Annotated in this window: 72 protein-coding genes and 3 tRNA genes (2 of these 75 running past the window's edge); 39 read left to right on the forward strand and 36 right to left on the reverse strand. The window is 56.5% G+C overall.

Going from position 1 to position 115,343, the window contains the following annotated elements; genetic code table 11:
- Both parA and Pla52o_RS14785 read left to right on the forward strand, forming a co-directional pair.
- Positions 1-222: the 3' portion of a ParA family partition ATPase gene (gene parA, locus Pla52o_RS14780; protein WP_231612355.1), read on the forward strand. 198 nt of this gene lie to the left of the window's left edge; 222 of the gene's 420 nt are visible here — the last part of the coding sequence; its start codon lies off the left edge, out of view; its stop codon occupies positions 220-222.
- Between the two features lie 197 nt (positions 223-419).
- A complete protein-coding gene (locus tag Pla52o_RS14785) occupies positions 420-674 on the forward strand; it encodes a hypothetical protein (RefSeq protein ID WP_146595385.1) in 255 nt (84 codons plus the stop codon).
- 124 nt (positions 675-798) lie between these two features.
- Here Pla52o_RS14785 and Pla52o_RS14790 read toward each other — a convergent pair whose 3' ends face one another.
- From Pla52o_RS14790 to Pla52o_RS14800, 3 genes are all read right to left on the reverse strand, one after another.
- Positions 799-3,780, reverse strand: coding sequence for a TrlF family AAA-like ATPase (locus tag Pla52o_RS14790; RefSeq protein ID WP_146595386.1), 2,982 nt, complete (start codon positions 3,778-3,780; stop codon positions 799-801).
- A gap of 782 nt (positions 3,781-4,562) precedes the next feature.
- On the reverse strand, positions 4,563-4,751 hold the full coding sequence (locus Pla52o_RS27445) for a hypothetical protein (protein ID WP_231612356.1): 189 nt from the start codon (positions 4,749-4,751) through the stop codon (positions 4,563-4,565).
- Between the two features lie 819 nt (positions 4,752-5,570).
- Positions 5,571-5,644: transfer RNA gene (locus tag Pla52o_RS14800), tRNA-Val, on the reverse strand.
- A 629-nt stretch (positions 5,645-6,273) separates the two neighbouring features.
- Here Pla52o_RS14800 and infC point away from each other — a divergent pair.
- The 4 genes from infC (at position 6,274) to Pla52o_RS14820 (ending at position 10,900) form a co-directional block, all read left to right on the forward strand.
- Positions 6,274-6,804, forward strand: coding sequence for a translation initiation factor IF-3 (gene infC, locus Pla52o_RS14805; RefSeq protein ID WP_146595387.1), 531 nt, complete (start codon positions 6,274-6,276; stop codon positions 6,802-6,804).
- Between the two features lie 439 nt (positions 6,805-7,243).
- Positions 7,244-8,062 (forward strand): Nif3-like dinuclear metal center hexameric protein, encoded by an 819-nt coding sequence (locus tag Pla52o_RS14810; RefSeq protein WP_231612357.1) that lies wholly within the window; start codon positions 7,244-7,246, stop codon positions 8,060-8,062.
- A 496-nt stretch (positions 8,063-8,558) separates the two neighbouring features.
- Entirely contained in the window at positions 8,559-9,317 is a 759-nt protein-coding gene (locus Pla52o_RS14815; RefSeq protein ID WP_146595389.1) for a glycosyltransferase family 2 protein, read from the forward strand.
- A gap of 101 nt (positions 9,318-9,418) precedes the next feature.
- Positions 9,419-10,900 (forward strand): hypothetical protein, encoded by a 1,482-nt coding sequence (locus Pla52o_RS14820; protein WP_146595390.1) that lies wholly within the window; start codon positions 9,419-9,421, stop codon positions 10,898-10,900.
- A gap of 247 nt (positions 10,901-11,147) precedes the next feature.
- On the opposite strand, the gene Pla52o_RS27715 is transcribed toward Pla52o_RS14820, so the two are convergent.
- Positions 11,148-11,279 (reverse strand): hypothetical protein, encoded by a 132-nt coding sequence (locus Pla52o_RS27715; RefSeq protein ID WP_261343351.1) that lies wholly within the window; start codon positions 11,277-11,279, stop codon positions 11,148-11,150.
- Between the two features lie 286 nt (positions 11,280-11,565).
- Between Pla52o_RS27715 and Pla52o_RS14825 the strand changes: the two genes are divergently transcribed.
- From Pla52o_RS14825 to Pla52o_RS14845, 4 genes are all read left to right on the forward strand, one after another.
- Positions 11,566-12,069, forward strand: coding sequence for an EVE domain-containing protein (locus Pla52o_RS14825; protein WP_231612358.1), 504 nt, complete (start codon positions 11,566-11,568; stop codon positions 12,067-12,069).
- A 235-nt stretch (positions 12,070-12,304) separates the two neighbouring features.
- Positions 12,305-12,388: transfer RNA gene (locus Pla52o_RS14830), tRNA-Leu, on the forward strand.
- 407 nt (positions 12,389-12,795) lie between these two features.
- Positions 12,796-14,958 carry an ATP-dependent DNA helicase RecG gene (recG, locus tag Pla52o_RS14835; RefSeq protein ID WP_146595391.1) on the forward strand — a complete coding sequence of 721 codons (2,163 nt, stop codon included), beginning with the start codon at positions 12,796-12,798 and terminating at the stop codon, positions 14,956-14,958.
- A gap of 366 nt (positions 14,959-15,324) precedes the next feature.
- Entirely contained in the window at positions 15,325-16,368 is a 1,044-nt protein-coding gene (locus Pla52o_RS14845; protein ID WP_231612359.1) for a lysylphosphatidylglycerol synthase transmembrane domain-containing protein, read from the forward strand.
- A 161-nt stretch (positions 16,369-16,529) separates the two neighbouring features.
- Here Pla52o_RS14845 and Pla52o_RS14850 read toward each other — a convergent pair whose 3' ends face one another.
- Entirely contained in the window at positions 16,530-18,590 is a 2,061-nt protein-coding gene (locus Pla52o_RS14850; RefSeq protein WP_390620882.1) for a S46 family peptidase, read from the reverse strand.
- 642 nt (positions 18,591-19,232) lie between these two features.
- On the opposite strand from Pla52o_RS14850, the gene Pla52o_RS14855 reads away from it, so the two are divergent.
- Together Pla52o_RS14855 and Pla52o_RS14860 are read left to right on the forward strand one after the other, a co-directional pair.
- Positions 19,233-20,000, forward strand: coding sequence for a hypothetical protein (locus Pla52o_RS14855; RefSeq protein WP_146595393.1), 768 nt, complete (start codon positions 19,233-19,235; stop codon positions 19,998-20,000).
- Between the two features lie 726 nt (positions 20,001-20,726).
- Positions 20,727-22,097 carry a Gfo/Idh/MocA family protein gene (locus tag Pla52o_RS14860; RefSeq protein WP_146595394.1) on the forward strand — a complete coding sequence of 457 codons (1,371 nt, stop codon included), beginning with the start codon at positions 20,727-20,729 and terminating at the stop codon, positions 22,095-22,097.
- Positions 22,098-22,182: 85 nt separating this feature from the next.
- Here Pla52o_RS14860 and Pla52o_RS14865 read toward each other — a convergent pair whose 3' ends face one another.
- On the reverse strand, positions 22,183-22,764 hold the full coding sequence (locus Pla52o_RS14865) for a hypothetical protein (RefSeq protein WP_146595395.1): 582 nt from the start codon (positions 22,762-22,764) through the stop codon (positions 22,183-22,185).
- Between the two features lie 217 nt (positions 22,765-22,981).
- Here Pla52o_RS14865 and Pla52o_RS14870 point away from each other — a divergent pair, with 217 nt between their 5' ends.
- Together Pla52o_RS14870 and Pla52o_RS14875 are read left to right on the forward strand one after the other, a co-directional pair.
- Positions 22,982-24,157, forward strand: a complete 1,176-nt coding sequence (locus Pla52o_RS14870; RefSeq protein WP_231612360.1) for a lactonase family protein — start codon at positions 22,982-22,984, stop codon at positions 24,155-24,157.
- Positions 24,158-24,221: 64 nt separating this feature from the next.
- Positions 24,222-24,983: a sulfite exporter TauE/SafE family protein gene (locus tag Pla52o_RS14875; protein ID WP_146595396.1), complete on the forward strand. Its 762-nt coding sequence runs from the start codon at positions 24,222-24,224 to the stop codon at positions 24,981-24,983.
- 39 nt (positions 24,984-25,022) lie between these two features.
- Here Pla52o_RS14875 and Pla52o_RS14880 read toward each other — a convergent pair whose 3' ends face one another.
- Positions 25,023-26,573 carry a tetratricopeptide repeat protein gene (locus Pla52o_RS14880; protein ID WP_146595397.1) on the reverse strand — a complete coding sequence of 517 codons (1,551 nt, stop codon included), beginning with the start codon at positions 26,571-26,573 and terminating at the stop codon, positions 25,023-25,025.
- A gap of 229 nt (positions 26,574-26,802) precedes the next feature.
- Between Pla52o_RS14880 and Pla52o_RS14885 the strand changes: the two genes are divergently transcribed.
- Positions 26,803-27,990 carry a hypothetical protein gene (locus tag Pla52o_RS14885; protein WP_146595398.1) on the forward strand — a complete coding sequence of 396 codons (1,188 nt, stop codon included), beginning with the start codon at positions 26,803-26,805 and terminating at the stop codon, positions 27,988-27,990.
- Between the two features lie 81 nt (positions 27,991-28,071).
- On the opposite strand, the gene Pla52o_RS14890 is transcribed toward Pla52o_RS14885, so the two are convergent.
- Both Pla52o_RS14890 and Pla52o_RS14895 read right to left on the reverse strand, forming a co-directional pair.
- On the reverse strand, positions 28,072-29,262 hold the full coding sequence (locus tag Pla52o_RS14890; protein ID WP_146595399.1) for a GIY-YIG nuclease family protein: 1,191 nt from the start codon (positions 29,260-29,262) through the stop codon (positions 28,072-28,074).
- Positions 29,263-29,418: 156 nt separating this feature from the next.
- Positions 29,419-30,420 carry a Gfo/Idh/MocA family protein gene (locus Pla52o_RS14895; protein ID WP_146595400.1) on the reverse strand — a complete coding sequence of 334 codons (1,002 nt, stop codon included), beginning with the start codon at positions 30,418-30,420 and terminating at the stop codon, positions 29,419-29,421.
- Positions 30,421-30,809: 389 nt separating this feature from the next.
- Here Pla52o_RS14895 and Pla52o_RS14900 point away from each other — a divergent pair, with 389 nt between their 5' ends.
- The 6 genes from Pla52o_RS14900 to rnc all read left to right on the forward strand — a co-directional run bounded on the left by Pla52o_RS14900 (position 30,810) and on the right by rnc (position 37,964).
- On the forward strand, positions 30,810-32,045 hold the full coding sequence (locus Pla52o_RS14900) for an outer membrane protein assembly factor BamB family protein (protein WP_231612361.1): 1,236 nt from the start codon (positions 30,810-30,812) through the stop codon (positions 32,043-32,045).
- Between the two features lie 13 nt (positions 32,046-32,058).
- Positions 32,059-32,607, forward strand: coding sequence for a hypothetical protein (locus tag Pla52o_RS14905; RefSeq protein WP_146595402.1), 549 nt, complete (start codon positions 32,059-32,061; stop codon positions 32,605-32,607).
- Positions 32,604-34,100: a radical SAM protein gene (locus Pla52o_RS14910; RefSeq protein ID WP_231612362.1), complete on the forward strand. Its 1,497-nt coding sequence runs from the start codon at positions 32,604-32,606 to the stop codon at positions 34,098-34,100. The genes Pla52o_RS14905 and Pla52o_RS14910 overlap by 4 nt, the downstream gene beginning before the upstream one ends.
- Before the next feature lie 6 nt (positions 34,101-34,106).
- The gene (locus Pla52o_RS14915; protein ID WP_146595403.1) at positions 34,107-34,862 is read left to right on the forward strand and encodes a prolipoprotein diacylglyceryl transferase; all 756 of its coding nucleotides are present in this window, start codon (positions 34,107-34,109) and stop codon (positions 34,860-34,862) included.
- 132 nt (positions 34,863-34,994) lie between these two features.
- Positions 34,995-36,731 carry an alkaline phosphatase gene (locus tag Pla52o_RS14920; protein ID WP_146595404.1) on the forward strand — a complete coding sequence of 579 codons (1,737 nt, stop codon included), beginning with the start codon at positions 34,995-34,997 and terminating at the stop codon, positions 36,729-36,731.
- A 435-nt stretch (positions 36,732-37,166) separates the two neighbouring features.
- Entirely contained in the window at positions 37,167-37,964 is a 798-nt protein-coding gene (rnc, locus tag Pla52o_RS14925; RefSeq protein WP_146595405.1) for a ribonuclease III, read from the forward strand.
- A 276-nt stretch (positions 37,965-38,240) separates the two neighbouring features.
- On the opposite strand, the gene Pla52o_RS14930 is transcribed toward rnc, so the two are convergent.
- Complete coding sequence (locus Pla52o_RS14930) at positions 38,241-39,611, reverse strand: tetratricopeptide repeat protein (RefSeq protein ID WP_231612363.1); 1,371 nt, start codon at positions 39,609-39,611, stop codon at positions 38,241-38,243.
- Positions 39,612-39,918: 307 nt separating this feature from the next.
- The gene (locus tag Pla52o_RS14935; protein WP_231612364.1) at positions 39,919-40,482 is read right to left on the reverse strand and encodes a hypothetical protein; all 564 of its coding nucleotides are present in this window, start codon (positions 40,480-40,482) and stop codon (positions 39,919-39,921) included.
- Positions 40,483-40,851: 369 nt separating this feature from the next.
- Between Pla52o_RS14935 and Pla52o_RS14940 the strand changes: the two genes are divergently transcribed.
- From Pla52o_RS14940 to Pla52o_RS14950, 3 genes are all read left to right on the forward strand, one after another.
- Positions 40,852-42,174 (forward strand): DUF4013 domain-containing protein, encoded by a 1,323-nt coding sequence (locus Pla52o_RS14940; protein ID WP_146595407.1) that lies wholly within the window; start codon positions 40,852-40,854, stop codon positions 42,172-42,174.
- 307 nt (positions 42,175-42,481) lie between these two features.
- Positions 42,482-43,945, forward strand: coding sequence for a S41 family peptidase (locus tag Pla52o_RS14945; RefSeq protein WP_146595408.1), 1,464 nt, complete (start codon positions 42,482-42,484; stop codon positions 43,943-43,945).
- Between the two features lie 380 nt (positions 43,946-44,325).
- Positions 44,326-45,090 (forward strand): tetratricopeptide repeat protein, encoded by a 765-nt coding sequence (locus tag Pla52o_RS14950; RefSeq protein WP_146595409.1) that lies wholly within the window; start codon positions 44,326-44,328, stop codon positions 45,088-45,090.
- 156 nt (positions 45,091-45,246) lie between these two features.
- Here the strand turns inward: Pla52o_RS14950 and Pla52o_RS14955 are convergent, their stop codons facing one another.
- The gene (locus Pla52o_RS14955) at positions 45,247-47,244 is read right to left on the reverse strand and encodes an ABC transporter ATP-binding protein (protein ID WP_146595410.1); all 1,998 of its coding nucleotides are present in this window, start codon (positions 47,242-47,244) and stop codon (positions 45,247-45,249) included.
- Positions 47,245-47,602: 358 nt separating this feature from the next.
- On the opposite strand from Pla52o_RS14955, the gene Pla52o_RS14960 reads away from it, so the two are divergent.
- The gene (locus Pla52o_RS14960) at positions 47,603-48,349 is read left to right on the forward strand and encodes a hypothetical protein (protein WP_146595411.1); all 747 of its coding nucleotides are present in this window, start codon (positions 47,603-47,605) and stop codon (positions 48,347-48,349) included.
- A 15-nt stretch (positions 48,350-48,364) separates the two neighbouring features.
- On the opposite strand, the gene Pla52o_RS14965 is transcribed toward Pla52o_RS14960, so the two are convergent.
- A complete protein-coding gene (locus Pla52o_RS14965; RefSeq protein ID WP_146595737.1) occupies positions 48,365-51,463 on the reverse strand; it encodes an error-prone DNA polymerase in 3,099 nt (1,032 codons plus the stop codon).
- 174 nt (positions 51,464-51,637) lie between these two features.
- On the opposite strand from Pla52o_RS14965, the gene Pla52o_RS14970 reads away from it, so the two are divergent.
- Positions 51,638-52,069, forward strand: coding sequence for an NINE protein (locus tag Pla52o_RS14970; RefSeq protein ID WP_231612365.1), 432 nt, complete (start codon positions 51,638-51,640; stop codon positions 52,067-52,069).
- Between the two features lie 52 nt (positions 52,070-52,121).
- Here the strand turns inward: Pla52o_RS14970 and Pla52o_RS14975 are convergent, their stop codons facing one another.
- Both Pla52o_RS14975 and Pla52o_RS14980 read right to left on the reverse strand, forming a co-directional pair.
- A complete protein-coding gene (locus tag Pla52o_RS14975; RefSeq protein ID WP_231612415.1) occupies positions 52,122-53,600 on the reverse strand; it encodes an NfeD family protein in 1,479 nt (492 codons plus the stop codon).
- Positions 53,601-53,737: 137 nt separating this feature from the next.
- Entirely contained in the window at positions 53,738-55,330 is a 1,593-nt protein-coding gene (locus tag Pla52o_RS14980) for a TrkH family potassium uptake protein (protein WP_315852957.1), read from the reverse strand.
- 608 nt (positions 55,331-55,938) lie between these two features.
- Here Pla52o_RS14980 and Pla52o_RS14985 point away from each other — a divergent pair.
- Positions 55,939-56,700 carry an SOS response-associated peptidase gene (locus Pla52o_RS14985; protein ID WP_146595415.1) on the forward strand — a complete coding sequence of 254 codons (762 nt, stop codon included), beginning with the start codon at positions 55,939-55,941 and terminating at the stop codon, positions 56,698-56,700.
- 154 nt (positions 56,701-56,854) lie between these two features.
- On the opposite strand, the gene Pla52o_RS14990 is transcribed toward Pla52o_RS14985, so the two are convergent.
- Positions 56,855-59,374, reverse strand: a complete 2,520-nt coding sequence (locus Pla52o_RS14990) for a U32 family peptidase (protein ID WP_146595416.1) — start codon at positions 59,372-59,374, stop codon at positions 56,855-56,857.
- Positions 59,375-59,699: 325 nt separating this feature from the next.
- On the opposite strand from Pla52o_RS14990, the gene Pla52o_RS14995 reads away from it, so the two are divergent.
- Positions 59,700-60,914 (forward strand): sensor domain-containing diguanylate cyclase, encoded by a 1,215-nt coding sequence (locus tag Pla52o_RS14995; RefSeq protein WP_146595417.1) that lies wholly within the window; start codon positions 59,700-59,702, stop codon positions 60,912-60,914.
- 42 nt (positions 60,915-60,956) lie between these two features.
- Here Pla52o_RS14995 and Pla52o_RS15000 read toward each other — a convergent pair whose 3' ends face one another.
- Together Pla52o_RS15000 and Pla52o_RS15005 are read right to left on the reverse strand one after the other, a co-directional pair.
- On the reverse strand, positions 60,957-62,999 hold the full coding sequence (locus Pla52o_RS15000; RefSeq protein WP_146595418.1) for a sigma-70 family RNA polymerase sigma factor: 2,043 nt from the start codon (positions 62,997-62,999) through the stop codon (positions 60,957-60,959).
- Between the two features lie 101 nt (positions 63,000-63,100).
- Positions 63,101-65,425: an efflux RND transporter permease subunit gene (locus tag Pla52o_RS15005; RefSeq protein ID WP_146595419.1), complete on the reverse strand. Its 2,325-nt coding sequence runs from the start codon at positions 65,423-65,425 to the stop codon at positions 63,101-63,103.
- A 120-nt stretch (positions 65,426-65,545) separates the two neighbouring features.
- Between Pla52o_RS15005 and Pla52o_RS15010 the strand changes: the two genes are divergently transcribed.
- Positions 65,546-66,880 carry a hypothetical protein gene (locus Pla52o_RS15010; protein ID WP_146595420.1) on the forward strand — a complete coding sequence of 445 codons (1,335 nt, stop codon included), beginning with the start codon at positions 65,546-65,548 and terminating at the stop codon, positions 66,878-66,880.
- A 289-nt stretch (positions 66,881-67,169) separates the two neighbouring features.
- The gene (locus Pla52o_RS15015; protein WP_146595421.1) at positions 67,170-68,588 is read left to right on the forward strand and encodes an autotransporter domain-containing protein; all 1,419 of its coding nucleotides are present in this window, start codon (positions 67,170-67,172) and stop codon (positions 68,586-68,588) included.
- Positions 68,589-68,774: 186 nt separating this feature from the next.
- Here the strand turns inward: Pla52o_RS15015 and ccoS are convergent, their stop codons facing one another.
- From ccoS to Pla52o_RS15075, 12 genes are all read right to left on the reverse strand, one after another.
- Positions 68,775-68,963, reverse strand: a complete 189-nt coding sequence (ccoS, locus tag Pla52o_RS15020) for a cbb3-type cytochrome oxidase assembly protein CcoS (RefSeq protein ID WP_146595422.1) — start codon at positions 68,961-68,963, stop codon at positions 68,775-68,777.
- Positions 68,960-71,509 carry a heavy metal translocating P-type ATPase gene (locus tag Pla52o_RS15025; RefSeq protein ID WP_146595423.1) on the reverse strand — a complete coding sequence of 850 codons (2,550 nt, stop codon included), beginning with the start codon at positions 71,507-71,509 and terminating at the stop codon, positions 68,960-68,962. The genes ccoS and Pla52o_RS15025 overlap by 4 nt, the downstream gene beginning before the upstream one ends.
- Positions 71,506-72,429, reverse strand: coding sequence for a sulfite exporter TauE/SafE family protein (locus Pla52o_RS15030; protein WP_146595424.1), 924 nt, complete (start codon positions 72,427-72,429; stop codon positions 71,506-71,508). The genes Pla52o_RS15025 and Pla52o_RS15030 overlap by 4 nt, the downstream gene beginning before the upstream one ends.
- A 2-nt stretch (positions 72,430-72,431) precedes the next feature.
- Entirely contained in the window at positions 72,432-73,004 is a 573-nt protein-coding gene (locus Pla52o_RS15035; RefSeq protein ID WP_146595425.1) for a FixH family protein, read from the reverse strand.
- On the reverse strand, positions 73,001-74,437 hold the full coding sequence (gene ccoG / locus Pla52o_RS15040; protein WP_146595426.1) for a cytochrome c oxidase accessory protein CcoG: 1,437 nt from the start codon (positions 74,435-74,437) through the stop codon (positions 73,001-73,003). Before ccoG ends, Pla52o_RS15035 begins: the two co-directional genes overlap by 4 nt.
- Before the next feature lie 305 nt (positions 74,438-74,742).
- The gene (locus tag Pla52o_RS15045) at positions 74,743-75,465 is read right to left on the reverse strand and encodes a cbb3-type cytochrome c oxidase N-terminal domain-containing protein (RefSeq protein ID WP_146595427.1); all 723 of its coding nucleotides are present in this window, start codon (positions 75,463-75,465) and stop codon (positions 74,743-74,745) included.
- Positions 75,455-75,637 carry a hypothetical protein gene (locus Pla52o_RS15050; protein WP_146595428.1) on the reverse strand — a complete coding sequence of 61 codons (183 nt, stop codon included), beginning with the start codon at positions 75,635-75,637 and terminating at the stop codon, positions 75,455-75,457. The genes Pla52o_RS15045 and Pla52o_RS15050 overlap by 11 nt, the downstream gene beginning before the upstream one ends.
- Positions 75,638-75,752: 115 nt before the next feature.
- Positions 75,753-78,107: a cytochrome-c oxidase, cbb3-type subunit I gene (ccoN, locus tag Pla52o_RS15055; protein WP_231612416.1), complete on the reverse strand. Its 2,355-nt coding sequence runs from the start codon at positions 78,105-78,107 to the stop codon at positions 75,753-75,755.
- A gap of 562 nt (positions 78,108-78,669) precedes the next feature.
- A complete protein-coding gene (locus Pla52o_RS15060; protein ID WP_146595430.1) occupies positions 78,670-80,340 on the reverse strand; it encodes an FAD-dependent oxidoreductase in 1,671 nt (556 codons plus the stop codon).
- A gap of 45 nt (positions 80,341-80,385) precedes the next feature.
- A complete protein-coding gene (locus tag Pla52o_RS27450; RefSeq protein ID WP_231612367.1) occupies positions 80,386-80,778 on the reverse strand; it encodes a hypothetical protein in 393 nt (130 codons plus the stop codon).
- Positions 80,779-80,965: 187 nt separating this feature from the next.
- The gene (locus Pla52o_RS15070; protein WP_197169259.1) at positions 80,966-82,336 is read right to left on the reverse strand and encodes an APC family permease; all 1,371 of its coding nucleotides are present in this window, start codon (positions 82,334-82,336) and stop codon (positions 80,966-80,968) included.
- A complete protein-coding gene (locus tag Pla52o_RS15075; protein WP_146595433.1) occupies positions 82,329-83,105 on the reverse strand; it encodes a class I SAM-dependent methyltransferase in 777 nt (258 codons plus the stop codon). Before Pla52o_RS15075 ends, Pla52o_RS15070 begins: the two co-directional genes overlap by 8 nt.
- Positions 83,106-83,229: 124 nt before the next feature.
- Here Pla52o_RS15075 and Pla52o_RS15080 point away from each other — a divergent pair.
- The 5 genes from Pla52o_RS15080 to Pla52o_RS15100 all read left to right on the forward strand — a co-directional run bounded on the left by Pla52o_RS15080 (position 83,230) and on the right by Pla52o_RS15100 (position 88,493).
- Positions 83,230-83,303, forward strand: a tRNA-Ile gene (locus Pla52o_RS15080).
- 840 nt (positions 83,304-84,143) lie between these two features.
- On the forward strand, positions 84,144-84,545 hold the full coding sequence (locus Pla52o_RS15085; protein ID WP_146595434.1) for a hypothetical protein: 402 nt from the start codon (positions 84,144-84,146) through the stop codon (positions 84,543-84,545).
- 480 nt (positions 84,546-85,025) lie between these two features.
- On the forward strand, positions 85,026-86,165 hold the full coding sequence (locus tag Pla52o_RS15090; protein ID WP_231612368.1) for an Lpg1974 family pore-forming outer membrane protein: 1,140 nt from the start codon (positions 85,026-85,028) through the stop codon (positions 86,163-86,165).
- Positions 86,166-86,469: 304 nt separating this feature from the next.
- Entirely contained in the window at positions 86,470-87,696 is a 1,227-nt protein-coding gene (locus tag Pla52o_RS15095; RefSeq protein WP_146595436.1) for a transporter, read from the forward strand.
- A gap of 86 nt (positions 87,697-87,782) precedes the next feature.
- Complete coding sequence (locus Pla52o_RS15100; protein WP_197169260.1) at positions 87,783-88,493, forward strand: C39 family peptidase; 711 nt, start codon at positions 87,783-87,785, stop codon at positions 88,491-88,493.
- A 237-nt stretch (positions 88,494-88,730) separates the two neighbouring features.
- Here the strand turns inward: Pla52o_RS15100 and Pla52o_RS15105 are convergent, their stop codons facing one another.
- Both Pla52o_RS15105 and Pla52o_RS15110 read right to left on the reverse strand, forming a co-directional pair.
- Positions 88,731-90,140, reverse strand: a complete 1,410-nt coding sequence (locus Pla52o_RS15105; RefSeq protein WP_146595438.1) for a DUF1501 domain-containing protein — start codon at positions 90,138-90,140, stop codon at positions 88,731-88,733.
- Positions 90,141-90,261: 121 nt separating this feature from the next.
- Entirely contained in the window at positions 90,262-93,594 is a 3,333-nt protein-coding gene (locus tag Pla52o_RS15110; protein ID WP_146595439.1) for a PSD1 and planctomycete cytochrome C domain-containing protein, read from the reverse strand.
- Positions 93,595-94,107: 513 nt separating this feature from the next.
- Here Pla52o_RS15110 and Pla52o_RS15115 point away from each other — a divergent pair.
- The gene (locus tag Pla52o_RS15115) at positions 94,108-97,890 is read left to right on the forward strand and encodes a family 16 glycoside hydrolase (RefSeq protein ID WP_146595440.1); all 3,783 of its coding nucleotides are present in this window, start codon (positions 94,108-94,110) and stop codon (positions 97,888-97,890) included.
- 145 nt (positions 97,891-98,035) lie between these two features.
- On the opposite strand, the gene Pla52o_RS15120 is transcribed toward Pla52o_RS15115, so the two are convergent.
- Positions 98,036-99,055: a PP2C family protein-serine/threonine phosphatase gene (locus tag Pla52o_RS15120; RefSeq protein ID WP_146595441.1), complete on the reverse strand. Its 1,020-nt coding sequence runs from the start codon at positions 99,053-99,055 to the stop codon at positions 98,036-98,038.
- Between the two features lie 262 nt (positions 99,056-99,317).
- Between Pla52o_RS15120 and Pla52o_RS15125 the strand changes: the two genes are divergently transcribed.
- Positions 99,318-100,859: a YifB family Mg chelatase-like AAA ATPase gene (locus tag Pla52o_RS15125; RefSeq protein ID WP_146595442.1), complete on the forward strand. Its 1,542-nt coding sequence runs from the start codon at positions 99,318-99,320 to the stop codon at positions 100,857-100,859.
- A gap of 744 nt (positions 100,860-101,603) precedes the next feature.
- Here the strand turns inward: Pla52o_RS15125 and Pla52o_RS15130 are convergent.
- On the reverse strand, positions 101,604-102,548 hold the full coding sequence (locus tag Pla52o_RS15130) for a putative phage abortive infection protein (RefSeq protein ID WP_146595443.1): 945 nt from the start codon (positions 102,546-102,548) through the stop codon (positions 101,604-101,606).
- Between the two features lie 256 nt (positions 102,549-102,804).
- Between Pla52o_RS15130 and Pla52o_RS15135 the strand changes: the two genes are divergently transcribed.
- A complete protein-coding gene (locus Pla52o_RS15135; protein WP_231612369.1) occupies positions 102,805-103,059 on the forward strand; it encodes an ATP-binding protein in 255 nt (84 codons plus the stop codon).
- 65 nt (positions 103,060-103,124) lie between these two features.
- Here the strand turns inward: Pla52o_RS15135 and Pla52o_RS15140 are convergent, their stop codons facing one another.
- Positions 103,125-103,496, reverse strand: a complete 372-nt coding sequence (locus tag Pla52o_RS15140; RefSeq protein ID WP_146595444.1) for a hypothetical protein — start codon at positions 103,494-103,496, stop codon at positions 103,125-103,127.
- Between the two features lie 409 nt (positions 103,497-103,905).
- Positions 103,906-105,594: a ShlB/FhaC/HecB family hemolysin secretion/activation protein gene (locus Pla52o_RS15145; protein ID WP_231612370.1), complete on the reverse strand. Its 1,689-nt coding sequence runs from the start codon at positions 105,592-105,594 to the stop codon at positions 103,906-103,908.
- Between the two features lie 566 nt (positions 105,595-106,160).
- On the opposite strand from Pla52o_RS15145, the gene Pla52o_RS15150 reads away from it, so the two are divergent.
- A protein-coding gene (locus Pla52o_RS15150; RefSeq protein ID WP_197169261.1) for an MBG domain-containing protein crosses the window boundary here: on the forward strand, positions 106,161-115,343 show its 5' portion. It continues 3,450 nt past the right edge of the window; only the first 9,183 of its 12,633 coding nucleotides appear in the window; its start codon is at positions 106,161-106,163; its stop codon lies off the right edge, out of view.

Below are 115,343 nucleotides of genomic sequence, written 5' to 3' on the forward strand. Positions count from 1 at the left end.
AAAGAGATCGAGTGTCTGGCTCAAGACTACGACGACGTTGTGATCGACGGTCCACCGCGAGTCACCGAACTGGCCCGATCCATCATCCTCGCAGCAGACATGGTGATCATTCCACTACAGCCATCGCCAATGGATGTTTGGGCGGCAGCCGAAACGGTCGACCTGGTTCGTGAGGCCCAAGTGTTCAATCCCGATATCAAATGCTGCCTTGCACTCAATTGAAAAATCGCCAACACGGCAATTGGAAGAGATGTCAGAGACGCCCTGGTCGAACTCGAAGTCCCCATCTTAGAAAGTGACATCGGACAACGGGTGGCATTCGCGGAAAGTGCCGCAAGCGGATCAACGGTGATGGATCAAAAGCGATCTAAGGCGGCAAAGGAAATCAAGAAATTCGTCAACGAGCTCAGGAGGATCAAATGAGCAAGAAAATAGCCATGACAGCCCGCGTCAAACAGAAACCGGAAATCGATAAGTGGGTCGAGACACGAGAACCGCTCGTACCACTAAAACTGAACGTCAAGCCGAAGCGACTGACGATCGACATTGATCCAGCTCTCCATAAAAAGCTAAAGATGAACTGCGTAAAACGCGAGATTCAAATCGCAGACCTACTACGAACGCTCATCGAACGTGAGATCGACAGTCATAACCAACCGATCCTAGACCGCTGAAACGCAAGCAATCCCAAGTAACCGCCTATTCCCTACGACTTTGCGTTCTTTACCTTCGGCATCAGCCAGCGGAACTTTGACGGAAGGCGACGACGATCGCATCCTCAGCGCGAACCGATGCGAATTAGGCGGATGGTTGCTGTGTGTCTCTATCACGCTGAATTCGATATCGCCGTTCACGGTCACGAAACGCTTCCTCGCCGCCTTCAAGAATGTCGCACACTGTCCTTCGAATCACTGAGTTCTCGATTGAACCGCAGCGGTAGGTCACGTTTGGCAATCCACCGCTTGGATTCGGCTCTGAAGAAGCAATGATCACCTGATCCGCATCGGTGTTGACCACTAGGTTTGCGTTGTGCGTGACAATTATGACTTGTCGCCGCGTTCGCGCTTCTCGAAAATGCGGGACTAACTCGTCAAAAACGGACTTCGGGTCGAGGTTCTCTTCTGGTTGATCAATAATCAGTGGACGAGTGTCTTTCTCGTCAATCACCAAATATAGCAATAGCAACACGATTCCTCGCGTGCCGGGTGACAATTGCTCAATGGCAACTCCGTCGTAAGTGACGTTGTAGACCATCTTGATGTGGTCAGTGCTGTAGAGCCACGTCGCAACTTTCTGAATCCAAACGGCCTTATTTTCAGGAGTCACTGTTGCTGGCGCTGACTTCATTATCTCGCCGTGCATATTCGCGATGAACTTCTGCATTGCTTCCGCGACTGCCTCAGCGGTACCGACACGCCAAGCTGGAACCAAATCAGAACGAACCTGACGTTCCATGGCACCGTGCCCTCGTAGTTTCGATTCCTTGCGAAGATCCAGAAGGTCTTCACCCCTCTTGATCCAAGCATCCAAATCAATTTCACGACTTACCGCCAGACGCAACCGTTCAAGCGAACCAGTCGAATTTTCTAACGTCTTTTGCAGCGGAGCATATAATTGCTCCAAAACCTTTTGTTCGTCAAGAAACGACTGGAAAACCTCCGAATACAGTTTTCTGCGACGCTCTAGCAATCCTCCTCTTCGATCTGCTGCTCCCTTCGCGTTGGCCAGCTCTTCAACCGACTTTTGCTGGGCCTTCTCGCTCGCCTCCAACTGCTTCTGAAGTTGCGTGTATCGGAGCTGCTTTTGACCATCAAGCCCCACCTCTTTCTGTACCCTGTCTCGCTCAGCCTTCAGGATCTCATGCGGCCATGTTTCAATCGGTGCAGAAGTGACGTCCACAACGATTCCTGTGCCTTCAGTCAAAAGCTTGATCTTCGCCGAAATCGCTGCTGACTGATCGGCGATCACTTGGTCGACGTTCCCCTTAAAGACGAGTGAGAATGCGTCCCACTGTTCTTCCTTTAATGCCGCTTCGGCGAAGGACGTTTTCAGTTGGTCAAGCTGCTGAGGTGACGTCGTATTCCGAATAGAATCGACTTCTCGTCGCAAGTCTGCGACTCGACGTTGTGCCCGGTTGAGAAGTTCAATCTGAGTATTCAGTTTGGTAAACGCCGCCTCGAGAACAGCAAGTCGCGCTGCCCGTACTTCCCGATCCTTGGGAATGAGCCCCTTCATATCTTCTCTCGCTTTTTCAATCTGCTTTAAGCGATTTATTTGTCCTTTCTCGGTCGCAGGTATACTTGCCGTCAGCGTCTCCTCTGCGTTTACTTGATCGGAAATACTCGCGATGGCTGTCTGCGCGACATCACGCTCACGTCTGATCGGCTTGAGATGAACTTCTGAAAGTTCTTCAAAAGAGTGGGTTGCAAACCGGTCTTCCGATCTGGTCGTGTCGAATACCACCCGCTCGATTTCTTTCCGTAGCTCGACTGCTAAACCAGCTGCTGAGCAAAGCTGCTCAACAAACTGCTGCGAAAGGTAGCGTACGGATTCGCCAGGCTGATCCGAAATCTGCTTGTTGATCCATCGAGGCTGATGGTTTCCGTCACCCCAATAAAGATGAACCTCAGATTCTTCGAGGTAATTCACAGGAGTCGAGGCGCGATGAATGAACGAGGTCGCCAGGTTCAGCGGAGAATCAACATCAGCCCCAGATGCAATGATATCTGCTAAAGCCGTCTTTCCAGATCCACGCGAGCCAATGATCGCTACTAGACCAGCATTCATTGGAATTTCACCGTTACTAAGCCACGGCGTTTTCTTCGTGGAAATTCTCGCGATGCATTGGCTGGCGTCATGCCGATTTGGTGCCGATTCGCCAATCCAGACGCGTTCTTCAGGTTCTAGCAGGGTTTGTCGCAATGACTCAAATGAAGGATCGCCCTTGATCCAGCAATACCGCTTCTCGATCGGCTCGCACACTTTTTGAACTGAGTGAGCGTCACATCCATGTAGACAGGGCTTCCGCCCCCCGTAGTTCGCTGTGAGATTCTCGACATCGTGGGCTGGGTGTTTGCCCAGCCAAAAGTCTCTGGTGTTGGGATTTGAAGCAAAGATGACATGAGCGAATGCCTCTATCTCTTTTCGCGTCGCGGCAAATGACGCATCTTTCTGCAGACCAGCCGTCCCATCGTTATTACTTGCAGCCACGGCGACAATGCAGTTCTCCGCGATCCACGTATCGTTGCGGAACATTTTCCGCAATTGGTCAAGGCTGACTTTGAACTGGTTAGCGCCCTCTGATCTAGCCGCCAACTCATCGACAAGAAGGTTGTTGTGAGCCCTTCCAAGTCTTTCGAATTCCCCCGGACTGCATCTATACGGGCTACCCTTATACTCAAATGTAAGCTCTAGCAACGCACGCTCGATGTGGGCCACGTGATCGAGATCGGCGGGATTAAAAAGGAGATGGAGGTTAACACCTTTGCGTTTCTCCGTCTCGATGCTCAGACGCAACTCGACGTTTGGGAACAGGAAACGAATCTTGGGGAGTTTTCCCGCACGATGTTTTTCGACAACTGCCTTGTAACCCTCTAGGCAAAGGTAGTCTGTGATTCCGATCGCTTCGACAGCGGGTGCGGCGTCGTTGATGGCTTCCAGATAGCCGTCCCAGTCCGATTTAAACTGATCGTTAAGCAGTGTGCCAGGCGTGTGGATGTGCGGATTCCACCTGCGCCATTGCGAACCGCTTTCAAACGGGTTGATGATTTTGGTATCCATGCTTTGCCCTTACTCTCTCGCGGGAGATGAACCTTGGGTCACGACATAGCACTCGACTAGCCCCCCCTGTACGCTGAATCGTCTGCCGATTTTCATAACATATACTATCACTCCATGAAATCGTTCAGGCCAACGGGCCACAACTTGAAACGTAAAATCCATTTTGGTTTGCGTATCATATTTTGGCATCGCACTGAATTCGCCGGATCCAAGGCTTCAATCTGTTCCGTCGTTCATCTGTCGACTTTCGACTTTTTCCTGACTGTAGCTTTCAACCAAACGTCCAAAACTGAATGCGGACGTGACCAACGCCGCTAAAAGTATTCCAGCTGTCCACAGCGTGCTCGTCCGAAGTGAACCAATAATACGAAATGACTGACTGACGCTGAGTTCATTCGACCTCGCCTCAAAAGCTTGGACTACCGCTTCCGTAGTGCCAAGTTTCCGTTCGATGGACCTGGGAGGCTATCGCCAGGGTCAGGCCTTGTGTTCGGTGTTCAATCGTACCTGCGCGTCAATTTGTGCTGCTTGGCATCTTCACTTTGGCGACTCGCTATGCCTGCCGTTGGTCGGCCCAACGTGTCAAATTCGACTCATTTGTGTTCCAGTAAGCACGATCCTGGGCAAGTGAATTGCCCCCTTCCCCTGGTATGTCCCTAGATCCAACAAATCAAGCAAAAGGGCCATCCACTTCTTACTACCATCGTTCACTGCTTGCTTACGAAGGTGCTCAATGTTTTGTAACAGATAGGCATAGCTGAGACCATTCGTGCCGACTCCCCTCAGGTGCAACAGTGAGAGTCGGTGTCTACCGATCGAATCAGAGCGTTAGTGGCGTCGCTGTGTCGAGCGACGTAGGCGATGCACCGGAAGCCGGCCTTCTTCGAGATACGGATCATGGCTTGGACGAGGGCGTCCTTGGTGTTGGGGATATCTCGCGTGTTCTTAAACAGGACACCTTTATCCTTCATCCGCGGTTCGACAATGGCTTTGGCTTCTTTGGTTAGGAAGATTACTCGTGAGTCCGTTTCACCTTTGCTTTTGTCCGGTGAGAAAATGACAAGATCGTCGTGGATGGGACGGGCCTCAACAGTGCGTCCTTCTTTGGGGCGACATCCCGTTGGCCAAAGGAAGTGGATCAAAGCCGCAAGCGGAGGACTGGCGTGGGATTGAATGACTTTCCATGGGTCGGGCGTGTAGTCGATTTCTCGCCGCCTGCGCTTTGGTTTGACGATTTTGGGAATAGAGAGGCGTGGAGGTATTCGTGCTCAACCGTCCAATTGAACCTCCTCTGAACCACCGAGATTGCGTCGTTCTGACTGGTTGTGACGCCAACGCCCTTTGACCAATTCAGGAGGTGAGTTTTATCAAGGCTGAAATTTTGAGCGTCTTGCCGATCGCTCCGATAAAACTCTTCAGGTAGAGCCGGTGGTTGCTGAACGTGCCTGCACTCCGATTTTCTTGGCACCAGTCCAAATAGGATTGCGACAGCTCGTACACGGTCGACAATCCTGCCGACACCGCGCGGCCGTTGAGCATCAGCTGGCGGCATTTGTCGAACGCCGCTTCCTTTTCGGCCCCGAGCGTGATGCGTTGGCCGTCGATGGTGCAGACCTATCTTTGCTGCTGACTGTTCCAGTACGGCCTTGGTTCTGTTGGCATGGCTTCGCCCTTGATGGTTCCTGAAACGGGAACGGAAAGGGGAATACGACGCAGTTGCCGCGGCAAGGAAAATGTCGGCGCATAAAAAAAGACCGCAAAACACTGGGTTTTGCGGCCTTTTAAGAGAGTGGGCAATACAGAACTCGAATCTGTGACCTCCACGATGTCAACGTGGCGCTCTAACCAACTGAGCTAATTGCCCGATTTTGCGGAACACGATCGCGGTCGCGTCCCCACCTCTCCTGTTTCGGTTTAGCGGGGGGCGTTTCTTTAACAAATCGTCTCGCTCAATGCGTTGCGGTAGTCTGAATCGATCACGTCGATTCGTCAAGACTCTCTCCGCACTTCTTTTTTGGGCCTGAGCGTTCTTTTTTTTCAGCCTGACCGTTTACACCGATCGCGGCCCCCACCGCGGCCAAAGGATGCGTGATCCGCCTCCGCTTCCGCTTGAAATTCCGAGGCTGGCGGGGCGGCAAACCTGGGGGAGTGGATTGTTTCCTTCGTAAAATAGGGATTTCACGAGTTTCACTGTTGACGCTCCCCACCCATGATATGGATACTTTTGAGGTGAGATTTGGGCTTGACGAAGGTTTTCACCGCCATCCAGCTGATGGTGTTAAGCGTGGAATGAAACTCCACTGCGGAACTTTATCACGTCAGTTCATTGGAATCATGAGCTAAGTTTAGAAGCGAAGGCAGCCGTTAGAAGCAATCAGGTTTTGTTTCTCGGATCCCCTTCCTACAGCGATTTGTTTCAATTCTTATTGTTACAATCGTGTTTTTCCTTACAAGTTGAGCCGGAATGCCCTCCGGCCGGAGCAGAAAACATTAGTGGCGTTGGCACGAAAAAGCACTCAGCAAGATCCTCGCGATACCATTCGCATCAATAATCAAATTCGGATCAGTCCGATTCGAGTTGTCAGTGAAGAGGGCGAACAGTTAGGCATCATCCCAACTGAACAAGCCCTGGAACGCGCTCGCGATGCAGGGCTCGATCTTGTCGAAGTCGCTCCGAATGAGCGACCTCCGGTTTGCCGAATCATGGATTACGGCAAATACAAGTACGACAAGAACAAGAAGCTCCACAACAGCCACGCTCGTACGAAAACCAAGGAAATTCGCCTCCGTCCCAAAACGGGCGACGAAGACATTCGTACGAAAATTCGGCAAGCCGAGAAGTTCCTGCAGCACAAGGACAAAGTGCAAATCAGCGTCCTGTTCCGCGGTCGCGAAATGGCTCACATCGAAGAAGGCCGCAAGGTCATGGCGATGGTCATTGAATTGCTAAGCGAAGTCGGCAAAGTCGAAACCTCGCCTCAGCAACACGGCCGCCGCATGATCTGTATGGTCGCGCCTAAGTAACCCACGCCGCGTCAGCAACCACACGCGGCGGAGTCCAATCAGGACGAAGCGGTGCCGAAAGACGGGTAAGTCGAGCGCGCGACCGAAGCGGAGCACGCGAAGTCAAGCTTGCGGCTAAGCTGAGCTTGCCATCGACGGGCTTGCCATCGACAAGCTTGCAAGCGACGGGCTTGCGATCGGCGATCTCCCCCCGAACAACAGCGCTGAACCAGGTCCCAAACAAGAGTCCGTTCCCCTCCAGGACCGGCTGAGGCAAAACCGTTCGCGCGAGAGCCCCTGTTTCGCGAAAGCCCCTGTTTCGCGAGAGCCCCTGTTTCGCGAAAGCCCCTGTTTCGCGAAAGCCCCTGTTCGCGTGGAAAGCCCCTGTTCGCGTGAAAGCCCTCCTTGCGCGAGAACCCCTGTTCGCGCGAGAGCCCAAGTATCCAGTTGAGTGCCGCCAGTGTCGAAGTCCTCGGTCGATCAGATTTGCCAAACGCTTGCGGAGCTTGCCCCGCTCCGACTCGCCGAATCATGGGACAACGTGGGGTTGCTCGTCGGCGATCGCCAGTCGACCGTTTCGCGACTGATGACTTGTTTGACAATCACCCCGGCGGTGGTCCAAGAAGCGATCGATGAGGACGTCGATTTGATCGTCGCTCACCATCCGTTGCCCTTCAAGCCGCTCGCTCGCTTGACCGCCGACACCATCCCAGGATCGATGTTGCTGCGGATGATCGAAGCACGGGTTGCGGTTTACAGTGCCCACACCGCTTTCGACTCCGCTGCCAATGGCATCAATCAATTGTGGTCAGACCGGTTTGGCATTTGCGACTCTCAGCCGTTGATCCCGGCCGAGTCCTGCGAGCCTCAGGTCCCCGCTAGCGGGCTCGGCAGCGGACGCTTTGGAAACTTAGCTGCCCGGATGACTTTAGATGACCTCGCTCGAACGGCGGCAGACAAAGTGGGGGCCGTGCACATTCGCCGCGTTGGAGCCGCGAACCAGCGAGTCGGCCGAGTGGCGTTTGCCTGTGGGAGCGGCGGCAGCTTTCTGGCGGCGGCCAAGCGGAAAGGCTGCGACGCACTGATTACCGGCGAGGCCACCTTCCATACCTGCTTGGAAGCCGAGTCGCTCCAAGTCGGGCTGGTCCTGCTGGGGCATTACTGGAGCGAACGCTTTGCGATGGAGCAGCTCGCCGAACGACTGTCAGCGAGTCTTCCGGAACTGACAATTTGGCCGAGTCGCTGCGAATCGGACCCCATCGAAATGGTCACGCGCTGAGGCAAACGGTGCGACGCGGCAAAAACCGTCCGCCGCAAAAGCATCGGAACGGTTGCTTGACGCACAAGCAGGTCGGCTGCCATGCGGGCAGCCCCTCTCTTTACACGGCAGCGGTGCTTGAATTCAAACCAGCCGTGCCATGACGTCTGGTATGACGAGCGGAGCAACGGCGACGGGCGAACCGCAAAGGTAATATTCGTACGTGGATCGCCTCAAATGCCAAGTATTCTCCGGGGCCACTGGATCGAGAAACATTGACCATCCTCTAAATACGCTTAAAATGCCTCTGTTCGGAATAGAAATTGCTGATTCTGCTGCTGCCGAGTCGTTTTGCAGGGCCGAGATTGGGGCTGCCCCCCAGCCTGGTTTCCCAGCGGCGACCTAGTTTTCCCAGCGGCGACTTGCTTTCCGAGCGGCGCCAGCCGGTTTGGCGGTCCAACGTCCCCGTCATGCATTTTAGGGCAGTCACTCATTTCAATGAGAAAAGTAGAGATTCATGCCAAAACGCGAACGATGGTTAGTTGCGATCCCGGTCTACAACGAAGTCGACACGGTCAACGAAATCTTAGATCAAGTCACCCAGTACGCATCGGATGTGTTGGTGGTGGACGATGGCTCCCACGACGGAACCTCCGAGGTGCTGCGGACCCGCAGCGACGTGAGGGTGATCCAGCACGCCGAGAACCAAGGTTACGGCGCGGCCCTGCGCAGTGCGTTTGCCTACACGATGCAAGAGAATTTTGACGGCGTGGTGACGCTCGATTGCGATGGCCAGCATCAGCCCAAGCGGATTCCCCGGTTCATCGAAGCGGCGGGGGCGGCCGACATCGTCTCGGGCAGCCGCTATTTAAAGCAGTACGAAGGGGACGACGCACCGCCGGCGGAGCGGATGTTCATCAATCGTCGGATCACGGGCGAATTGAACCAGCGGCTAGGACTGAATTTGACGGACGCCTTTTGTGGCTTCAAGGCTTATCGCAGTTCAGCGCTACGGGAGCTACGGATCACCGACAATGGTTACGCGATGCCGTTGCAATTATGGGTCGAAGCGGCCGCGGCCGGCTTGAGAGTGATCGAAATCCCGGTACCGCTGATCTATCTGGACCTGAGTCGTTCGTTTGGTGGCTCGCTCGACCATGCCGAAACACGCCTGAACTATTACAACCAAGTTCTCGAGGATGCGATTGCTGACGCTGAAGCAAACGGCGCGACGTTTAGCAAAGAGAAATCGAGATGCGGCAATAACGCCAGCTAGGTGATTGGTTGAAAACGCTCCCAGAATTCAGACACTACCGTGCTCCTAAATCGCACGGTGAATCGTTCACAGATCCGAGCTTCGGAGATGTCCAGCCTCAGTTGCGCCGCAATATTGAATTGCTTTCCCAGCACGATGCGTGGTGGCAAAAGCTACGCAGCGATGCGCGTCAGCAGATGATCAGCGATGCGATACGTTACACATCGACGTATCGCAACGTGGACGCCATCGTAAGCCGGCGCGACGCTCCGATCATGATGGCGGGACACCAACCGTCGCTGTTTCATCCCGGCGTGTGGTTCAAAAACTTTGCCCTCAGCCAATTGGCAGATCAACACCAAGCGTTGGCGATCAATTTAGTCATCGACAATGATGCCGCTTCGGGCAGTGCGATCCGAGTTCCCACGATCGACCGAGACACGGGGTACTACGTCTACAGCACGGTGCGCTATGATCGCTTTGGCGGCGGCGTTCCCTATGAGCAAACGGTGATCCAGGACCGCGAGCGGTTCGATCATTTCGATGATGACGTTCGCAAGTCGGTGATGCCGATCGTTCCCGATCCGCTAGTCACACGGTTATGGGAGCATGCGCGTCACGCGGTCGAGCGATGTGGGATCGCCGGCTGTGCATTGGCCCAAGCGCGTCATGCACTCGAAGGGGAAATTGGTCTAAACACGCTTGAGCTGCCGTTGGGCGTGCTGTGTCGAGGCCGGATGTTTGCTGAATTCCTGCTATTGATCCTCCGCGAGCTTCCGCGTTTCCGGGAAGCTTACAATGCCGAAGCCGATTTTTATCGCCACGCGCATGGCATTCGCAGCAACTCGCACCCCGTTCCCAACTTGCACGCCGAACAGGGTTGGTTGGAGGCGCCGATTTGGATCTACAGTGACGCGATACCGGAGCGCCGACCGGGCTGGGTTAAAGTCACCGACCAGACGATGATGATCAGCGACCGCAGCGGCCAAGAGCGACGAATTCCGCTGGGGAGATCCGATACCGCAGAAACGCTGGCCAGTTTGATTGGTCCCGATTTTAAGATTCGCCCGCGTGCGTTGATCACGACAATGTACGCGCGACTCGTGCTCAGCGACCTCTTTCTGCATGGAATTGGGGGCGGAAAGTACGATCAATTGGGCGACCGGATCGCCGAGCGTTTCTTTGGCATCACGCCACCCGAGTTCATGGTCGTTTCGGCTACCATCCAATTGCCAGGGCCGTCGCCCAACGAAATGGATCCTGAGATCACGCGACTGCGACGCGCGATTCGCGACACGCGTTTTCAGCCTGAAAAATTCGCGGGCGTCCATGGCGTGGATCCCTTGCTGGTTCAGCGCAAAGAGCAACTCTTAGCCCAGACTCCCAATGCGGAGGCAAAACCAGCATGGCACCGAGAGCTCGACTCCATCAATCAACAGATGTCCGCGTCGCTAGGCGAGACGCGTTCGCAATTGGAGTCGGAATTGGCGGGCGTGGTTCGCGAGCGAGCTTCACGGACGGTGTTGAAAAGCCGCGAGCATCCCTTCTGTATCTTTCCGATGAAGGATTTGACCGAGACTTTCCAGCAGCTGTTAAGCAGGTAGGCAGGAGTCTTTCGGTAGATTAGCCGTTTTGGCGTTAGCCACGGTTCAAGCGGTTCGACCGGGGCTAACTCCCAAGCGGCCAATGGGATTTCACCCACTCATTCCTGCCTCGCTGCTTAAGCCTCAGTGAATGAAGCAGGCCAGAATGAAGCAGGCCAGAATGAAGCAGGCCAGAATGAAGCAGGCCAGAATGAAGTGGGCCAGCGTGAAGTAGGACAGCGCCCGAGAGCGAGCAGAGCTAACCGACTCAACGGCTGCCGACCAGAATCTGTCCGACGACGAGCCAAACTGCGGTAAAGGTGATGCCGAGAGCGGCATGAAGTGTATCGACATTCATCGTTGACGAGCCTTTGTATCGAAGGTGAACGGACATAGACATGGCCCGTTCCCTGGCCCGCACGAGATGGCGACGATCTTTGTCGCCAATCGAATGCTTGTGTAACAGCGCTTTTCCCGGCGCTATGGTTGTTATCGGCTTTGCCGTGGACCAGAATTGCCAAAAAAGATCACGGGCAAAACAGAGTGCCCAGCTGTTACAAATTCACAATCGGCATCTAGAGCCATTTGAGAAATGACGTAGGATTCCTACCGTAGCTGCGTTCGCCAGCACGCGGTCGACCGCGAATGCGACGGTCGCTACCTCAAAATTAAAAATGCGCTAGCCGATGCCTCCCGAGAGATTGCTTGAAGCGATGACGATTAACTACTGGTTGATGAAATCCGAGCCGACTACGTTTTCGATTGACGACTTGGCGAATCAGCCCGATCAAACGACGTGCTGGGAAGGGGTTCGCAACTACCAGGCGAGGAATTTGTTGCGGGATGAGATCCAGGTTGGCGATCGAGTGTTGTTTTATCACTCCGCTTGCAAGGTTCCCGCCGTGATGGGGACGGCCGTGGTCAGTCGGAGCGGGTACGCGGACCATTTTCAGTTTGACCCCAAGAGCAACTATTACGACGCAAAATCGGATCCTGAGAATCCGCGTTGGTACATGGTCGACATCACCTTGGAATCCGAATTTGAGCGTCCGGTGACCCTTGCTGAGCTACGCGAGCGAGCCGGGCTCAAAGGGATGGTGTTGCTGCAAAAGGGCAGCCGGCTGAGCGTCCAACCGGTGAAGAAGAAGGAGTTTGACACGATCGTGAAACTCGCCAGCAAGCCGGCGTAAGGCTGGTGCGCGTTTCCAATGTGGCGAAGGATCACGTTTACCGCGGGGCGGGGAAGCCGGGCCGATTTGGGTGATCATATTGCCTCGGTTTAGGGGACTTGCCAACCAGCCCACTGGATCCGATACTTTTGCGAATCACCAGTTCACCCGAACCGAGATGTTTTGCATATAAAAACATAGTTTTGTTAAGGGGACTTGGCGAAAGGTGCGATATTTAGCACATTAGAAGAGAGCAGCCGAAGTGGCGGAATTGGCAGACGCGCTGGATTCAAAATCCAGTTGGAGCAATCCAGTGAGGGTTCGAGTCCCTCCTTCGGTACTTTTCAGGGCATGGCCCAAGCGATTCAAAGCCCGTAAGACTTAACGTCTTGCGGGCTTTTTTCGTATCCTGACCCGCTCTCCCTCAACTTTCGACACTCACGCCTCACCACTATCAAAAACGCCGGTATCGGGTTCGCTAGCGCATTTTTTGATTTTGATGTAGCTACCGTCGCGTTCGCGGTCGACCACGTTCTTGCGAACGCAGCTACTTTTTGAACCTACGTCATTTCTCAAAATGCTCGAGTGGGGCGAAGGGGCAAGCAATGGGAAGAATCCTTGCGGTTCCGAAAGGGACCGGTTGCCGACGCCGATGACTCGCTCGGTTATGATAAAAAACGAATACGCACCGCGGATGGTGCTCGAAACACTCCGACTCTCTTTTGCCACCTCACGCTCTTTGCCACGATGGATGAAGAACCCACCCCGCCTGTCACGATGACAACGCCGGTCCAATTTTTGCCAGGCGTGGGGACGTTTCGTGCGAAGAAATTTTCTCGGCTGGGGCTGCGTACCGCGCAAGATGTGCTGTTCTTCTTCCCGCGAGATTACGAACGACCCGCCCCTCCCAAATCGGTCGACCAATTGCGTGACGGAGAGCAAGCGTCGTTGATCGGCGTCGTCACCGAGGTCGATTTGATGTCGCGTTCGCCGGGTAAGTCGGTGTTTGGAGCGGTCGTCCAAAACCAGACGGGCGCGGTGCGAATCCTATTCTTCAACCAGCCCTATCGCGCCGACCAAATCAAAGTCGACGAGCGTGTGGTGATCTCGGGAACGCCCAAATTGAGCGGGCTGCGGATGGAGTTTGTGCACCCCCAGGTGACGGTGCTCGAAGCGGATGACGATTTTCCCGAACCGAAGATCTTGGCGATCTATGCGTTGACCGAAGGGGTCAAGCAACATGATCTGCGCCATTTAGCAGGCAACGTCTTGGAGGCGTTAGGAGATCAGTTGCATGAGGTGATGCCGGAGCAGTTGCGAGCCGATTCGGCGGATGCACTGCGCGCTGCGGGCATACAAATCGAAGGCCCGTTGGATGAAATCCAAACAGCCGTTCGTCAACTGCACCAACCCGATAACGAAGAGTCACTACAAGCGGCGCGGATTCGCTTGGTGTTTCAAGAGTTGTTGGTAATGCAACTCGCGTTGGCAATGCGGCGACGCAAATTGACGAGTGATTTGCAATCGCCACCGCTATCCCCCACCGCCGTCATCGATGCCCGCATCTTGAATCGGTTTCCGTTCGAATTGACGAACGATCAACGCCAAGCGATCAGGGAAGTCAGCCAAGATATGGCGTGTCAGTTCCCAATGAATCGAATGCTTCAAGGGGACGTGGGCAGTGGCAAAACCGTCGTCGCGGTGTATGCGATGATGTTAGCGGTCGCCAACGGGCACCAAGCCGTGATGATGGCTCCGACCGAGGTGCTCGCCCGCCAGCACTTCGAGACGCTAGGCAAGATATTGAAGGACAGTCGCGTCCGCATCGGGCTGTTGTGCGGCTCGATCAGCCGAGCCGAACGCGCGGCAACGATCGCGGCAACGGCGGCGGGCGAAATCGATCTCTTAGTGGGCACACAAGCCCTACTTTATGGTGACATTCAATTCAAGAAGCTTGGTTTATGCGTGATCGACGAGCAACATAAATTTGGCGTCGGACAGCGAGTTACGCTGCGTAGCGGTGGAGTCGATCCGCATTACTTGGTGATGTCGGCGACGCCGATTCCACGCTCGATGGCGATGACGTTGTTCGGCGATGTCGAGCTGAGTACGTTGCGAGAAAAACCTCCAGGACGCGCGACCGTCAACACTTACCTTGCCCATGATGGGTGGAAGGAGCGTTGGTGGTCGTTTGTGCGTGACCGGTTAAAGGAGGGTCGGCAAGCGTTCGTCGTCGCTCCCCGCGTGGTGCCGGTGACCAAAACGGAACTCAGCGACTCCGAGGAAGAGGAAGGCGAAGATATCTCTTCGGTGCAAACGGTATTCGAGCAACTGAAGACGGGCGTGTTGTCGGATTTCCGCATCGGATTATTGCATGGCCGCATGACTGCCGAGGAAAAACTTGCAACCATGCAGGCATTTGCGTCGGGAGCGATTGACGTTTTGGTCAGCACGACGGTGATCGAAGTGGGAATCGATGTCCCCAACGCGACCGTGATGACGATTCTCGGCGCCGAGCGTTTTGGGCTTGCCCAATTGCATCAATTGCGTGGCCGCATTTCGCGAGGTTCCCACGTGGGGTACGTTTGCGTGTTTTCCGACGGCGATTCTCCCCCGAGCGAGAACGAGCGATTGAGTCTGTTTGAGAAGACGAACGATGGATTCGAACTCGCTGAAGCCGATTTTGAAATGCGCGGCCCCGGCGATCTGTTGGGGCGAAAACAGAGCGGGATGGCGCCGCTACGAATCGCAGACCCTCGTCGCGATATCGAGATTCTGAGGGTTGCGCGACAGATCGCTCAGGCGATGATCGAAGTGGATCCGGAGCTGGAGGACGCCGAACTGCAGGATCTGAAGACTCAAGTGATGCGACGCTACGGGAAGCGACTCGATCTGGGCGATGTCGCTTAGGGCACCATCAACTCTTAATCTTGGATCCCGTCTGCGCAAGCCTCGTTGGACCGGAGCCAAGCAAAGAAGATTAGGATTAAGAGTAAGATTACGATTAAGAATCAAAGGCAGGCCAAGCCGAGAAGCGGCTGCGATCATGACGAACTAGTGCTGCGTCAAACTTTACTTTTGGCGTTAGCCGTTTGGCGTTAGCCACGGTTTTTAGCGACAGAACCGTGGCTAACGCCAAAGCGGCTAATAGCTTCAACCCCAAGTCCGAGGCTAGACGAAGCCCTAGTCGTCGATTCCGTTGAGCATCGCCTAAGGCAATGGCAAATTTACCGAATCGGATCGTTGCCAATTTGAAGTCCGCTTGGAGAGTTGGGCATGGGCAATTATCCTGCTTCGATGCATCTCACATGGAAAAAGTCCGCGACCATCGCGCTTAAGTTTGTTATCCCGGTAGCCATTATCACGTGGTTGGCCAATCACATCGACTGGGCTCAGCTCTCAGCCCAACCCAAGGACTACCGCTTGCTAGTCGGTGCGTTGGCCGTTGCGATGGTGGGTTTGAGCCTCTCGTTTGCCCGCTGGTGCTTGTTGGTTCGTTGCCAAGGCATCTCGTTATCGATGCTGGAGGCTTTTCGTCTCGGCTCGATCGGTTTTCTACTGAACTTTGTCTCGGCGGGTAGCGTGGGCGGGGATCTGTTCAAGGCCATCTTTTTGGCAAAACAGCGCCCGGGAAAACGGATCGAAGCGGTGGCTTCGGTCGTGGTCGATCGCGGCGTGGGGCTGTATGGCCTACTGGTGCTCGTCGCGTTGGGATTGATGTTGATCGAACCGAGTCAATCCACTGAGATCGACCGCCAACAGATGCAGCAGATCAAGGGGGCGACGCTAACGTTGATGACGGTCGGAAGCATCGTGCTTTGCGTGCTGGTATTGGGCGGCAAGGGCGTCGATCGCCTGGTCCGCTGGGGCAGCGGTTTGTCGTTTGTCGGTCCCGTGGTTGCCAAGGTGGGTCCGCCACTGCGAATGTTCCATGCACACCCGATCGCATTTTTAGTTTCGATCCTGATGAGTCTTGGAGTTCACTCCTCGATGATCCTCAGCATGTATTTGATCGCACGTGGACTCTACACCGATCCGCCGACCTTGGTCGAGCATTTCGTGATTGTTCCGATTGGCATGTTGGCCGCCGCGATGCCGATTACTCCCGCAGGCCTGGGAGTCTACGAAGCGACGATCGCTTGGTTGTACAAGATTGTGCCAGCGACGAAGACCACCGCATCAGGGGCGCTTGTCGCGTTGGTCTTTGAAATTGTCAAAGTGGCGATGGCTGCGATTGGCACCGTGTTCTACTGGACATCGAGCAAAGAGCTTCGCGAGAGTGTCGAAGAAGCCGAAGAGGGATCCGACGACGAGGGCTAGGAACCAGTGGAGTGGAACGAAGAGGGTGTCGGCTCTCTGCAGGGACGCATTCAACGCGCCGATGAAACGCGCCGATGAAACGAGTCGAGCCCGCGAGGATGCCAACGTCTTAGCTTCCCCGGCGGGCTCGTACTGGATTTCAAATCATCGATTTCGGACGTTTATTTTCCGATCGAATCCGCCAAGTCGCCTGCGTCATAGATCGAACGCAACGCTTCGATGATCCCGACGCCCGAAACGCTGACCGCTCGCGCCTGTGCGTCGCTGTAGAGATAATCGCTGGTTAAACTTTGGATGTTTCCATCAAAGATCAAGCCAACCAATTCTCCCTTGCGATTGACGACCGGCGATCCGCTGTTTCCACCAATGATGTCGGCGGTGCAAACAAAGTTGAGCTGGGTATCCATGTTCACTTTGCTTTTCGCTTTCATCCATGATTCGGGCAGATCGAAATCGGTTTGGCCCTGGTGTGCGGCGGCGTGCTGGTAGGCGCCGGCGAAGTTGGTGGTCGGTTCGATTTGTTCTCCGTCTTCGCTGTAACCTTTCACCGTTCCGTAGGCCAAACGCAACGTGAAGGTGGCATCGGGATAGCCGCCGGTTCCTTCGATCGCGGTGACCGCTTGGGAAACCTTGGCATAGGCTTGTCGTTCGCGTTCTTCGATCTCTTCGTTGCGTTCACGGATCCGTCGATACTCGGACTCCAACGCGCGTGCCAATTGAATCATGGGGTCGCTCGACTCGAGCACTGCCGCATGTCCCCCTTCGACCAACTGTTTACGAAAAGTGACATCGTCGAGCTTGGTCGCTTCAATCAGGGCGGCGGCGCGTTCTCGCGGTCCTTTGCCAGCGAGGATTTCTTGGATTAGCTTGTCCTCCGCGCCGCGCAGGATCGTCAGCCGTGAAATTTCGTCGCTCAGTTTCGCGAGCTCAAGGTCACGATAAATCGGGGCTTCGCTCAACAACGACTGCAGTTTCGATTCTCGTGATGCATCGGTGAACTCGTGAAGTCGTTGGTCATTGGGTTTAAGGTCTTCGCTGGTGAGCAGCACGATTTGCATTGCCGTGTCGAACAATTCGCTGCGCAAACTAACGGTTTGCTTGAGCATTTCGCGTTTGTCATCTTGAATCTCGGCAATCGTTTGCCAAGCCGCGGCCAATTTCTGGTGCTCGGGATTGTTCTGCAACTTGGCGAGCAGTTGTTCTTCACGCGCCGTTTTGGTCACGAACGTTTGCGGATCTTGGAGCCCCGCCAGCATGCCGGTATAGGCTTTACGTGCGTTCTGGATCCCGAACAACTCGTCGCGTGCTCGACGCGTTTGCTCGGTGCCTTCGAGTCCAAATTGCTGCATCAAAATTTCTTTGCGGCGAAGGAAATCAAGTATGTAGGGCAGTCGATCGTCGCGTAGATATTCAAGCGCAGCAACGGTGAAGATACGCTGGGTTCGGCCGGGGTTGCCGCTGACGAAAACCAACTCTCCTTCGCGGAGTGGCTCGGAATCCCAACGCAAAAAGTTCTCGAGTTTGGCTGGCTTGCCATCCTCGTAAACTCGCATGATCGTGGCGTCCATATTGAAGCGTGGATATTCGAAGTTATCCGCGTCGCCCCCAAAAAAGGCAGCGGCCGTCTCGGGTGCCCAGACGAGTCGCACGTCGGTGTATTTTTTGTAGCGATAGAGGTGGTACTTTGCTCCGCCAAACAAGGTCACGACATCGCTCCGCAGTCCCGTCTTCTCGAAGGACTCTTCTTCGATCGTGGCGATCACGCTGCGCCGCTGCTTGACGGCATCGTCGCTCGACGCATCTGCTTTGACCGCCTGATTGACTCGGTCGGTGACGTCTTCGATCGAAACGAGTTGGTTGAGTTCAAGATCGGGTGTTTTCAGCTCTTCGGAGTGAGTCTTGGCGAGGTAGCCGTCCTTGATCAAGTTCCTTTCGGACGTGCTCAATTTATGAAGCGTGTCACTGGCGACATGGTGGTTGGTCAGCACTAAGCCATCACTGGAAATGAACGACCCCGAGCCACCGCTATTGAAGCGAACCGAGGAAAGCCGAAGGTCGTCGGCCCATTGCGCATCGGGCACGAAATCGTGTTGCTGTTTCAGCGTTTGCAAGGGCAGGTCATTGAACAGGTACATACCCTCATCGCCGCGCGATTCCATGGGCAGTGACACCGTGGTGGTAAAGAGGAACATGAGCAAAGCAAATCGGAGTTGGATTTTCATGATTCGGATTCAGAGAATGGGTTCAGACGCATCCGTGTTGATACTCTAACGACTCCCAATATTAGCACGATTCTAAGGAATTGATCCTCTTTTGCAGACTGTTTGACCGAGCTCCGAGCGGATATTGCAGGGTTGCTGGCAAAGGTACCGGCACGATGGTGACGACGACGCTAGCAAGAACCGATCCGTATACCTTCGGACGACAGCGTTAGCTGCGGAATTTTCCCAACTCGAAGCGTAAGCGAGGGAGCGAGCCGAGAGGGCCGTCCGGTGGTGTTCGCTGCGATCAAACCACCGGCTACCGTCTGTCATCCCGTCGGGATGAAAATTGCGCAAACCCAACATCCCATAACCCCAACGTTTCCACATCCCAGTGTTAACCCCGGTGGAACGTGGGAACCGCCGCTGGCGGCAAAACGGCTAATCTGCCGCAAGACTCCTGCCCACCTGCTTAGTCCCTCGCTAACGCGTCGGGTTGTGATTTACTAAGAACGATTGCAATAGCGCGACTTCGAAACGGAGGCTTGGGGTGATGATTTTGCTTGCGTACCTCATTCGCTCGGATTCGTCTTCCCGTGAAGGGGCAAATTTCGTAGGTAAGAGTCGTCGAAATACAACAACTCTGAGACGGAGGAATCGGTTATGCAAGCGAATATTGTCTGCATCAAGTGGGGAACGAAATATGGTAGCAATTACGTGAACCGCTTGCTGCGTGGGATCGAGGAGCATCTTTCCATGCCCGCCCGGTTTGTTTGTTTGACCGACAATGCCACGGGGATCGATTCGAAGGTCGAGATCCATCCTCTGCCGACGACTCCGTTTGACGAGCAGGCGTTTGATGCTCGCAAAGGGGGCGAAACGTGGCGAAAGGTCGGGCTCTTCAAGCCCGGCTTAGCGGATCTTCAAGGCGACACGCTCTTCCTTGACCTGGATGTTGTGTTGACGGGCCCGCTGGACGACTTTTTCAGCTTCCAACCAGGCCGGTTTTGCGTCATTCATGATTGGCTCGAAAAACGCCGCGCCTGGATGCCCGGCCGCGATGGAAAAGTCGGCAATACGTCGGTATTTCGTTTCAATCCGGCGAGCCACTCGCGCGTCTATGACCACTTCTGTGACCACCAAACCGAGGTGCTCGAAGCGTTTCGTATCGAGCAGCAATACGTTAGCCGCACCTTGATGGACGACTTGGCATTCTGGCCCGAAGAATGGGTCTGCAGTTTCAAACGGAGTTGTCGTCCGCTCTTCCCACTGAACTTGATCCGAGAACCCTATCAACCTTCCGAAATGCGCGTGCTAGCATTTCACGGCTACCCGCTGCCCGACCAAGCGATTGCGGGCTACCAGGGCGGAATGTTCAAGTCCACTCTGCCAGCGACCTGGTTAAAAAACCACTGGAACGACGCGGCGTAATTAGCCTGGTTTTTGAGCGCATGCGGCGTGCCCGTTGATGCGGGTGCGTGACCATCGATGGCGCATGCGGCGCGAGTCGTCCGCTACGCCGATGCGAAAGATTCATTTAGGGAACCGCGCAGCCGCAGGGCTGCGCCACTCGTTCGCGGTGCGAATCGCACCGCGCTATCTTGGGAATCCCCGTTTTGGGAATCCCTGTCTGGGAATCCCTGTTTGGGAATCAATGCACTGGGAATCAATGCCTTGGGAATCGCTGTCCCGGGCTTTCATCACCGTCGTTGATGATGAATCGGTTCCATGCACGTGAAGATGGCTCGTCCACGCAAAGCGAGCCCCCGCCGTTGCGGAAGATGTCGCGAGAATCCTGGCCCCGACATCAAGACCGTTTGCAGGCCCCGTTTGCAGGCCCCGTTTGCAGGCCCCGTTTGCAGGCCCCGTTGGCAGATTTCAAGGCTCCCGGGTTACGGACAACTCCCTTGATTTCCAGGGCTTTTCCTGAGTGATTTACGGTCTTTTTTTGCGTTCCCCTCGCGTCAGCCCCCCTTCAAGGCTCGCTTCCAATTAGACTATCCGGTTAGCGTCTCCCCCTTTTCCCACCCCCTACGACGCCCGTGTTGGGCCAAGGCCGGGACGCGTTCTGTCTTCCCTCCATGCGATGGAGCAGCCTCACCCCTCCCCATCCCTTGAAGACCTTTGGGTCTGATTTTTTGAAAAGGATTTTGCTCGATGTCCCTATCTCGCCACCCCAGCCGCCGTCATTTTCTGCAGGGCGTAGCCGCTGCAGGGACTGCAACGATCCTCAGCTCCTCGGCCAATCGAGTCCTCGGCAACGAGTCGGCTAACGACCGTCCCGTGTTTGCAACCATTGGGCTGCGAAACCAGGGTTGGACTATCACTCAGAAGTCGTTTCGTTTTGCGGATTTCGCGGCCCTCGCCGACGTGGACTCCAACGTGCTCGGGACCAACGTGGAACGAACGCACCAGAAGCAGAGCAAAAAACCGGACGCCTACAAAGACTATCGCAAGGTGTTGGATCGAAAGGACATCGACGCGGTCATGATCGCCACGCCCGACCACTGGCACACCAAGATTGCGGTCGAAGCGATGTACGCGGGAAAAGACGTCTACTGTGAGAAGCCGCTGACGTTAACCATTGCCGAAGGCAAGTTGATCGAGCAGGTCGTTAAAGAAACCGGGCGCGTCTTCCAAGTCGGCACAATGCAGCGGACCGAATCGGACCAGCGGTTCCTACAAGCGATTGCGTTGATCAAGCATGGACGTATCGGTAAGGTCCAAAAAGTGACCTGTGGCATCAATTCGATGGAGGCCTCGCCGGTCATTCCGGTCGCCCCGGTTCCACAAGAACTCGACTGGGATTTCTGGCTCGGCCCCGCTCCGAAAGTGGACTATCGAGCGCTTCCGGAACTGCGTGTCGGCTACGGTGGCGGCGTGCCATTGTATAGCAATGGGCACTACTCCTTCCGAAATTGGCACGAGTACTCGGGTGGAAAACTGACCGATTGGGGTGCCCACCACGTGGACATCGCCTGCTGGGCGCTCGGTGCCAGCGACACCGGGCCCAGCCGAGTGTCGCCGCTGGAGTACACGTTGCCGGTCGAGTACAAGGATGGAAATCCCGTAGTGCACGACCAGTACAACGTCGCGACGCATTTCAACATCAGCGTCGCGATGCCCAACGAGGTGGAAATGATCATCACCAGCCACGGTGACAACGGCATTCTGTTCGAGGGCAGCGAAGGTCGGTTCTTCGTCAACCGCGGCAAGATTGTTGGCAAACCTGTGGAGGACCTGAAGGACAATCCGCTTCCCGAAGGAGCGATCGAAGAGGTCTATGGTGGAAAGGTAAGCGAAAACCACACCGCCAACTTCATCGAGGCGATGCGGACACGAGAGCAACCGATCTCCGACGTTTGGTCGCACAACCGAATGCTCGAAATCTGTCATCTGTCCAACATCGCGATGCGATTGGACCGTGAACTGAAGTGGGATCCCGCCAAGCGAGAAATCATCGGAGACGCCCAGGCGAACTCGTTCCTCGCTCGCGAATACCGCAAGGGTTACGAGATCAACTCGTAGTCCACCGGTCAGCGAAATCGCAGCGGAGGGCCATGCCCTCGCTGCGGGCGATCGATGATGTCCATTTGGGCTACGCCCCAGTGGCTTAGCCGCCGCCGAAGACCGGGCGGGTTGGCATCGGATGAAAACGAGGCCAAGGAATCTCGGGGGCTTTGAGCGAACCGTCCTGCTCGACGGAAGTGTCAAACGGATCGACCCCGAGGGCGCCACCATCGATGTATTGCTCGCTCGGCACGTCGCATTGATCCATGGCTTGCGAGTGAATCGCTTGCGAGTGGATGCCTCCCTCTCCCTCGACTCCGGAGAAGGCGTGATGCAGCGTGGTCGCCGCCCGTTTCGAGCGATTTTTCTTCCAATCGCCGAGCACCCCACCTCCATCCTCGGGATCCGCGATTCGCTCGCTGGGGATATTCAATGCAACACATCCCCCCGAGATTGAAATCAATCCCAGACCGAGCACGAATAGCAATGTTTTGGTAGGTGCGAATTGCGACATGTCAAACCGGCGATCGGCGGCGATTCCAATCCCACAGACTGTCGCTCGGGTCCGCAGAGCACCGGGGCTGTGGAGCCAGCCAATGCCAACGGATTCAAGACGCAGCCAGCGGAAATCGCTCGCAACAAACCGCCCTATTTCGAGGAATCCCCCCTCGATTGTTCTGTACACTCCCTATCTCTATCGGCTTCGCCACCCGGTGAACTTAAATAAAACCGGTGAACTTGAATCGAAATCGGCAAACAGCACGAGTCCTCCTAGATCCCCTAAACCCACACGCCAACGTCGGCTTGGGGGCACCCGGTTGCAAGCGAAATCGTTAGATTAGTGGTTGTTGAGCAGACTTCCCGCCTCAATCCCCTCCCTCCTTCACCAGGAAACTGACATCGTGACGCGTCGTGCATTGCCCCTCACTCTGTTGCTTGGATCGATGATCGCAGGACACTCCCTGAGTTCCCCTTCGCCCGCGCGTGCGGCCCAACCCTCGGACAACCCAATCCTTAGCGTCTGGCTTGGCACCAGCAGTGCTAAACCGAGCAAAGGCATCTATCACTGCACGCTCAATACCGAAAACGGCCAACTCTCGGATCCCGAGTTGGCTGCGGAAATCCGCGGCCCTGGATTCCTTGCGATGCACCCCAATGGTTCGGTGTTGTATGCTGTGGGAAGCGTAGCCGGGGAAGCATCCGTCGCGGCCTACAAGATCGATGGCGAGGGCAAGGACGCGAAACTAACGCTGCTCAATGCCGTGCCAATCGGTGATGGCGGAGCCGCTCATGTGGCGATCGATTCGCAAGGCAAGATGCTGTTGACGGCGCAATACGGCAGCGGATCGACGGCTGCGTTTTCGCTGAACGCCGACGGCTCGATCAAGCAGCGCACGTCGCTTCAGAAACACGAAGGCGCATCACGCGTGGTGAAGGGACGTCAAGAAGCCCCCCATGCACACTGGGCTGGCTTTTCACCAGACGAGCGTTTTGCATTTGTCCCCGACCTCGGACTCGACAAAGTGATGATCTTTAAAGTCGACACGAACACGGCGACGATTGAGCCACACGGCTTTGGTCAAGCTCCAATGGGCGGCGGACCGCGTCACATGAAATTTCATCCCAACGGCCAATGGATCTACTTGTTAAACGAGCTCGACCTGAGTGTGACGATGTTCGATTACGACGCGAAACAAGGGACGATGACACCGAAGCAAACCATTCCCACCGTGGCCAAATCTGAGCTTGCCAAGGAACGATTCACCAGCGCTTCCGAAATCCGTGTTCATCCCAATGGCAAATTCGTTTATTCGGCCAACCGCGGCCACGACACGATCACGGCGTTCAAGGTCGATCCCCAAAACGGAGAACTGGCGGTAATCGAGCGAGAATTCATTCGCGGAGCGACGCCGCGAAACTTTAATCTCGACCCGAGTGGCCAATGGTTATTGGCGGCGGGGCAATTGTCCCACACCCTTGCGTCGTTTGCGGTCAATCAAGAGACTGGCGAATTAATGTTCAACCAGCATGTCGTGTTTGCACCGTCACCCATTTGTGTGTTGATGCAGCACGAGTAATCCCGCGCGAACAGCAAACGCCTCCGAACGCGGTCGGATTCGATGAAGCCATGATTAGGATCCAATGAACGACCTCGTTTCGATGCTCCCGTTCGCACTGATTCTGTGTGTCGGGATCTTTGTCCAATCGGCGGCGGGTTTTGCGGCGGGGCTTTTGATCGTGCCAGCTTTGATGTGGTGTGGCTACTCGATCCCCGAAGCGCAAACCGCGCTGCTAGTTGCCACGATTCCTCAAAACATTTGGGGAGTGTGGTCGCTGCGTGACGTGATTTCGTTTTCCAAATTACGGTTTCCCGGCATCGCGCGCATTGTTTTTTTGCCGCTGGGAATTGGCGTGCTGCGAACGCTCGAGTCGTATTCGGTGATCACGCTTCGCCAAGTCGTCGGGGCGGTGGTGATTGCCGTCACTCTTGCCACGGCGGTCTTCAACCCCAAGCCTCGAACCCGACTTCATCCGGGTTGGGCATGGCTCTCGTTTCCGCTCTCGGGATTCTTGCAAGGTTTGGTCGGCATGGGAGGCCCCGCGATGGTGTTTTGGGTCCAGGCTCATGATTGGGACACACGGCGGATTCGTGGCTTTTTGTTCGCGATGTATTTGATCAGCATCCTGCCGGCGCTGGGGTTCCTGTACACGACGTTTGGAACACGGATCGTTCAGCCCGGCATGATCGCTGCGGCGATAACCCCGGTATTGTTGCTGGTCACGTTCGCGGGGCTGCGTTTTGGGAATTGGCTGGGGCGAGAACGACTGCGCCGCGTTACGCTAGCGCTGCTATTGGTGATGGGCGTCGCGGGGCTAGCGGCCCCGTGGTTGAGCGTTCGTTAGAGGCGGAACACGCGGGTGCGGATCGCGTGAACGTGTCGCTTATCGCGTGAACGTGAGGACCAATCCGCCTTCGCTGCGCTCGGTATCATAATCTGGATTGTCGGAGGCAAAACGGTCATGTCCGGCAACCACCGCGATGGCAATCGAATCGGTGAACGCGTACTGCAATCGGCCATGCAAACGCCAGAAAAACTCATCGCGAGCCACCGGGCCAGTGAAATCGCCGTAATCGCGAAGTCCTATTCCCCAGGTAGGAATAAACTTCCAACGATCCGTGATCTCCCATCCCGCGGATCCATGCAAGTTGATCGACTTGTATCGATAGTCGGCCCCCTCGGTGTCGGCGGACTCTAAATCGATCCCCAGGGAATGTGTCGGCAAGCGATCCCACCCGGTTTGAAAGAAACGGCTGATGCCCGCGGTCACCGTGGTGCCGTCGAGCGACGTTTGATTAGGATCGAGTCCGTCGTCACGGAAATCCGATTGGGCGACCGTCAGGTAGCCGTAGATCGCGTCCAAATCGGGCCGAATCAGCGTGATGGAGGCGGTGGCCGAATGGCGCTCGCCCACTTGCTCGCCGTCAAAAAAGTCGTTGGCAAAAATGTATTCTAGCCGACCGATCGCTTCGTTTTGTCCGAGCTGGAAATCACGCTCCAAGAACGCTCCGGGTTGAAAGCTCGCCAAATTGAACTCCTCGAACGTTGCTTCATTCGCGGTGAAGTAGCCGCGGAACATTGGCCCCATCCGCATCGTCTCGGTACGAATCCATTTCCAATCGAGGTCGGGATTGGCGAACGCCTGAAAACTAGCACTGTCACTTTGTGCCAATTCACGACTGATCGGCGTTAGCGTGACGTTGGAGTTGTAGAGCACGCCGGTTTCAAAAAAGACGCGCAAGCGATGGAGCGGCTCGAGTACTTCGCTTTCGAGTTGATCAAAACGCTGCTCCAAATCGTCCGCGCCGTCAAACGACTGAATCGCGTAACTGGCGGGTTGGACGGGGGCTTGATTGGACGGATCAGGTGGGTCCTGGGGAAACAGGATGGCGGCGGAGAAGGGTTGCGTGGATGGGCCGTTGGGCGAGATTTCAGGCGTCCCCAACACGGCGGTACCGGACCGCCGATCGGCCACCCCTTGCTGCTTCAATTGCTCCGCATAAGCACTCTCAGGAGCGATTTGGTAGACGCGATCAAAGTGGGACTGAGCCTGGTCGGGATGCCCCGCTGCGACCAACAATTGCCCTAGATCAAAATGGGCGGCGGCGTTGAACGGATCCAATTCAATCGCGCGGCGCGTCGAAGCGAGCGCCGTCTCGGGATCGCCGAGCGTGTTTTGCAAGCGGCCCAGCGAACGCCACGAGTCGGAATGCTCGGGGGTCTTCGCAACCCGCTGCTGCATCATCTCTAACATCGCCAGCTGAGCAGGCGTGGGAGAGGTATCGTCGCTGGACAGGGCCTCGCCGCTAGATAGGGCCGCGCCGCTAGAAAAGGGGACATCCTCAGCAAAGACGGAGGTGAAGACGACACCTGAAAAGAAGGCGATGACGCAAATGCGAAGAGGCAATGAACGCTTCGGAAAAGATGAAAGCATTGGCGTCGATGCAACGGTCGAAAAATCGAATTGGCAAACAGATCTGTCTGGCGGATCGCATCCGAGATTCAGTATTGTTCGCGTGTAGGTGAACGATGGTTGGCGTTCAAGCTATGTAGTAACACGCGATCGGCGCGAGTGACTACCCCGATTCACGATGGTCGTGATTCCTGAGTGCTGACATGAGCCAATTCACCTCCCTTTTCCCTCGCATGGAGCTTGTTTCAGGATGAACGAACAAAAACGAATTGGACGGATGATCGCGGTCGTGGTCGCGGGTGCTGCCCTCTCCAGCACCGCAACCGCCCAAGGTCTCGGCGGTGCCCTTTCGGGAGCCCAAGCCCAAACGCAGCAACGCGTTCAACAACAGGTCCAGAACCAAGTCCAGCAGCGAGTTCAAGGACAGATCCAAAGCCAAGTCCAATCGCAAGTGCAGGCTCAAGTCCAAGCCCAGGTCCAACAGCGGATCCAGGCTCAAGTTGCCGGCAACGTCACCGCCCGGATCAACCAGCAAGTCGACGTCACAGCGCGTCAAGCGGCTCGCTTGGCAGCCCGTGTGCAAGCGCAAAGCAGCGCGGCCTCCGCGGCTGCCCTGAACACCGCCTCCAACCCCCGCATCAATGCGAGTGCCAACGCAAACGTCAACGCGAACGTGCATGCGGGCCAGAACCAAGCCGGCCCCATCGGCATCGCGGCTTCGGGCAACCCCTCGGCACGGCTTGGCGTCTCGGCCAACGCCATCCAAATCACTCACAGCGACGTGGCGGTTTACGATTCGATTTTTGGTCAATTCAATCCGCTTCGTACCTCCGCCTTGATCAAGGCTAACGCCGAGACTCACGCCAACGCCGCGGCGGGAGCCGCGAGCGGCTTGATCGCGACGGGGCAAGCCAATGCCAACGCGGCTTCGGACAGTGCCATCGCCGCAGCGGCGAGCGGGCAAGCAACGGGCGGTGCTCGCAGCGACGACCAAGCTTCACCATCGACCCGCGGTTCAAGTCAGTCGAGTGCGCAATTTGGCGTCGCAGGCGTGCTGGCTTCAAACGTCGATTTGTCGGCGATGATCGACGTCGCGGCGCGTCAACGGCTCGCGGAAATTTCGCTCGTTCGCGATCAAGCGATCGCGACGGCCAACGCGGAATTGATGGCTCGAGCCGACACGATGGAAACCCAACTCGCCGCATTCGCCTCGGCACAACAGGAAGCGATGGCTCAAGTGCAAGGCCAAGCCCGAACTCAAGTCCAAGCTGCTGCCAATAACGGTGCTGCGGCGGCGTCACAAGCGTCAGCCAGTGGCAACGTTAATGCGGGATTGAGCGGGCAAGCTGCTGGGCAAGCTGCTGGGCAGGCCACCGCCGCCGGACAAGCCGAAGCTGCCGCGGCCAGCAACACGAGCGGTACGGCAACCCTTCGTTAGAGCATTTTTGATTTTGCTGTAGCTACGTCGCCAGACCGTGGACCACGTTCTGGCGAACGCAGCTACGGCTTGAATCCTACGTCAACCGGCGTGACGCATCGGCATCGACCGATACTTGCGACCGGCTTGGACGGGCAAGAAGGTGCGTTTCTTTTCAGCTCGGTTCTGACGGAACCAAGTTGCGACAAGCCCCAATGTGTGAGGGTAGGCGCCGTGACCCCGATCGATGGGGTTTGCGGTAATCGCTTTCCAATGCTTTAGCGTTGGCTTCAATTGCGCATACTGCTCTGCATTTTTGGGCGCGGCGGCAACGGCCGCTAACTCGCCACCATGAATCAAGTACCACGTGTGACAGCCATCATAGCCGGCGACAGGGTAAATGAACGTGTACTCGCGACGCGCCTTGGCCAACATCCGCAATTTGCGATGAACGTACTCGAGCGAATGCAGCGTCTCGTACGCGCGGCCGGCAAGTTCATATTGCTGGTTCGCCGCAGCAAGCTCCATCTGGTCCCGCAGCGCGACGATCGGTTCGTCATTAAAACCATCCAGAAAACTCTCCGCGGCGTTAACTTGTTCCTGATAAGCGTCGGCGGTACAAGCAGCAGCACAGGGGCCCAGGCAAGTATCGAGCTCAAGCCGTAAACACCCCGGTCGGTGATCCAGGTCGAACAAACTCAATTGTTCGGCGAAATGAAACACTTGCTGTTGGCTGCAATCTCGCAGCTTAAAGACTTTGTTCAACGCCTCGATCGCGCGTTGCATCCGCCGTGCACCATAGAACGGTCCCTCCACGCCAACACAATCTTGGGGCGGCTTGGCGGCCAGAAAGAAATAGGGTGCCGGGGCGCGGCCCAGACAGAGATACACCGGGCGTTGGCGCTTCGGAACCCCTTGCACGTTCCAGCGTGGCGAAAAGCGACGAATCAGTTGCTGCTCGCGAACCAATGCCGCAAATTCACTGGGCTGCGTCTCCCATTGAATCGCACGCGTATTCTCAATGATCCGGCCCCCTTTTTCATCCTTGTTCGAGGCCGCAAAGTAACTCAGCAGACGCGAGCGGAGCGATTTACTTTTGCCCACATAGATCAAGTCTCCCGTGCGGCTAAGCATCCCGTAAACGCCGGGAACGCGAGGACAAGTCTGCATCACGTGGTCGCGAATCGCTTCGACCGTCGCTCCACCCACCGCTTCGATACCGCGCGGCGGATGCGGATTGAGCGAATCGGTGCCAAAGCCAAGTGCTGGCTGATCGCGATCCAGTGCATCCATGCGGCTTGCTGCCCTGAGAGAAGGGAAAGAAACAGAATGGCCTATTATGTGGCAATCCAGGCGAGATCCCAAGCAGCAAAATTCGCGGAACCACGGTTTTCCGATTGCTAGCAGCGGTGCTAGCAATCGGAGCGAGTCGTTCGGCGGGGGGCTCGATTACAGCTGCATTTCGCAAATCGAAAGGGCATCTGCCGCCGTTTTGGCGTCTAAGATTGGCGAAACCTGACCGGTTGCCACCGCGTCGGCAACGGCATCAAGCTCGAGCAGGAATCCAGCGATCGGGTCGCCGTCGCCCACGCTGGGACGTTCGACCGATCCATCGGAATTCATAATCGTCAACGGAATCGAAGCGGTGGAGCCATCGGCGTAAGCAGCGAACTCGAACTGGACCGTCGCTTTTTCGAAACTGACTTCGAAGCCATGCGTGAAACCACGAGCGGGTGAATCGATCACGCCTCCACCGGCGGAAACCACGAGTGACGGATCTTCAAACTCGAACACGGTCTCATAAAACTTAGGCGTCCCGTCTTTGCATTGCTTGGCACAGGCGGCGGCGGTTGGCATTCCGAACAGCACGCGAATCAGATGCGCGTCGTGAACTTGCAGATCGACCAAGGGGCCGCCGACCCGATCCATGTCATAGAAATCGGGGATCCAATCGGGCGGGCTAATCGTGCGTTTAAAGCGTCCGGCAATCGGTTTGCCCCAACGTCCATCCTTGGCTGCATCGACGAGGATTTTGAATTCGGGCATGAACGGCAAAATGTGAGCGACCATCAATTGTCCGGGCGTCGCTTCGGCGGCGAGCGCCTGGGCCGTCGCGGCATCCAAGGCAAGTGGTTTTTCACAGAGCACTCGCTTGCCACTCGCCAAACAACTGCGGATCGCATCGGCATGCAAATGGGGAGGCAGACAGATGTCGATCAAATCGATCGAATCGTCGGCCAACATTTCCTCGAGCGACTCGCACACGCTCATCTTGCTGACGTCGATTTGTTCCCCGGGAGGGCCAAAGTTTCCTTTGATTTCGCGCCAATCTCCACTGCGTTTCTTGGGGTCACGGCTTGCAAATGCAACGAGTTCCGCCTTGCTTGATTGTTGATAGGCCAAATAGTGAATCCAGCCCATGAAACCGACTCCAACAATTCCAGCTCGCATTGAATTTTCCAACAGAGGATTGAATGACAATAAAAAACGGGGGTGACTTTGCTCAACGGCGGCGGTGATTGTAACCCAAAACGGGGAAGAGAATCAGCGAACCCTCGCTTTGAGGTGTGCGATTCGCTCGACGCATCACGCGCCGCACCCATTCCCCGTCGCGGCGGGGCGCGTCTCGGCCACGCCCAGCCCCAAGGCTCGGGCTGGGCAGGAATCGGAGCCCCGAACCGGGCACCGCTCTCGTTCACGGCCCCGTCAATGGGCTAGACTGATACTGCTCTTCGAATCGATCCGCTTTGTTTTTTCCGTCGAGGCGATTCGAATCATCACTTGTTGACTATCGGTGCCTCCGCGAGGAAATAATGAAACATTCTCTGCTACTCCTCTCTATGCTTGCGTTTTTTTCGTTTTTCACGGCTGAAGTGGCGGCCCAGGATTGGCCGCAGTGGCGAGGCCCGGCGTCAAACAATCATGCGGCAACGAACGCCCAAGCCCCACTTCGCTGGGACATCACCTCCAGCAGCGATCTGGCCTGGAAAACCCAAATTCCCGGGCGTGGCCATTCGACCCCCTGCGTCGTACAAGACTCGATCTATTTGACGACGGCGGACACCGATGCGGGGACCCAAAGTGTACTGAAACTCGATCGCATCAGTGGCCGCTTGGTCGACCAATGGGTCATTCACCGCGGGACGTTGCCAGCACAGATTCACCCCCACAATTCCCACGCCTCACCGAGTCCTGCGTTTGCCGACAACCGTTTGTTTGTCGCGTTTCACACCGATGATGCGATTTGGGTCACCGCGTTGACTCGCGAAGGACGCGAGTTGTGGAAACGGAAGGTCAGCGACTTCGCTCCCGTGGCGTTTCAGTTTGGCTACGGCGCCAGCCCGATTGTCGAGGACGATCTTGTCATCGTGGCGGCCGAATACGACGGTGCCGCAAGTGGCTTGTACGCGTTGGACGCGGCGACGGGCAACCAGGTTTGGAAAGTACCGCGTCCGGCCAACCTCAACTTCGCGTCGCCGATCGTGACCACCATCTCCGGAAAACGCCAAATCCTGCTGGCGGGCGCCGACATGATTTGCGCCTACGAACCCCGCACCGGCAAAGAGCTGTGGAGGTCGGATACGTCGACCGAGGCGATTTGCGGCACCGTCGTCTGGGATGAGCACCACATCATGGTCAGCGGGGGTAACCCCAAAGCGGGCGTTTGGTGCATCGGCAACGACGGTTCGGGAGCACCACTTTGGGAGCATCCCGTGCGATGTTACGAACAATCCTTGTTGGCGATCAAAGATTACGTGTTCGCCGCTGCGGACAATGGCGTCGTCTATTGCTGGCGAAGCCAAGACGGCAAAGAAATGTGGAAGAAACGACTCTTTGGCGGCGGCATCAGCGCTTCGCCGATGTTGGTCGGCAACCGTATGTACATCGCCTCCGAAGATGGCGATGTTTACGTCGTCACCGCCTCGCCCGAAGGTTTTAACTTATTGGCCGAAAATCCATCGGGTGATTCGATCTTCGCCACTCCGGTCGCAATCGATGATCGCATGCTCATCCGCACGGGCGTCGGGCCAGCCGAAAACCGACAAGAGTACTTGATTGCGATTGGCAAAAAGTGAAACGACGATTCTGATGAATAATCCCTATCAATCTCCTACCGACACCGGCGACGAAGCTGCCCCACCCGAGCCTTCGCAGCCACAAACCGTTCGCTTTGCCGGAGGGATCACCTCGGTGTTGGCAGTGGGCGGTGGCGGAGGGATCGCGTTCATGATACTCCTCGTCAGCGGGGTCCTTATGATTGGCAACTACCCCACCATGTTGATCATTGCACTCGCTTTGATCGGGTTTGCCTCGCTGTTGGTGATGGTCTCTCTGCTGCGCGGGGTGACGCTGACGATGCAGTGGAAAATTGGGTTAGCGTTATTGTTAACGCCGATCGTGTTCGTGTTGTTTGTGCCGGTTTGTACCGCCGGTGGACTCGCCACCATGGTGACGCTTGGCGCGGAAGGTTATGGACCGACGATGCTAGGGTTAAGCCTCGCCGTGATGCTTGGTTTTGTCGTCGCCATTGGCTGCATTGCGGCCACCGTGCGTGCTCAATACGCCCTGCAGGCGAGGCGACGAGCGGGCAAGGAATCCGTGGCAATCACAGAACCCGAAAGCGCAAGCGAATCATGAATCATCCCCAACGGCCGCACTCCAAATCGACGCTCGCCGCGATCGATCCTCGGCCGCGTGCGGATCACGTCATGATCGGCACGACCGATTCGTTGTGCCCGGAATGCATGACGGTGGTGCCGGCAAAAATCATCACTCGCGGACAACGTGTTTACTTTCGCAAGCGATGTCCACAACACGGCGTGCGTGAGGACTTTGTGTGTAGCGACGTTCGTTGGTGGGACCGCGGGGAAGGGCACACCGCGTCGGTGTTGCCACTCGTGCGATCGACACAATCCGGCAAGGGATGTCCACATGATTGCGGGTTGTGCGAGGAACATGAACAACATACCTGTATCGGTCTGGTTGAATTAACGGACCGTTGCAACTTGAGTTGTCCGATGTGCTTTGCCTCGAGTGGTCCTGGGGGTAAAGACCATTCCCTGCAGGACATTATCGCCTCGCTTGACCGTTTGGTTGAGTGCGAAGGCCGCGCCGAGGTATGTCAATTGTCCGGTGGCGAGCCGACGATTCACCCCGAGTTTGAACGCGTGGTGGACGAAGCCCTCACGCGACCGATTGACTACGTGATGATCAATACGAACGGGCTACGGTTGGCGAAAGATCTGGCGTTGGTCGAGCGGTTAGCAAACAACCGCGATCGCATCGAGATCTATTTCCAGTGGGATGGGAGCGATCGTGAGCTGGTGCGCCGCGTGCGAGGCGAAGACGTCATCGACGTCAAACGCCGCGCACTTGATCGATTGCAACAAGCCGATTTGCACGTCACGCTAGTGTCGACCTTAACGGCCCCTTTGGACGAGCATTTCTATCGAGATTTGTGGGCCGAAGCGCTCGGACGTCCCAACGTCACCGGATTGAGTCTGCAACCGGCTACCTTCAGTGGCCGGCATCTCTTGCCCACCGATCTCGAAGACCGAGTGACGTTTCCGGATGTCATCCGAGGCCTGGCAAACGCCAGCGGTTCGATGATCCGTGAAGACGATTTCACACCGCTTCCCTGTGCCCATCCGAATTGTCATCAAATCATGTTGGCCGCCCGGGATGGCGACCGCTTGGCGGGACTCAACCAAGTCGGGCCTGTCGCCGAAAACTTGGATTTGATCGCCGGTGGCATCAGTTTCACCCCCGAGCGGTCCAAACAATTGCTCAGCTTGTTTCTCGACCGCATGTCGCATTGCGGCAGCGATTGTGGTTGTTCGGATCTTGTCTCCCTCGGGTCGTCAAGCGAATCGAATTCCCGCCATCGATCACAGGAGATTGACCCGGTGCTTGAACGTTTTTTCGCACGCGTGCTTGCGCAACAGGCGACGGCGAAAGACATGATGCGTGTCACGATCACCAGCTTCCTAGACGCCTACAATTTTGATGTCCGCCAATTGATGAAGTGTTGCACTCATCATGTGTTGCCCAGCGGGCATGTGGTGCCGTTTTGTGCGTACAACACCTTGTACCGTCCCGGTCATTTGTCACTTCCGCCGTTGAAGTCGTAATCTCCGATGCTTGAGTCACGCATTGCCTATGCCATCTGTATGGTCTTGGCGACCTGGATTGCCGCATCCTTGATTCGGCGTCGACAACGTTCGCTGCCGCTTGATACCACGCAGCGAATCGGGATCTTGGTCGGTGGTTTGGTTGGCGCCACGTTGGCGGCAAAATTGCCGTTTGTGTTGGCTGGAACCTTTGCCGGAGGCAACCTGTTGGAACTTTGGTTCAGCGATGGCAAGACCGTCTTGTGGGGCTTGGCCGGTGGATATCTCGGGGTCGAGTTTGCCAAGTGGACGTTTTACGTTCGTGTTTCGACCGGGGACTCCTTTGTCGTCCCCGTCGCGATCGCGATCGCATTGGGGCGGATCGGCTGTTTTCTGTATGGTTGCTGTTACGGAATCGCAACGAACCAAAGTTGGGGAGTCTATTTTACAGCGGCTGACGATGGCGGCGTGCTGATGCGTCATCCCACTCAATTGTACGAGTTCGTCTTTCACACCGCGTTTGCCTGCGCTGCCGCAGTGGGAATCGCCCGTGGCAAGTGGACCGGCCAATGGATGCCACTCTACTTGGTGGGCTACGCAGTGTTTCGTTTGATCAGCGAAGTGTGGCGACCCGAACCGCGTTTTGTGGGTGGTTTGACCTTCTACCAATGGAGCAGTTTGGGGATCGGCATCGGCTTTACGTCCCTCCTTTTGTGTCGCTTGCATGTTGAAAAAATGAGACTTAGGTTAATCCAGCATTCCGATTCCCAAACAGGGATCTGACAAACCTGTGCCCAGCAGGTATTGTGGTCTCTATGGCATTTCCCACTGCGGAGGTCGAGCTCGCCCCGAAACGAACCCGACTCCGCATTTTGTCCTCCCCCGCGATTTCCAACCATTCAGCGATACAAAACAATGCGTCCTTACACTTTGCCCTTTTGTCTAGCGTTCATCGCAATTTCTCCGTTGCTGCCCTCGTCGACGTGTCTAGCTCAGGACGCTGCGGTTGCAGCGAGCACGGTTGCCGAAGCGTCCAAGGACTCAGCTTCGCAAAACAACAAAGCGGCATCGGATTCGGCCACCGTCGATGTGATGCATGAACTTCAATCCAACGCCATCAAAAATCAAACCGCAACCTGGGGTCACTGGGGGCACATCCCCGATCGCTTCAGCACATGGCTTAGTCACAGCAATCGGTTAATTCCGATGTACACGTTCGGCATCACCTTGGATTCATTGCGTGAAGAGGGGAGTGTTTACACCGATCCGGAGCGTTTAAAGAAGCTTTACGGAAGCGTGCCCAAGGATACGGTGAACCCCACGGCGACGTACTTTGACCAGACCGATGTTTATCGACTGCAAAAGAAAGCGTTCGAGCAAGGACGTAAGAATATCATCTTGGTTGTGTTCGACGGTATGGATTGGCAAACCACACGGGCGGCGGCGATTTACAAAGCCGGCAAGGTGAACTACGAAACAGGTCGCGGCAACGATTTGTCGTTTCAGAATTACCGAGGCGCCCCAACCGACTTCGGTTTCTTCTGTACCAGTCCTCAATTGAGCGGAGCAAAGTTTGATGTCAATTCCCAGGTCGTCCTAGGTGGTGACCGAGAGACGACGGGCGGTTACGACGTAGCGCGCGGAGGCGACTACCCTTGGCGAGAACAAAGCAATCGAGATTACTTGATCGGGCTTGATCGTAGTCAACCTCACACCGTAACCGACTCGGCCGCCTCGGCGGTCAGCATGACCACGGGCGTCAAGACTTACAACGGTTCGGTCAACTACACCGCCGATGGCGAGCACATCGTGCCCATCGCACGCGAACTACAACCCTTGGGTTTCAAGATCGGCGTCGTGACGAGTGTCCCGGTTAGCCACGCCACGCCGGCAGCAGCCTATGCGAACAACGTCACCCGTGCAGATTACCAAGACATCACGCGAGATTTGGTGGGTCTACGATCGGCATCGCATCGCGAGGAAGCGTTACCAGGAGTGGATGTTTTGATTGGCGGCGGCTGGGGCGAGGGCAGTGGCAAAGCCGCCGCGCAAGGTGAAAACTTTGCCAAGGGCAACCCGTTCTTCCACCAAGAAGACTTGCACGCGGTCGACCGTGAAAACGGCGGCAAGTACCTTGTCGCACAACGTCACGAAGGAGTCCCAGGACGCGAAGGATTGATGAAGGGCGCCGAGCAAGCGGCTCGCGAAGGAAGCCGTTTCATCGGCTTCTACGGAACCAAAGGGGGGCACTTGCCATTCCAAACCGCCGATGGAAACTTCAATCCCACGTTCGATGCCAAGGGCACCGAAAAGTATTCGCCAGCGGATATTGAGGAAAATCCCACGCTTGCCGATATGACCGAAGCGGCCCTGATGATCCTCGAGAAATCCGAAAAAGGGTTCTGGTTGATGGTGGAGGCGGGTGACGTCGACTGGGCAAACCACGCCAACAACTTGGACAACAGCATTGGCGCGGTGCTCAGTGGTGATGCTGCGTTTGAGGTGATCGTCAATTGGGTGGATCGCCAAAACGCCTGGGACGATACCGCCATCATTGTGACCTCCGACCATGGTCACTTCTTGGTGATTGATGATGCTGAAGTGATCGCGGCAGCGGGGGCAGCCCAGGCTCAAAACGCCTCGGCACGCTAGTCTTTTTCAGGGTTCGTCAATGAGGATCTGAAACGTGGCGTGGCTGTGGCTTCGAGCTGCAGCCACAACGATGCACCGCGGAAATGTGAGTCGTGGCTGGTTTGGGCGAGTGGTTTAGTCCGCCCCGGAGTGTCATGGACGCCAGCGGCACAGAAGCTGGGTCAGAGGGGGGGAAAGGGCCGTATGACGGAGTTTCCCCCGACGCGGGATGTCGCGATTTCTTGACTGGTCAACGCACATGCCGCTCGCTAGACTGGGGAGGTTCGTCACACACCGGCGCTTGAGTCCGCAATCATTGACTGCGCCGCAACCCGATCCCCGGCGTGTGACAGAAATTGCCATCCCCCAAATCGACACCGTCTTGCGCGAGACACGCTCTTGCCAACGACATGCTTTGCGTTTGGGAGAAACATCACACGCAAACAGGGTGCAGAAGTGAATTCGTCGGAATTTGGTTCGGTTTCCGATGCTGCCGAGATAAATCTCGTCGACGACTTGGAAGGCGTCGACGGGGGAGATCAGGCATCGAAACTTAAGCGATGTCAAGAAATCATTGATTATCAATTCGCTGATGAATCGTTGTTATTGTCAGCCCTAACGCATGCATCGGGCGCTTCGCACCGCTTGGAAAGCAACGAGCGGCTCGAATTTCTAGGCGATTCGGTGCTCGGCTTGACCGTCTGTCATTGGTTGTACGAGGACTATCCCGAGTACAACGAAGGTGATTTGACCAAGATAAAATCGTATGTCGTCAGCCGACGATCGTGTGGCAAGATTGCCTGTGCCCTTGGTCTGGACCGCTGCTTGATCGTCGGACGCGGAGTGACACGCAACCGCAGCTTTCCCAAGTCGTTGGTCAGCGACGTGTTTGAATCCATTGTCGCGGCCATCTACCTTGACGGGGGCCCCGAAATCATTCGCGAACGGTTGAAACAATGGCTCGCCGACGAGGTCAAGATCGCGGTGGAAAGCCAAGGATCAAGCAATTTCAAAAGCACGCTGCAGCAGTACGCCCAACGTGAACTTTCGAGCACCCCGATCTATCGCATGATCCGCGAAACGGGACCGGATCATCGCAAAGCATTCTTGATTTCAGCGGTGATCGAAGAACGCAGCTTTCCCGCCGCGTGGGGCAACAACAAAAAGGACGCCGAACAACGGGCCGCGTCCAACGCGCTGGCCGAGTTGCACGATTTATCGTTGCCGTTTCCGCCCGAAGAAATGCACGAATAGCAAAATGCTGGAATAGCCGTGAATGGTTCCCCGGAACGAGCCCGCGACTAGCATGGATATTCGATAACCCCAAGCGTCAGCGAGGGAATCTCACGCTTGAATCAGTCCCTCGCTTACGCGTCGGGTTAGGATTTGCTAGGTGAAATTGCAATAGCGCTACTTCAAAAGTCACGCGTCGGGTCATGATTTTGATGGTGCACCTCACGCAAAAGTCTTAACCCCTTTCTAAGAAAATGGTTAAGACATTCTTGCTCGTTCGGATGCTAGCTCCGGAAACTAGTTTGATTCCGGAAACACAAAACCATGGGGCAATTCGAACGCTGGGGCCTTCGCTGCGTCTTGCGGAACTCCCGCAGCAGGGGTGGACGCAGGTTGAATCGGTTTGCTTGCCGTGGGAGACGCAGCTCCCGGCGTGGTGGACCAAGCCGCGGCGGAGGTTGGTGCGGTTGGCGTTGCAGTCGCCGCTTCGGGCGCCAATGATGCTGGCGGCGTCGCTGTCGGAGCCGCGGCTGGCGGAAGCGTGATGGCCCCGGTTGCCGGTGCCCAACTTGTCGCTGGCGGACGATAGCTTACCGAGGCCGCTGGCGTGGAGCCTCCGCTTGCAGAAACGTTAGCGGTCGTTGCCGGTGGTTTAGCAGCCACGGAGGCCACGGGTTGGGTCGCCGCTGGATTCGTTGCTGCTGGCAATTGTGCCGCGATGTTTTGAGTCCCCGCTTTGACTCCGGACGCATCGATTTGAGCGAGCATTTCGCGGGAACGATCTACCGCCTTCCGCACCGCAGCATCCTCAGCGCCTTTCGCATCGAGCTTGATGGTTTCGGTCAAGTAGGTGCGAGCTTCGTTCATCTGACCCTTGCTGTAGTGCAAGTACGCCATGTTGAATTGGGCCACCGCTGGCTTGTTGTTTTCTTGCAATACCTTTAACGCCGCCGGATTGTTTCCCGACTCAAACAACACGCTGGCAAGGTTGTTTGCGTAACGCGACGTTCCAGGCGCCAACTCAAGCGATTTTGCAATCATTTGTGCCGCTTGCTGATGGTCGCCGCCCTTACTAAGGGTTAGGCCAAGATCGTTATAGAGCGCCGCGTCTCCGGGGTTTTGCTTGATCGCAAGTTGAAAATATTCCGTCGCCTTGGCGTGGTTGCCTTGACGAAAATGCAATCGCGCGACGCTGGTGAGGGCGGCGGCATCGTTAGGCGTTTTGTCTAACGCTTTGGTATAGCTTTCCATCGCTTTTTGAAAGTTGCCGGTCGATTCCCAAAGCTGACCGTTCGCGACAAGCACCTCGGGTCCCACTGCGGCGGGTTCATCGGTGAGCCGCAACGGATCGGTCTTGGAGATCTCCGATTCATCCTCCGCCGAGTCACGTCGGAAGACTCCGGCAATGGCATTGGTGCTCTTGCCAAATGCGTTCTTGGCCGACACGCCTACGGCGCTGACTTGCTTTTTCGCCCCCGTGGTCGCCGAAGCAATGGATTCGGTCATCGAGGGCTTCTCGGTCTCCGCCGTTTCAATCGAGGATCGCGAGAAGGGGTTCATCGACGCAAAGGACGGACGCTGATTCGAGCAACCCGTGGAGAAGCTGAGCGCAGAACCGGCGATAAACGACAGCAGTAATGCGCGGCGAATTTTGGTTGATCGTTTCACGAGAAGTTCTCCCGAAGGCAAACCGATGAAGTCCTTCTCTCGAGCAGGCGAGAGGACTCCCATAAGTTCAGGGCGTGCGAATGTGCGGTTAAATCGTATGGTTCCGTTTGTAAGGATCGACCGAATTACCACAGCAACTTCACTGCGATTAACCAATTTCCAACAATCCAATAAAAAAAGCGGGCTCCCGTTTCCAGGAGTCCGCTTTTTCATTAAATGCTAGCGAGTAAGCTTCGATTCGTGCGCGAGGCCCATTTTTCCGTTGCCCGTTGACAACGCCCGCAGGCGACGACGACGCTTGGCTGGGCTATTGTGTTACCGACGGGCCGCCTTGAGCGGTCGCCGAAGGCAACTTCGGTTTCGGCAACTCGAGCATCCATTGACGGTTGATCTGGGTGGCCCAGGCCCCCGGTGCGGTGGAAGGCTCTCGATCGGTGACGAAGACATTGGTCTGGGCACCGGTGTTCGGAACGCTCGCCAAGGTTTGCCGCACCGATGCCACGCGTGCATCGGTCTCAGCATCAGTACGGCCCCGCAAGACGTAGACGTTACGACGCGATTCGGGTGATTGCGTCGCGATCCAGAACACCCGGTTATGTCCCGATGCGAGCAAGGCGCCATCGCCGTCGCGGAACAATTCGTTGCCGATTGTGTTGTGCAATCGCCATCCATTGTGCTTCATGGTATCGAACGCAGCACTGACCTGCATGGCGTCCAATTCTTGGAACGGTTCGGGCCAAGCGTTGTTGCGATAGTAGTCGCGATTGCAGTTATGCCAAAATTGATGCCAATCTGCAGACACGGTGCTGGCCGAAACGCAGAGCAACAAACCAGCAATGGCAATCCGGCCTCGACGAACGAATGTTTTCATATCAGGCAGTTCCTTCCGCCGTGTGCGTTCATGATTCACGAGCCGCATGCTTGATGGGCATCCAAACTCAAGGTCGATATCCTCATCGACCGCTGAAAAGACGGCATTGAATCCGCCTTGGATAAACTATCGGCAATTGGACCCGCGCGACTTGCCTTAGCGTCCCCCCCGGGGAACGATCGCTAAAACCGTCACATCTTGTCATTGCAAGTGGGGGCGTGTTCACGCCGAGGGGAACGTTCACGAGGGGCCCGGACCCAGTGTGACGTCCGCCACCCCAGCGGCATCGGCAGCGTCCTGAGCGAGAAACATTTTTGATTGCCAAGATACCATTTGATTGCCAAGATCCGACGCCTTGAGTCGAATAGCATGAACGGCACCCTAGTTTCGCACCCTAGTTTCCACTTCCTGGCACTTGTCGAGATACGCAACGTGGCCCCCCATCCTTATCCCCAGGCCGATGCAAACCGCAACGATCCCGACGTCATCATCGCGTCGCTGGCGGGAGACCAGGCAAGGGAAACACCGCTGCTAGCAACCCTGATACCAACGCCACCATCGCTCCCACGATCTCGATTTCGCAAAGGGGTCTCGTTTTCAACTTGGGCGATTTCGGGTCTGTTCTCGCTGATTTCCTTGATCGTTTTGTTGGCGGTGTTCACTTCCATTCCGCTGGTACAATTGATTGCGTTTGGTTACTTGTTGGATGTTGCAGGGCGATTGGCGGGCGGCAGTAAGTTTTCCGCAGCGTTGCCGAATTTAGAGCGAGCCGGCAAGGTTGGCTTAGCGGCATTGGCCATCTTTTTAGCATCGTTGCCGACTCAATTATTGATTCACTGGGAATCGGTGGCGCAACTGATTGACCCAGGCTCCGATCAAGCTGCCACGATGCGTTTCTGGGCGATGGCTCTCTGTTTCCTGGCGATCAGCTACTTGGTTTGGGCATGGGTTCGTGGCGGTTCGTTGGCCCATTACTTGCGGCCCGAACCGAAACGCTTTTTTCAACAGGCATGGCGTCTGCGAACCTACACCCAAGCGGCCGATCGGCTGTGGGATTTCACCACCGCGTTTGAAATGCCACGACTTTTTTGGCTCGGCCTTCGCGGCTTCCTCGGCACCTTGATTTGGTTGATCCCTGCGATGTTGTTGATCGCAGCGAACCGCAACAGCGAGCCCGCCGTGGCCGGCGTGATCGGATTTGTCTGCATTCTCCTGCTTGGCATTTCGCTTCTCTATCTGCCCATGTTGCAAGTTCATTTTGCTGCGGAGAATCGGATCGCTGCCTTGTTTGCGGTGCGCACGATTCGGGGCGATTTTCGCCGCGCCCCCTGGGCGTGGTTGCTCGCGATGGTGATTGGCTTCGTGTTGATGCCGATCCCGTTGTACGTATTGAAAATCGAAGCGACCCCGCGTGAAGTGCTGTGGTTGCCCTGCTTGGTGTTTGTCGCATTCATCTTGCCGGCACGCATTGCCGAAGGGTTGGCGTTGCGACGAGCGCGAAGCAAGCCCGAGCCCGCGAAGGGCATCTGGGGCAGCCTGTCGCGTGGAATGGTGCGGATGTTAATGCTGGTGGTCGTGGGCACCTATTTAACCTTCGTCCAATTATCTCAGTACACCAGCTGGGATGGCTTGCAGACCTGGATTCAACAACACGCCATCTTGCTTCCGATTCCGTTTGTGGGTGGCGTTTAGCGAGCTCCTCAACGCCAAGCATTCCCAGCGCACTTCCGCGTTTTTGAGGTTGCGTGTTATTTACACCCCGAAGCGTAAGCGAAGGAATCTCGATCTTAACTCGGTCCCTCGCTAACGCGTCGGGTTAGGATGTGCTGGGAAAGACGGCATTGGCGCCACTGCAAAACCACTGGATTTGGTCGATCCAACGGACCACCGCTTCGGATGCCCAATTCGCCGCCCCCCATTCTCCCTCTCGGCAGGTCATGTTCGCCCGATACAATGAGGGTTACGACTCTCCTTCGCTCGTTCTCATAAGGCCCTTCGTATGCCATCACGCAATCTGAATATTATTTTGCTGGCATTTTGCATCTCACTGTTGTGCTATTTGACCCATCGTCGTGCGCGGCCGGCAATGATGGTCGGTGACGCCTTGGATTTGATTAATAACCACTACGTCGACCCCATCGATGAAGACACATTGTTGATCGCGGCCATGAATGGAATGACCTCCATTTTGGACCAAAATTGCGAATACATCCCGATCGATGCTTACGAATCATTTCAGGATAGTTTGAGTCAAGAGTTTGCTGGGATTGGGATTTATGTCGAGCAACCTGAACCCAACCAACCCGTCCGTGTGATCACCCCATTGGTGGGTTCACCAGCGCTGCGAGCGGGCATGATGCCTGGAGACGAGATCCTCAAAATTGATGGCCAGGATGTGGCCAAGCTGAGTTTGAAGGAGGTCAGCGGCAAATTGAAAGGACCGATTGGCACCGTCGTCTACGTCGTCGTTCGCCGCGGTGAACAAGAATTGGCCTTATCGATCGACCGCACCACCATCGAGCTTGAATCGGTGATTGGCGACTATCGCGACGACGATAACCGATGGGTTTATCGCTTGGTCGATGATCCTTCGATTGCCTACGTACGGCTGACCAGCTTTGGTGAAAAAACCGAAACGGAGCTTCGCGATGTGTTGAAAAAGCTAAACAACGATTTTCGTGGCTTGATTCTTGATTTGCGTGGTAACAGTGGTGGGTTGCTGTATGCCGCAGTCGATATCAGCGACATGTTTCTCGACCGAGGACGAATCGTTTCGACACGGATTCGCGGCGGCGCCGTTTACGACGAATTTGAAGCGAAGCCGGGCACGTTGGTCAGCAACGACAAACCGGTCGCCGTGTTGGTCGATGAAAACTCGGCGAGTGCCAGCGAGATTGTGGCGGCGTGCTTGCAAGATCACCAACGGGCCACCGTCGTCGGGAATCGCAGCTACGGAAAGGGGACCGTGCAAAACATCTTGCCGCTACAGTATGGACGCAGTGCGTTGCGTTTGACCGTGGCACGGTACTACCGCCCGAGCGGGAAGAATATCCACCGCGGCATCGAGGCCAAAGACGAGGATGAGTGGGGCGTCCGCCCCAGCGAGGGAATGACAGTGAGCGTCGATGACGAGACGCTTGAAAAGCTCGGAAATCGTTGGCGCCAAGCCTCTTACCCCAGCTTGGCGTCCTCGATGGCGCTACAGTTGCACGCCGAGGGAACGCCCACCGCCACCGGTGAGCCCGACGAGACGGAGAAGCCCGCCGCCGATGAGCCCGTCGCCGATGAGCCCGCCGCCGATGAGACAAAGAAGTCCGCACAGACCACTGGTTCCGAAAATCAACCGCTGCCTCCCGGGGGACTCAGCATCGATCCCGTCCTCCGTCGCGCGGTCGACGCGATTGACACCCAGCTTACCGATCACAAAAACCGAGACACGCCGTGGGTCCCCGCAGCGGCATGATCTCATCCCGGTCTGACTTCACACAATCGATTCCCCGTGGATGAACCTACGCTGACGCCGTCACCGGGCCGCTTCATTGGGCCGCTTTATTGGGCCACTTCATTGGGGTAACGCAGCGGTGGCAAACGAAAAATAACCTTCGCTTGCCACACATTTGATACAATCGGAGATGCCGACACTGGGCCGTACATGGCTCACAGGTCGGTCTTTTCTCTAAATGTTAATCGGGGGTTGCCTCTCGTCACGAAAGAAAAGGTTTGCCGGAGCTGGCTGCGACAATTAGAGTCTGTAGATCGCAAAGCCCCCTGTAAACGGAACTTTCGGTACCCACCTTACGACTAGCACAAATCACCAACCCCTCCACTTGGGGAGCACGCACGATGAAAAAGACGTTACTCAGCACGGCTCTGTTTGCCGCCTGCTCGCTCGGTCTGCTAACCGGCTCCGGTTCGGCTTTGGCCCAGAACCCGGTTTTGTCCGAAATGTATGGTCGAGGAGTACATGCCTTCTACGCTGGCCAACTCGACGACGCCAATCAATTCCTCTCGATGGCCATCGACAATGGCATCAAAGACCCACGCGCCTTTTACTTTCGCGGACTCGTCGCGAACACCCAAGGGCGGCAATTCGAGGCCGAAGCCGATTGGCGTCAAGGTGCTGAATTGGAAGCGAGCAGCGGGGGCAATCCTTCGATCGGTCGCTCCTTGGCACGCTTCCAAGGCCCCGAACGGTTAAAACTAGAACAAGTTCGCCAAACGGCACGCCTGGAAATGATGGCAACCGCTGCCAAGCGTTCACAGCAACGCTACGGTGAAATTGATGCCGCGGCGCCTGCGGCCGCCGCCCCAGCGTCGTCGGCTGGGAAAACAGCAGCTCCGCAAAAACCCATTGCGCCTCCGCCGATTCCGCCTGCCGCGGACAACCCGTTTGCGGATGATATTGAAATGAAAACAGGCGATCCGAAGCTCCAATCCAATGATGCCTTCGCCGGCGCTGCGGATGCGGAGGCCGGAATGCCTGCGGCGAGCGAGGCTCCGGCCGATGCCGCCGCCGCTCCTGCGGCGGATCCTTTCGGAGCTGGCGCAGCTCCCGCGGCGGATCCTTTCGGAGGCGATGCCCCGATGGACGATCCGTTTGCCTTTTAAGGTTGTCTTTTAAGGCGAGAGAAAAAGAGTGACCCGCCCGGCACGTCGCCGCGGCTGGGGATTCGATTTCGCGAGCAGGGCTTACCTGCTCGCAAACGGTGCCGCTCACAAACGGTGCCGCTCGCAGACTGTCTCACTCTCAGACAGTCTTGCTGGCTACGCCGCCTTTTGTTGTTCGCCACCACGCAAGCTTTGGTAAAAGCGATTGCGTTGGATCAGCTCTTCATGGCGACCACTGTCGGCGATCTTTCCCGATTCGATCACAACGATGCGATCGGCCATCGATAGACTCGACGTGCGATGGGTGATCATCACGCCGGTTCGGTCGACCAAGAACTTGGCGAGGGCTTGATGGATCAATTGCTCGCTCTCAAGATCGATTTGGCTCGTCGCTTCGTCCAGAATCAAGATATCGGGATTGCGTAGGAATGCCCGTGCCAATGCGATGCGTTGCATCTGACCCCCGGAGAGCCGGGTCCCGCTGCTGCCCAATTTGGTTTGATAGCCATCGGGGGTTTTGCGCAGAATGAATTCATCGGCAAAGGCCATTTTTGCGGCCCGGACGACGGCATGCGAATCCGCGCCCGGCGTTCCGTAGCGGATATTGTTTTCGATGGTATCGTCGAACAGGATCGTCCGTTGACTGACCAAGGCAATCCGGCGTCGCAGATCCCGCGTTTTGATTTCGTTGATGGGCGTATCATCTAACAGCACCTGTCCGCTTTGTGGATCGTCGAATCGACAGAGCAGATTCACGATGGTGCTTTTGCCGCTCCCGTTGGGGCCGATCACAGCGATCGTTTCCCCGTGCCGGATCGTCAAGTCGACGCCACGCAATACCGTCGGCCCCGAGGGGTATTGATAAACAACGTTTTCCAGTCGAATTTCGTGATGGGGTCGAGCGGTGGTGCGGCAATGTTTCGGTTCGGTGACGCGAATCGGTTGGTCGATGATCTCGTAGACGCGATCGGTTGCTGCGATCCCACGCTGCAAGCCACTCCAAACATCCGACAACTTCTTTGCCGGGTCGGAAGCACCAATCAAGAATCCGAAGAACATCAAGATCTCGCCGACTTCCAACGGCACCGTGCTCATCGGGATTCCGAACAAGCCGGTTTGTTGGTTCACGACTAAATAGCCACCCGCCAAAATTGCCAGTCCGACCACCGTCATTCCCAACATTTCGCTGCTGCTGCGCGCGAGGGTGTTGTAGAACGACATCTTCATCGATTTGCGATAATAGGCACGGATACCGCGATCAAACTTCGCCCGTTCAAACGCTTGGGTGCTAAAGGCTTTGACAACGCGAATGCCCGAGAACGAATCGTTCAGCATGCCGTAAAGTTGACTCATCTCTTCCATCGCACGGCGGCTAGCACGGCGAATCGCTCGACTGAGATGATGCATCACCAGGGCCACCAACGGCGTGACAATCATCACAAAAAACAACAACCGCCAACAAACGAACATGGCACCGCCCAAACAAACCGCCATCTTCAGCGGCTCGCGAACCAACCGGCCCATCAACGCCGCGATCCCAGCGGAGACATGGGCGATATCGTTGGTTAAACGCGAGGTCAAATCGGCCGAACCGTTCTCGCCAAACGAATCGAGGTCCAACCGCAACGCTTTGCGAAAGAACAACGCGCGGAGATCCACGGCCGCCGTTTCCGCGATGTACTGGACCAACATTAAATTTATCAACAACGCGACCAATTTGATCGCGGTTCCACCCACCAACAGGGCCACGATCATCATCAACGTCGCATAAGCGTCGCGCGGAGCGTAGGCATCGATCGTCGGTTGCGCCCAACGCAAGTACTTACTCGACTCGGCAATGGCGGTTCGGGTGGCCGTGGCGGACTCGATCTTGAGTTGCAAACGTTTTGCCGACGTTGCATCGGCCGCGGGCAACTGGGCCGTCAACTCACGCACTTCCGCGTCGAGTTGCACGAGCCGCGTATCGACCTCATGGAGCTTCTTCTCGGCGTAGCCGGGTAGACTGTCCCCTTTGAATACGACTTCAACCAAGGGGTACAGTGTGCCGATATTCGCCCCCCACAGCACGGCGATCATCATCGATGTGATCACGATCCCGACGATGGACCATTTACGGCGCAAGGCGATTCGAAGTGCGCGACCAAAATTTCTCATCGTTGTTCGTCGTCCCTGACGAGTCTATGTACGTCAAATTTTCTGCTGAATTCACTGACTTGGAATGTGGCTTGTAGTCGACAAGCGATTCACTCGGCTAGATCTATTTCTTGCTAGCACCATCATATTTCCGCTGCCGATTTGACAGAAAAGCGGTGACGCCACCGGCAATGCCCCCGTTTTGCGACAGCTGGGTCCCTCCACTCGATTTGGGAGTTTGGCGAACCTGTACAAACAAACAGCATAAAAAAGTCGACATTTTGTCTTCGCTTGCAAACCCTCCTCCTTCTACCGGCGTAGACAAACTACCAAGCCGTCTAAACCGATCTCCCAATCCTTCCACGAGCTTTCTTTCCTGATGTCGACCGATGCTGAGATGAAACCGATCGTTCCGATGATGGGCGGCGAAGGAGGATTTGAGACAGAGGAGCCAGTGGCCCCGCTCCGCCTCTCTGGATTTATCGCCCTGTTATTTGGGTTGCTCAGCGTGCTGAGCCTGATCGGTTACCCCATGATTGTCACGGCGATCATCGCGATCGCATTGGGATTGTTTGCCTTGCGGCCTTGGACTGACCCCAAACCGGTCGGCATAACCCCCGCCAAATTGGGGTTACTGCTGGCGGTGGGATTCGGCTCGTGTGGCTTTTTTATCCACACCATGAAGTCGGCCACGCTGGGGCAGCAAGCGGAATACTTTGCCCGCCAATATTTGGATGTGATTGGCAGCGGTGAATTCGCGATTGCCTTGGAGCTGAAAAAAAATGCGGTCGATCGTCTGCCCACAAAGATGCCGTTGATGGAACATTACGAATCGACCGAAGAGACGATGACAAGCTTCACGGAGTTTGAAACCGACTTGCTCAACCAACAAATCCTCGCCCTCGGCCCCGGGGTCGCTTGGCAGCGTTCCGAGCCCGTGCGAGTGTTTCAGTCTTACGGCACTCCGCAAGCGGAAGTCTTTTTGGAAAACCCCGATCGCGACACCGAACCGAAGAAAATCTATCTGTTGCTCAAGTGCGAGATTGATCCTCAAGGCATCGTCCAATGGCGCGTCGATCAGTGCCGTGCTCACACCGAGCAACTGGTCGCCGAAAGCATTCTCTAATCCCCTTTATCGTCCTCAACGAAAGTCTCTCGACCGCGGGTTCAATTCCGGACACTCGTTGGCTAAGTCAGAGATGCGTCCCGCGATCACATGGATGACGCCTTGACGATTTTCAAGTTTCCCATCGACCAACCACAGGTTGCTCGTCTGGGCGATGCGAAAAAAACGTTTCCAAACCGCCGGAAAGAAGACAAGGTTGATCGGCCCGGTTTCGTCTTCAATCGTCACAAACGTGATCCCTTTGGCGGTTCCAGGACGTTGCCGCATCAAGACCAACCCCGCGACGCGAACATGCCGTCCGTCACGGAGCGTCTTCAGATCGCCAGCCCGCACACAGCGTTGTCGATCGAGCGCCCCGCGCAGGAACGAAACCGGATGGGCCTTTAAACTCATTCCGGTACTGTTGTAATCGGCATGCACTTCCTGCTGCGGTGTCATCGGCACCAAGGCTGCGGGCAAATCTTCTTCGTCGGCTGGCTCGTGATCGAACAACGGTCGAGATTGCGGCTTCTTTTCTTCGCCAAGCGATTGCCAAATCGCAGCGCGTCGGTCTCCGGCGATCGACTCAAACACGCCGGCATCGGCCAAGGTCGCGACGACCGAATTTGAAATTCCGCTGCGGCGCACCACCTCGGCAATACTTTGAAACGCCCCGTTTTGTTGCCGCTGATGGAGGATCTTCGTGGCCGCCTCGGCCGACAGCCCACGAACCATATGCATGCCCAGACGAATCGACGGCTGGGGACGATTGGGATCCTTGCGAAGCCCCGATTCCCACTCGCTGTCGTTGATATCGACTGGCAAGGTGCGGACACCATGTTGTTTCGCATCGGCAACCAATTGGGCCGGTGCATAAAAACCCATCGGTTGGCTGTTGAGCAGTGCCACACAGAATGCCGCCGGATAGTGTTTCTTTAAGTAACACGAGGCGTAGACCAACAAGGCGAAGCTTGCCGCATGCGACTCGGGAAACCCATATTCACCAAAACCGCGGATTTGGTTGAACACATGCTCGGCAAATTCGCTCGACAAATCATTTTCCTTCATCCCTTGAAGCAACTTGATTCGAAAGCGATCGATCACTCCGGGACGCCGCCAAGCGGCCATGGCACGCCGCAACTGGTCCGCTTCGCCGGGCGTAAAGCCGGCCGCGACGACGGCCAAACGCATCGCTTGTTCTTGAAAGATCGGCACGCCCAACGTCTTTTCCAAGACGCCCCGAATCGCCTCGCTGGGATACACCACCGCATCGGGGTTTTCACGAGCCTGTAAAAACGGGTGGACCATGTTGCCTTGAATCGGCCCCGGTCGCACAATCGCCACCTCCACGACCAAGTCGTAGAAACAGCGTGGTTTCAGCCGCGGCAACATGCTCATCTGAGCTCGACTTTCGATCTGAAAGACGCCCACCGTATCGGCAGCACAAATCATGTCATACGTCGGCTGATCGTCCGCGGGGATACTGGCCAGCGAAAGCGAACGCCCATGGTACTTAGCAACCAATTCAAAACCACGGCGCAGGGCTGAAAGCATCCCCAGCGCCAACACGTCGACTTTTAATATCCCGAGTTCATCGAGGTCGTCCTTGTTCCACTGGATCACCGTCCGGCCTTCCATCGCCGCATTTTCAATCGGACACAATTCACAAAGTTCGCCTTGGGTGATGACCATCCCACCGACGTGTTGCGATAAATGACGTGGGAACCCGACCAGCGACTCCACCAAGTAGACAAAGCGTTTGCCGATCTCCGTCTCGGGATCCAGTCCGCCATTGCGACAGCGCTGCGCAAAGTCGCTACCTTGATCGTGCCCGCCAGCAAATTTTGCCAGTGAATCGATCACATCGGGCGACATCCCAAGCGTTTTTCCCACTTCGCGAATCGCACTCCGCGTGCGATACGACGTGACCGTCGCGGTCAATCCAGCGCGATGACGACCATATTTCTCGTACAAATACTGCAACACCTCTTCACGACGTTGATGTTCGAAATCAACGTCGATATCAGGAGCCTCGTTGCGCTCGCGACTTATGAATCGCTCGAACAACAAATCGGTCTGACTCGGATCGACATTGGTGATGCCAAGACAATAACAAACGGTCGAGTTCGCTGCAGAGCCGCGACCTTGGCACAAAATGTTTCGCTCCCGTGCGAACCGAACCAGATCCCAAACGGTCAAAAAATAGGCTTCATAATGGAGCTCGCAAATCAATTCCATTTCATGACGAATCAGATCGATCACCTTTTCGGGAACCCCCTGGGGCCATCGCTGCTGCGCCCCTTCCCAGGTCAATCGCCGTAAATGTTCCACCGGCGTCATCCCCTCCGGTGCAATCTCTAAGGGATACTCGTAACGAAGTTCGTCGAGCGAAAACGAACACTGCCCAGCGATCTCAACGGTGCGGGCAATCGCGTCCGGGGCATCGCGATACACATCGGCAATCTCCGCGAGCGAACGCATCCCATGTTGGCTGTTAGCGAAACGCTCGCGATGAACGTGGTCGATGGTCGAACCATGACGAATTGCCGTCACACAGTCGTGCAACAGCATCCGCGGTGCGACGTGGTAGTGCACATCGCCCGCAGCGACCAGCGGCACATCGTTCTGTAAGGAAAATTGACGAAGCCGCAGCGCCTTGTCGCGATCATCCACGCCTCGATGCAATTCGAGGAACATGTAGCCGCGGTTAGCAAAGACCTCACGAAACGCCGTTCTCAAAAAACGGCCGCTACACTGATCGTTGGGAATGACGGCGGCGATCATGCCCTCGCTCGCTTCGGCAATCTCGTGCCAAGCGAGTTCGCAACGTCCCTTTTCGCACCGCATCCGGCCTAGCGAAATCAGCCGACATAGTCGTCCATAAGCCGCACGATTAGTCGGCCAAAGCACCATCGGCGGCGCATCGCTGGGATGCAACTCGCTGCCCACGATGTACTGGATCCCGGCGTCCTTGGCGGGCGCATGGCCGCGGACGATTCCGGCCAGCGACGCTTCGTCGGTGAGCGCAATTCCCGCGTAGCCAAGCGTATCAGCCTGCTCGACCAATTCGTCGGGATGCGACGCCCCGGTCAGAAACGAGAAATTGCTCTTACAATGCAATTCAACGTACTGCATCTTGCCCACCCCGGCGGTAAACGCGAAGCGAGCCAGATTCACTCGAATCGATGCAGAAAAATAAAATCGCCAATTGGACCGTCATTTGCAAAGACATGGATATAACGAACGAATAGTCATGTTGCCTCCTCCCGCACCTCTAATCCGCCTCCAATCTTGATGAAAAAGGCTCCCATGACGACGAATCACACGGATCTCAATCCAACGACCGCTGACGCCGATGTCTCTCATCCGGTGTTGGTCGGGTATCTCTTTTGGATCCTCGGATTTATCGGCGCCCATCGTTTCTATTTCGGCAAACCTTTGACCGGGATCTTGTGGTTCTTTACCGGCGGGATTTTTCTGATCGGCTGGATCGTCGACTTCTTTTTTATTCCCGCGATGGCGGAACAGGCAAACCAAAGATACCCCAATGGCCGAATCGATTACACCGTGACTTGGGTACTGCACCTCTTCCTGGGTATCTTCGGCGTCCATCGCTTCTATATGGGAAAGATTGCGACGGGAGTCCTCTATCTCTTGACCGGCGGGTTGTTTGGTATTGGCTACCTCTACGACACCTGCACGTTGAATGAACAAATCGAGGAAGTGAACCGGGGCGAATGAAGCTGGCTGCGCTGAAGCCTGCGTTCTCCTCCGACCTTTACGCGATGGGCCTTTACGCGATGGGCCGCACGACCACTCGCGCCCCTTGCTTGCCGATCACGCGTACTTGGGTTCCGGGATCGACAAAATCCCCCTCGGTGACCACATCGACCGTAAAGTCGTCGACCATGATGCGTCCCCCGGGTCGCAGCGGCGAGAGCGCTTCCCCGACGCTGCCCACCTCGACGCGTTGCCATCCCGGCAACGATGCAGGAGGGGCGTGAGGGTTTGCAGCCATCCCCTCCAACGCCACGGTGGGCTTGAGCGTCAAGCGGCTCAGCCCTGGGATTTCACTCAAATATTGAGAGAGAAAGAGCAACGCGACCAGGAATGCAAAGAAGGCGCCAAACACCGTTAAGACATCCATTCCGAGGGCCATCAAATCTTCGCCGTTCTGGGGCACGAAAACGCGTCGCGATGCCATCACCAAGGATCCCAACGTCAACGTGATGCCGCTGACCCCGGCAACCCCGAAGCCGGGGATCACAAAGATCTCCGCCCCAATGAACAGCAACCCGATCACGAACAAAGTGACCTCCAACCAACCAGCGGTCCCGCCCAGAAATCGACTCCAGAAAAACAATCCAAAACAGAGCAACGAAGTCAAACCGCCAATTCCCAAACCGGGGGCCCCCAATTCGATCACCAGGGCCGTCAATCCAATCACGATCAACAAGAAGGTGACCACCCCCGAATTCAACACCAAGACAAGCGTGTCGACCCAGGTTCGCTCCATCGTCGGAATCGGTTCCTCGAGATTCAAGACTGAAGCCAATTCGCTACGGTTGGACACCGTTTGATCGATCATTCCCAGCTCCGCGGCGCGGCGTCCGTTGGCGGTAAAGAACATTTCCTTGCCGGCTTCGCGAACCGGAGTCCCTTTTTGCCACGCGTCTTGGTCCTCCAATGCGATCCATTCTTTGTCGGAAAAGTAGCGTACCGTGCCATCTTCTTTGTGAGTGGCTTTGAAGACGATCATATCCTTGTCCGTCATCTTTTCCGCCAATGCGATCGGTCGTCCGGTCGCGGCGGCGGTATCACGAACTTTTTGTGCCAACACGCTACGGCTTTTCGCTTCGGTGTAACGATACGCTCCATCGGCGCCCATCACGATTTCCCCGGCGTCTCCGATTCTCGAATCGGGTAGCATGATGATCTTGTCGCAAGCGAGCGCAAACAGGGCGGCCCCGCTGATCGCATCTTTTTCAATGAAGGCGACCGTTTCGACATCCTTCGCGTCAAGCACCATGTCCATCAATTCGAACGTGACTTGCGTGAAGCCACCGGGGCTGTGGATGTCAAAGATCACCACCTCGACGCCAGAATCGACCGCTTCGCGAAACTTGCGTTCCAACAGCGCGGCGCTGAGCGGGTGAATCATCTCTTGTAGTGGAATGATCACGGCGCGACGCGGCGTGACATTCCCAACCCGCGCTTTGTCAACGCCGTCTTGCTCCGCCGGCCCCAGCGGAGCTTGGGTTGGCGCGGGCATCAACGTGAGCAGGATCGCTGCGATGCATATCGAGATTAGAGTCGGCAAACCACGCATTTTGGTTCCCAGTGCAAGCCTGTCGTGAAAAAACCATGTTTGAATTCTAACAGACGATACTTCCTAGGCTCACCCACCGATCAGATGCGGCGCCAAAAACTGGGAAAGATTAAAACCAGCACGCTGAAGACCTCCACGCGTCCGAGCATCATCAGCCAAACGAACAACAATTTCGCTCCCTGACTAAAGCCTGCATAGTTCTGAGTTGCCCCCACGACCCCCAAACCGGGACCGATATTGTTAAGCGTGGCGGCCACCGCACTGGCGGAATCCAATAATTTTTCGTCCAACGTTCCTTCGTTGACCAATGCCGCGACCTGTTCCTTTGCTTGCCGTTGGCCGCGGCTGCTGAGATTCTCCTCGCGATCATCCAACTCGGCTTGCGACACCGCTCCCCAAGTCCCGCGTGGTTCAAAGGTAATCAGAAACAGCCACGAGAAGACAAAGATCGCCAAGATCATCGAAAAGTAGACAACGATCCCCTGCGTCAAGCTTGGGTCATCGATGGGAGCTCCCCCAATCCGGATTTGGCGGACGACGCGAGGACGATGGGCGCGTTCGATTTCTTGACGAAGAATCTTGTAGAACAAAACGTGACGAATCACTTTCATGCCACCGCCGGTGCTGCCCGCACATCCGCCGACAAACATCAACAACAACAAAATGCCTCGACCAAAGTTATTCCATTGGTCAAAATCCGCGGTCCCGTAACCCGTCGTCGTGATGATCGAAACGACCTGGAACAAACCGTTGCGAATCGATTCACTCAGCGTCCCAAATCCGACGTCCCCCGCGCGCATCCCGAAGAACACGATACAGCCGGCAACGCCCAAGATGATGCCGATGAAGGTGCGAAATTCCACGTCGCGAAACAGCCGTTTGGGACCCCCAAAAAGGGACAGATAAAGCAGCGTGAAACTAGTCCCGGCCAAGACCATAAAGAGGATCGTGGTGTATTCAATCGAAGCGCTTTCAAACCGCCCCAAGCTGCGGTTGTACGTGCTGAAACCGCCCGTCGCCATCGTTCCAAATGCGTGACACAACGCATCAAACAACGACATCCCTTCGAGGGCGTAGATCACCGTCAAGATCGCATTGAGCGCAATATAAATCGCCGCGAAGACGAGCGCGGTGTGCTGCATCCGAGGCATGCTGCCCTCCTTGGTCGGCCCCGGCATTTCAGCCCGCATCATCGCTTTGCCCGCCGAGCCTTGGCCAAGAATCGCAACAAACAAAACCACGATCCCCAAACCGCCGAGGAAGTGGGTCCATGACCGCCAAAACAAAATGCAGTGCGGCACACTCGCGGGCGTTTCTAAATCCGTGATCACTGTCGCTCCGGTCGTACTAAAACCGGATTGAGATTCAAACATCGCTTCGATAAATGTCATCGGACGATCCGGCGCGATCTCCGTTCCGCTCAAATAGTACGGCAAGGCCCCCAACACGGTTGCCAATACCCAACTGAGCCCGACGATCGCCATCGCCTCTTTTTGGTACAGCGGCCCACCGCGATGGCGGCGACCAATCGCCAGCAATCCGCCGCCCACAATCACGCTGACCGCCGTTCCCAATAACAGCCCCCGCGCACCCGCGGTTTCAAACGCTGCCGCAGCCGGCAAATGGGTTCGATTGGCCAACGCCGGAAACGCAAACGGCAAACAGAAGCTCATCGAGCCGCCGATCAGCAAACAAATGATGCCGAGTACACGAAACAGTAACGGATAGTTCAAAGCACGTCGGTCAATACAAGGTAGAAGTGGAAACCTTTTCACTGCACAGCTTAACCCGCCACCGCCAACTATCGTAGAGTCCTTCGCAAGCGGGACGACTCCCCCGTCGAGAGCCCCCCTCACCAAGCGGCGATGGGGAACGTTCTCCGGCTCTTTTGCCCCTGCCGCGGTGGCCCCCATGCTGCGATTTCAACCTTCCTGGTCCCGAAATTGCTTTGCCCGCGCGTCGGCTTCAATCGATGCGGCCATGGTGCCGATTTTACTTGAAAACAGAGGCGAAAAAGCGATTCTTTCCCCCCAAGTCCGCCCATCCGCTCGCGGAGCGTCCGATTCTGGTGGCGGCAACGTGAACCTTTATTCCGTCAACTGCTAAAGGGGCAAAACGATCGAAAACAGGACTGAGCGCGGTTTTACAGCGGCAAGCGGGCTTGGCCACCCCGTGGCATCCTATGTTAAATTGGCCCGCAGGACTGATTTCAGCTGGCGCTGATTTGCACAAGGGTTGCAAGCCACGCCAGTATCGAGCGGGTCGTTTTGAAAGCGAATCAATGTGCGGTCGATTCACCTTGCGCGCGTCGTTGGCCGATCTGCGGCAAATGTTCCTCCCCGACGTCGATCCCCAAGACTTTACCTTGCCGACGGATCCCCCCCGTTACAACATCGCGCCCACGCAATCGGTCGCGGTGATCCGGCAATCCAATGCAGGCGACCGCCGCGAAGGGACCGCGATGCGTTGGGGACTAGTCCCCAGCTGGGCCGACGATCTCACCGTCGGGGCGAGGATGATCAACGCGCGGTGTGAAACGATCGACGAAAAACGATCCTTTCGCAACGCATTCCAACAACAACGATGTTTGATCCCCGCGGATGGCTACTTCGAATGGCAAAAACGAGCTGCGGCGAAACAACCCTACTTGATTCACCGACCCGACAACGGTGTTTTTGCGATGGCAGGCGTCTGGGAATCTAACTCCAAAATCGCCAACGGATCCGAACCGATTCTGTCGTTTTCGGTCATCACGACCCCAGCCAACCAGGTCACCGGCAAGATCCATGATCGCATGCCTGTGATCATCGACCCAAGCGACTTTGATCGCTGGCTCGATCCAAACCATCGCGATACACCCTCGCTCAAAAAACAACTGGCCGCGGCCCCCAGTGACTTCTTCGTCACGACCCCCGTTTCGCGACACGTCAACCACGTTCGCAACGACGATCCCGAATGTGTTCGCCCGATCGACCTCAAAGCCTTTCCCCCTCCAGCGACTCGCCGCCCTCAAGCGACTCAAACAACGATGTTCGACGATTAGAACATTGTTAATTTTGATGGCGGTACCGTCGCGTTCGCGGTGGACCACGTTCTTGCGAACGGGGCTACGGTTTGAATCCCGCGTCATTGGTCAAAATGCTCTAGACGCGTTACCGCAGAAAACCCAACCCGCGAGCGCAGCGGCGGATTCGCGATTACAAAATCGCTAACGGATTGCGTTTCGACTCGAGCGTCCCACGCGTCACCCCTAGGCGGTTTGTCGCTTGCAACCGCGTCCACACTTCGCTTCCGGAAATCTCTCCGGCGAGCAGCGATTGGTAGGCCTGAATCGTGTCTCGTGTCTCCTTCTCGTTTTCTTCGAGTAACTCGATACGAAACCAGTGAACGCCCCGCTCGATCAACTCCGCAACGATTTCCGAACCGCTTTGCGCGGTGGCGTTGTAGAGCGTATTGCGACATGCGACATCCGCTTGCAACGGATGTTCCGCCCCCACTCGGTCTCGCAACTTGACCACGTGCCGGTCACAGGGACGGCCACAATTTGTCTTGTTGGTGCCCGGCGACATCACGCTACAGAACACACAATGCTCCATATGAAACATCGGCATATGCTGGTGTACCACGATCTCTAAATCACCAGGCACGACCGAATTGACCAAATCCATCAACTGGTCACGATTCAAATCGTACGAACTGGTGACGCGTTGGACTCCCAAACCGAGCAACCACTCGGCCGAGCGGTGATTGGCAACATTGAGCGAGAAATCGGCAATCACGGGTTTCCCGGTGGCAGTCAAATGATGAATTGCCGCGAGATTGCGAGCCAAGAAGAAATCGGGTTCATGACGGCCCAGCACGCGCAACAACCCCATCTCGCCGGGCTTTTGCATGCGCACCGAAGCGATCCCGATTTGGGCACCACCTGCGTGCGCGGTGGCAATCGCCTGTTTGTACTGGCGAATATCGTGAAAATCCGCGTACAACGTGCATCCTTCAAACTGGCTGGCCACTGCGACTTGTTCCAAATTGCGGCACAGCACGGCTAAACGCGGCGATGCGTCGGGGCTAGACGAAACGTCTCCGCTCAGCGGAGCGAGCAAGCGACGACCGGCGGCGACATCGATCGTGCGCTCGGGGCGTGATTCGAGTTGTGCGATCAACGTCTCAACCAATTCGCGGCGAAGTTGGTTGAGCAAGCCCACCGGGACCATCGGTCCGTCGCTCAGCTGGGCCGTGAAGGTTCGCAATTGGAAAGGGGTTCCGCCGAGTCGAGCAATTTTCTCGCGCAACATCGTCTCGTCCGCAGGATGTTTGTTGGCTTTCTCGAGCACCTGCGTTCCGGAAACCGAGACCTCTCGTCCTCCCATGGTTTTTGCCGACATTTGCAGCACCGATCCGACCGCCGCGCGGACTTCGATATCGATCGCTTGACGCGCGACGGCATCGGGTTTGGCAAAGCTCTGACGCAAACGACGGTTAAGTTTGGGATCGTCATTCTTAAAGACCGTGTCGTCGAGTTCCACTTCGCGCCAATCGATCTCGCCGCGGCCAAAGCCGATCCATACTTCGGCACCGGCGGCGGCCGATTCAAGCCGCTCGTATTGCACGTCCTCGATCGAATAAATCCGACCTCCTTGCATCGCTTCACCAGCGACGGCAATCGCCAATCCGTCCCCCAACGCGACCGGAGCGCGAAGCCGCACGCGAACACGGTTCTGGTCAAAACCGAGCACCGAGCCAATCTCAATGCCTCGCTTGGAAGACTGTTTCCCAGGAACCAATTGCTTGTGATCGTTACCGCCAAGCCAGCCTGGCGAAAAGCCTCGCGAGAACGACAATTCCATTTCTTGACGCGCGGTTTCGTCCACATGGACTTGGCCGGTGCGGACGGCATCGTCGATCGCACGTCGGTAATGCCCCGTAATATTGGCGACGTATTCGGGCGTCTTTAGTCGCCCCTCGATTTTTAGCGAAGCCACGCCCGCGTCGATCAAATCGGGGATCGCAGCATAACCCGCCAAATCTTGAGGACTCAGCAAATAACGCACCTCACCCAGATCACGATCCTCTCCATCGCAGATAAGCTCGTAGGGCAAACGACACGCTTGAGCGCATTGGCCCCGATTCGCACTGCGTCCCCCGAGCGATTCGCTCGTCAAACATTGTCCCGAATAGGCCACGCACAACGCACCGTGAATGAACACCTCGATCGGCATCTCGGTCGCCGACGTGATCTTGCGGATTTCGTCGAGCGACAACTCGCGGGCGAGCACAACGCGTGAGAGCCCCAAGTCACGGCAAGCCGCAATCGTTTCCGCACTGGTCAAGCTCATCTGAGTCGAGGCGTGCACTTCGAGCTGTTCACAGATCGATCGCACGATTCGGGCGACGCCAAAATCTTGGACGAGCACGGCATCGACCCCCGCATCGGCCACTCGCTCGATCACCTCAATCAAATCCGGTAGCTCCGAAGGGAAGGCCAACGTGTTCATCGTCACGTAGCCGCGCACTCCACGCGTCCGCAGCCAACTCATCAGTTGTGGCAGATCATCGAGCCCAAAGTTCTTGGCCCGGAAGCGGGCGTTAAAACCGCAATCGAGCCCAAAGTAAATCGCGTTGGCTCCATTTTCGACGGCGGCGCGTGCGCAATCCCAATCCCCAGCCGGCGACAACAGCTCCGTTTGCGAAGCAACATTTTTTTGCGTGGTGTTCATTCCGCCAAGTATGACCACCAATCGACCAATTGGGAAATGGACCCTTCAAAATCCAATTCGTTTGCCTGGGTCGCCGTCGCAGGTAACGCGGCGACGCGCGGCGGTCCGCTGCATCCGCTACGCCCCTAAAATCCGCACATCCCCGAACTACTGCCCCCCCATCATAACTTCATTTGCACTCTTTGCCGGATTCCACTTCCACGCCCCCTGCAGCCCAGTTCAGACTTAGACGTGGCCCCATTTTGTCGATTCCTCGCCGCGATTTGCTAACGCGTCAGGGGGAACTCTCCGAAATGGGGAACGCCATTCACTTTGGAGCACGAGCTTGTTAAGGATCTATTTCGCATCGTTGCGTATCGCGATCGCGATTGTTTGCGTTGGCATCAGTCTAATTTTAGGAAGCAAGTTCCTCGGGCTGATCCCTGCATCGATCCACGACAATGGGCGCGCGATTTTCCAATTGGTCGCCTTCTTCATCGTCGGGGGCGTTGCCGCCTACACGTTGTTGGTGGTCCGCTTGTTTGGCTCGTTCGAGATCACGCAAGTCGTGACCGACCGCGTTCGTCAATCGCTCGACGCACTCGCCGAAGGTTTGGTCATCACCGACGAGGCAAATCGCATCGTACTAGCGAACCGCTCCTTTTGCGACACCGTCGGTCGGTCGGCCGAGAAATTAGTGGGTCGAAAACTCGATTCGCTGAAGTGGGTTTGCAGCCGCTCGGCGACGCATGAGGATTTTCCTTGGACACGAGCGATGCATACCCAAACGCGACTCGTGGACCAATTGATGCGTTACCAACATCCCAACGGTTCCTATCGTTTTCTGGCGATCAACGCTTCACCGATCGAGGCCACCAAGGCTGATTCAGGGGGCGTGTTGGCAACGTTTCGCGATGTCACTGCCGTCGAAGAACATCGAGCCGAGGTGGAACAGCTACTGCAAATGCTCCGCAATAGCCGAGAGGAAATTTCGAATAAGAACCGTGAACTTCAATTGCTCGCGACTCAAGATGCGTTGACCGGTTGTGTCAATCGCCGAGCGTTGCTTGAACAATTCGACGCGCTTTGGAAAACGGTCAATCGCGTTCAACCCTTGCTCGCCTGCTTGATGGTGGATAACGACCACTTTAAACAGGTCAACGACACCTACGGTCACCCCGTCGGCGACGAGGTCCTCAAAGCCGTTGCACGCATTCTGCGCGAATCGTTTTCAAAGCCAGCGGTGGTGTGTCGCTACGGCGGTGAAGAGTTCTGTATTGTGATGCCTGGCGTCACCCTCAAAGAGGCAACCCAGGCGGGAGAAGTCGCTCGCCAAAGGGTTGCCGACCAACGATTCGAAGAGCAACCCGAACTGCAAATCAGCGTTAGCATCGGAGTGTCTCACTTGCAAATGGGTGCCGAGGACGCTCAATCGTTAATCAATCAAGCCGATTGTGCGTTGTACGTCGCCAAGCACCAAGGTCGCAATCAAGTGGTAGTGTATGGTGACCCCGAGCCAAAATCGGTGGCGCCCGCCGATGAAAATCACGTTTGCATTTGACACCGGCGGAGCTCACTGAAATCCGCTGTTCGTGCTTTGCACTCAAAACATCCCGCCGCCTCCCATGCCGCCCATGCCGCCGCCCATGCCTTGCATCGACATCGGCATCGGGACCTCGACCGATTCCAATACCGGATCGGGACCAAAGTGCGATTCACGCAGCGTTTGCAGCAGCGACTCGATTTGCTGATGCACTTCAAAGGTGGTTGAAATCAGTAGCGCCGGCCGCGTCGATTGAAACGGTGCCATCGTCGAAGTCCCCCCCAACGCTTCCCATGCGTCGGGACGGATCGTGGATTGGATCAGAGTGGTAATCGTCTTTGAATCCCCAGCGACACCGGTTCCTTCGAGCCAATAGATTCGAGTGAGCAGTAGTGCCTCTGCGGCCTCGACGGTCGTAACCATCAACGTATCACCTTGGATCGTATAGGTCAGATCGAGCCCCGCAAGCATAATGTCGAGAACGGTCTTGAGTTGAACGTCCTTCAATTCCAATCTGACCGGGGTATCGGCTGTCAAACCAAGCTCTTCCAAAGCCCGGCGGTCGATGAGGATGGGGAGACGGAAGTCATGGGATATCTTTTGCATCACCTCGTCCAGTGGAGTGTCGACAAAGCTGTGCCCCTGAGAGCTCTGCAGCGCCTCGGCGACTTTCTTCGCTGCGGCTTCGTCGACGTTGATCCAGCGTGAAACGCCGATGCCTTTGTGAACCAATGTCGCGGTGTCCGCCGTGATCACCATGCCGTCATTTTCCACCGTGGAACGTAACCCATGCGGGCGCAACATCTTTCGCAGGGCGGTTTTCAGCGGCAATTCCCTTGCGGTGAGTTTGAATCGCGTTTCATCCTGCGGTAGTTCGGCAAACGCGACGCCGCGATCATCGATGATGACGGGGACACCGGTTATCGACTCGAGGGCCGTTGGCAGATCGTCGAGTGTCACGTCAACGTTGAATTCAAAAGACTGCTCCATCGCCCTCAGTGCATCTTCGGCAACCTCGCCGACCGGATCTGGAACCACGGTTTGCTCAGCCCACATCGTCCGTGTTCCGCGGGAACCCCCATGGCTGGCCTCCGTTTTCTCTCCCGCCAATTTTTTGTCGAGCGGTTTCTGTGTAGGCTTGTCTCGCGGTTCGGTGGTAAACGCCAGTCCACTCCCACCTCCAACGCCACCTCCTCCTCCAGCAAACTGAGCCAGATGACCGGGGATTGTGATGGTTTCCGCTTGTTCGCGGGGTTGGCCCGCCGAGCCCGTGACCATCATCAAGCCGAGGATGGCAGAACCGACGATCAAGCCGGCGAGGGTCGTAAACAGAGATGGCATCAGTCGGGTTCCTTGCGAGAGTAGGGAGTCAAGAAGATGAGGGTCGACGGGGGAATCGGGAAGATCGCCGCGCTGTAGCGAATCGATCAGCGGTTCACTTACCTGGCCTGCCGTCGTGGTGGAAACGGTCAACGCATTGGCCGCGGCAAACGCCAACACCGGAACGACGCCGCGTCGCCGCAGTCGATCGGCGAGCAGTTTCTTGCCGCGTTGCAATCGGCCTCGCACCGAGCCCACGGTGGTGCCCAATGATTCGGCGAGTGATTCAAGTGTCGTGCCTTCATACAAATGCATCACGATCGCGGCGCGGTAATGTTCGGGCAGCTCGGACAATTCTTCGTCCAACACGATCGCTTCGTGTCGCTGCGTCAAACGGTCCAGCGGATCGTCGCAGTTGGCAATCGGTTCGACCATGGTTTCGGTTTCGCGTTTGCACGATTGAGATACCGCCACCGCAGCACGTTGGGCGACACGATGAAGCCATCCCGCGAGTCGCTCGGGGTGACGAATTTTGATGCTGTTGCGAGCTAAGTATAAAAACGTCGTCTGGTAAGCGTCGTCCGCATCAGCGTACGATCGACACCGCCGCCGGCAAACGCTCAACACCATCACGCTATAGCGATTGACCAGCACCGCCATTGCTGCAGGCTCGTGGTCTTGGTTCCACGCATCGAGTAGATCGGCGTTGGAAATACCGCCCAAATCGTGTATCGCTGGACTTGCGTCGGAGCTCAATTCGATCGTTGCTTCAGTAATATTCATGGCATCTATTACTGTAGTGCGACGAAGCGGGCGAGGTGCGCGCGGAAAATCAAAATTTTTCCACGAGCAAAGCAAACGCTCCCAATCCCCAGCCTCGTGTGCTAGCGTGATTTGCCGCGATCGACCACGGCGATACAGGCTGGCAACAGCGTTAAATTGACCAGCGTTCCCAACAGCAGCGTCGCTGCGACGAGCGTGCCGAAGGTGGCGGTGGGAATGAACTCGCTCGTCGACAGAATGCTAAATCCGAAGACCAATGCACATGTTGCCAGCAAAATGGGAACGCCGACGTTACCCGCCGCGTGAGTGACCGCTTGCTCGGGCGAATGCCCATGCGAGCGATAGCGTCGGTAGATCGCCAGCAAATGGACCGATCCATCGATCGATAATCCGATCGAGACCGCCGCAATCATCGCCGCCCCCATATTGATCTTCCCGCCGATCCATCCGACCGTCGCCAGCACGACAAAGGCAGGCAACAAATTCGGTAGCAGGGCGGCAAGTGAAAGCCCGATCGATCGTGTGGCGACCCACAACAATAGCCAAACCAACACCCCGGCCAGCGCCAAACAACGCCACTGGTCCCCGACCAATTGCGAAACCAATCGCGACATCATCACATAGTACCCGGTGACTTTGGGCTGCGAGGTTGGCTCGGCCCCCAACGCGTTTCGCCAAGCCTCGCTGGTGGTATGCTCGCGAACGGTCCGCTCGACTTCCGCGATGAGCCGTGTTTTTGCTTCGGCCGGAAGCTGTTCATGGCTGCGAATCATGATCCGCAAACGACGCGGCGAAGTGTCGGCGGCATTCAATAACGCGTCAACAAACTGGGGCATCGTACTCCGCATGCCTGACATCCGTAGCTCCGCGGGAGCGAATTTCAAAATCGGTGTCAGCCCGATCACATATTCAGCATCCGCCATGCTCAACACCTTGGTCAACTTCGCACCGTCCGAATCGATGCGGCGGAGTGATTGCTCCAGCGAACGCACTTGCTTGAGGTAATCGCGGGAAAGCACTTCGGGTGCGGGCAACAGCACGTCCCAAACTCCGCCGCCGCCAAAATCTCGCTCCACTTGATCGTAAGCCTTCACGATCGCGCTGTCGCTGCGAAAATTGTTCAGAAAACTGGTCTCAGGTTTCGCTCGCCATGTTCCCACCACCGACAAACAAAGCAGCACGAGCGCCAACGCGATCGCCCCCCTGCGATTGGAAACGAAGGCCGACGCGACCAAGGTGCATCGACGGCGGACCGACCGTGTCATCCGTCGTTGCAAGCGATGAAGTACGTCTCCGAAACTCCACTCCGGCAACATCATGATCACGCTCGCAAACAACACAATGGCGACAAACACCGCGATCGAGGCAATGGCAATCATCGCACCGAATTGCCGCACGGGAAGAATTCGCGAGAAGCCCAACGCCGCAAACCCGGCGGCGTCGGTCAAACAAGTCCACAGGATCGGCACGATCAAAAGCGAAAGCGCGCGACCCACCGCATCAGTTCGGCCATGCCCCTTGGCTCGTGCATCTTGAAACTTGGCGCCCAAATGCAATACGGCCGCGACCGCGATCACCGTGATAATCGCCGGCATGATCGTCGATACCAACGATTGATTCAAATCGAGCAGTACGAGGGTCGCTTCGGTCACCACGATCGACCAAACCACCACCAACCCCGTCAAGGCAACGAACCGCAGGTCCAACAGAGTGACCAGAACAACGATGCTCAACAAGATCAGCGTGACCGTCGTTAATTTGCGTCCATCACGCTCAATCAAATCAAAACCATCGTGGATCAACACCGGTTCACCCACCACCAACCCGGGTTCAGCGATCGCAGCGAAATGATCGGGCAGGGTGGATGCAATTTCTTGCAACGACTCAATCGTCTCACGAGGATGCTGGGGCGACAACATCGCGACCACCGCGGCTAAGGCATGATCATCCGAGTGAGTGTAACCGGAAAACAATCGCTCGATGCCTCGCGCGACGACATCGTTTTTGCGAATGAACCCGGGAGTATCGGACGCGCTGCTAAAGAAATTACCGGGACGTATTTTTTCAATCGCCGCATTGAGCGTCGATGGCGAGAGAATGCCGTCGACGCCCTCGATCTCGATGACACGCGATGCGATCGCTTCACTGCGTTGCAAACCTGCTCGCGACATCAAATCCGGGTCGCGATAAACCAACATGGCCACCGCGTTGCCACCAAAGGAATCTTGTAACGTTTTATAGTCGACCAACGTGGGGTCGCGCTGCGCAAACATTGCCGCGATACTGCGATCCAGCTGTAGCCGGTTGGAAAAAGGAACCGAGGCGACCAAAACGACCAAACCCAGTAGCGATAAAATCACTCGGTAGCGAATCAATAACGAAGCCGTCTTCCCGGGCATTCCCTTTGCGTTGGTCGGTTTGTTCATGATGCTCGCTCGCAGTTCACGCTAGGCTTCGTTAACATTGCTTCATCCAATCGGCACTCTCGTCATCCAACGGTTCGTTTCACCATGCCCACCCGGACGCTTCCCAGCTCAAATCGTTGCATGACCTTCGTTGTCATCATCGTATTGGCGGTGATCGTTCGCGGCGCGGTGATTCTGGTCAACCTCGACCAATTCGCCCAGGATCCCGACGCCTACCGTGTGATCGCCGAAACGCTTTCCGAAACCGGGACCTTCGGATTACCCACCGCAAACGAATTGCCCGCGGCGAGCGACACCAACGTCCACCCAATCGGCACGACTGCCCGGGCCACGGCCTTTCGCCCCCCTCTGTATCCCTATCTCCTCTCTTGGCTGACCACCAACCACACCCTCCATCATTCACTGGTGGGGGTTTTGCATCTCGCACTTGGGGTGCTAACCACGGTGTGCACTTTATCGATCGCATCGCAATTGATCGACCGGGGACGGATCGGATGGGCCAGTATTTTAGCCGCCTTGATCGTCTTGATCGATCCGATCTTGCTGCAGCAATCGACGTTGGTGATGACCGAAACGATTGCCACCGCTACCGCCACTCTGCTGGTTTGGTATTGGGTCAGTCGGTTAACGGTCTCACCGAACCTGACAAAAGGGCTGATTTTTGGCGGCCTGCTCGGCTTGGCCTACTATTGCCGGCCGACGTTTCTAGCATGGGCGGCCCTGTTGCTACCGGCAATCTTGCTCGGTATCCAAGGCCGTTGGAAGGAACGCATCGCGGTCACCGTTGCGACCGCCTCCGTGATCGCGCTAGCCGTCGGATTTTGGACGCTGCGGAACCTTAACGCGATCGGCCATCCGGTGTGGGGCACCAGTCACGGGGGGTACACCCTTTTGCTGGCAAATAATCCTTCGTTTTACGATTACCTGCGCAACGGCAAATTCGGGGAAGCCTGGGACGCTGAACCGTTTCTAGAAGCCTACGAGCATCGTTTCCAAGGGGATCCCAACACCGCGGCATTTTGGCAAACCGATTGGTCGCGACCGGAGCACGCGGCCTTGCCCGCCCGCGTTTTGAGCGAACACGAAGACGATCAACTCGCTTACCACGCAGCGAAAGCGACGATTGCCCGCCAACCGGCAATGTTCGTCTGGTCCTGCGTCGTGCGTTTGGCGCGACTTTGGAGTCCGATGCCCCATCATGTCCCTGGGCGATCATGGCCGCCGATCATCCTGGTGACCGTTTATTACGGAGTCTTCTCGATCGCGGTGATCCTCGGCTGCGTGCGGTTGGGGCGCAGCATCCTCGGGCCTGGGTGGTGGGCGATCGGGGCGTTGGTGTTAACGTTGTCCGCCGTCCATACGATCTACTGGAGCAACCTACGCATGCGATCGCCCGCGATCCCGTCACTCGCTGTGGTCGCCGCCGCGGCCTTGCGTCGCCCCGACGCGGAGTGATGTTGCGAGCGAACAAGTGGTTGTGTCGTCGAAAGCCCGGGACGTCGAACCAAGAATCGACCTAATTTCCGTCGTGGATCTTGCTGCTCCCATGCGCCGGGGCATCTAAGTGCACCGCTGGAGAGTGCCGGTTGAATCGATCATTCGGCTTACAAGCGTTGGAACAAAATCGCTTGAACTGACGTTGTTACCGCTCCGAATGAACTTCTCAGCGGGGCACATCTCGTTTGTGTGTGCACTTTTCCTCCGGCAAACCTTTTCTTCGGCAATATCTAGCCTGCGCGTACGAATGAGCAATCAACTCACCCGATCCTTTTTCATTGGATTGCTTTTCTTTGTCGGCGCAACCATGGCTGCGGAAGCCTCGGCGATGCAGATCTTCGTCAAGACGCTGGCTGGAAAAACGGTCACGATCGATGTCGAACCTTCGGACAGCATCGACAACGTGAAGCAGAAGGTCCAAGACAGATCGGGCATCCCCGCGGATCAACAACGACTCATTTTCGCTGGCAAGCAACTCGAAGACGGTCGCACGCTCTCGGACTACAACGTTACAAAAGAGTCGACACTGCACTTGGTGTTGCGGACACCCGACCCCTCGCCGACCCCAGGGGCGGTTTCCGGCGAATCATCCTTAGCGAATCTGCTAGGCAATACCTCGCAAGTTTCGATTCAGACCGGTGGTTTCCAATTTCAAATGTTGCGAAATCAAATTCACAATATCGTCAACGCCGCTGGCGAATCGAACACTGGCGGCATCCAATTCGTCGCCTTGGATGCCCCGTCGAGGACGAATGACTTGCAGTTGGTCAGCTACGTCGACGCCGAGATGCTAGCGCCCGCAGGGCAATCCGGATACGCAGGGGATGCGTCACGACAAACGCGCGGCTTCCGAACCAACGGCAAGTGGAGTGGTTGGATCGAAGGCTACGGCATCGGGGGACAAGCGGACGGGCATGGCTTATCCGCCGGTTTCGATTATGCCGCCGGAGGCACCCAATTCGGAGTGTTCCGACAAGTCGATCCGCATACGTTGTACGGCGTCTTTGGCAACTACGGCCACCAAGCCATTCGTTCGGATGACGGTGCTCGTGCGGACATTGACGGTGTACTAGCCGGAGCATTCCTGCACCGACAAGACGACCAAGGCAACTACTACATCTTAGCCGGAAACGCCGGCTACAACGATCACGAAACATCGCGTTCGGGTGGCATCGAAGGTGACTTCGGCGGCGTACAAACAGGCGTCTTTTTGGAACGCGGTTGGACTCGCACATGGCGATCATTGACGATTCAACCCACTAGCTCGTTGCAACACATTTGGGTGCATCAAGAGGACTTCACCGAGTCGGGGACGGGCGGCGCCGCGGTCGATGACATCGACGCGTATTCATTTCGCAGCGCCCTGGGCGCTCATTTCTACGGATCGCAACGGAAGCTGATGCAGTCGGCGTGGTACTGGGAACCGACCACTCGTGCTCACTGGATGCACGAGTTCCTTGATCCTTCGACCACGGTCACAGGGACCCTCAACGGCACCAGCTTTGCCGTCAACGGTCTCGACCTAGGACGCGATTGGGCCCTCGTGGGCTTCGGCGGTAACGCCTACCGATCTCATCACATGTCGGTCGGTGCGAACTACGACCTGCAGGTGAACGAGCGACAAGCATTCCATACGGGCAGCTTCACCGTGATATGGACTCGCTAACGCATTTTTACCTTTCGTGCAGCTACCGTCGCGCGACGGTGGGCCACGTTCTGGTGAACGTCGCTACGGCTTGAACCGGACGCCCACCCAAAACCATCGCCGCGCCGATCTTCAATGCGGATCTCTAACGCCGCTCGCCGTCACGACGAGAGACACGAACGCGAGATTTGAGTTAGGCGAGAAACGCTATTTTTGGCGATCTTCTTTAGCGTCTTCGCGATGAGGCGGGCCGAGCGGTTTCTCGTCCACCAAGATACGCACCGAAGCGGAGTCGAGGTCGTCGAATTGTCCTTGCCGGATCGACCACACGCATGCCACCAGCGCCGAAGCACCGAGCGCCAACGCGATCGGTAACGCGATCGTTAAAACACTCATGCGAATGATTCCTCGGGTTCATGGGAATTCATGGCCAACGATTCGCTTTGATCCTCCGGCGCGGGCATCGTGGCATCGACCACCGGCGTGGCCAACGTCATCGTCAACACCGTCAACGAACTCAATGGCATCAGAATCGCCGCGATCAAGGGGCTGATGATTCCGGTCATCGCCAACACGGCTGCAATCGCATTGTAGCTAATCGAAATCGCGAAATTCTGTTTGATCGAGCGAGCGGTTCGCTTGGCGCTTTGCGTCAAGGTGACGATGCCCTCCAAGCGACTGTTGCCGATCAAAATCGGTGCTGCGGCAAGACTCGCATTGGCGCCACCTCGCAAGGCGACGCCAACGTCCGCAGCCGCCAAAGCCGCTGCGTCATTGACACCATCGCCGACCATCACCACGACGCGTCCGTCTCGCTTGGAGTGCTCGATCGCTGCTAATTTTTGCTCAGGAGATTGATCACCCCACGTCAAATCCGGCGTGATCCCCAATAGGTGGGCGACGCGGTGGGCGATCGAATCGTGATCCCCCGATAACATGGCCACCTTCCAGCCGCTCGCTTGCAATTGGCGAATGACCTCTTTTGCCTCTTCGCGAATGGGATCACTGACCCCCAAGACCGCTTCGACATGATCGTCCACAATCACCAGGATCGGCGTCGACCCAAAACTTAAAATTGTCTCAACCTGCGTTTGAGCGACCGAGCTCAACGGGCGCTGCAAAGGGTCAACCAGCTTCAAGCTTCCGATCGCATAGCGTCGTCCCTGAACGGTCCCTTCGACCCCTATCCCGACACGGTTTTGCACGTCGGTTACGAGATTAAATTCGTCCGCACGGCTGTGTTTGTAATCGACGATGGCTCGAGCGATCGGGTGTCCCACCGTCGCCTCGATCGCTTGGACGTTCCGAAGCACCTCGGGCTCACCAAACCAATGCGTGACTTGCATTCGCCCTCGGGTGAGCGTCCCGGTTTTATCAAAGAAGATCGTCCCCGGTTTTGAAAACCGTTCGAGCGATTCACCCGAACGCACCAAAATTCGTCGCTCAGCGAGTCTCCCGACCGCGACGGCGATAGCGAGCGGTGTCGCCAGCGCGAGTGCACAGGGACAGGCAACAATAAGTAGGGCGACGCTGTGATCGATCGCCAGCGCCGGATCGACGCGCCACCACGCGGCCACCGTTACGAACGCAAGCGCAAGCACCACAATGACGAACCATCCTCCGATACGGTTGGCGAGCTGAACAATCGGTGTTTTGCTCGCCGCCGCCTCGACCACCGATTGCGAGAGCCGCCCCAGACGGGTCGTTTCCCCGATCGCCGTGGTTTCGATTTGAATGATCGATTCGATGTTCTCCGTGCCCGCTTCGACGGCGGCTCCCACCGCAATCGCCACCGGCCGACTTTCCCCAGTCAACAGCGATCGATCGATTTTGGATTGGCCCACCACGACAATCCCGTCGACCGGAATGCTCTCTCCGGGGCCAATTTGAACGATGTCGCCCAGCTTCAATTCCGATGCCGGAACTCGCGACAACGTCGCATCGGCTTCCACCCGAGTTGCCGCACTGGGAGTCAGATTCAACAAGCCCGCTATCGCGCGGCCGGCGTGATGTTGTTGACGCAGTTGCACCCAGCGTCCTACGAGCAAGAAAAAGACCAAGGTTGCGATTGAGTCGAAGTAAACTTCCGAACCAGACACCAACAAACCGTAAACGCTGGCGATCGCCCCCACGGACAACCCCAACGCGACGGGCAAGTCCATGTGCGGCACGCGTAAGCGAATCGAAGCCACCGCGCCACGCAAAAACATCCGTCCGGGAAACACCACGGCGGCAACGCCCAATCCGACGCCGGCCATACGTAGCAAATGACGCTGCGAATCCTCGATCCCCGTAAATGCTCCGGCATACAGCGCGATGGCGATCCACATCGCGTTCATCGCACAGAAACCTGCGATGGCCACATCCACCAGCAATTGTCGACTCTCGGCGTTGGATGCATCTTGCTCTTTGCACGCATCCAGCGGCGACGCGACATAACCCATCGTTTTCAACCATCGCCCGAGTTGGCTCAAACGCACAATCGCCGGGTCATAAACCAACTCAACCGATCGAGAGTGCATTTGCACCGTGGCCGAATACCATCCGGTGACACGGCTTGGTGCTTGCTCAATCAACCATGCACATGCCGCACAGTGCAACCCGCTGAGCGACAAACGAACGCGAGCCAACTCAATCCCGCCTGGGCCAAGCACCTTTTTGACCACCGACGGCAGCAACAACTTGGGGTCGTCAAGATCGTCAAAGCAATCGCGACTGCGATTGGCCAACGTCTCCGACGGAGCACAGTCACGCAGCGCATAGTAATCCTCGAGTCCCCAACCGTGAATCAACTCCCACGCACCACGGCAACCATTGCAGCAGAACGCAGGCTCGGACTCATCGAGTGGTCGCGGCGAAGGCAATCCACAGTGGACGCACTCTACGTTTGATCCCGTTTGCGGTGGTGATCCCGTTTGCGGTGGCGAGGTTGCCGAGTTCATGGATCATCGCCTCGCGTCACCGCGGAAATCTCCGCTGTGGAATGAACGACGGGCTCGGAACGCTCGGCGGGCACAACTGGCGTTTCATCCTCGCTCGCACAGCACGCGCATACCGCGGATTCACCCGGCGACGCCTGCTCATCCGGGGACGCCTGGGGGCTACAACAGGGCAGGGGCTTGTCTTTTAAATCGACCAGCGACGTGGCGGTGATCTCCGCGCCAAGCTGGGGCGCAACCAAGCTCGAAACATCCACCGCGGCGCGTCCGGTGACGGTATAAAGTCCCGTGACAATCAAAAACAGACTGGCCACGATTGGAAGGACGCCACGCATTTTCGGGGTCAGCGATCGAACTCCGACCAGCATCGCGGTGAGCGCCGGAAGCGTCCCAATCCAAAACGCAAACATCACCACCATCGCCGGCAACGCCCCCCCGGTGCCTGCCGCGACCAGCACAAACAGATACAACCAACCACAGGGCAACCACGTGGTGATCAAGCCACCGAGGTACGCTTTTGAAACCGCGGTTTGCCGGTCCAACAACGGCTTAAATCGCTTCAAAACCGCAGCGACGGTAAAGGATCCCGAACCGGATCCCGATTGCAGAAGCGGACGATTGAAGCGTGGATGCAATTTTGCCAGCCGAAAAACACCGACCAAAATCAGCAGGGTTCCCGCGACCTTGGCTGCAGCGGATTGAAATCCGACCATGTCGCCACCCAACGAAACGGCAGCTCCCAAAACGCCCGCGACGGCACCGGCGATCCAATACGTAGTCAAGCGGCCGAGATGATACGCGGCCACGGTGGTTCGGCTCGACCCGCCTCCGGTGACCCACAGCGCCAACGGGCCGCACATGCCCACACAGTGCAAACTGCCCAGCAAACTCGCCACCAAGACTGCGATTCCAAGCGTCAACACGATTAACTTCCTCTCGCCAGGTTTCGCTGAGTTTGATTCACGAACACATCTTGAGAATCGACGAAACGCTCTTCTCGATCATTGCGCACATCGATTTCGACTTGCCACAATCCATCGACCGAGAAACAGCCCTCGAGCACGACCAATCCCTGCGCGTTGGGCTCGAGGGAAAAGGTTTGAACATCCGCTCCGCGAGCATGGTGAAACAAACGCAGGGTTCCCGATTGAATCTGCACGGGCTCGCCATCCACGTTCTTCAAGAAAGCCTGCAGACTAGCACCTTGCGGAGCGGCGATCGGTACCAACGTCAGCGTCCAACCGAGTTGGCGAGAAACGCTTTCGGATTCTCGTTGGTCATCCCAAGCGAGCGATTTTTGGTAGTAATCGGGCACGACGGCCACCGACGGATCTCCCGTCGCCAACATGACCGCGATCACCCCGATCGCGACTTGAAACGACAGCATCCCGACGACAAAGCCTCCCCAACGAATGGCGGCATTGCGATTGGCGATCCGGTCGAACTCAACCGCCGTGGGTGCGTTCGCGGTGGCAGTGGTGGTAGCGTGTTTGGTCATCGGCGTGGCCCCAGTAATTGCATTTTTAAAATACGTTCATTGCCGGCATCATCAGAAACCTTCAACTCGGCATCGACATTTCCTGTGGGCCCAAAAGCTTTCCCAGGCACCTCGATCACCACCGGCACGAGTTGCGTCGCGTTGCTCTCGAGTTTTGGAGGATCGTCATTCGTTTTGCGAACGAGAGCCGACTCGGGCTTCACGACCTCGATCGTGTATTCTCGTTGATCCGAGGTGCGATTGACTAACCTCAGTCGAAATTGGTTGCTGATGCTACCGCTAGTGTGTCGATGAAAAGGATTGCCATTGCCTCGAATCAAACGCGCGTCGAAGGCGTATTTCGTCGACAACACGGCAAGGAAACCGATCCCCACGGCCAGCAATAATGCGGGGTAGGCCACCGTGCGGAAGCGAAAGAACTTGCGTACTTTCCCTTCCAACGCGTCTTGAGAACTATATCGAATCAAGCCGGTTGGCTTGCCGACCTTGGTCATCACATCGTCACAGGCATCGATACATTGGGTGCAATTAATGCACTCCATCTGCAAACCATCGCGAATGTCGATCCCGGTCGGGCAAACTCGCACGCATTGGGAACAATCCACGCAATCGCCCGCTCCATCATCGGGCACATGCTTTCCCTTCTTGCGTGGCTCGCCCCGCTTGGGGTCGTAGGCGACGATCAAGCTTTGGCGGTCGAGCATGACCGATTGGAAGCGGCCATACGGACAAGCGATCACACACATTTGCTCGCGAAAAAACAGGAAGTCGAACAGCATCAACCCTGTGGTCGCTCCCATGATCATGAATGCTGCAGGTTGCTCCAACGGCGAGCTTTGCATCCATTGAGCCAATCGATCGGTGCCCACGAAGTAGGCCAAAAACGTGTGCGCTAGCAGCATGCACAAGACCAGATAGATGGCCCAGCGGACGAACCGACGCCAGCCTTCGATCGGTTGCTTCGGGTTCCCCCCTTTGCCTACGGTGCCTTCGAACAAACGGTCGATCGGGCGAAACAGATACTCCATGTAGACCGTTTGCGGACACGCCCAACCGCACCAAATCCGCCCCGTCAACGCGGTGGCGAGAACAATGGTCAAAAACACGCCGAGCATCACGAACGCCAACAACAAGGTGTCCGTTGGCAAAAAGACGTGTCCGAGGAAAATGAACCTCCGCGCCGGCACGTCCAATAAAATGGGCGGCAGACCCGCGAAACGAAGGTGCGGCAACACGACGAAAAATGCAATCAAACCGTAGGCAATCCAGCGGCGATACTTCCACCAAAACCCTTTGGATAAGTGCGGTCGCAGCCAGCGCCGCGAACCATCCTGCTCAAGGGTACTAAGCACATGCTCGGGTGCCCCGAGCATGGAACGGTGTTCGGTCGTCGGGTCACCTGAGATCACAGGCAACTCTCTTGCATCATTCATATTGACGCCTCCTTAATCAGAAGCGGAGTCTCGTTAAACTTTTCTCGTACGGGGTGAAGTTCAGTGGGAATAAATACGTAGGGGATCGATTCGCTTTTCAGAGCGATCCTGGTTCTCCGAAGCACGCGGATATTCCGGTTCACTCGGCCCTCGCTGAAAACGCAAGTCAAACGCGGGGGTCGTGCGCATGACATCTCGCGACAGCGTCCTGCGTTGGAAAACCGCAGATCGCCGAGGCGGCATCGGCGGCCCCAAATCGGACGCCGCGATCACGTTGTCAATCAGTGCCTTGTTCTTGGCGACGACTAGGTCGATGCCTTGTCGGGCTCGCTGGCGACGCTGTCGTCCTTGGTTTCGCTGCTTGCGTCTTCACTTTCGCTGCCAGCGTCTTCGCTTTCCGCCGGCGGTTCCGGCCACGGTGCGATCACTCGCCCTTCGGCGGTCTTGCCGTTCGCCGACTCAACACCGCGTAGGCTAGCCACATAGCTTGCCGCCAGCACCAATTCGTTTGGCGACAACCGTGTTTTCCAAGCGGGCATGGCTCCGCCGCCCGCTCCATTTTGCAGCACGGTCAAGATGTCGCCGATGTCCTTGACGTTCTTGTAACTCTCGTCCGTCAGGTTGGGGCCCACCAATCCGCCGCCGTCGGAACCATGACAGGAAACGCAATGGGTTTTGAAAACCGATTGTCCGACGCGCAACCAAGCGGGCTTGTACAAAAACTTGACCACCGTCTCGCGGTCGAGCTTCAACTCGCCAATCTCGGCAAACTGCAAACGAAGGTTCTCCGCCATCGCTTTGTCATAACGCTCGACGACCGTTCGCCCTTCGGCACCGCCGTGATAAAACGCAGCGTAGGGAAACGCAAAAAAGATCGATCCGATAAACATCCACTTCCACCAACCCGGCAACGGATTGTCAAACTCTTGGATGCCATCGTAAGAGTGGCCCGTCAACGGATCATCAGGAATCTGGCCCACGATCGACTCCTGTTGGACACCATCTTGGTTTTGGGGGTTATTGTCCATCTCGAGGAGTCTCCACATTGTCGGAAAGCGGGATAGCTGCAAATCGTTCCGTCGCGTTACGCGACAATCGCATGGTCGCGAGGAACATCAAGCCGAAGGCGAAACAAAACAACATCAAGGCGATTTCAGCACAGTCGCTGTAGTCGATCGCTCGGATTACATCAGTAAGCATGGTTCATATCACGACGCGAGAAAAATAAGTAGATTCGAAAGCGAAAAGGGTCGAGCACCGCTGCCGGATCCCTCGTCATCACGGACGTGAGATGCGGCAACCGCATGCCGAAAACCTACTTCGCTGCGACCTCGTCGATCTCCGCGGTCTCTTCGGCCGGGGTTGCTTCAGCCGGAGCTGCCTCCGCTGGCTCCTCTGGTTTCGCAGCCGGTTCGGGCGTCGCAAAGATGTCGGTTCCGACGCGTTGCAAGAACGCAATCAAGGCAATCGCCTGGGAGTCGAACGTCATCACCTCGCCCCGCTTCACCGGACCGCCCTGGGACACCACATCGGCGGCCAGCACTTCGGCTTGCTTGCGAGCCAAATCGGCCGCTTCGGAAAGTTCAAAGTCGTACGGCGCTCCCAACAACTGAGCCGCCCAAACACGATCGGCTATCTGACTGAAGTTCAGCTTCGTATCCAACAAATGAACGTAACTCGGCATCACGCTACCCGGGGAAACCTGCTCCGGGTTTTCGAAGTGCAACCAATGCCAAAGACTGCTTTGCTTGCCCCCTTCACGGGCCAAATCGGGACCGATTCGGCGACTGCCCCATTGGAACGGACGGTCGTAGATGAACTCACCCGCTTTGCTGTATTCACCGTAACGCTTCGTTTCGGCCACGAAGGGACGGATCATTTGGGAGTGACAGTTGTAACAGCCCTCGGCAACAAAAATATCGCGTCCGGCAAGCTCCAACGGTGTGTACGGTTTCACCGTCGCGATCGTCGGCACATTGCTACGAATCAAAAACGTCGGAATGATCTCGAACAAACTCGCGATCACCACCGCCAAGGTTGTCAGCACCGTGAATCGCACCGGCAAACGCTCCCAGCGACGGTGCCATCCCATCTTGGCAAAGACGTCGAGTTTCTTGGCCGAATCGAGTACGGCAACGTCATCGAGCTGGCTGGTCGTATCGACATGCTCTTCGGGCGCTTCCTTGGACAAACGAGGCGAATGATAGACGGGCACGTCATAGGTTTTCGGACGCGTCATCCAGGTCATGAACCAATTCACCGCCATCAACACAATGCCGGCGACAAACAACGCACCGCCCAACACACGCAACCACCACAGCGGCAGAATCGACTGGATCGTTTCAATGAAGTCGGGATAGACCAAATTTCCGGTCTCGTCCATCGCACGCCACATCAAACCTTGCATCAATCCAGCGGCGTAAATCGGCACGATGTACAACAGAATTCCGATCGTGCTAATCCAAAAGTGAGCCGAGGCCGCCTTCGTGCTCCACAACTTGGTTTGAAACAAACGTGGCAACAACCAATACAGCATCCCGAACGTCATCATGCCGTTCCATCCGAGCGCCCCTGCGTGCACGTGAGCAATCGTCCAGTCCGTGTAGTGGCTCAGCCCATTGACACTCTTGACACTCAACAACGGCCCTTCGAACGTCGCCATCCCGTAGAACGTCACGCCCACCACAAAGAACTTCAACACAGGATCCACCGAGACTTTTTGCCAAGCCCCACGCAGCGTTAACAATCCATTGATCATGCCGCCCCAAGAGGGCATCCAAAGCATCACGCTAAACAGCATCCCCAGCGTCGACGCCCACTCCGGAAGTGCCGTGTAATGCAAATGGTGAGGCCCCGCCCAAATGTAGATGAACACCAACGACCAAAAGTGAATGATCGACAATCGGTAACTGAACACCGGTCGGTTGGCGGCCTTGGGCAGAAAGTAATACATCATCCCCAAGAACGGCGTCGTCAAGAAAAACGCGACCGCGTTGTGGCCATACCACCACTGCATGAACGCGTCTTGAACCCCTGCGTAGATCGGATAACTTTTGCCCAAGCCAATCGGGACCACCAAATTATTGAACACGTGCAACACCGTCACGGTGACGATCGTTGCGATGTAAAACCATAACGCCACGTACATGTGACGCTCGCGGCGGTGAATCAACGTCATCATGAAGTTGACCCCAAAGAAGCCCAACCACACGAGCGCGATCGCGAGATCGATCGGCCACTCAAGCTCGGCGTACTCCTTGCTTTGCGTCATCCCCATCGGCAACGTGACCGCCGCGGCGACGATGATCGCCTGCCAACCCCAGAAATGAAGACGACTGAGCGCGTCGCTCCACATCCGAGCTTTACACAACCGCTGAGTGCTGTAGTAAACCGCCGCAAAAATCCCGTTGCCCGCGAAGGCAAAAATCGCAGCGTTGGTATGCAGTGGACGTAGACGACCAAAGCTGAGCCACTCAAGCCCTCCGAAAAGCTTCGGCAGGACCAATAACAGCGCCACCGTCAATCCCATCACCGTTGCTACGAGCGCCCACACGAGGGTTGCCGTCGCAAACTTTCGCACGATATCGTCATCGTATGAATAAGTATCGATGGGCTCGTCAAGTTTTGCTTGACCCAAATGTTTTCCAGAAAACTCTGAAGGAGTATCGATCGACAAGTGTCTCTTCCTTTGATCACAAACGCATAGTGAGAGCCGACGGGTCAGCCAACGGGTGAAGTTTCATGCTTCGGCGAAATATCGGTTCGCCACACCCTTGGATTGTCTACCTAACAACCTTGATACCAAAACCGATTTTGCCAATGTGGCAGGCTGTCGCAAGGACGGGCAAATTCAGTTTTGACCAGAAATTCCAGCTAATAAATCAGCACAAGTCAATCGAATCCAAGAGCGTTCTCAACAAACCGACTGGCGAATCAATGTGCAAATATACACATGCCAGTTATCGACTGAGCAAATGAGCACATAAACGGTGCCAATCTATCCGCTAGTCGCCTCGCTGGGGTTTCCCAATCGGGTTGAATGGGGCCAATTGTATCAGCTTTAGCCCTCTCATTGCTATCGAGATGATTGGCACAATGATCCGTACAATGATTGGCATCGACTCGGAGGTTCGAGCAACCGGAAATCGAGTCCGTTTGCAGGGCGTCTCGCTCGGGGAGCCCCCCTTGGCAAACCCCGCACGATAAAACACGAAAGGTAACTTCCGAACGCATCAGTCAAACGAAACTCGGTTCCGCACCGTGGCCCCGCCCGACAAATTCACCACATCGAAACCGTGCTGTTTCAAAATGCGTGCGGCGATATGCCCACGCACTCCGACGGCACACGACACCACGGTGGGCTGGCGGGCGTTGAGTTCGCCCAGCCGCTCTCGCAACTCATCGACCGCAATCGCCACCACATCGGAGCTTCCCGCTAACGGAATTCGCTCGATCTCCGCTGGCGTGCGTACATCGACGACCTGTTTGCCTGTCAAATCGGCATCGCTATCACAAAACGATTCGATCCCATCGATTTCGTTGCATGCCGCGAATGCGGCCATATGGACGGGATCCTTGGCCGAGCCAAAGGGAGGCGCATAACTCAAATCGACGCCACACAATTGACGCACCGTGCCCTTGAACTGCATCGCGGTGGCAATCACATCGATCCGTTTATCCACGCCCGCTCCGCCCACGGCTTGAGCCCCCAGAATCGTTCCTGTTTCGCTCTGGTAAACCAATTTTAGTGTCATCATCTGGGCACCGGGGTAATACCCGGCGTGATGTTTGGCAACAATCGTCACACTGCGAGCGGGCACACCAAGCCGGTTTGCGGTGGCACGCGACAAACCGGTCATCGCCGCGGTCGCGCCGAAGGCACGAACCACCGACGTCCCTTGGACTTCCGGCATCGGATCGCTATGGCCCGTCGCGGCGTGTTGACCGGCAAGTCGTCCGGCGCGATTTGCCGGCCCCGCCAATGCCACCCGCATTCGTTGCCCGCTGGGGCCAAACCGATATTCCGCCGCATCCCCTACGGCATAAATATCAGCGTCACTCGTCTGCATGAAATCATTCGTCGCAATCCCGCCGCTGGCTCCAATTTCCAGCCCCGCATCGACCGCCAACTTTGTGTTCGGCCGAACTCCGATGCCCAACACGACTAAATCGGTCGCAATCGTGCTGCCATCGCTCAGCACCACCTCGGTCACACGACCTTGGGAATCTTTCACCAATCGGGTGACCCCGCGACCACGGAACAACGCAACGCCGTTGGCTTCGAGTTCCTGCGCCACCGGCTCGGCCATCTCGGGATCGAGCAGCGGCAACACTTGGGATTGCAATTCAACCAGCGAGGTTTTCAGCCCCCGATGGACCAATTGCTCGACCATCTCCAGCCCGATATAGCCAGCTCCGACCACGACCGCGGTGCGGGTCTGCTCTCGATCGACGATGGCTTTGATCCGATCGGTGTCGCTCAAATTTCGTAGCGTCAACACATTGTCGGCATCGGTACCCTCGATGGGAGGCAATACGGGCGACGCGCCGGGAGCCAAAATCAATTTGTCGTAATCGATCCAGAAGGTTTCGGCGTTCTCACCGCCGCGCACCTCCACCCGTTTCCTCTCGCGATCAATGGAGATCACTTCGTGACGCGTCCGCACATCGAGCCGAAATCGACGGCGCAGAAATTCAGGCGTAGCGACAAGCAGCGAGTCGCGATTGGGAATTTCTTCGCCAATGTGATACGGCAACCCACAATTGGCAAACGACACGTCGGGATCTTTTTCGAGCAGAATGATCTGAGCGTTTTCATTCATACGGCGGGCTCGCGTTGCCGCCGACGCCCCTCCAGCGACTCCACCTACAATGACAATCGTGGGCGGCTTGGTGGCATTCATCGTGATCAGGTTCCTTCGTATCGCGGGAGCGGCAAATATCGTAAGTTAGAGAACTATCGACAATCGGGTGCCATGGGAAGTCCGTTTTTTGGGCTCCCGCGTCGATCCAGCGCACCCGAATGTCATCCCGTTGGGGTCCGCTGCGGCGAGCTGTCGCAGCACGCGAGTCCAAGCCACCCTCATTTTGCCCATGATTTCTTTCGCCCGCCGCGCCACGATCGCCAATGGCACGTTGGTTCTGGTGTTCTCGCTCGCTGCCTTGATTTTCGACGAGGCTTTCGCGTGGGGGATCGTGTTCATGGGCTGCAGTTTGATCTTCTCAGGAGCCAGCGGGTTTTGCGGCTTTGCCGTGATCTTTGCGAAGCTGGGAAAGCTCTCAGGAAAATCGAAGGCACCGTAAACCCAGGTCTCTTCGCAATACGATTGCCACTGACTCACGAAAAACGATCGATACAAGCTTCCAGCGATCGACAAGTCCGCATCGTCCTCGATGCGGCCCGTGATCACCGCTTAGACTGCGCGGCAATTTGGAATTGCGTCTTAGAAATACGTCAGCGCCGATTTGTCAGCCCTTTCGTCCTGACCCCTTTCGTCCTGAACCCTTTCGTCCTGAACCAAACGTAACTTACTCGCCCACCGCTTCGCCGCGCTGCTTTTGTCGCCACGCGTACCAAGGATAAAGCAGCGCACCAAACGCAATCGTCCCCAATCCGACAGCGGCTTGCACCGGCGAATTCACTGCCGAAAGCGTCGCGGCCAACAACGTACCGCCGACAAACACGACCGGAGTGATTGGGTACAGCAGCGGACGAATTCGTGCTCCCGATTTTCCTCGCACCCAAAACAGCAGACTTGCCGTTAACGCCGCACTGACCGACAGCGTGAACCCGAGATAGCTCAGCAGTCGCTCGAGGTCCGAAGCGTGAATGACGAGGATTCCGAGAATCGCTTGAGCCCAGATCGCAGCGACCGGTGGTTTGCCCGCGATCCGTCCCGAGAAGCGGAACCAAGCGGGTAAAAATCCATCATCGGCCATTTTCGCGTAGACTCGCGGTCCGCTCATGATCATCGCGGAAACGGACGTAAAAAGTCCCAACAGGATCACCACTCTGACAAAACTCGCAAACGTTTCTCCGGCAATCGCCTCGGCTGCCTTGGTCGCGACATCGGGTTGCCCCACGATCACTTCGCTCGGTGCCGCTAAGACAAAGACCGCGTTCAACAGCAAGTAACAAAGCGTGACCAAGCACGTGCCCCACAGCATCGCACGTGGCACATTCCGGCTTGCGTTATTCACCTCGCCCGCAATGTAAACGGCGGCGTTGAAGCCACTAAAACTAAGTGAGATGTACATCAACTGAGTCGCAAAGATTAACGCAAACGCCGTCCAGGGCACTGCTTCGCTGACCGACGTTTCGACCGGCACGTCCGCTGCGGCATTGGAGTGCATTGCCACGGCGATCACCACAAATGCCGTGATCAATAGAAACTTCAAAATCACAACAAAATCTTGAACCCGAGCTCCCGGACGCACCCCCAGCGTGTGCAGGATCGCAGCCAGAACCACGACGAGCGTCGCGATGACGCCGGTGGGCATCGCGTCGTGCCAGCCGAGATAGGTTTCGAACGTGGTGGCCGCGAACGCGATCGCCCCGGTAAAACCCGCTAGCAGCGAGACCCAACCGGCCATCAAGCCGGCGATCGGGTGCAGTTTGCGAGAAAGGAACAAGTACTCGCCCCCCGACTCGGTCAATTCACGCGCCAACGCGCCGTAGCAAATCGCACCACAGATCGCGATCCCACCCCCGGTCGCCCAAGCTGCTAACACCCAAGCGGGCGAACCAAGTGCCGCCAGCGTAAATCCGCTGGTCGTATAGACTCCCGCTCCGATCATGCTGGCCGCGACCAAAAACATCGCTGACCCCAAACCCAGCGGCGCATGCGGCTCGGAGCTAGGATTCACTGGATCACGGACCTCAGCGTTTTCGTTATTCATCGCCCGCCTGGTCTGGCTTGCGAAACTCGAGGTAATAGTTTTCCTTGAAACCTGGGATCGTCCGTTCGGCGGTGAGTTCAAAACCAACCGATTGCACTTCATCAATGAAGGTCGACTTCCCTGCGCGAACATGACCGATCGTCCACTCACGAGACACTCCGGGGATTCGCTCAAAATCGATCATGACCACACGACCTCCGCGGCGAAGCGACTTGAAGATCGATTTCATCGATTGCTGTGGGAATTCAAAGTGATGATAGACGTCACAGATGAATGCCAGATCAATCGAATTGGGCGGCAAACATATCGAGTCGTCATCGCACATCACCGTCGTTACGTTTTCGACCTCGCGCTGATCAAACTGGTCCGCCAGATATTGGACGAAGTTGGGCGAGATATCGATGGCGTAAACCCAACCTTGAGGGCCGACCGCATCGGACATCAGCAACGAATAAAAACCCGTTCCGGCCCCGACGTCGGCGACGCGATCTCCAGGCTTTAAATTGAGCTGTGACATGATCGCATCGCGAGCATGGTAGACCTCGCGGCTTTCGACCTCAAAACGTTCCACCCACGCTTGCACATCCAACTGCGGATCAAGAAAGCTGTCGTTAATGCCTGGGTTAACGCTCGGCTTTGCTTTGCCGGGCGTCCCCACCCCTGCCGATTTTTTGGTGCTAGTATCCTCGATCGTTGCGGTCTGTGCCCTCACTGGACTTGACGTTAGCAGGGCGAGCAGCGAGAGGGCGAGAATGTCAAAACGCTTCATTGGATCCTCGGTCGGGTAGGGACGTGAAAGAACGCGATGATTGTAGCGAAAACAAAAGAGACGAGTCTGAATTTGAGGGCATTCACCTAAGAGATGCAGTTGCTAGACTATAGCGACCACTCCTGGGGGTGTAGCTCAGTCGGTTAGAGCAGGGAACTCATAATTCCTTGGCCGCGGGTTCGAGTCCTGCCACCCCTACTTTCTTTTCCATTGGGCTTTCTTTTCCATTGGGCTTTCTTTTCCATTGGGCTTTCTTTTCCATTGGGCTTTCTTTTCCATTGGCCTTTCTTTTCCATTGGCCAGTGCCTCGCGTGGTCGGCGCCTCGCGTGGTCGGCGCACCGTTTAACCTCGCTTCGAACGACCACCCCCATCCGTTACGGCCGTTTTTCCTGTTGCCATGCAATTCTCTGCCCGGCTGACGTTTCTAAGGCTTGATCAAAGGGGGCGGTGAGCCGGGTCCGGTGGTGGACTCACGCTCGCTGGTCAGCAACTCCAACGAGGGGACATGCAACCCTCTGGGCGAGCAGCCGAAGTGCATCCTCCTCCAACGCTTGCGACTGCGAGGATCGGGGGGAGAGTAACGCAGAAATGCATCTCGCGAGTCACGTTGCGCATCAACCTCCTTACCCTGGCGTCCCACGGCGCCCCCTCGGTTTGCTGCGCGCAGCAAGCCAGGTGCCCCCCGCTTCGCCTGCAAAGAGATCGCTCCAGTGCGGACCGTTGATGAGCACATCGCCCCCGTTCCTCGGCAGCGAACCACGCTGCCGACCCCACACAAACCTCCATCAGAGGGATAAAGTCGGCCCGACCGAAAACAAGCATGCGTGGAGAAAATCTATGGACTTTAACGATATATTTACGGAACCGATGAGTCTTGTGAGCCATTTAACGATTGCAATAAATTTTTGGATTATTCCATATTGGGGGGTTGTTTTAGTTAAAGCGTCGGACTTCAATGTAGAAGGTATTCAGTAGGCCCTCTGCGGAGAGGGCCCCAGTTCGGTTTCGAGATGCTTTAACCTTTGAGGATGTAAAAGATGAACTTGGTACTACGAATTTTGAGTGTTGCTGTTGTGTGTGCATTTTGCGTTGAGTCGCAAGCAGGCGATCCGTTCCGCTCGGCCAGCAGCGGTGCGATCTCGCAATCGTCGATGAGTGCCATGGGCCTCAGTGACGTGACTCCAATGTCGCATCAAGAAGCGAGCGCAATCCGCGGGCAAGGCGGAGTTGTCTGGGGAAGCTCATGGGCGGGTGTTAACCTTCCTCTAGCAGGTGCCGGCGGCGACAACGGCTACCGCTTCCGTGGAAACTACTTTGCAGCAGGTGCTAACCAATCCTACGCCGACGGCTACCAAAGTTACGGCGGAGCTCCATTTGGGTTGGCTCCAGTCGCAGCTGGTGCTAGCGCTGGCGGATTCTCCATCGGCGGTAGCTTCTAAGGTCAATCCTTAAAGCCTAGCTACTAAACAAATCCGTTTGGTAAACATCAACTCAACAGTGTCGATCTTGGTCGACGCTGTTTTTTTTTGCCCATTCGCCCCCTCCTAACACCCCCCCCAGCCTGCGGTCGATTCCTCCCGCTTTCTTGCTAGAATTGCAAAAAACCCTGCAATTCCAGCCTCTCTCTTCCCCCGCCTTGGGATTCCCACACGCCAACGCCCGTCACGTGGCGACAACATCGCGCTGGGCTGATTGCCCCGAACTTCCTGATTGCGCCTGTTAGAGCGACTTTAGCGACAGGTTCCTTTTTTCTCTCCATACCCCCCGCACAACCCGAATTTAGCATCAGGGCGATAGGCTACCGGCTCTCCAGAAGGAGGCTCAAGCGGCTCCGACTATTCCAAGGGGAAGAGGGGGACGAGATTTCCAGTCCCTCATTCGCCATTCAACGGTTTCCACAATGATCAAAGGACTGAAAGTTGAAAATCTTCAAATCAATGAAAACTCGCGTCTGTATGCTTGCAATTGCAGCAATGACGGGGGCTCCTTCGGCCCAGGCTGGCGGCGGACTTCACTCGGAGCATGATGCTCACGATCACTCGGCCAGTTACTCAACCAACTTTGGAAGCAACTGCGACGAAATCGGCAAGTTCTGTGACAACGGATGCCAGACTTGCCAAAGTGACAACGGATGTGGCTGCAACCCTCGCCAATGGTACTTGGGTGTCGAAGCGACGTTCCTGGCACCACTGTATGACAATGGAGCTGCTCAATTCGGGCTGGCCGACACGTTCGGTGGGACCGGAGTGCTCTTCAATTCGACCCACGACAAAGCGGATGAATTGAGTGGGGCGCCGCGAATCACCTTGGGTTACGGCGGCAAGGATGGCATTGGAATCCAGGGCCGTTACTGGGAACTCGACAATGGCGTTTCCTCGTTCGGATTTGCACCTGCGATTACTACGGGCGTGAATGCCGGTCAACCACTCGGTGGCAGTGATTCGTTCAATGCGTACATTGTTGACTTGGAAGCGACCAAGGAATTTTCGCGTGGGCGATGGAGCCTGTTGGGAACCTTCGGTGCACGTTACGCCGAGTATGACCGCGAACGGACCGATTCGGTATTCGGTGTGGTCAATGGCGATGTGTTTTCGTTGAGCTCGCAACAGGGCAGCGCGTTCCACGGAACGGGTTTGACATCGAGCTTGGCAGGACTGCGTCCTTTGAAAAACCACCCCTGCTTGTCTCTGTACGGATCGGTTCGTGGTTCGGCGCTATTCGGTCAAGCCGAGTCGTCGGTCATCACCCACTCATCGTTTAGCGGCCCGCTGAGCAATGCCGGAAGCACAAACGGAGCAATCGGGTTTGATGACGAGACGATGTTCATCACCGAATTGCAAGCCGGTTTGCAATGGTCGCGTTCAGTGCGTTCGTTCAACGGCCGCATGTTCGCACGAGCTGGGTTTGAATACCAATTCTGGAACACCAAAGATCAAACGGCCATCGCTGGCTCGACCTCTGGCACCCCAGGATCGAGCGAAGGTTTCGCTCTAGCTCGTGGTGCGGGTAACGACTTTGACTTGATCGGTTTCAACATCTCGACCGGGTTCGCTTGGTAACAAGCGACGCCCCAAGGCAGAGCACTCGTAACCATCATCGGCATCTGACGTTGCCGCGATCGTGATCGCGGCAATGATAGATCAGCTGCGATAAAAAGCCTGAAGCTAGACAGATGCTCGGGGCACGTGAGTCCGCAACTTGCGACCTCCGCGTCCCCCCCTCTTCTCCCTTCTTTGTCTGAAGACGAGAGGGTTCGTTTGCCTCACCGGCAACGAACCCCACGTCACACTCGGATTGGTGATCGCGATTCGCTCTGTTTCCACCTAAAACACGTTCACAAATAACAAGCGGGAAGCAAACGCCATGGACCGGCAAAGTATAACTTGGCTGTTCGGAAAAACGTTTTTGTTGCTATTGTTTGGCGCCATCATCATCCCGGAAGATGTCAACGCCGACGAATCGGCATTAATCGCTTCCGAGTCGCTGTTGATTCAGTCAGACGAAGACAACTCAACCGATGCGCCACTACCATTGGATGCGCCCGTGCCATTAGAGGCCCCGGTGCCATCGAGTCGACTAGCGATGCTGATCCAACAGGAGTCGGAACAGCCAACTCCAGCACCGTTGCTGAACGAAAGCGACGCGTCGGGATTGAGCAGCGACCTCTCGGGCGACTCCAGTAGCGACCCGATCGGCACTGCGACTGGCGATGCGAGCGGCAGCGCAACGGGCGATTCACCCGAGTCTCCCATCGAGAGTTTCGGTGAAGCTCCGATCGACCGTACTCCTCAATTTCTCCGCTCGGTGACCCCGTTGCTCAAGCCAGGTCAAATGCAGTTTGACTGGGGCGCGGTGTACTCGGTCCAGGAAACGAACTTTCCTGTGCTAGTCGGTGGCGGATCGATCCTGGCACGTGGTGACGTTGTGCGTCGCTCGCTGTTTGTGCCACTGGCAATGCGTTACGGTCTAAACGAACGCACGCAATTGTTCATCAATGCGCCGGTCGGTTGGTACGACACTCAATTCGCGACCGTCGCGGGCGACAGTAGTGATTCCGAAGGCGGGATCGGGGACACGACCTTCGGCTTCACGCGATTGCTTTCGCAAAACAATCGCGCTGGCCGCTCGCTCGTCGGAACCGTGAGCGCGACGGCCCCCACGGGCAACCCGCTCAATCCATTGGTATTCAATGGCGGCGGAACGGGCAATGGAGTTTGGCGTCTGGGCGGCGACTTGCTTGTCATTCAGAACTTGGACCCCGTCATCCTGTTTTACGGTGGGGGATACGCCTACAATTTCGAGAACGAGTTTAGTGGTTTCGACGTCGAATTGGGACATCAGATCTCCTATCGCATGGGACTTGGTTTCGCAGCCAACGAACGCGTGACTCTAAGCGGGGCATTCCAAGGTCTGTTTGTCACCGAAACGAAGGTCGACGACGTCCATATCCCTAACACGGAGCAAGACTTGATGCAGTTGCGTTTCGCGGCGACGATTGCCAAGTGCAACAAGTTAACCGAACCGTTTGTGGCCTTCGGTTTGACTGACTCATCGCCCTCAGCAACCGTTGGCGTCGTGTTCACAAAGTAGTGGCCATGCTGCAAACTCAGGCTGCCTCTCGGATCCGACAGGCAGCCATGTTTTCACTTTTTTTCTTGCCATGGAGGGTAAGTTACGTGATATCCAAGATTGCCGTCACGATCGCTTTGGCTTCCCTATGCTTGTCGGCAAGCATGGCGGAAGCCCAGCAGGTGTCGATTGCGGGTCGAAGCGTCGTCCGAGACCCCAAATTCATTTTCCAAAAACCGGTCGACAGTTGGAAAGAACGCAAGACGCGACACGTGGTCATGCAGCAGCGTGATTACAGTTGCGGTGCTGCGGCTTTAGCGACACTCGTGCGATACTATTGGGGGCACAATGTCACCGAAGAAATGGTATTGAACGTCGTGGAAAAAATGTTGACCCAAGAGGAGCTTCAGGACCGTGCCAAGGAAGGCTTGACCGTTGCCGATGTCGAAGCGGCTGCGGTTAAAATGGGTTACAAGACCATGGTGGGTAAAGTCACCTTGGCCAAATTATCCGAGAGCAAGGTACCCGTGATCATTGTGATCAACCTGGGGGGCACAAACCATTTTGTCGTGGTTCGCGACATCATCGGAGGATGCGTTTTTCTTGCCGACCCGCTACGAGGCAACATCCGGATTTCGACCGCAGGATTGCAGCAGAGCTGGGTGGAAAACGCGATTTTGGTCGTCGCTCCCGAAGGCGAAACCCAATCCTCACGTTCACAGATGGCAGTGACCGATAACGAGCGAATCGAAGGCTATCTGAACCGACAAGTGATACGTCGAGAAGTTGCTGGCGGAGTGTCCGCGATTCAGCGATAATCCGAGCGAATCCTTCATCGCCAAGCCTTTGGCGATGAAGGACCGGTCGCTCCGCAAATGGAATTCGCCTAGGGTGACGATGGACTTGTCACCTGCAGAGCCCTGTTAATCTATCGCCTAGGTCTCCGCGTTCTTGCTCCTAGCCCCGCAGACTCGCGATGCCGATGCGAATTCTGCAAAATTCTAAACGCGATTATTCCAAAAGCTCTTCTTGCGGTCCGACGTCAACCAGGATCGTCATGCCAAAATGTCGTGAATTACGCTTCCGTGAACATCGGTCAAGCGAAAATCACGGCCGGCATAACGATAGGTCAAACGTTCGTGATCGAGTCCCAAGCAATGGAGCATCGTGGCATGTAAATCATGAACACTGGTGCGATTCTGTTCCGCTCGGAAGCCAAATTCGTCGGTTGCGCCGTAAACCGTTCCCCCTTTGATTCCCCCTCCAGCCATCCAGACACTGAATCCCCAGTGATTGTGGTCGCGTCCCAGCAACGAGGCCCCACCGGCCCCCAGTTCGACAGTCGGCGTGCGTCCAAATTCGCCGCCCCAAAGCACCAGCGTGTCGTCCAACATACCTCGCTGCTTCAAGTCCGTAAGCAGTGCAGCAATCGGTTGGTCCAACTCGCCGGCCAGTTTGCGGTGGCTGTCTTCAATCTTTTCGTGGTTGTCCCACGGTTGCCCAGCACCGTGCCACAATTGCACATATCGCACTCCACGTTCGAGCAATCGCCGCGCGATCAAGGTTTGACGACCGTGTACGCCGGAGCCATAAAGATCCAAAATGTGCTGCGGTTCGTCCGCCAGCTCAAACGCTTCCCTGGCATCCCGCTGCATGCGAAACGCCAGCTCATACGATTGAATCCTGGCTTGCAATTGAGCATCGTGGCGGGGCTGAAGGTGTTGGTCGTTCCAGCGGCGAAGTAGATCCAATTGCCGTCGTTGAACATCGCTTGACACCTGAGGATGTTCAATATTTTCAATGAGCTTATGAAACTCACGATGCTGTGAATCGATGTAGGTGCCCTGAAACGCGCCCGGCAGAAACGCGGATTGCCAGTTCTCGTTGTCCTTGATGGGCAAACCTCCGGGGCACATGGAAATGAATCCGGGTAGGTTCTGGTTTTCGGTCCCCAGACCATACATCAGCCACGATCCCATGCTGGGCCGAGTTTGAACGGAGTCGCCACAATTCATCAGCATCAGCGACGGTTCATGATTGGGGACCTGGGCGTACATCGAGCGGATGACGGCGATATCATCGATGTGCTGTGCCGTTCGTGAGAACAATTCGCTCACTTCGATCCCCGATTCTCCATATCGCTTAAACGAAAAGGGGGATGGAAACGCGGCACCGGTTTTGCGTTCGGTCGTCAGCGTGTTCGCGAGCGGTTGGCCGGCGTATTTCGCCAACGCAGGTTTCGGGTCAAAGGTATCGACATGCGACGGCCCTCCATTAAGAAAAAAGTGAATGACACGCTTCGCACGCCCAGGAAAATGAGGCGATCGCGCAGCCAACGCCCCCGGCGCGCCTGATTCGGATGCCAACAAATGGTCGTCGCCCAGCACGCCCGCCAGCGCCAGTGAGCCCAGACCAAGGGCGGATCGCGACAGCAAATCGCGGCGGTTGATATTCGGGTTTGTCATCACCAATTCCAGTCTCAATAAAGTGCATTCGCCGGTTCAGGCTGATGAGAGCGATGCCTGATGGAGTATCAAAATCGCCATATCACGACGGAGTTGTCCGAGGTGCGCGATCGTACTCAATTTAATCCACAAACAAAAATTCGTTGGTGCAAATCAATACCTGAGCAAGCTGCTCGAGTTCGTCGAGTTGTAAGCGGGTATCTTTCGGAAAATCCGATTCGGCATTCCAGCTTTCGTCTGGCGAGCCTTCGAGCGTGATCTCCCAGAGGTACTGATCGCTATGAAGCACCTTGTTGATATCCACGATGAAATCGATTGTTTCGCCTGGCTGCACTCTCAACATGTCGACATTCAAATCGGCGATGTCCTTGTGAAGACTGGTCGATGTGAGCAGCCCGCCAATCGAGCTGAAGATACTGGCGCGAATTCCATCACCTGGGGTTGCTTGGTGGGTGACTTTGGAACGAATCGAAACCGTCATCGCACGTGGAGCGGTCCAGCGACGAACCGCGGCATGCTGAACATCGTTCCCCGGATGGCCTCCGGTCGCGGTGAGTTGAACCCAGCCGAGTTTGTCATCAGGCCAAGCGGGGCCGCCCTGCCAGGCCTCGCCCGTGAAATGCGGCAATTCCGTAAACCCCTCAAGCCGCTGTGTTGCTGAATCGTAGTGTCCAAAACCATAACTCCACTCAAGTTCTCTGGACTCGGCTTTTGTCGCCTTTGCGGAAATCGGATGGGTTAACAACGCCATGGCGTCGGCCATCTCGGCTTCACTCGGAGCCCGCTGGTAGGCGAGCTGGAACATTTGGGTGATCGCTTGCGGTGGCGGTTCATCTCGCACAAGATTCGCCAGAGCTCGAGCACGCTGGAGCACCAACGGATGATTCATGAAGAACAATGCCTGTTGAGGAACCGTCGTCTGATTTCGTTGGGGGACATGTAAGTCCGGGTTAGCAAAATCGAACATCCGCAACGCTGTTGGAAAGTACTGTCGATCGATTTGTCCATAGAGGCTGCGGCGGTTCGGAAACGGAGCCACAAACATGTCTACGGGTTTGCCACCGACGCTTCGATCCAACGCCCCAGAAGCTTGCAGTAGCGAATCACGCAGTTCTTCGAAGGAAACCCGTCGCGGATTCATTCTCGATAGCAAGCGATTTTCTGGATCGACTCGGGTCACACGTTGCCGATGTTCGGCGTTTTCAGGCATCGTCGAGCTTTGTCGATACGTTGCCGACAACACGATCAAACGATGCAGTGCCTTGAGGCTCCAATCTTTCCGTATCCATTCCGCGGCCAGCCAATCGAGCAATTGCGGATGCGAGGGAGGATCCGCACGCACGCCAAAATCGCTGGGCGTCAACACTAGGCCCGTGCCAAAATGATGCATCCAAACGCGGTTGACCATCACTCGTGCTGTTAGCGGATTTTGTGGATCGATGATGGCTTGGGCTAGTTCCAATCGTCCGCTGCCAATTTGGAAAGGTTGCCGCGTCGGCTCGCTGATCACGCTCAGAAATTGACGCGGAACGTTGTCGCCCCGTTTTAAAGGATTGCCGCGCAGAAAGATACGTGGTTCGACCGGCGTCGCGAGGTCCACGAGCGACACGGCCACGGGAATCGGTTCGGCGGCACCAATCAACCAGCGGTCGACATCACCTTGAAGCTTCCACAGCGTCGTCACGCTGCTACTATCAAAGAACGTTTCACAGTGCGAGATGGGGCTCTTCGGGACGCGGCACATCGGCGAATTCAACACCGCCCGCAGGGCTTCGGTATCGGCATCACACGACATCACCTCTGGATCGATTTGGGCAAACACTTCACCGTATCGATCACAAACATCACGGAACGTTAGCGGCGGAGTACAAAAGGCAGCGGCAATTTCGGAGTTGACGTTTTGATCCCTCACGGACGACTCGTGCCAACGCCGAGTGACATTTTCAGCCTCGGTGGCAAACGTGACCGGGTCGAGATCAGCGTATGCATGCCACAGTGCAAAGACTGAATCGCGGTTCGGTTTCACAGCACGTAAATAACCTTCCCACTGACGCACGAACGCCGGCAGCAGGTCCGATTTCTGGAAAATTTGATCAAAGCCATCGGCCGGATATTTGTGCAGTTCGGTTTGTGCGAACAAGTAATCCGCAATGCGTTCACGGGCGCGTTGTGAAGATTCGCTAGCCAGTTGCTGCATGGTTTCCTGCAGCGTCGACTGTCGCTTTGCTAACTCGGCTTGAAACGCTTCGTCACCAGGATGATCCCTCAGCACGGTTTGTTTCTCGTAACAGCTGTCGAAAACACCGTAGAGCGAATAGTAGTCGGCGGTCGGAATCGCGTCATATTTGTGGTCGTGACAGCGAGCACAGGCGACTGTCAAACCCATCGTGCCACGGGTGACGACATCGATGCGGTCATCAATCACATCACGTCGCACGCCCAGAAAGCGGCGTCCCAATGTCAGTAGCCCCATTGCCGCCAAGTCCTCCGGTTGGCTGTCGGTGACTTGGTCCGCTGCGATTTGCAGCAACAAAAATCGATCGTAAGGCAGGTCGTCGCGAATCGCTTTGACAACCCAATCCCGATACGTCCAAGCCTGGGTCCAGAATCGTTCTTCCCGCGCATACACGTAGCCTTTGGTATCTGAATAGCGAGCGACATCGAGCCAGTGGCGCCCCCAATGTTCGGCATAGTGCGGCGATTGCAACAGTCGTTCCACGACTTTTTCGTACGCCAAAGGATCGTCATCGTGAATGAACGCAGCAACCTCGTCGGGCGTCGGTGGCAAACCGGTCAATGAGTACGTCACTCGGCGGATCAACGTGCGACGATCCGCAGGCGGCGATGGCGGCAAGCCTTGCTCGTTCCGCTTGGCTGCGATAAACGCGTCAAGCGGCGTCTGAATCCATTCCGCATCAGCAAGGTTTTGAACCTCGGGAATGGCGGTCGGCTCAACCGCTTGAAACGCCCAGTGATCCTGGCTGTGGTGCGGCGTTTGTTCGGCGGGCAGCATCGACTCCGCGGGCCACCGAGCACCACTGTCAATCCAGGCCTCGATGGAACGTATTTCGTGTTCCACCAACGCTTTGTTGGGCGGCATTTCCAAGCCGCCTTCACGTCGGATCGCCGAAACGAGCAAACTGGCTGCGGCATCCCCTGGCACGATGGCCGCGTCACTATCTCCACCGGCCAATAGCGATTGAAGCGAATCGACTCGCAGACCTCCTTGCTGCTTTTTTGCGCCGTGACATTCGCCGCAACGTTCAATCAGCACCGGTCGCACGTGTTGCTCGAAAAAATGCTCTTCCTGTTCTGTCATCACTACTGTGTTTTCATCACCAAACGCAGTGGTAACCAACAGCAATGTCGACAGCGCCGCAAATCCGGACAAGCAGATTGCACCGGAGCGGCAAAGGTTCCCAAACAACAATCTCGAGGGGGTCACGAGAAGCATGATTCGTAGATGGGGCGAGAGGCGGGGCAGGCAGATAGCGAGCAGGTTCCGAATATACCCGATGCGGGGCGGCAATGCTAAGTTTTTAGTATTCCCCCTCCAGACTGAAGGTATTGTAATGCCGTAGGCCGCCCCCAAGAGCCTAAGCAAAGGCATTCCGGCAAATGCACTTTCGCGAGAAAAAACAGCTGCTCAGACTCACTGAGTCGAAAACACAGAGCGGCGTACGACGATGGTGATTGCATTCACCCGTGCCCATCACAGGCCCAAAACAAGAAGAGTCCAGGTGCGGTTTCCATCGCGTTAAACGATCGGTGGACGATCGAGCCCGCTCAAATGCAGGTCGTCCGCATGCCATTTGCTTACTACCCATAGCGAACGATTGCCCCCCAGACACCGTCGACAATCGATAGATTTTGCATTTTCTTCGGTGTACACTAATCCGTCTCGCACCCAGCGTGTCCTGCCCCGGCGATTCGCCCCTCTCTTTCCCTCCATCCCAGCAGAACTTCGATGCCGCTGCACTCTTTTTTCCCCTCGTTGTTATTTCTGTTGCTCGCGGTCACGCAGTCGTTCGCGGCCGAGCCACCCCAAAACAGCTCCCCGGGTACTGAAAAGTTTAGGATCCTGTTCAACGGGAATGACCTTTCGGGATGGAAGGGAGTCGATGGTTTTTGGTCGGTCTCGCAAGGGGCGATCGTAGGACAAACGACCCCGGAAAATCCAACCAAAGGCAACACCTTTTTGGTGTGGCAAGACGGCGAAGTCGCCGATTTTGAATTCCGCTGTAAAGTCCGTTTCGAGGGCAATAACTCGGGCGTCCAATACCGCAGCAACATCGTCGATGCGGACCGATTTGTGCTGGCGGGATACCAGGCGGATCTGCATCCCAGCCAGAACTACTTTGGCATGATGTACGGCGAAAAGTTTGCCGACCGTGGCATCATTGCAACTCGCGGTCAAAAAATTCAGATCCAATCTGATGGCGAAAAGCAAGTGCTTGCCCAACTGCCGAGTAGTGAGCAACTCACCGACACTCAGTGGAACGACCTGCGGATCGTTGCCGTCGGCAACCGCATCATCCATCAAGTTAATGGCGTGACCACCGTCGACGTGACCGACGATCACCCCAAAGCGTTGCACAAAGGAGTGCTCGGATTGCAACTGCACGCTGGACCTGCGATGAAAGTCGAGTTCCGTAACCTGTTGCTGCGAAACCTTGATGCGGAATCGGGCAAGCAGCTTGTTCGCAAGCTCTCGGAATCCGCTACGACACCAAGCAAAGACGACGCGGCAGCGAATCCACAATCACCCGATGCGAAGAAGAAGTGGCTGACGAGCGCCCCCGAAGCTCAGTGGATTTGGAGCAAACAATCGACCAAGAATCAAAAGCGGTTCTTTCGAAAATCGTTCTCGCTCGCTGCGGCCGCGAAATCAGCTCGTCTGTACACCACTTGCGATAACCACGTCAAAATTTGGATCAACGGGCAACAGGTAGGTCAAAGTGATGCATGGCAGGAGCCGGTCGAAGCCGATGTCGCAAAACAGCTAAAAGTCGGCGAGAACGTGATCGCGATCGAAGGGCAGAACGACGAAGGCGTCGCGGCGTTGGTGCTGAAGATGACTGCGGAATTGGCCAATCAGACCGAGACGACCGTCATTACAGATGCGTCATGGCAGATCGCCGAAAGCGTCACCGACGGCTGGCAAACCGGGGCGACTGACGCTGCGACTTGGGCCACCGGGACGCTGCACGTGGCTGGCAAATTGGGTGTCGGTCCTTGGAACGTTCCTAACTACACCGCATCCGGTGGCAACAACGATCCACTGAATCCGCGTCACATCATCACTCCACCTGGTTTTGTGATCGATCGCTTGTACGAGGTCCCGAAATCCGAAGGAAGCTGGGTTTGCATCACCACCGATGCAAACGGCGGCTTCTACGCCAGCGACCAAGCCGACAAGGGACTGTTTCATATCACCTTGGCCGACGGACAAACCAAGGTTGAACCGATCGTCGTCAAAGATCCCGAGAACGGCCAAGTCCTCTCGGGGGCTCAAGGCTTATTGTGGGCGTTTGATTCATTGTGGGTGCACCGCAACGGCGGCCACTTGTATCGCGTCACCGATAGCGATCAAGACGGCAAACTCGATACCGCCGAGCGTTACCCGAGTAAAACCGGGGGCGGTGAGCATGGTAACCATGCTCTGATTTTAACCGAAGACGGTAAAGGCATTTACATGGTCGGCGGGAACCATGCCCCGATGGGTAACATTGCGTCCAAGCGAGTTCAATCATGGGACGAAGATTTTCTATTGCCACGAATGTGGGACGCTCGCGGGCATGCCCGTGGCTTGATGGCGCCCGGTGGCTGGGTCACACGGCTGGATCCTGAAACGAAAAAACAAGAGCTGATCTGTATCGGCTTCCGCAACGAGTACGACGTCGCACTGAACCGCTTCGGTGACATGTTCACCTTTGATGCCGACATGGAATGGGACATGGGCATGCCGTGGTACCGCCCCACTCGAATTTGCCAAGTCGTCAGCGGTGGCGACTACGGTTGGCGCAGCGGCAGCGGGAAATGGCGTCCGTATTTCGAAGACAGTCTGCCACCCGTCGTGGACATCGGTCCCGGCTCGCCCACGGGCGTCGCCTCAGGAATCGGAGCCGCGTTTCCAACGAAGTACCAAGAGGCACTGTATGCACTCGATTGGACGTTTGGAACGATTTACGCCGTTCACATGACGCCCAACGGCGCGGGATACAGCGGGGAAAGTGAGCCGTTTGTGTACGGCACACCGCTCCCTGTGACGGACGCGGTGGTCGGTTCGGATGGACACTTTTACTTTGCCGTCGGCGGCCGTGGCGCGGATTCGGCTTTCTTTCGCGTCCGATATGTCGGTGACCAATCGACGGCGGCACCCGCGACCAATGCAAACGACGCGAGTGCGAAAGCACGCCAGACGCGGCGCATGCTCGAAGCCTTCCACGGCCACGTCGATGCCAAAGCAATCGAGACCGCGTGGCCCTATTTGGCCAGCGAAGACCGTTTCATTCGCGCCGCAGCACGAGTTGCGATCGAATCACAACCGGTCGCCCAGTGGGCCGATCGCGTGCTAAGCGAATCGGATTTGCAAACCAAAATCACCTCGGCCGTGGCACTTGCACGACTCGGTGATGCGAGTCACCAAGGGCCGCTGCTAAACAGCTTGTTGGCAATGGAACCGACCGAACTTTCCGAAATGCAACTGCTAGGATTATTGCGAGCCTATGAATTGACCTTCATCCGCTTGGGCAAGCCGAGCGAAGAGCAGCGAAAACAAGTCATTGCGGAACTGGATAGTTTGCTGCCCAATCAATCCTCCGACGTGAATCGCGAATTGGTTACGATCCTGGTTTATTTGCGTTCGCCGGGCGTGATTGACAAGGCAATGAAATTGATCACTGACGGCTCCGAACCGGTGATCCCCGATTGGGAAGAGTTGGCCAGCCGAAACCAGGGCTACGGAGCGAGCATTAATAAAATGCGTGAGAACCCGCCACCGTCGCAAGAAATCGCACTGGCGTTTGAACTGCGAAATATGGCAACCGGATGGACCCTAAGCCAGCGAAGGGCTTACTTCGAATTCCTGAATCGAGCCGCCAAAGCCTCCGGCGGCGCCAGCTATCCTGGATTCCTGGAAAACATGCGAACCGAGTCACTCGAAACCTGTTCCAACGAAGAGCGAGCGGCGTTACAGGATATCACGGGCGAGGATTTCAATCCGGTTCCGGACTTTGAGATCAGCCCGCCCAAGGGGCCTGGGAAAAAATGGAAGCTCGACGAAGCGCTGGCTGCCGCAAGCGGCAAACCTAATTTCGAGCGCGGCCGAAGTTTGTTCTTTGCCGCCGAGTGTGGCAAATGTCATCGTTTGGCCGGCCTAGGCGGCGGCGTCGGCCCCGACTTGACCAGCATTCCCAACAAGTTTGACCAACGCTACGTGGTCGAAGCGATCGTCCATCCCAGCAAGGATATTTCGGACCAATACGGTTCGACCAATGTGCTCGTCGACAGCGGCCAAGTCGTCACGGGAATCGTGGTGGACAAGGGTGACAAGATCGAGGTCTATCCGATCAAGGCGACCGACAAACCGGTGGTGGTCTCGAAAGACGAGATCGAATCGATGGAGCCAGCGGCGGTGTCCCAGATGCCCGAAGGCTTGCTCGATGCGTTGAGCCAAGAAGAGATTCGCGATTTAATCGCCTACCTGATGTCGGCGGGCAACGCCAACGATCGTCGCTACCAAAAGTAGCGACAGCTTTACCGCGATGCAAAATGCGGCGTCCGTCCGCTTGGAGGGACGTCGCATTTGCGCGGCTTACCGCTTCGCTGCCACGCCAACGCCCCCACGCCAACGCCCCCGCAGCGATCTCTTTGTGAGCGTCCCTTTTTATGCGTCACGTTGACGAAGAGCGATCGATCGTGGTGTCAAACTCACTCAGCATCGCCAAGGTACCGTCATCGACTTCGATGGAACCGTAGGTCTCTTCCACCACCGTCTCCTCCTGGATCGCGGTCCTGCCCGTTTCATCGCCTGTATCTAGCAACATTTGCGCGACGATCACCGTGATATTGTCTTCGCCTCCGGCAGCGTTCGCGACCCGCACCAATTCTCGGCAAATCGATTGCGAATCGCCTTCCTCGCTAATGATGGATGCCAACAACTCGTCTCCCACATAGCGATACAAACCATCGCTGCAAAGCACGACGACATCCCCTAAGTGCAACTCTACCGTTTCCACCTGAGCGACAAGTTCGCCCTCCAATCGCCCGCCGAGGACATTCCAAAGCACGTTACTCCAGCGACTCTCAGGCTCGTCTTCGTGGTTCAAATCACCTGACTCGACCATGCGTCGCGCCAGCGTGTGGTCGGTTGTTAGCCGTATCGGAACTCCGTCTCGGATCAAATAACAGCGACTATCGCCAGCGTGCAGTACGGACATCCGTGGCCAAACGATTTCAGCCATGGTCAACGTCGTCCCCATCCCAAATCGCTCAGGATGCGATTCCGCTTCCTGTAAAATCTGTAAATGAGTGTCCCTCAGCACGCCTTGCAGCCATTCCTCATGCGCACTCGGGTCGGCGACATCGGGCGCGGTGCTGGGCCATGATTGTTCGGCGAGCCTTTGGACAAGATACTCCACCGCTAACTGACTCGCCCTTTCCCCGGCGGCATGCCCCCCCATCCCATCGGCGACGATCAAAATATCGCTCTGCTTCTCGCCAAAAAACGGATGGCTCCCCTCCGCCCCCAAACTGCTTGAAGCGGCATGAACACAAGGGCGCAGCGTCCCAATCAAAAACTGGTCCTGGTTCGAATCACGAACATTCCCCCGATCGCTCAATCCATGGGTGACAATGCCGACCTCATGCTTCGGCTTGGTGTCTTTGAAAGCATCACTGTTAGAACCATTCATTTTGATCGCGACTCACCGTCGAAGATTGCATTTTGACTCGCACCGATGGCGTTTGTGGTGAAGCCCCATACTAAAATACCAGAATGTCGAGGCGGTGTCGCTCAAGGAAACCTCCGCTACACGCGATTGGATCGAGATCGGGTAAGATGAAGCGGGTATGATGGAATGGAGACGATCGACGCGTCGGCGACACGAGGGACTTTGCGAAGAACGCTCGGCAATCGATCGGCCGTACTTTTCTTCTGTGAATACCGAGGCTCTCATGCTCGCGCGGCTAAAAACGTTCACGTTGCTAGGGATCGAGGCGATGCCGGTCGATGTCGAAGTCGACATCTCACCCGCCGCACTGCCCAAGACCCTGCTGGTCGGATTGCCCGACGCCGCGGTCAAAGAGAGCACTCACCGCGTGGAACGCGCAATCGTCAACAGTGGATTCACGCGTCCTCAAGACCGCATCGTGATCAACTTGGCCCCCGGTGATCTCCCCAAACAAGCGGCCTCGTTTGACCTACCGGTTGCCCTTGGCGTCTTAGCGGCCAGCGGTCAATTGTCGCTCGAACGACTCGAAGACTACGCCGTCGTCGGCGAACTGGCGCTCGAAGGGCTGACCCGGCCCATCCGAGGCGCCCTTTCGATCGCGATCGAAGCGTCCAAGAACCCAAACTTAAAAGGACTAGTGGTCCCCGCCGAAAACGCGCACGAGGCAGCCGTCGTGGACGGCATCGAGGTGATTCCGGTATGCAGCTTGGCGCAAGCGGTTGCTTTTTTTGCAGGCGAGCTCGAGATCGAACCGGTCCCAAGTTGTGTCAACCAGCTATTCGAAGAGTTCAGTACCTACGAAGTCGACTTTGGTGACGTCCGTGGCCAAGAATCGGCTAAACGAGCGATGACACTCGCCGCGGCCGGCAACCACAACCTAATCATGGTCGGCCCGCCCGGCAGCGGCAAAACGATGCTGGCCAAACGGATGCCCACGATCCTGCCGCCATTGACGGCTGCCGAGTCGATTGCCACGACGCGGATTTACAGCGCCTTGGGACAATTACCCGCCGGCCAACCGCTACTGGCGTGTCGTCCGTTTCGCAGTCCGCATCATACGATCAGCGATGCGGGACTCGTCGGTGGCGGAAGCCCTCCATCGCCGGGCGAAATCAGCAAGGCGCACAACGGGATTTTGTTCCTGGATGAATTGCCTGAGTTCAACCGCAAAACCCTCGAGGTGATGCGGCAACCACTAGAGGACGGCGTTGTCACGATCTCGCGTGCGATCCGCAGCACCACGTTCCCAGCCACATTTATGTTGATCGCGGCGGCCAACCCCTGTCCCTGTGGCTACCGCAGCGACCCACGTCGGACTTGCAACTGCTTGCCATCGCAGATCGAAAAGTACATGGGAAAGATTTCGGGTCCATTGATGGATCGTATCGACATCCATATCGAAGTCCCTGCGGTACCGTTTGATGAACTCGCTTCCGCATCGGGTGCTGGAACCACCAGCGCCCAGATGCGAGCGGATGTCATGCAAGCTCGCCAAGGCCAGTTGGCTCGTTTCGGTAACGGAGCGGTTCAGTACAATGCGCAAATGAGCAGCCGCCAAGTGCGTCAATTCTGTAGACTCAACAAACCGTGCCAGCACATGTTGCGTCACAGTGTCGAGGAGATGGGGTTATCGGCGCGAGCGCACGACAAGATCCTACGAGTCGCTCGAACGATCGCCGACGTCGCTGGCGATGAGTCGATCGATGAAACGCACCTCGCCGAAGCGATCGGCTACCGCAGCCTGGACCGCGATTTTTGGAGCTAACGCTCCATTGCCGCTCGGCTTTCCAAGCCGACTCACGTCCAACATTCACTCCCCACTATGAATGTCGTGCTGCACGTAAACCCACTTATAGCAACCGCGTGCACCACCCGCCCAGCGAAGCAGGGAGGGTCGAAGTACGAGCCTTTAGCGAGTTTTCCGGGGAGGGCCCAAACGCAAATCTAAGTGCCTGACACCGATTGCCGTAACGGCTCGTCCCCCCGGACGCCTTTTGTCCGCCCCTGTGGCGCCCCCTGCCTGCGTCCAACCGCCGAACACGCCCAAACGGGTGCCGGGGCTGGGCTGGCAACGCGAGACAGAGGCATACGGGCCGACACGCGTTCGACCTGCGTTGCCAAACGGTTGGGCGACGATTCGCCCGGAGACTTTCTGGCAACAAGGACAGCAGGCGTACCAAGGGCAACGGCATCGCCAGCGTGCCGAATGACGGTAGAGTATTTAGCATCGCACGAACGGCGTGTCGTAGAAGTTTTAGTTTTCATGAGATTGCCTTGGCTACAAGGGCGCCCTCCGCCCGCCGTGGTTCAAAGCATAAAATCACGGCGGGAGGTGGCTGCGATGGCCGCTGAACCACCCACCGCTCTAGGCTCAAACACGCTTGCTCAATGCATGCTGTATGTTCGTCCCATGGTTTACCATCGGTTTGACCCGCGGTCACCACTTGCTTCCCCGTATCGTTGCGCCAGACGAAGTCCTGTGAAATTGCTAACCCAAGCTAAATAGCATCTACCCGTCAGGCAATCGCTCCTTAAACGCATCGTCACCAATCCAGGTCGCATGGCTTTCGTCAAGAAACATATCCTCCTCCATGTGTTCCAACAGGGCGTACTTTTCAACAAGTGGAGCAAAACATATCACGCCGAGACCGCACGTACAGTTGTAAAACAGCAACGCCAACTCGTATGCTGACAACTGAGCTCGAAGAATGTTGACATAGGTCTGAGCCGTGCCTCCGCCATGCTCGTCTGCGTATTTCACGATCGTATACAAATTGCGGAAATAGTGGCCGAGGTCCGAAGAATGATCCTGATAGAATGAATCGTACTCACCATCAAAATGCCCCCGACCATCCGGCGTTTGTGTTTCGCTTTCCAGGCCTCTTGTTTGAAGGCGCAACTGCTCGTAGAAAACCTCGAATACGTCCCGACCTCTAACAATTTCCGTCGTGAAGTTTGATTCTGTATCCCCTGAGTTCTGCCCCGTATTACGCTGAAACACTTTCGTCATTGCCTTCGCGAATTTAACCGTGCTCTTTGGAGTGTCTAAGTCATTAACGATTTGATTGTGCAGAGACACCATTTGAAAGAACATGCTTTCAAACTGCTGTTTTCCAAATGCTGCGTTTTGTAACTTCATTTCGTTACGTTGCTCTTTCAGAACTTCCCGTGTCTCCCTTAGCTCCTGCCGCTGTAACGCCAGTTCCTGACTTTGCAGGATAATGGCAATCACAACGCCGAGGAGTGCGAGGCCGGAAAACAGGGCGTTTGCAGCGCCGAACATGTCACCAAATTCACCTGCTGTTTCTGGCTCCATGCCTGTCGCCAATTTCACGACTGCCGGCGTCATCAAAATCGCGATAACGATTGCGATTGCAATGCAAGAAAATAGTACCCATTGAACCCAGGCGAATTTGGACTCGGGGCTGGGATCAGATTTGTCTGTTTCTGTCATTCTTACTTTACCGCACGATGTTTAATCAGAGTGCCGTGATTGTAACTGCATCATAGGGCTGCGGTGAGATGCCACTCTTGCCCCCATCTCATCGCCTGTCCCGTTCCCTGCCAGCGTTCAACCACCCAGCACGTCGAACGTGCCGGGCTGGGCTGGCAAACGGGTGAACCGGTGAGCCTAGCCGCGACCGTTCGGCTCTTGGATTCGATCACACGGCGACGGGCCAGCAATGGGCGGAACCTGCTAGATCGTTATCATGGTCGGCCCGCCCGGCAGCGGCAAAACGATGCTGGCCAAACGGATGCCCACGATCCTGCCGCCGCTGACGGCTCCCGAATCGATCGCCACGACGCGGATCTACAGTGCGCTGGGGCAATTGCCCGCCGGGCAACCGCTACTGGCGTGTCGTCCGTTTCGCAGCCCGCATCATACGATCAGCGACGCGGGACTCGTCGGTGGCGGAAGCCCTCCATCGCCGGACGAAGAAAAGCACTGTCATGGCCGGGCTTAGTTCCTCGAGGCACTTAAGTGCGTGGGTTTGGCAGAATGATTTTCAGGGTCGAGGCGGTTTGGTTTTTAATCATTTTGCCCGTCAATCATTTTGCCAATTTTTATTGCAGGGTCACCAAGAGGAAATCTAGGTGATTGGCACCGCCGGTCAAATTGCCAAGACACGTCCAACGATTTAGTAGCCCAGGCGTAGAGCACTTTGGCAGCAGCGGATTCAACGGTGGGGATCGCGTTGAGCGAAGCGATCAATTGAACCGCGTCGCCATCCGCCTTGGGAACCAACCGATAGACCAACTCTATCGCGCCCCCGCGACGAGCCGTTTCTGCGGATGCCAGTTGATAACTCTCGCAAAACTGCTTCAGTTCCGATTCCCAACCCTCGTGCCATTCGTGCCACCCACCTATCGCTTTGCTAGCTTTACCTATGTGTGCTAGCAAGATTTTGGTGGGTAGCGTCAATTCCGCCACACTTGGGGTCGCTCCACGAGCTCGAACCCGCCGACGCGGGCTACGACAGTGGCGCTGATTCGCGCCAGCTACTGATTGCTCTCATTGCTTCTGATCGCTTTGCGACCACGAGCGCCCTGGTTCTGAATCCCTTGTTTGCAGCTGAGTCCTAGAAGACATTGTCGCGCTATTGAGATCGCAACCACAAGCCTACGATCGCCCGGTTGCGCTGCGAGCGGTCCATGAACTGTCATCGTTTCGCGATTCGCCTCCCCAGCCACGGTAGCGGCGCCAGCATCTAGCATTGGGCGTGAGCCCGCAGACGAACTCCGACCGGCCCCCTCCGCCCTACCCAGGCAATCAAGAATCGCCGAAACGCCAATAAACCTTAGCGGTTGCACTACGGCCGCGGTCCCATCAAAGACACGAGCCCGATGTGGACGCGGTCGCGGGAGGCGATACCGGGAACGTCTTCGAATCCGTGACCGTATTCCGCTCTCAATGAGACCCGGTCATTGATCGATGCACGAATACCGACACCTGCGCTAATCAAAAATTGGTCTGGGACTTCACCCGGCTGCGCGTTCAAGACAAAGCCTTGTCCCGCATCGACAAAACCAAACATTCGAAAGATGTTCGGATGGGCCCGATCACCCCAGCGATAGGGCTGCGGGCCAACTTCGAGATTCGCGATCCATCCGTTGTCTGCGTTGTAAGTCCTTTGGTCGTAACCGCGAATTGAATCAAAGCCACCGTAGCCCAGCGTTTCGCTGTACAACAATCGCTCCGACGACAGCTGACCGGCGAACCGACCGATGACTTGATAGTCATTCTTGACATTCCACAAACGCTCCATCCGCAAACGCGAATAGACGAAAGTCGGATCGGTGTCGGCACGAATCGTATCGAAAGCGGCGGTCGTGTTGTCTTTAGTGAATCCATCCCCCGGTCCAACAAACGTGTCACTGTTGATATAGAGATACTCCGTTCCACAGAAACGTCGCAGATAGCTGAGCCCCAGTCGAATTTCGACAAGGTCTGCGGTCGAGTCCTGCACTTGCACGCCGCCAAACTCCAGGTTGTTGTTGGTCGACTTGAAGTCGAGCCCCAGCGAGGTGTTAAAGTCGACGTATCGATTCTTTTTCCAGTGCCGTGTCACGGCGGTACCAAGCTGCCAGCTTTCGCCATCCTGGTTGAACCCAGGAACGCTTGGACGGACGCCTGCCCAACTGCCGTAGGAATTGAAACTCCACTCGCGATTGATCGGCTGCGAATAGCTGACAGCATGAGCTTCCAACAACGAAAAATCACCGTCGGCAGTATATTGGTAACTCAGGATTCCGTCGCGGTGAAGGAAGTTGCCATAGATGATCCCGGCGTTAAAACGTTCCAAACCAAGGCTTTGGACGCCAGTGTCGTCGTATCCCAGATAGGTTCGAATCGGGAAGACATCCTTGACTTCAAAGATCACGTCCGTCGTGCCATCTTCTTTGCCGGCCTTTAAATCGACACCCACGATGCGGAAAGGATTTTGATTCAACCAAAACAGATCGTTACTGATGTTCGATTCATAGATCCGATTGCCGCTTTGGGTGCACTGGACCCAACGGCACAATTCCTTGGCATTGAAGTAACGTCCCCCCTTGACTTGCACCCGATCGATTCGCGATTCGATCACGACGATCTGCACGACACCGGCCGTAATTTTCTGCTCGGGGATAACGACATCAACGACGGGCTGTCCGCACTTGCGATAATACAAAATGATGTCGCGGGACATCTGGTTCAGATTCCGTAGCGTAACCTGACCACCGATGTAGCCACGGACGATGCCCTGAACCCCCGAACGGTAGACCAGCGAATCGCGTGCTGCAAACCGGACATCGATCCCGGTGATCCCTTCGTGCGCTTCTTCCGGATCGATCTGTTGGGCGTCATCCCAAATGATCACCGCCTTCAATTCATCGACGAGCACCTTATCGCTGCCTTCGACTTCAGCAAGCGGTTCTCGCTCAACTCTCGGGATCGATTGAGGGCGAAGTTCGTCGACTCGAAGCGGCCGATACCGCTGGTAGTCTTGAGACAACACGCTCGAACTCGTTGCGCAAATCGCTAACGCAACGGTCGCTGTCCACGTGCAAAAAGACCTCATCTCGGGCGCCTTGTATTGAATTCCATTTCAGTAAATCGCGATGCATCATTCCGTAGGCGACCGCTTCCTAAGAGTCTGGTTCGACCAGATGTTACGTGCCCGCGCAGGCAAAGTGCACGGGCGCCCCTTAACTGATCACAGCGGCCCATCCAACCACTGCGATCCCTCCATCCCGTCGCCCCCGCCCCATGGTTGTCAACCATGCTCTGCCGTCCCACCAGCAGCGGGTGAACCCCCTGTCGAAAACGCTAACTCCTTAAAAATCAAGCCGCGTCCTAATCGGAAAAGATGAAGCTAATCGAAAAAGATGAAGCAATCCGCACAATCGCCACTTCCACTATTGCCCACCCCTTCTGTCGGTGTATTCTGGGCACCGCCCCATCTTCGTGAATACGCAGGTTTCGATATCGTTTGGGGAAGTGAATAAGCCAGTTTGAGTTTGGAGTTTACCGAAGATGCGCCGTACCCAGTCCTATGCTCTCGTTTGCCAGAACGTTGCGCGAGTGGCTTTATGCCTTCTAATCGTCTTTCAACCATGCGCCGCACCGCTTGTCCGCGCCCAAAACCCCACTGGCGGGACGGTCGTTGCGGGTGCGGCCACGATCTCCACCTCCGGGTCGACGCTGAACGTGAACTCGACCACCGATCGGGCGATCATTAATTGGCAAGGTTTTAACATTGGTGCCGGCAACACCACCAACTTCAACCAACCCGGTGCCAACTCCGCCGTCCTAAACCGAGTGACGACGCCGGGCAGCCCATCGTCGATCTACGGCAATCTGAATTCCAACGGCAACGTCTATCTGGTCAATCCCAGTGGTGTGTTGGTCGGGCCATCGGGCGTGATCACGACCAACGGATTTACCGCGTCGACCTTTGATATCGGCAACCGTGAGTTCATGAACGGCGGGCCGCTGAATTTTAGCGGTTCTTCCAATGCCAGCGTGATCAACCAAGGGACGATCAACACCGGCAGCGGCGGGGCGCACCTGATCGGCAACGAGGTTTACAACCAAGGCATCATCAACAGCCTTGGCGGAAGCGTCCGATTAAGCAACGGGGCGACCTACGTTCAGGCCGATAACGCGACAATTCAAAATGGGGTCAGTGAATACGCCAGCGTGATCGGCAACAGTGGCACCGTGCGCGCCACCGGAGCGTTGATGAGCGGCGGCGATGTGTACCTGACCGCTCCGGGGGGCCGCGTGATGAACAGCGGAACGATTCACGCCTCCAGTGGCTCTCAGACGCCAGCAGACCCGCAAGTCATCCAGTCCACTGCGCCATCGGCTTCGTCCGGCGGCAACGTTTACCTTAACGGCAGTTCGGTTCAGCACAGCGGACAGATCACCGCATCCAGCCCCGGCGGCGGCGCCGTCGTGATGCATGGAACGCAGCAGGCCACCGTTTCGGGTTCGGTCGTGGCGACCAATACATCGCCGCAAACGGAATCGAGCTCGGCGGGAACCCGCGTCGCCGGACCACAGGTCACAATCACCGGCGACAGCGTGGAACTGTCCAACGCGACAATCGATGCATCGGCCATCGGCGGTGGAGGCTCGGTCAACATCGGCGGCGGCTACCAGGGTAACAACAGCTCGATCGCAAACTCACAATCGACCACCGTCGACGCGGCATCTGTCATCCAAGCCAACGCCATCGATTTCGGCGATGGGGGCACGGTGGTTCTGTGGTCCGATGGGAACACCGACTTTCACGGCACGATCTCAGCACGCGGCGTACCGCTGGGCAGCGGCGGACTTGTCGAAGTCTCGGGAAAACAGCAGCTGAACTTTGCCGGCAGCGTCGACACCGGCGGCGGCCATCTGCTGCTCGATCCGTTCAACTACGTCATTGGGGCGGCCCAGGCAACGAACATCATCAACGCCCTGACCAGCAACCACGTCACCATTCAAACCAGCGTTGACGACACTAACTTTGGTTCCTCCGGCAACAACACCGACTTCGGCGATATCACGGTCAACAGCAACATTCTGTACGACTCCAGCTACGACCTAACCTTCCTGGCGCATCGCAACATCCACTTCAATGCCAGCGTACAAAACCGCAACGCCACCGGAGGCGACATCAACATCGTCGCAGGTTGGAATGGCACAACCGCCTTCAATGCCAGCACATTTGAGGCAGTGGATGTTAACGCGGCAGCCACTTTCTTTGGAAACAACGCCGGCAGCATCTTCATCGGCGACGGCACTCAAACCACGGGCATCGCCGTCGGCAGCCGCAGCGGAACCACTCGGGCCTTCGCCCATGACGTGGCGCTGCAAGGAAGCAACGGTACAGATCGGGCCTTCGCACAACTGGGCTTCCAGATCAGCAACGGCATCGCTTTGGGGGGATTTGATTTAGATCCAACGATTGACAACGGCAGCAATGTGACGGTCAACGGCGGGATCACGATCCACACCACGCAAAACCTGTCCGCGATCGGTGGAAACCTTGCGCTCGCCTACGCGCAGGTCGGCCACGTCGGGACCGACTTGAACGGTGGTTCGAAAGTTGAAGCCGCCGCCGATGCGATCATCGAGATCGCCGTAGGGGGTGACATCCAATTCACAGGGGGCAATGGTACTGCTTCCTACGCGCAGCTGGGCCAAGGGGGATACCGGGCGTACGGCGACCACAGCGGCACGACGACGATCACCAATACGGGAGACATCCACTTCACAGGAGGAGGTAGTTCGACTTCCTACGTACAACTGGGCCAGGGGGGATACTTTGCCCGTGGCGACCACAGCGGCACGACGACAATCACAAACAGCGGTGACATCAACTTCACAAGTTCCAATTCCTACGCGCAGCTAGGCCAAGGGGGATACAACGCCAATGGCAACCACAGCGGGATAACGACGATCACCAACATGGGATACATTAACTTCCGGGGAGGGTATGATGCTTCCTACGCGCAGCTGGGCCAGGGGGGATACAACGCCGATGGCGATCACAGCGGGACGACGACGATCACCAATGCTCTCGACATCAACTTCAAAGCTGGCAGCGGTCTCTATTCCTACGCACAGCTGGGCCAAGGGGGATACAAGGCCGATGGCAACCACAGCGGGACGACGACGATCACCAATGCTCTCGACATCAACTTCAAAGCTGGCAGCAGTCACTATTCCTACGCGCAGCTGGGCCAAGGGGGAAACCGGGCGTACGGCGACCACAGCGGCACGACGACGATCACGAACGCTCGCGACATCAACTTCCAGGGGGGCAATGGTTACGACCATACCTACGCGCAGCTGGGCCAAGGGGGATACGAAGCCTATGGCGACCACAGCGGGTCGATAACAATCACTAATGCCCGCGATATCAACTTCAAGGCGGGCAGTGGTGAAGCTGCCTACGCACAACTGGGCCAAGGGGGATACAACGCCGATGGCAACCACAGCGGGACGACAACGATCACCGATGCCCGAGATATCCAGTTCATGGGAGACAGGGAAGCTGCGTACGCGCAACTGGGCCAGGGGGGGCACGAAGCCGAGGGCAACCACAGCGGAACGACAACGATCACCGCAACGGGCGACATCCATTTCACGGGTGGCAGTGAATTTTCCGCGTACGCGCAACTGGGCCAGGGGGGATACTATGCCCACGGCAGCCACAGCGGAACGACAACGATCACTGCAACCGGCGACATCCAATTCACGGGTGGCAGGGAATCTTATGCCTACGCACAACTGGGTCAGGGGGGATACGGGGCCATTGGCGACCACAGCGGAACCACATTGATTACCGCAACGGGCAATATCCAATTCACGGGTGGCAGTGGTTACTTTACCTACGCACAGCTGGGCCAGGGAGGAACCTTTGCCCACGGCGACCACAGCGGGACGACGACGATCACGAACGCCGGCGATATCCAATTCACGGGAGGTGCTGGTGCCTATGCCTACGCGCAGCTGGGCCAAGGGGGATACACTGCCGTTGGCGACCACAGCGGGACGATCGACGTCACGATCGATGGGAACCTGACACTGACGGGCCAGGATCTGACCGGTCGCTACGCCTTGATCGGCCACGGAGACCAACCGAATGACAGTGACGTCAACCAGACGGTCTCCGGTGACATCATGCTCCGTATCGGCGGCAGCGCGAACCTGACCAACGCAGTCATCGGACATCGCATCGACGCTGACGGCCTGTACTCCGACACCGACCCCGACGGCAACGTCATCGGCGCAGATACCTTCCTTGGCGTCCGAGGCGACATTACGACCGACACCAACAGCCAGTTGTTCTCCGGGGGCGTCGGTACCGGAGAGTTGCGTCTGTACGTCGGTGGGAATGACAACGTCGATTCGACTGCGTTGCTCAATGGCATCGCTCACGGATCCAACGTGTTCCCGAATGATCAGGGAATGCACGTCTTTGGGACGGGGCCGTATGCTGTCGGTGGGGGAAGCAACGCTGTCGCCAGCGGCAACTTCAACTACTACCACATCAACCCCGATCTCTTCAACTACACCGTCAATGCGACCGAAGCGTCGGCGATTGCCTCGACGCTCGATGGAGGCACTGCCGTCACGTTGGAACGTTCGCTGAATCAGGCGAATTTTGGTGCCCATTACGACTGGGACGGCGGAACGCAGTTCATCGATATCAACTCCGATCTCCTGTACGACTCGACCGCTGCCCTGACGCTGTTGGCGACCGGTGACGTGAACTTCAACGCCGCCGTACAAAACCGAAGCGGCGACGGGGGCGATCTCAACATCGTCGCCGGTTGGGATGGGACAACCCCCTTCAACGCAGCCACCTTTGCCGCGATCGACGTCAACGCCGTCCCCACCCTCTTTGGCCTCGACGGCGGAGCGGAAAGCACAGGCAGCATCTTCATCGGCGACGGAACTCAAACCACGGGCATCGCCGTCGGCAGCCGCAGCGGAACCACTCGGGCCTTCGCCCATGACGTGGCGCTGCAAGGGAGCAACGGTACAGATCGAGCTTTCGCACAACTGGGCTTCCAAATCAGCAACGGTATCGCATGGGGTGGATTTGATTTAGATCCGACGCTTGACAATGGCAGCAATGTGACGGTCAACGGCGGGATCAGCATCCACACCACGCAAAACCTGTCCGCGACCGGTGGTAACCGTACGTACGCCTACGCGCAGATCGGCCACGTCGGAGCCAACTTTACCGGTGATACGAAAGTCGAAGCCGCCGCCGAAGCGGTTATCGTGATCAACAATGCTGGCGACATCCACTTCACGGGGGGGTATGACTTGGCCTACGCGCAGCTGGGCCAGGGGGGATACGGGGCCCACGGCGACCACGGCGGGACGACGACGATCATCAACGCCGGCGACATCCACTTCACAGGTGGTGATTTTGCTGCCTACGCGCAGCTGGGCCAGGGGGGATACTCTGCCGATGGCAACCACAACGGGACGACGACGATCACCAACACCGGTGACATCAACTTCGAGGGTGGCAGTGATTACTATGCCTACGCGCAGCTGGGCCAAGGGGGCCCCGGTGTCAAAGGCAACCACAGCGGGACGACGACAATCACCAACGCCGGCGACATCAACTTCACGGGGGGGAATTATGGTGCCTACGCGCAGCTGGGCCAGGGGGGATACTATGCCGATGGCAACCACAGCGGGACGACGACGATCACCAACGCCCGCAACATCCACTTCACGGGGGGGGCTGGTGGATCGGCTTACGCGCAGCTGGGCCAGGGAGGATACAGGGCCGCTGGCAACCACAGCGGGACGACGACGATCACCAACACCGGCGACATCCATTTCAAGGGGGGTACTGGTGAAGCTTCTTACGCGCAGCTGGGCCAAGGGGGAGCCTTTGCCGCTGGCGACCACAGCGGGACGACGACAGTCACCAACACCGGCGACATCCACTTCAGGGGGGGGTCTGGTGAAGCTGCCTACGCGCAGCTGGGCCAGGGGGGATATTATGCCAATGGCAACCACAGCGGGACGACGACGATCACCAACACCGGTGACATCAACTTCACGGGTGGGAATTATTATGCCTACGCGCAGCTGGGCCAGGGGGGATACTCCGCCAGTGGCGACCACAGCGGGACGACGACGATCACCAACACCGGCGACATCAACTTCACGGGAGGTAATGGTGAAGCTGCCTACGCGCAACTGGGCCAGGGGGGATACTATGCCTATGGCGACCACCGCGGGATGACGACGATCACCAACGCCCGCGACACCAACTTCACGGGGGGTACTGGTGACGCTACTTACGCCCAGCTGGGCCAGGGGGGATACGCCGCCACTGGCAACCACAGCGGGACGACGACGATCACCAACGCCCGCGACATCCACTTCACAGGTGGTGGTGGTTTTGCTGCCTACACGCAGCTGGGCCAGGGGGGATTCAATGCCCGTGGCAACCATAGCGGGACGATCGACGTCACGATCGATGGGAACCTGACACTGACGGGCCAGGATCTGACCGGTCGCTACGCCTTGATCGGCCACGGAGACCAACCGAATGACAGTGACGTCAACCAGACGGTCTCCGGTGACATCATGCTCCGTATCGGCGGCAGCGCGAACCTGACCAACGCAGTCATCGGACATCGCATCGACGCTGACGGCATGTACTCCGACACCGACCCCGACGGCAACGTCATCGGCGCAGATACCTTCCTGGGCGTCCGAGGCGACATTACAACCGACACCAACAGCCAGTTGTTCTCTGGGGGCGTCGGTACCGGAGAGTTGCGTCTGTACGTCGGTGGGAATGACAACGTCGATTCGACTGCGTTGCTCAACGGCATCGCTCACGGATCCAACGTGTTCCCGAATGATCAGGGAATGCACGTCTTTGGGACGGGGCCGTATGCTGTCGGTGGGGGAAGCAACGCTGTCGCCAGCGGCAACTTCAACTACTACCACATCAACCCCGATCTCTTCAACTACACCGTCAATGCGACCGAAGCATCGGCGATTGCCGCGACGCTCGATGGAGGCACTGCCGTCACGTTGGAACGTTCGCTGAATCAGGCGAATTTTGGTGCCCATTACGACTGGGACGGCGGAACGCAGTTCATCGATATCAACTCCGATCTCCTGTACGACTCGACCGCAGCCCTGACGCTGTTGGCGACCGGTGACGTGAACTTCAACGCCGCCGTACAAAACCGAAGCGGCGACGGGGGCGATCTCAACATCGTCGCCGGTTGGGATGGGACAACCCCCTTCAACGCAGCCACCTTTGCCGCGATCGACGTCAACGCCGTCCCCACCCTCTTTGGCCTCGACGGCGGAGCGGAAAGCACAGGCAGCATCTTCATCGGCGACGGCACTCAAACCACGGGCATCGCCGTCGGCAGCCGCAGTGGGGCAACCAACGTGTTCGCCAACAATCTGAACATCACCGGTAGCGATGCGGCTCACTTCGCCTTCGCGCAGCTTGGTTTTCGGGCGACAGACCAAGGCGACACGTTCGCGATCACCGGCGGCCTCAACGCTCGCACGACCGGCGGCATTCGCGCATTGGCTGGATCGAAACAGTACGCTTATGCCCAACTGGGTCATGTCGGGGCAGACTTGAGTTCCAACGGCACGGTCGATGCGACCGTCGATGCGGCGATCACCATCGCGGCCGGGGGCGATCTGACTTTCACCGCGGGCGATGGCGATTTCGCCTCCAGCCAGCTCGGCCACGGGGGAGCTTACGCCCTTAGCAAAAACCGCGGTGACATCACGCTCACCCACGCTGACAATCTCACCTTCAACGGCGGCAACGGCGAATATGCCTACAGTCAACTGGGCCACGGGGGACGTTCCGCCGCTTCCTTCTACCAATTGGGCGACATCCTAATCACAGCGGCAGATGATATCGAGTTCTCTAGTGGCGCTGGCAGCGATGCCTATAGCCAGCTCGGCCATGGTGGCGTTTTGGCTGACGGTAATCGTACGGGGTCAATAGACATAACGGCCAGCGGCAATCTTACGCTTCAAGGTAAAGTTGGAGGTAATCGCTATGCCGTGATCGGACACGGTGACGAACTAGGCGACTCTGATACCGGCGAATCCGCTAACGGTGCTATTAAACTTCGCATCGGCGGAAGCGCGAACCTGACCGCCGGATTTATCGGTCACACCATCGAGTCTCATGAAAATTACTTTCTCGGCTCAACTTCAATCGCCATCGGTTTGAATAACTACGTTCCCTCAAACACAACCGACACTCTGACCGCAGACGCCGATAGCCAATTCTTCAGTGGTCCTGGCGAGCTTCGATTCTACTTACCCAACCGTGACGCCTTCGCTGTGAACGATGGTGCAAAGTTGAACGGAGTTCTGCGGTCGGTCGCCGCTGGTAGCATTCCCTTTCATAATGAGGTTGGCGCATTCGCTCCATTCGAAGGCGGTTATTTAGGCAGTTATCTTGGAACAAACCCTGACAATTATTCTTTCTACTTTTCAGCCCAGCAGATCATTGAAATTTTTGTCAACGCTTTGGGAGGCTCATCAACGTATGGGACGGCACCCGTTGACCCAGGAATGGAACTGGTCAGTGGAACGCTCAGAATGGGCGACACGCTTGATTCGATCGGATTGACAACGAATTTCAATCTCACGCGCACATCCGCCGCAAACACCTACACGCTCCGAGTCGATGACTCTAATCTGGACTCGCTCTACGTCCTGACTGGCACCACCGATAGCACCTTCACCATCAACCCAGCCGCATTGACGATCACCGCCAACGACCTGACCAAAACGTTTGGGGATGCCTTTGGCTTCGTGGGCGATGAGTTCAGCTCCAGCGGACTGCAGAACGACGAGACGATCGATCTGGTGACACTCGCAAGTGCCGGTGCACCGGCCGCAGCCGATGCCGGCAGCTACGGCATCACCGCTTCGGCTCCTACAGGTGGTGGAACCTTTGACGCCGCCAACTATGACATCACTTTCAATGACGGAACCTTCACCGTCGACAAAGCTGCTCTATCGATCGTCGCCTTGGCGCAGACCAAGACTTACGGTTCGAGCGCTCTCGATCCGACAGCCTTTCAAGCTTCCGGCTTACAGAATGGCAACACGGTCGCACAGGTTTCATTCGACTCCACCGGACAACCTGCAACGGCAAGCGTTGGCAGTTACGAGATCGTCGCCGATGGCATCGTGCAAAGTGGCAACGGATTCAAAGCAACCAACTATGACATCGCGTTTACATCCCTCGCCAACGGTCTAACGATCAACCCCGCTGCATTGACGATCACCGCCAACGACCTGACCAAAACGTTTGGGGATGCCTTTGGCTTCGTGGGCAATGAGTTTGCCGCGAGCGGACTGCAAAACGGCGAGACGATCGACTTGGTGACACTCGCAAGTGCCGGTGCACTGGGCACAGCCGATGCCGGCAGCTACGGCATCACCGCTTCGGCTCCTACAGGTGGTGGAACCTTTGACGCCACCAACTACGACATCACTTTCAATGACGGAACCTTCACCGTCGACAAGGCTGCTCTATCGATCGCCGCCTTGGCGCAGGGCAAGACTTACGGTTCGAGCACTCTCGATCCAACTGCCTTCCAAGCTTCCGGGTTGCAGAACGGTAACACGGTCTCGCAGGTATCGTTCGATTCCATCGGACAACCGGCAACGGCTGGTGTCGGCAGTTACGACATCGTCGCCGATGGCATCGTGCAAAGTGGCAAC

The sequence above is a fragment of the Novipirellula galeiformis genome (genome assembly GCF_007860095.1).
GTDB lineage: Bacteria > Planctomycetota > Planctomycetia > Pirellulales > Pirellulaceae > Novipirellula > Novipirellula galeiformis.

Coding starts and splice junctions, on each gene's coding strand:
- Pla52o_RS14785 (WP_146595385.1), top strand. CDS start 420: ATGAGCAAGAAAATAGCCATGACAGCCCGCGTCAAACAGAAACCGGAA.
- Pla52o_RS14790 (WP_146595386.1), bottom strand. CDS start 3,780: ATGGATACCAAAATCATCAACCCGTTTGAAAGCGGTTCGCAATGGCGC.
- Pla52o_RS27445 (WP_231612356.1), bottom strand. CDS start 4,751: ATGAAGGATAAAGGTGTCCTGTTTAAGAACACGCGAGATATCCCCAAC.
- Pla52o_RS14815 (WP_146595389.1), top strand. CDS start 8,559: ATGCCAAAACGCGAACGATGGTTAGTTGCGATCCCGGTCTACAACGAA.
- Pla52o_RS27715 (WP_261343351.1), bottom strand. CDS start 11,279: ATGTCTATGTCCGTTCACCTTCGATACAAAGGCTCGTCAACGATGAAT.
- Pla52o_RS14825 (WP_231612358.1), top strand. CDS start 11,566: ATGCCTCCCGAGAGATTGCTTGAAGCGATGACGATTAACTACTGGTTG.
- recG (WP_146595391.1), top strand. CDS start 12,796: ATGGATGAAGAACCCACCCCGCCTGTCACGATGACAACGCCGGTCCAA.
- Pla52o_RS14845 (WP_231612359.1), top strand. CDS start 15,325: ATGGGCAATTATCCTGCTTCGATGCATCTCACATGGAAAAAGTCCGCG.
- Pla52o_RS14850 (WP_390620882.1), bottom strand. CDS start 18,590: ATGAAAATCCAACTCCGATTTGCTTTGCTCATGTTCCTCTTTACCACC.
- Pla52o_RS14855 (WP_146595393.1), top strand. CDS start 19,233: ATGCAAGCGAATATTGTCTGCATCAAGTGGGGAACGAAATATGGTAGC.
- Pla52o_RS14860 (WP_146595394.1), top strand. CDS start 20,727: ATGTCCCTATCTCGCCACCCCAGCCGCCGTCATTTTCTGCAGGGCGTA.
- Pla52o_RS14875 (WP_146595396.1), top strand. CDS start 24,222: ATGAACGACCTCGTTTCGATGCTCCCGTTCGCACTGATTCTGTGTGTC.
- Pla52o_RS14880 (WP_146595397.1), bottom strand. CDS start 26,573: ATGCTTTCATCTTTTCCGAAGCGTTCATTGCCTCTTCGCATTTGCGTC.
- Pla52o_RS14885 (WP_146595398.1), top strand. CDS start 26,803: ATGAACGAACAAAAACGAATTGGACGGATGATCGCGGTCGTGGTCGCG.
- Pla52o_RS14890 (WP_146595399.1), bottom strand. CDS start 29,262: ATGGATGCACTGGATCGCGATCAGCCAGCACTTGGCTTTGGCACCGAT.
- Pla52o_RS14895 (WP_146595400.1), bottom strand. CDS start 30,420: ATGCGAGCTGGAATTGTTGGAGTCGGTTTCATGGGCTGGATTCACTAT.
- Pla52o_RS14900 (WP_231612361.1), top strand. CDS start 30,810: ATGCTTGCGTTTTTTTCGTTTTTCACGGCTGAAGTGGCGGCCCAGGAT.
- Pla52o_RS14905 (WP_146595402.1), top strand. CDS start 32,059: ATGAATAATCCCTATCAATCTCCTACCGACACCGGCGACGAAGCTGCC.
- Pla52o_RS14910 (WP_231612362.1), top strand. CDS start 32,604: ATGAATCATCCCCAACGGCCGCACTCCAAATCGACGCTCGCCGCGATC.
- Pla52o_RS14915 (WP_146595403.1), top strand. CDS start 34,107: ATGCTTGAGTCACGCATTGCCTATGCCATCTGTATGGTCTTGGCGACC.
- Pla52o_RS14920 (WP_146595404.1), top strand. CDS start 34,995: ATGCGTCCTTACACTTTGCCCTTTTGTCTAGCGTTCATCGCAATTTCT.
- Pla52o_RS14935 (WP_231612364.1), bottom strand. CDS start 40,482: ATGAAAACATTCGTTCGTCGAGGCCGGATTGCCATTGCTGGTTTGTTG.
- Pla52o_RS14940 (WP_146595407.1), top strand. CDS start 40,852: ATGAACGGCACCCTAGTTTCGCACCCTAGTTTCCACTTCCTGGCACTT.
- Pla52o_RS14945 (WP_146595408.1), top strand. CDS start 42,482: ATGCCATCACGCAATCTGAATATTATTTTGCTGGCATTTTGCATCTCA.
- Pla52o_RS14950 (WP_146595409.1), top strand. CDS start 44,326: ATGAAAAAGACGTTACTCAGCACGGCTCTGTTTGCCGCCTGCTCGCTC.
- Pla52o_RS14955 (WP_146595410.1), bottom strand. CDS start 47,244: ATGAGAAATTTTGGTCGCGCACTTCGAATCGCCTTGCGCCGTAAATGG.
- Pla52o_RS14960 (WP_146595411.1), top strand. CDS start 47,603: ATGTCGACCGATGCTGAGATGAAACCGATCGTTCCGATGATGGGCGGC.
- Pla52o_RS14965 (WP_146595737.1), bottom strand. CDS start 51,463: ATGCAGTACGTTGAATTGCATTGTAAGAGCAATTTCTCGTTTCTGACC.
- Pla52o_RS14970 (WP_231612365.1), top strand. CDS start 51,638: ATGACGACGAATCACACGGATCTCAATCCAACGACCGCTGACGCCGAT.
- Pla52o_RS14975 (WP_231612415.1), bottom strand. CDS start 53,600: ATGCCCGCGCCAACCCAAGCTCCGCTGGGGCCGGCGGAGCAAGACGGC.
- Pla52o_RS14980 (WP_315852957.1), bottom strand. CDS start 55,330: ATGAGCTTCTGTTTGCCGTTTGCGTTTCCGGCGTTGGCCAATCGAACC.
- Pla52o_RS14985 (WP_146595415.1), top strand. CDS start 55,939: ATGTGCGGTCGATTCACCTTGCGCGCGTCGTTGGCCGATCTGCGGCAA.
- Pla52o_RS14990 (WP_146595416.1), bottom strand. CDS start 59,374: ATGAACACCACGCAAAAAAATGTTGCTTCGCAAACGGAGCTGTTGTCG.
- Pla52o_RS15000 (WP_146595418.1), bottom strand. CDS start 62,999: ATGAATATTACTGAAGCAACGATCGAATTGAGCTCCGACGCAAGTCCA.
- Pla52o_RS15005 (WP_146595419.1), bottom strand. CDS start 65,425: ATGAACAAACCGACCAACGCAAAGGGAATGCCCGGGAAGACGGCTTCG.
- Pla52o_RS15010 (WP_146595420.1), top strand. CDS start 65,546: ATGACCTTCGTTGTCATCATCGTATTGGCGGTGATCGTTCGCGGCGCG.
- Pla52o_RS15015 (WP_146595421.1), top strand. CDS start 67,170: ATGAGCAATCAACTCACCCGATCCTTTTTCATTGGATTGCTTTTCTTT.
- ccoS (WP_146595422.1), bottom strand. CDS start 68,963: ATGAGTGTTTTAACGATCGCGTTACCGATCGCGTTGGCGCTCGGTGCT.
- Pla52o_RS15025 (WP_146595423.1), bottom strand. CDS start 71,509: ATGAACTCGGCAACCTCGCCACCGCAAACGGGATCACCACCGCAAACG.
- Pla52o_RS15035 (WP_146595425.1), bottom strand. CDS start 73,004: ATGACCAAACACGCTACCACCACTGCCACCGCGAACGCACCCACGGCG.
- ccoG (WP_146595426.1), bottom strand. CDS start 74,437: ATGAATGATGCAAGAGAGTTGCCTGTGATCTCAGGTGACCCGACGACC.
- Pla52o_RS15045 (WP_146595427.1), bottom strand. CDS start 75,465: ATGGACAATAACCCCCAAAACCAAGATGGTGTCCAACAGGAGTCGATC.
- Pla52o_RS15050 (WP_146595428.1), bottom strand. CDS start 75,637: ATGCTTACTGATGTAATCCGAGCGATCGACTACAGCGACTGTGCTGAA.
- Pla52o_RS15060 (WP_146595430.1), bottom strand. CDS start 80,340: ATGAATGCCACCAAGCCGCCCACGATTGTCATTGTAGGTGGAGTCGCT.
- Pla52o_RS15070 (WP_197169259.1), bottom strand. CDS start 82,336: ATGAATAACGAAAACGCTGAGGTCCGTGATCCAGTGAATCCTAGCTCC.
- Pla52o_RS15075 (WP_146595433.1), bottom strand. CDS start 83,105: ATGAAGCGTTTTGACATTCTCGCCCTCTCGCTGCTCGCCCTGCTAACG.
- Pla52o_RS15085 (WP_146595434.1), top strand. CDS start 84,144: ATGAACTTGGTACTACGAATTTTGAGTGTTGCTGTTGTGTGTGCATTT.
- Pla52o_RS15095 (WP_146595436.1), top strand. CDS start 86,470: ATGGACCGGCAAAGTATAACTTGGCTGTTCGGAAAAACGTTTTTGTTG.
- Pla52o_RS15105 (WP_146595438.1), bottom strand. CDS start 90,140: ATGACAAACCCGAATATCAACCGCCGCGATTTGCTGTCGCGATCCGCC.
- Pla52o_RS15110 (WP_146595439.1), bottom strand. CDS start 93,594: ATGCTTCTCGTGACCCCCTCGAGATTGTTGTTTGGGAACCTTTGCCGC.
- Pla52o_RS15115 (WP_146595440.1), top strand. CDS start 94,108: ATGCCGCTGCACTCTTTTTTCCCCTCGTTGTTATTTCTGTTGCTCGCG.
- Pla52o_RS15120 (WP_146595441.1), bottom strand. CDS start 99,055: ATGAATGGTTCTAACAGTGATGCTTTCAAAGACACCAAGCCGAAGCAT.
- Pla52o_RS15125 (WP_146595442.1), top strand. CDS start 99,318: ATGCTCGCGCGGCTAAAAACGTTCACGTTGCTAGGGATCGAGGCGATG.
- Pla52o_RS15130 (WP_146595443.1), bottom strand. CDS start 102,548: ATGACAGAAACAGACAAATCTGATCCCAGCCCCGAGTCCAAATTCGCC.
- Pla52o_RS15135 (WP_231612369.1), top strand. CDS start 102,805: ATGGTCGGCCCGCCCGGCAGCGGCAAAACGATGCTGGCCAAACGGATG.